The sequence below is a fragment of the Enterococcus sp. C46 genome (assembly GCF_040887565.1).
GTDB lineage: Bacteria > Bacillota > Bacilli > Lactobacillales > Enterococcaceae > Enterococcus_B > Enterococcus_B lactis.
Window position 1 is genome coordinate 286,470 of the sequence record NZ_JBFOGA010000001.1, and the last position, 115,343, is coordinate 401,812.

Annotated in this window: 108 protein-coding genes, 3 pseudogenes and 1 riboswitch (2 of these 112 cut by a window edge); of the genes and pseudogenes, 64 read left to right on the top strand and 47 right to left on the bottom strand. The window is 37.2% G+C overall.

All coding sequences use genetic code 11. The annotated features are described in order from the left end of the window. A protein-coding gene (locus AB3I27_RS01440) for a hypothetical protein (RefSeq protein WP_002291299.1) crosses the window boundary here: on the bottom strand, positions 1–48 show its beginning. Its footprint begins 126 nt before the window's first position; 48 of the gene's 174 nt are visible here — the first part of the coding sequence; its start codon is at positions 46–48; its stop codon lies beyond the left edge, outside the window. A gap of 417 nt (positions 49–465) precedes the next feature. On the opposite strand from AB3I27_RS01440, the gene amaP reads away from it, so the two are divergent. From amaP to AB3I27_RS01520, 16 genes are all read left to right on the top strand, one after another. After that, the gene (gene amaP, locus AB3I27_RS01445) at positions 466–1,032 is read left to right on the top strand and encodes an alkaline shock response membrane anchor protein AmaP (protein WP_002309174.1); all 567 of its coding nucleotides are present in this window, start codon (positions 466–468) and stop codon (positions 1,030–1,032) included. 12 nt (positions 1,033–1,044) lie between these two features. Beyond that, the gene (locus AB3I27_RS01450) at positions 1,045–1,233 is read left to right on the top strand and encodes a DUF2273 domain-containing protein (protein ID WP_002290682.1); all 189 of its coding nucleotides are present in this window, start codon (positions 1,045–1,047) and stop codon (positions 1,231–1,233) included. A gap of 12 nt (positions 1,234–1,245) precedes the next feature. Continuing rightward, complete coding sequence (locus tag AB3I27_RS01455) at positions 1,246–1,803, top strand: Asp23/Gls24 family envelope stress response protein (RefSeq protein WP_002290684.1); 558 nt, start codon at positions 1,246–1,248, stop codon at positions 1,801–1,803. A 31-nt stretch (positions 1,804–1,834) separates the two neighbouring features. Next, the gene (locus tag AB3I27_RS01460; RefSeq protein WP_002290686.1) at positions 1,835–2,077 is read left to right on the top strand and encodes a GlsB/YeaQ/YmgE family stress response membrane protein; all 243 of its coding nucleotides are present in this window, start codon (positions 1,835–1,837) and stop codon (positions 2,075–2,077) included. Positions 2,078–2,406: 329 nt separating this feature from the next. After that, a complete protein-coding gene (locus tag AB3I27_RS01465) occupies positions 2,407–3,621 on the top strand; it encodes an ammonium transporter (RefSeq protein ID WP_002313728.1) in 1,215 nt (404 codons plus the stop codon). 30 nt (positions 3,622–3,651) lie between these two features. Further along, positions 3,652–5,079 (top strand): amino acid permease, encoded by a 1,428-nt coding sequence (locus AB3I27_RS01470; protein ID WP_002306647.1) that lies wholly within the window; start codon positions 3,652–3,654, stop codon positions 5,077–5,079. 22 nt (positions 5,080–5,101) lie between these two features. Beyond that, positions 5,102–6,028: a glutaminase A gene (gene glsA / locus AB3I27_RS01475; protein ID WP_002309179.1), complete on the top strand. Its 927-nt coding sequence runs from the start codon at positions 5,102–5,104 to the stop codon at positions 6,026–6,028. Between the two features lie 206 nt (positions 6,029–6,234). Further along, positions 6,235–7,695, top strand: coding sequence for a hypothetical protein (locus AB3I27_RS01480; RefSeq protein ID WP_104760169.1), 1,461 nt, complete (start codon positions 6,235–6,237; stop codon positions 7,693–7,695). Positions 7,696–7,927: 232 nt separating this feature from the next. Further along, positions 7,928–9,691, top strand: a complete 1,764-nt coding sequence (locus tag AB3I27_RS01485) for a 1-deoxy-D-xylulose-5-phosphate synthase (RefSeq protein WP_002309181.1) — start codon at positions 7,928–7,930, stop codon at positions 9,689–9,691. An 84-nt stretch (positions 9,692–9,775) separates the two neighbouring features. Beyond that, on the top strand, positions 9,776–10,234 hold the full coding sequence (locus tag AB3I27_RS01490; RefSeq protein WP_325907976.1) for an ASCH domain-containing protein: 459 nt from the start codon (positions 9,776–9,778) through the stop codon (positions 10,232–10,234). 114 nt (positions 10,235–10,348) lie between these two features. Beyond that, positions 10,349–11,032: an N-acetylmannosamine-6-phosphate 2-epimerase gene (locus AB3I27_RS01495; RefSeq protein ID WP_002316285.1), complete on the top strand. Its 684-nt coding sequence runs from the start codon at positions 10,349–10,351 to the stop codon at positions 11,030–11,032. Positions 11,033–11,179: 147 nt separating this feature from the next. Then, positions 11,180–11,794 (top strand): flavin reductase family protein, encoded by a 615-nt coding sequence (locus tag AB3I27_RS01500; protein ID WP_002306657.1) that lies wholly within the window; start codon positions 11,180–11,182, stop codon positions 11,792–11,794. Positions 11,795–11,809: 15 nt separating this feature from the next. Then, on the top strand, positions 11,810–12,016 hold the full coding sequence (locus tag AB3I27_RS01505; RefSeq protein WP_002309183.1) for a hypothetical protein: 207 nt from the start codon (positions 11,810–11,812) through the stop codon (positions 12,014–12,016). A gap of 223 nt (positions 12,017–12,239) precedes the next feature. Beyond that, positions 12,240–12,406, top strand: a riboswitch (M-box (ykoK) riboswitch). Between the two features lie 124 nt (positions 12,407–12,530). After that, entirely contained in the window at positions 12,531–13,694 is a 1,164-nt protein-coding gene (locus AB3I27_RS01510) for an FtsW/RodA/SpoVE family cell cycle protein (RefSeq protein WP_002329236.1), read from the top strand. Positions 13,695–13,786: 92 nt separating this feature from the next. Then, positions 13,787–14,671, top strand: a complete 885-nt coding sequence (locus tag AB3I27_RS01515; protein WP_368022890.1) for an LCP family protein — start codon at positions 13,787–13,789, stop codon at positions 14,669–14,671. Between the two features lie 130 nt (positions 14,672–14,801). After that, a complete protein-coding gene (locus AB3I27_RS01520; protein WP_104760168.1) occupies positions 14,802–16,838 on the top strand; it encodes a penicillin-binding transpeptidase domain-containing protein in 2,037 nt (678 codons plus the stop codon). A 97-nt stretch (positions 16,839–16,935) separates the two neighbouring features. Here the strand turns inward: AB3I27_RS01520 and AB3I27_RS01525 are convergent, their stop codons facing one another. From AB3I27_RS01525 to AB3I27_RS01550, 6 genes are all read right to left on the bottom strand, one after another. Continuing rightward, entirely contained in the window at positions 16,936–18,087 is a 1,152-nt protein-coding gene (locus tag AB3I27_RS01525) for a cation:proton antiporter (protein ID WP_002319954.1), read from the bottom strand. A gap of 153 nt (positions 18,088–18,240) precedes the next feature. Beyond that, the gene (locus AB3I27_RS01530; RefSeq protein WP_002309191.1) at positions 18,241–18,768 is read right to left on the bottom strand and encodes an HdeD family acid-resistance protein; all 528 of its coding nucleotides are present in this window, start codon (positions 18,766–18,768) and stop codon (positions 18,241–18,243) included. A gap of 98 nt (positions 18,769–18,866) precedes the next feature. Continuing rightward, complete coding sequence (locus AB3I27_RS01535; protein WP_002309193.1) at positions 18,867–19,217, bottom strand: DUF2200 domain-containing protein; 351 nt, start codon at positions 19,215–19,217, stop codon at positions 18,867–18,869. A gap of 278 nt (positions 19,218–19,495) precedes the next feature. Then, positions 19,496–21,025 carry an alkyl hydroperoxide reductase subunit F gene (gene ahpF / locus AB3I27_RS01540; protein WP_104760166.1) on the bottom strand — a complete coding sequence of 510 codons (1,530 nt, stop codon included), beginning with the start codon at positions 21,023–21,025 and terminating at the stop codon, positions 19,496–19,498. A gap of 9 nt (positions 21,026–21,034) precedes the next feature. Then, positions 21,035–21,598, bottom strand: a complete 564-nt coding sequence (ahpC, locus tag AB3I27_RS01545) for an alkyl hydroperoxide reductase subunit C (RefSeq protein WP_104760165.1) — start codon at positions 21,596–21,598, stop codon at positions 21,035–21,037. A gap of 144 nt (positions 21,599–21,742) precedes the next feature. Beyond that, positions 21,743–22,402 (bottom strand): GntR family transcriptional regulator, encoded by a 660-nt coding sequence (locus AB3I27_RS01550; protein ID WP_104760164.1) that lies wholly within the window; start codon positions 22,400–22,402, stop codon positions 21,743–21,745. Positions 22,403–22,585: 183 nt separating this feature from the next. On the opposite strand from AB3I27_RS01550, the gene AB3I27_RS01555 reads away from it, so the two are divergent. Together AB3I27_RS01555 and uxuA are read left to right on the top strand one after the other, a co-directional pair. Beyond that, positions 22,586–24,223, top strand: coding sequence for a mannitol dehydrogenase family protein (locus AB3I27_RS01555; protein ID WP_325907974.1), 1,638 nt, complete (start codon positions 22,586–22,588; stop codon positions 24,221–24,223). Continuing rightward, positions 24,223–25,308 (top strand): mannonate dehydratase, encoded by a 1,086-nt coding sequence (gene uxuA, locus AB3I27_RS01560; protein ID WP_104760162.1) that lies wholly within the window; start codon positions 24,223–24,225, stop codon positions 25,306–25,308. Before AB3I27_RS01555 ends, uxuA begins: the two co-directional genes overlap by 1 nt. Positions 25,309–25,376: 68 nt before the next feature. Here the strand turns inward: uxuA and AB3I27_RS01565 are convergent. Further along, a pseudogene (locus AB3I27_RS01565) lies at positions 25,377–26,929 on the bottom strand (helix-turn-helix domain-containing protein). Between the two features lie 147 nt (positions 26,930–27,076). Between AB3I27_RS01565 and AB3I27_RS01570 the strand changes: the two are divergent. Then, positions 27,077–28,270, top strand: a complete 1,194-nt coding sequence (locus AB3I27_RS01570; RefSeq protein ID WP_104760161.1) for an LPXTG cell wall anchor domain-containing protein — start codon at positions 27,077–27,079, stop codon at positions 28,268–28,270. Positions 28,271–28,404: 134 nt separating this feature from the next. Here AB3I27_RS01570 and AB3I27_RS01575 read toward each other — a convergent pair whose 3' ends face one another. The 5 genes from AB3I27_RS01575 to AB3I27_RS01595 all read right to left on the bottom strand — a co-directional run bounded on the left by AB3I27_RS01575 (position 28,405) and on the right by AB3I27_RS01595 (position 32,062). After that, on the bottom strand, positions 28,405–29,442 hold the full coding sequence (locus AB3I27_RS01575; protein WP_002319949.1) for an AI-2E family transporter: 1,038 nt from the start codon (positions 29,440–29,442) through the stop codon (positions 28,405–28,407). Between the two features lie 149 nt (positions 29,443–29,591). Further along, entirely contained in the window at positions 29,592–30,032 is a 441-nt protein-coding gene (locus AB3I27_RS01580; protein ID WP_002290718.1) for a MarR family winged helix-turn-helix transcriptional regulator, read from the bottom strand. 56 nt (positions 30,033–30,088) lie between these two features. After that, complete coding sequence (locus AB3I27_RS01585; protein ID WP_002290719.1) at positions 30,089–30,499, bottom strand: organic hydroperoxide resistance protein; 411 nt, start codon at positions 30,497–30,499, stop codon at positions 30,089–30,091. A 176-nt stretch (positions 30,500–30,675) separates the two neighbouring features. After that, positions 30,676–31,110, bottom strand: coding sequence for a VOC family protein (locus AB3I27_RS01590; RefSeq protein ID WP_002306675.1), 435 nt, complete (start codon positions 31,108–31,110; stop codon positions 30,676–30,678). A gap of 103 nt (positions 31,111–31,213) precedes the next feature. Then, positions 31,214–32,062 carry a YitT family protein gene (locus tag AB3I27_RS01595; protein ID WP_002309208.1) on the bottom strand — a complete coding sequence of 283 codons (849 nt, stop codon included), beginning with the start codon at positions 32,060–32,062 and terminating at the stop codon, positions 31,214–31,216. 407 nt (positions 32,063–32,469) lie between these two features. Here AB3I27_RS01595 and AB3I27_RS01600 point away from each other — a divergent pair, with 407 nt between their 5' ends. The 14 genes from AB3I27_RS01600 to AB3I27_RS01665 all read left to right on the top strand — a co-directional run bounded on the left by AB3I27_RS01600 (position 32,470) and on the right by AB3I27_RS01665 (position 47,392). Continuing rightward, positions 32,470–34,236: a glycoside hydrolase family 13 protein gene (locus AB3I27_RS01600; RefSeq protein WP_002306679.1), complete on the top strand. Its 1,767-nt coding sequence runs from the start codon at positions 32,470–32,472 to the stop codon at positions 34,234–34,236. A gap of 101 nt (positions 34,237–34,337) precedes the next feature. Next, positions 34,338–35,597, top strand: coding sequence for an extracellular solute-binding protein (locus AB3I27_RS01605; protein WP_104760160.1), 1,260 nt, complete (start codon positions 34,338–34,340; stop codon positions 35,595–35,597). Between the two features lie 147 nt (positions 35,598–35,744). After that, entirely contained in the window at positions 35,745–37,046 is a 1,302-nt protein-coding gene (locus tag AB3I27_RS01610) for a carbohydrate ABC transporter permease (protein WP_002290728.1), read from the top strand. A 3-nt stretch (positions 37,047–37,049) separates the two neighbouring features. Continuing rightward, positions 37,050–37,901 carry a sugar ABC transporter permease gene (locus AB3I27_RS01615; protein ID WP_002290731.1) on the top strand — a complete coding sequence of 284 codons (852 nt, stop codon included), beginning with the start codon at positions 37,050–37,052 and terminating at the stop codon, positions 37,899–37,901. Between the two features lie 12 nt (positions 37,902–37,913). Continuing rightward, positions 37,914–38,729, top strand: a complete 816-nt coding sequence (locus AB3I27_RS01620) for a maltodextrose utilization protein MalA (RefSeq protein ID WP_104760159.1) — start codon at positions 37,914–37,916, stop codon at positions 38,727–38,729. A 150-nt stretch (positions 38,730–38,879) separates the two neighbouring features. After that, positions 38,880–40,046, top strand: a complete 1,167-nt coding sequence (locus AB3I27_RS01625; protein WP_002290735.1) for a cyclopropane-fatty-acyl-phospholipid synthase family protein — start codon at positions 38,880–38,882, stop codon at positions 40,044–40,046. A 233-nt stretch (positions 40,047–40,279) separates the two neighbouring features. Next, positions 40,280–40,927: a PepSY domain-containing protein gene (locus tag AB3I27_RS01630; RefSeq protein WP_002335055.1), complete on the top strand. Its 648-nt coding sequence runs from the start codon at positions 40,280–40,282 to the stop codon at positions 40,925–40,927. Between the two features lie 83 nt (positions 40,928–41,010). Continuing rightward, the gene (locus tag AB3I27_RS01635) at positions 41,011–41,955 is read left to right on the top strand and encodes a dihydroorotate oxidase (protein WP_002344243.1); all 945 of its coding nucleotides are present in this window, start codon (positions 41,011–41,013) and stop codon (positions 41,953–41,955) included. A 135-nt stretch (positions 41,956–42,090) separates the two neighbouring features. Further along, positions 42,091–43,542, top strand: a complete 1,452-nt coding sequence (locus AB3I27_RS01640) for an amidase (RefSeq protein WP_104760158.1) — start codon at positions 42,091–42,093, stop codon at positions 43,540–43,542. A 21-nt stretch (positions 43,543–43,563) separates the two neighbouring features. Beyond that, a complete protein-coding gene (locus AB3I27_RS01645) occupies positions 43,564–44,400 on the top strand; it encodes a transporter substrate-binding domain-containing protein (protein ID WP_002306692.1) in 837 nt (278 codons plus the stop codon). Beyond that, positions 44,400–45,059 carry an amino acid ABC transporter permease gene (locus tag AB3I27_RS01650; RefSeq protein ID WP_002306693.1) on the top strand — a complete coding sequence of 220 codons (660 nt, stop codon included), beginning with the start codon at positions 44,400–44,402 and terminating at the stop codon, positions 45,057–45,059. Before AB3I27_RS01645 ends, AB3I27_RS01650 begins: the two co-directional genes overlap by 1 nt. Positions 45,060–45,182: 123 nt before the next feature. Then, positions 45,183–45,872: a hypothetical protein gene (locus AB3I27_RS01655; protein ID WP_002290743.1), complete on the top strand. Its 690-nt coding sequence runs from the start codon at positions 45,183–45,185 to the stop codon at positions 45,870–45,872. Positions 45,873–45,877: 5 nt separating this feature from the next. Next, on the top strand, positions 45,878–46,873 hold the full coding sequence (locus tag AB3I27_RS01660; protein WP_002306695.1) for a sce7725 family protein: 996 nt from the start codon (positions 45,878–45,880) through the stop codon (positions 46,871–46,873). 6 nt (positions 46,874–46,879) lie between these two features. Continuing rightward, complete coding sequence (locus AB3I27_RS01665) at positions 46,880–47,392, top strand: GNAT family N-acetyltransferase (RefSeq protein WP_002335053.1); 513 nt, start codon at positions 46,880–46,882, stop codon at positions 47,390–47,392. Positions 47,393–47,585: 193 nt separating this feature from the next. Here the strand turns inward: AB3I27_RS01665 and AB3I27_RS01670 are convergent, their stop codons facing one another. The 3 genes from AB3I27_RS01670 to AB3I27_RS01680 all read right to left on the bottom strand — a co-directional run bounded on the left by AB3I27_RS01670 (position 47,586) and on the right by AB3I27_RS01680 (position 51,308). Then, positions 47,586–48,143, bottom strand: a complete 558-nt coding sequence (locus tag AB3I27_RS01670; RefSeq protein WP_368022891.1) for a guanylate kinase — start codon at positions 48,141–48,143, stop codon at positions 47,586–47,588. An 88-nt stretch (positions 48,144–48,231) separates the two neighbouring features. Next, positions 48,232–49,413: a NupC/NupG family nucleoside CNT transporter gene (locus AB3I27_RS01675; RefSeq protein ID WP_002344239.1), complete on the bottom strand. Its 1,182-nt coding sequence runs from the start codon at positions 49,411–49,413 to the stop codon at positions 48,232–48,234. A gap of 386 nt (positions 49,414–49,799) precedes the next feature. After that, positions 49,800–51,308 carry a DUF1846 domain-containing protein gene (locus AB3I27_RS01680; protein WP_002344238.1) on the bottom strand — a complete coding sequence of 503 codons (1,509 nt, stop codon included), beginning with the start codon at positions 51,306–51,308 and terminating at the stop codon, positions 49,800–49,802. A 158-nt stretch (positions 51,309–51,466) separates the two neighbouring features. On the opposite strand from AB3I27_RS01680, the gene AB3I27_RS01685 reads away from it, so the two are divergent. The 13 genes from AB3I27_RS01685 (at position 51,467) to AB3I27_RS01745 (ending at position 64,747) form a co-directional block, all read left to right on the top strand. Continuing rightward, positions 51,467–51,658, top strand: coding sequence for a hypothetical protein (locus AB3I27_RS01685; RefSeq protein WP_002290760.1), 192 nt, complete (start codon positions 51,467–51,469; stop codon positions 51,656–51,658). A 213-nt stretch (positions 51,659–51,871) separates the two neighbouring features. Beyond that, complete coding sequence (locus AB3I27_RS01690) at positions 51,872–52,789, top strand: hypothetical protein (RefSeq protein WP_002306703.1); 918 nt, start codon at positions 51,872–51,874, stop codon at positions 52,787–52,789. After that, positions 52,782–53,855, top strand: coding sequence for a hypothetical protein (locus tag AB3I27_RS01695; protein ID WP_002344237.1), 1,074 nt, complete (start codon positions 52,782–52,784; stop codon positions 53,853–53,855). The genes AB3I27_RS01690 and AB3I27_RS01695 overlap by 8 nt, the downstream gene beginning before the upstream one ends. Before the next feature lie 147 nt (positions 53,856–54,002). After that, positions 54,003–54,521 (top strand): membrane protein, encoded by a 519-nt coding sequence (locus AB3I27_RS01700; RefSeq protein ID WP_002309234.1) that lies wholly within the window; start codon positions 54,003–54,005, stop codon positions 54,519–54,521. Further along, positions 54,502–54,894, top strand: coding sequence for a DUF4430 domain-containing protein (locus AB3I27_RS01705; protein ID WP_002316261.1), 393 nt, complete (start codon positions 54,502–54,504; stop codon positions 54,892–54,894). The genes AB3I27_RS01700 and AB3I27_RS01705 overlap by 20 nt, the downstream gene beginning before the upstream one ends. A 74-nt stretch (positions 54,895–54,968) precedes the next feature. Further along, positions 54,969–55,904, top strand: coding sequence for a cation diffusion facilitator family transporter (locus AB3I27_RS01710; RefSeq protein WP_002344235.1), 936 nt, complete (start codon positions 54,969–54,971; stop codon positions 55,902–55,904). A 132-nt stretch (positions 55,905–56,036) separates the two neighbouring features. Further along, positions 56,037–56,816, top strand: a complete 780-nt coding sequence (locus tag AB3I27_RS01715) for an AzlC family ABC transporter permease (protein WP_104760156.1) — start codon at positions 56,037–56,039, stop codon at positions 56,814–56,816. Further along, on the top strand, positions 56,809–57,126 hold the full coding sequence (locus tag AB3I27_RS01720) for an AzlD domain-containing protein (protein WP_002290769.1): 318 nt from the start codon (positions 56,809–56,811) through the stop codon (positions 57,124–57,126). The genes AB3I27_RS01715 and AB3I27_RS01720 overlap by 8 nt, the downstream gene beginning before the upstream one ends. A gap of 242 nt (positions 57,127–57,368) precedes the next feature. Further along, positions 57,369–58,979 (top strand): polysaccharide biosynthesis protein, encoded by a 1,611-nt coding sequence (locus AB3I27_RS01725; RefSeq protein ID WP_002306714.1) that lies wholly within the window; start codon positions 57,369–57,371, stop codon positions 58,977–58,979. A gap of 157 nt (positions 58,980–59,136) precedes the next feature. Further along, entirely contained in the window at positions 59,137–59,985 is an 849-nt protein-coding gene (locus tag AB3I27_RS01730) for a DegV family protein (protein ID WP_002290771.1), read from the top strand. A 234-nt stretch (positions 59,986–60,219) separates the two neighbouring features. Then, on the top strand, positions 60,220–60,699 hold the full coding sequence (locus AB3I27_RS01735) for a DUF6530 family protein (RefSeq protein ID WP_002290778.1): 480 nt from the start codon (positions 60,220–60,222) through the stop codon (positions 60,697–60,699). 32 nt (positions 60,700–60,731) lie between these two features. Next, the gene (locus AB3I27_RS01740) at positions 60,732–62,975 is read left to right on the top strand and encodes an AAA family ATPase (protein ID WP_002345107.1); all 2,244 of its coding nucleotides are present in this window, start codon (positions 60,732–60,734) and stop codon (positions 62,973–62,975) included. Positions 62,976–63,103: 128 nt separating this feature from the next. After that, positions 63,104–64,747 carry an alpha-glucosidase gene (locus tag AB3I27_RS01745; protein WP_104771523.1) on the top strand — a complete coding sequence of 548 codons (1,644 nt, stop codon included), beginning with the start codon at positions 63,104–63,106 and terminating at the stop codon, positions 64,745–64,747. Between the two features lie 63 nt (positions 64,748–64,810). On the opposite strand, the gene AB3I27_RS01750 is transcribed toward AB3I27_RS01745, so the two are convergent. From AB3I27_RS01750 to AB3I27_RS01770, 5 genes are all read right to left on the bottom strand, one after another. Beyond that, complete coding sequence (locus tag AB3I27_RS01750; RefSeq protein ID WP_002290783.1) at positions 64,811–65,356, bottom strand: TIGR01440 family protein; 546 nt, start codon at positions 65,354–65,356, stop codon at positions 64,811–64,813. Between the two features lie 21 nt (positions 65,357–65,377). Next, positions 65,378–65,863, bottom strand: coding sequence for an ECF transporter S component (locus AB3I27_RS01755; protein ID WP_104760154.1), 486 nt, complete (start codon positions 65,861–65,863; stop codon positions 65,378–65,380). Further along, positions 65,853–66,665, bottom strand: coding sequence for a hydroxymethylpyrimidine/phosphomethylpyrimidine kinase (locus AB3I27_RS01760; RefSeq protein WP_002306723.1), 813 nt, complete (start codon positions 66,663–66,665; stop codon positions 65,853–65,855). Before AB3I27_RS01760 ends, AB3I27_RS01755 begins: the two co-directional genes overlap by 11 nt. Before the next feature lie 270 nt (positions 66,666–66,935). Beyond that, positions 66,936–68,468, bottom strand: coding sequence for an acyl-CoA synthetase (locus AB3I27_RS01765; protein WP_002309245.1), 1,533 nt, complete (start codon positions 68,466–68,468; stop codon positions 66,936–66,938). 102 nt (positions 68,469–68,570) lie between these two features. Continuing rightward, positions 68,571–69,602, bottom strand: coding sequence for a tyrosine-type recombinase/integrase (locus AB3I27_RS01770; protein ID WP_002309246.1), 1,032 nt, complete (start codon positions 69,600–69,602; stop codon positions 68,571–68,573). 744 nt (positions 69,603–70,346) lie between these two features. Between AB3I27_RS01770 and AB3I27_RS01775 the strand changes: the two genes are divergently transcribed. Further along, positions 70,347–71,333: a DUF2382 domain-containing protein gene (locus AB3I27_RS01775; protein ID WP_104760153.1), complete on the top strand. Its 987-nt coding sequence runs from the start codon at positions 70,347–70,349 to the stop codon at positions 71,331–71,333. A gap of 199 nt (positions 71,334–71,532) precedes the next feature. Here AB3I27_RS01775 and AB3I27_RS01780 read toward each other — a convergent pair whose 3' ends face one another. Further along, positions 71,533–72,873, bottom strand: a complete 1,341-nt coding sequence (locus AB3I27_RS01780) for a cell wall metabolism sensor histidine kinase WalK (RefSeq protein WP_104760152.1) — start codon at positions 72,871–72,873, stop codon at positions 71,533–71,535. Positions 72,874–72,877: 4 nt separating this feature from the next. Continuing rightward, positions 72,878–73,552 carry a response regulator transcription factor gene (locus AB3I27_RS01785; RefSeq protein ID WP_002309252.1) on the bottom strand — a complete coding sequence of 225 codons (675 nt, stop codon included), beginning with the start codon at positions 73,550–73,552 and terminating at the stop codon, positions 72,878–72,880. A 158-nt stretch (positions 73,553–73,710) separates the two neighbouring features. On the opposite strand from AB3I27_RS01785, the gene AB3I27_RS01790 reads away from it, so the two are divergent. From AB3I27_RS01790 to AB3I27_RS01800, 3 genes are read left to right on the top strand one after another with little or no spacing between them, the layout of a single operon-like run. Next, a complete protein-coding gene (locus tag AB3I27_RS01790; protein WP_104760151.1) occupies positions 73,711–74,445 on the top strand; it encodes a polyphosphate polymerase domain-containing protein in 735 nt (244 codons plus the stop codon). Continuing rightward, positions 74,435–75,109, top strand: coding sequence for a DUF4956 domain-containing protein (locus AB3I27_RS01795; RefSeq protein ID WP_104760150.1), 675 nt, complete (start codon positions 74,435–74,437; stop codon positions 75,107–75,109). Before AB3I27_RS01790 ends, AB3I27_RS01795 begins: the two co-directional genes overlap by 11 nt. 22 nt (positions 75,110–75,131) lie before the next feature. Further along, entirely contained in the window at positions 75,132–76,970 is a 1,839-nt protein-coding gene (locus AB3I27_RS01800) for a carbohydrate-binding domain-containing protein (RefSeq protein ID WP_104760149.1), read from the top strand. Positions 76,971–77,179: 209 nt separating this feature from the next. Here AB3I27_RS01800 and AB3I27_RS01805 read toward each other — a convergent pair whose 3' ends face one another. Together AB3I27_RS01805 and AB3I27_RS01810 are read right to left on the bottom strand one after the other, a co-directional pair. Further along, the gene (locus AB3I27_RS01805) at positions 77,180–77,986 is read right to left on the bottom strand and encodes a M protein trans-acting positive regulator (protein ID WP_033643585.1); all 807 of its coding nucleotides are present in this window, start codon (positions 77,984–77,986) and stop codon (positions 77,180–77,182) included. Positions 77,987–78,145: 159 nt separating this feature from the next. After that, positions 78,146–78,604 carry a helix-turn-helix domain-containing protein gene (locus AB3I27_RS01810; RefSeq protein ID WP_021463329.1) on the bottom strand — a complete coding sequence of 153 codons (459 nt, stop codon included), beginning with the start codon at positions 78,602–78,604 and terminating at the stop codon, positions 78,146–78,148. A gap of 223 nt (positions 78,605–78,827) precedes the next feature. Between AB3I27_RS01810 and AB3I27_RS01815 the strand changes: the two are divergent. From AB3I27_RS01815 to AB3I27_RS01825, 3 genes and pseudogenes are all read left to right on the top strand, one after another. After that, positions 78,828–79,589 (top strand): annotated as a pseudogene (locus AB3I27_RS01815) (VWA domain-containing protein); the annotation flags it as partial. 1 nt (position 79,590) lies between these two features. Next, positions 79,591–80,391 (top strand): annotated as a pseudogene (locus tag AB3I27_RS01820) (SpaH/EbpB family LPXTG-anchored major pilin); the annotation flags it as partial. 91 nt (positions 80,392–80,482) lie between these two features. After that, positions 80,483–81,325 carry a class C sortase gene (locus AB3I27_RS01825; protein WP_104760147.1) on the top strand — a complete coding sequence of 281 codons (843 nt, stop codon included), beginning with the start codon at positions 80,483–80,485 and terminating at the stop codon, positions 81,323–81,325. A 121-nt stretch (positions 81,326–81,446) separates the two neighbouring features. Here AB3I27_RS01825 and AB3I27_RS01830 read toward each other — a convergent pair whose 3' ends face one another. After that, the gene (locus AB3I27_RS01830) at positions 81,447–82,322 is read right to left on the bottom strand and encodes a MurR/RpiR family transcriptional regulator (RefSeq protein WP_104760146.1); all 876 of its coding nucleotides are present in this window, start codon (positions 82,320–82,322) and stop codon (positions 81,447–81,449) included. A 206-nt stretch (positions 82,323–82,528) separates the two neighbouring features. On the opposite strand from AB3I27_RS01830, the gene AB3I27_RS01835 reads away from it, so the two are divergent. The 5 genes from AB3I27_RS01835 to AB3I27_RS01855 all read left to right on the top strand — a co-directional run bounded on the left by AB3I27_RS01835 (position 82,529) and on the right by AB3I27_RS01855 (position 87,825). Next, positions 82,529–83,560 carry a Gfo/Idh/MocA family oxidoreductase gene (locus AB3I27_RS01835; protein ID WP_368022892.1) on the top strand — a complete coding sequence of 344 codons (1,032 nt, stop codon included), beginning with the start codon at positions 82,529–82,531 and terminating at the stop codon, positions 83,558–83,560. 96 nt (positions 83,561–83,656) lie between these two features. Further along, positions 83,657–83,962 (top strand): hypothetical protein, encoded by a 306-nt coding sequence (locus AB3I27_RS01840; protein ID WP_002313766.1) that lies wholly within the window; start codon positions 83,657–83,659, stop codon positions 83,960–83,962. Between the two features lie 162 nt (positions 83,963–84,124). Further along, positions 84,125–86,140, top strand: a complete 2,016-nt coding sequence (locus tag AB3I27_RS01845) for a PTS sugar transporter subunit IIA (protein ID WP_002309269.1) — start codon at positions 84,125–84,127, stop codon at positions 86,138–86,140. A 1-nt stretch (position 86,141) separates the two neighbouring features. Continuing rightward, positions 86,142–86,426: a PTS sugar transporter subunit IIB gene (locus tag AB3I27_RS01850; protein ID WP_002309270.1), complete on the top strand. Its 285-nt coding sequence runs from the start codon at positions 86,142–86,144 to the stop codon at positions 86,424–86,426. Between the two features lie 25 nt (positions 86,427–86,451). Next, positions 86,452–87,825, top strand: a complete 1,374-nt coding sequence (locus AB3I27_RS01855) for a PTS ascorbate transporter subunit IIC (RefSeq protein WP_002313768.1) — start codon at positions 86,452–86,454, stop codon at positions 87,823–87,825. 82 nt (positions 87,826–87,907) lie between these two features. Here AB3I27_RS01855 and AB3I27_RS01860 read toward each other — a convergent pair whose 3' ends face one another. Together AB3I27_RS01860 and AB3I27_RS01865 are read right to left on the bottom strand one after the other, a co-directional pair. Next, the gene (locus AB3I27_RS01860) at positions 87,908–89,923 is read right to left on the bottom strand and encodes a family 78 glycoside hydrolase catalytic domain (RefSeq protein ID WP_104760144.1); all 2,016 of its coding nucleotides are present in this window, start codon (positions 89,921–89,923) and stop codon (positions 87,908–87,910) included. Between the two features lie 21 nt (positions 89,924–89,944). Next, positions 89,945–91,159, bottom strand: coding sequence for an MFS transporter (locus AB3I27_RS01865; RefSeq protein WP_174131771.1), 1,215 nt, complete (start codon positions 91,157–91,159; stop codon positions 89,945–89,947). Positions 91,160–91,379: 220 nt separating this feature from the next. Between AB3I27_RS01865 and AB3I27_RS01870 the strand changes: the two genes are divergently transcribed. The 5 genes from AB3I27_RS01870 (at position 91,380) to AB3I27_RS01890 (ending at position 94,870) form a co-directional block, all read left to right on the top strand. After that, complete coding sequence (locus AB3I27_RS01870) at positions 91,380–92,324, top strand: AraC family transcriptional regulator (RefSeq protein ID WP_025477050.1); 945 nt, start codon at positions 91,380–91,382, stop codon at positions 92,322–92,324. 564 nt (positions 92,325–92,888) lie between these two features. Further along, on the top strand, positions 92,889–93,131 hold the full coding sequence (locus AB3I27_RS01875; RefSeq protein ID WP_002345094.1) for a hypothetical protein: 243 nt from the start codon (positions 92,889–92,891) through the stop codon (positions 93,129–93,131). A 70-nt stretch (positions 93,132–93,201) separates the two neighbouring features. Continuing rightward, on the top strand, positions 93,202–93,534 hold the full coding sequence (locus AB3I27_RS01880) for a hypothetical protein (protein ID WP_002309277.1): 333 nt from the start codon (positions 93,202–93,204) through the stop codon (positions 93,532–93,534). Between the two features lie 25 nt (positions 93,535–93,559). Next, complete coding sequence (locus AB3I27_RS01885; RefSeq protein WP_002309278.1) at positions 93,560–93,802, top strand: hypothetical protein; 243 nt, start codon at positions 93,560–93,562, stop codon at positions 93,800–93,802. Between the two features lie 123 nt (positions 93,803–93,925). After that, on the top strand, positions 93,926–94,870 hold the full coding sequence (locus tag AB3I27_RS01890) for an L-lactate dehydrogenase (protein WP_002309279.1): 945 nt from the start codon (positions 93,926–93,928) through the stop codon (positions 94,868–94,870). A 660-nt stretch (positions 94,871–95,530) separates the two neighbouring features. Here the strand turns inward: AB3I27_RS01890 and AB3I27_RS01895 are convergent. The 11 genes from AB3I27_RS01895 to AB3I27_RS01945 form a co-directional block, all read right to left on the bottom strand. Next, a complete protein-coding gene (locus AB3I27_RS01895; protein WP_002329191.1) occupies positions 95,531–95,929 on the bottom strand; it encodes a type II toxin-antitoxin system death-on-curing family toxin in 399 nt (132 codons plus the stop codon). Next, on the bottom strand, positions 95,926–96,162 hold the full coding sequence (locus tag AB3I27_RS01900) for an AbrB/MazE/SpoVT family DNA-binding domain-containing protein (protein WP_002309281.1): 237 nt from the start codon (positions 96,160–96,162) through the stop codon (positions 95,926–95,928). Before AB3I27_RS01900 ends, AB3I27_RS01895 begins: the two co-directional genes overlap by 4 nt. A 169-nt stretch (positions 96,163–96,331) precedes the next feature. Beyond that, positions 96,332–96,616 (bottom strand): hypothetical protein, encoded by a 285-nt coding sequence (locus tag AB3I27_RS01905; protein ID WP_002313773.1) that lies wholly within the window; start codon positions 96,614–96,616, stop codon positions 96,332–96,334. 171 nt (positions 96,617–96,787) lie between these two features. After that, the gene (gene topB / locus AB3I27_RS01910) at positions 96,788–99,016 is read right to left on the bottom strand and encodes a type IA DNA topoisomerase (protein WP_002329190.1); all 2,229 of its coding nucleotides are present in this window, start codon (positions 99,014–99,016) and stop codon (positions 96,788–96,790) included. Between the two features lie 174 nt (positions 99,017–99,190). Next, positions 99,191–99,601, bottom strand: a complete 411-nt coding sequence (locus AB3I27_RS01915; protein WP_104760142.1) for a VOC family protein — start codon at positions 99,599–99,601, stop codon at positions 99,191–99,193. Between the two features lie 118 nt (positions 99,602–99,719). Continuing rightward, the gene (locus AB3I27_RS01920; RefSeq protein ID WP_002313776.1) at positions 99,720–100,883 is read right to left on the bottom strand and encodes an LCP family protein; all 1,164 of its coding nucleotides are present in this window, start codon (positions 100,881–100,883) and stop codon (positions 99,720–99,722) included. Between the two features lie 177 nt (positions 100,884–101,060). Further along, positions 101,061–101,915: a shikimate dehydrogenase gene (aroE, locus tag AB3I27_RS01925; protein WP_104760141.1), complete on the bottom strand. Its 855-nt coding sequence runs from the start codon at positions 101,913–101,915 to the stop codon at positions 101,061–101,063. Between the two features lie 279 nt (positions 101,916–102,194). Then, entirely contained in the window at positions 102,195–102,965 is a 771-nt protein-coding gene (locus AB3I27_RS01930; protein WP_002309294.1) for an ABC transporter ATP-binding protein, read from the bottom strand. 2 nt (positions 102,966–102,967) lie between these two features. Continuing rightward, the gene (locus AB3I27_RS01935; protein ID WP_002309295.1) at positions 102,968–103,849 is read right to left on the bottom strand and encodes an ABC transporter permease; all 882 of its coding nucleotides are present in this window, start codon (positions 103,847–103,849) and stop codon (positions 102,968–102,970) included. Next, positions 103,846–104,895 (bottom strand): tryptophan ABC transporter substrate-binding protein, encoded by a 1,050-nt coding sequence (gene trpX / locus AB3I27_RS01940; RefSeq protein WP_104760140.1) that lies wholly within the window; start codon positions 104,893–104,895, stop codon positions 103,846–103,848. Before trpX ends, AB3I27_RS01935 begins: the two co-directional genes overlap by 4 nt. Positions 104,896–105,343: 448 nt before the next feature. Next, positions 105,344–105,967 carry a hypothetical protein gene (locus AB3I27_RS01945; RefSeq protein WP_002309297.1) on the bottom strand — a complete coding sequence of 208 codons (624 nt, stop codon included), beginning with the start codon at positions 105,965–105,967 and terminating at the stop codon, positions 105,344–105,346. A gap of 188 nt (positions 105,968–106,155) precedes the next feature. Here AB3I27_RS01945 and efbA point away from each other — a divergent pair, with 188 nt between their 5' ends. After that, positions 106,156–107,862 (top strand): fibronectin-binding protein EfbA, encoded by a 1,707-nt coding sequence (gene efbA / locus AB3I27_RS01950; RefSeq protein ID WP_002313779.1) that lies wholly within the window; start codon positions 106,156–106,158, stop codon positions 107,860–107,862. A 181-nt stretch (positions 107,863–108,043) separates the two neighbouring features. Here the strand turns inward: efbA and AB3I27_RS01955 are convergent, their stop codons facing one another. From AB3I27_RS01955 to AB3I27_RS01990, 8 genes are all read right to left on the bottom strand, one after another. Then, positions 108,044–108,946, bottom strand: a complete 903-nt coding sequence (locus AB3I27_RS01955; protein WP_002372451.1) for a LysR family transcriptional regulator — start codon at positions 108,944–108,946, stop codon at positions 108,044–108,046. Next, positions 108,943–109,635 (bottom strand): carbonic anhydrase family protein, encoded by a 693-nt coding sequence (locus tag AB3I27_RS01960; RefSeq protein ID WP_002316248.1) that lies wholly within the window; start codon positions 109,633–109,635, stop codon positions 108,943–108,945. The genes AB3I27_RS01955 and AB3I27_RS01960 overlap by 4 nt, the downstream gene beginning before the upstream one ends. 42 nt (positions 109,636–109,677) lie before the next feature. Further along, entirely contained in the window at positions 109,678–110,319 is a 642-nt protein-coding gene (locus AB3I27_RS01965) for a YfbR-like 5'-deoxynucleotidase (protein WP_002288886.1), read from the bottom strand. 37 nt (positions 110,320–110,356) lie between these two features. Continuing rightward, on the bottom strand, positions 110,357–110,635 hold the full coding sequence (locus tag AB3I27_RS01970) for a hypothetical protein (RefSeq protein ID WP_073357538.1): 279 nt from the start codon (positions 110,633–110,635) through the stop codon (positions 110,357–110,359). A 76-nt stretch (positions 110,636–110,711) separates the two neighbouring features. Next, the gene (locus AB3I27_RS01975; RefSeq protein ID WP_002309302.1) at positions 110,712–111,347 is read right to left on the bottom strand and encodes an HAD family phosphatase; all 636 of its coding nucleotides are present in this window, start codon (positions 111,345–111,347) and stop codon (positions 110,712–110,714) included. 11 nt (positions 111,348–111,358) lie between these two features. Beyond that, positions 111,359–114,088, bottom strand: a complete 2,730-nt coding sequence (locus AB3I27_RS01980; protein WP_002316245.1) for a sigma 54-interacting transcriptional regulator — start codon at positions 114,086–114,088, stop codon at positions 111,359–111,361. Positions 114,089–114,193: 105 nt separating this feature from the next. Next, positions 114,194–115,171 (bottom strand): SIS domain-containing protein, encoded by a 978-nt coding sequence (locus AB3I27_RS01985; protein WP_104760139.1) that lies wholly within the window; start codon positions 115,169–115,171, stop codon positions 114,194–114,196. A 52-nt stretch (positions 115,172–115,223) separates the two neighbouring features. Beyond that, positions 115,224–115,343: the 3' portion of a PTS system mannose/fructose/sorbose family transporter subunit IID gene (locus AB3I27_RS01990; protein ID WP_002309306.1), read on the bottom strand. 693 nt of this gene lie beyond the right edge of the window; only the last 120 of its 813 coding nucleotides appear in the window; its start codon lies off the right edge, out of view; its stop codon occupies positions 115,224–115,226.

A 115,343-nucleotide genomic window follows, 5' to 3' on the forward strand; every position in this document is an offset into this window, starting at 1 on the left:
CAAATAGCCAATCGTTATGATCAATGAATAATACAATCTTTTCATCATAGGACATACCTCGTTTTTCTTTATAAGAATAGTATAAACCAAAGAAGAGAATAAGAAAAATGATAATAGAAAAATAAAGTAAAAACGCAATAAAGTAACTTAAGTTATTTTATTGCGTTTTTTTCTTCACTGAAAAATTTTAACAAATAAATAGAATTTTGTAATAATAACTGAGCATAATCTTTGCAATTTTTAATCTTGAATAATATCCTTTAAGTATAGCCAGCAATCAAAAAGAAATAGAGAATAAGTGAGTAGTTGTTATTTCAGTATCAGAATGACAATAAAATGCCGTTATAATCCAATATCGTTTGGTAGCGCTTTATTTATTGGTGCTAAACTAACTGTTCGCTCTCTATACTGTGATTGTCGGTAGAGTTATTTACAGGGTAAAAATAAGTTTATAGGAGGTGGAAAATGAATAAGGGGTTAAAAATAACCGGTGTTATCATGAGTTTGCTACTACTTTCAGTGTTTCTAGCAATTGCGTTAATTAATGCGCCGTATATTATGCCTGAACAATTGGAACGATTTCGCTTCTTTACCTTAACGAATTACTACATGCAACAATATATTTTCTGGGCAGCTGTAGTATTTGCCGTTCTTGCTATTATCATCTTGCTAGTCGTTCTTTTCTATCCAAAATCAAGAGGAACTTTCGTTATGAAACGGGAAGATGGCAAATTGACGATCGACAAAAAAGCGATCGAAGGGCTGGTACGTTCCCATTTACACGAAGAAGAGTTCATTCATTCACCTAAAGTACGGATACGTTCAACGAAAAATCGAATCCATATCCATGTCAACGGAGACTTGAAGCGAACTTCTTCATTAGTAGGGAAAACAGGTGTACTGATGCAAGACATCGAAGAAGAAGTGACTAGAGTACTTGGAACAAAAGAAACAGTCAAAGTGGCAGTCACATACAGCGGTTATGAAGAACAAGAAGATACAAGAGACTACAAGCACTCTCGAGTGGAATAGGAGGGCCAAATAATGAAAGAACTATTTTCAGCATACAAGCTCCCTATTATCTTTGGGGGTCTTGGACTACTGCTAGCTGTTTTATGGTTAACAATTGGATTTTTCAAAACATTGTTGATCATCATTATGACAGCAATTGGCGCAGGAATCGGATTTTATTTGAAACAGACAGGAATAGTGGATCAATTTTTTAAATCATAGGAGGAAACAAAGATGGAAAACAAAAACATGAACACAACAAATGGATCAGTTTTGGCAAATGAAAAAGGGGAAAACCGCATGATGAATGGTGAATTGACTTATGAAGACAAAGTTATCCAAAAAATCATCGGCTATGCATTGAAAGATGTAGACGGTCTATTGACATTAGATGGCGGATTCTTCTCAAATATGGCTGAAAAATTAGTCAACACAGATAATGTAACAGCAGGTATCAATACAGAAGTAGGAAAGAAACAAGTAGCTGTGGATTTAGATGTGATTGTAGAATACGGTAAAGACATCGAAGACATCTACAACCAAATTAAAGAATTGATCAGTACTGAAGTAAACAATATGACACATTTAGATGTTATCGAAGTAAATGTGAATGTTGCAGACATCAAAACACAAGAAGAATACCAAAAAGATCAAGAAACAGTACAAGACAAAGTAACAGAAGCAGCAAAATCAACAGGACAATTTGCTTCACGCCAAACAGATAAAGCAAAAGCTGCTGTAGGCAAAGGTGCACAAAAAGTCAAAGAAAATAACGAACCACGTGTACAATAAGAAGTAAAAAGTCAGTTAGGAGGAATTTAAAATGGGATTTATTTGGGCATTAATCGTCGGAGGTATCATCGGAGCAATTGCAGGAGCAATCACGAATAAAGGATCATCAATGGGAATCATCGCAAACATCATTGCTGGTTTAGTAGGTTCAGCCATTGGACAAGCTTTATTAGGAACTTGGGGACCAACAATTGCAGGAATGGCTATCATTCCATCATTGATTGGTGCAATCATTTTAGTATTAGTCGTTTCATTCTTTGCACGTAAATTATAAGCAAATTGAAGAAAAACTTATGTTGAAATGAAGAACACATTTGAGAACCGCAGCGAAACTTGCTGCGGTTCTTTTTTTTATGAAGTATTCTTTATTCCTTATGAAAAAATAGCTTGAAAAATAAAAAAAGACGAAAATAAACGGTTTTCTATAAAAGAAAATCGTTTATTTTTTTGTCTTTATTTGGTCAAAACGATAAAAAAGCACAGCACACCAAGCTTTTATTGATTGTCTGTCTTTTATAAATACAAGAATGTATTTATAAAAACAGAAGAAAAATACAAGTAGATTTTTTTTTATACTCGTAAACGTAGAAAGGAGGCGAAAAAATGAATACATTACCTATCAATACAGGAGATACAGCATTCATGATTTTATGTACAGCAATGGTTTGCTTGATGACTCCTGGTTTAGCATTTTTTTACGGCGGACTGGCACGAAAGAATAATATACTGACGATCATGACTCAATCTTTTCTCTCAGTTGGGATAACAACGATCATGTGGATATTCGGTGGATTCGGATTGGCATTTGGACGAGATATTGGCGGTATGATTGGAAATCCGGCAGATTTCTTTTTGATGAGACATGTTACAAGCTTTCCCAACATGTTCCATGGAGCGACGATCCCATTTTTGATGTTCTTTCTTTATCAACTGATGTTTATCGTGATTACTGTTCCTTTGATGACAGGAGCTTTTGCAGGGAGACTGAATTTAAAAGGCTATATTATCCTTGTTGTTTGTTGGAACCTGCTGATTTACTTCCCTGTTTGCCATTGGATATGGGGCGGCGGATTTTTGGATCAGATGGGATTTAGAGATTTCGCTGGCGGAGCAGTCATCCACACGACAGCTGGATTCGGTTCATTGGCATGCATCCTCACACTTGGACAGAGGAAGATTCCTATGGGCGAAAGAAATCAGCATAGCAGTCTTATGGCAGCTGCTATCGGTACAGGTCTACTTTGGTTTGGCTGGTTCGGTTTCAACTCTGGTGGTGCACTTCGAGCAGATAATCAAGCAGTCAATGCATTTGGTTCAACATTCATCGCTCTTGCATTTGCGATGGTTACTTGGTTGATTATTGCAAAAGTAAAAGGAAATGGCTTTGATTTTGTCGACGTACTAACAGGATCCGTTGCTGGATTGGCAGCCATTACGCCTTGTGCTGGTTATGTAGAAGCAAAAAGTGCTATGTTGATCGGAATCATTGCTGGAATCGTCTGTCATGCTGCTGTTGATTTTCGTAAAAAGAAACAATGGGACGATGCACTTGATGTGTGGGGCGTCCATGGAATGGGCGGATTCACAGGGACGATTCTGATCGGAATTTTTGCATCTAACAGCCATTTATTAACAAATCCAAGCAGCTGGTACTTCTTAGGAATCCAAGTGATTGGTGTCATCATTACTGCCGTGTATGCCTATGTGCTAACAACAGCGATTCTAAAATCAGCCATGCATTTCACAACGATCACTACTACAAAAGAAGAGCAGGAAGAAGGATTAGACTTTTTCTTCTTTGGTAACAAACGCAATTGAAACAAAATCAAATAGAAAAGAGGAAGATTCATGCAACAAAGCAAAACGAAAATTCCTGCAAAAAAATTAACGTTCTTCGGCTTTTTAGCCATGACGATCTCAATGGTCGTTTCACTATATGAATATCCCACATTTGCGACCTCTGGCTTCAGTTTAGTATTTTTCTTGTTATTAGGCGGTTTGCTATGGTTTATCCCTGTGGCATTGTGTGCAGCAGAGATGGCAACGGTGAAAGGCTGGGAAAAAGGCGGTGTCTATACTTGGGTCAGTCGGACATTGGGAAAACGATTTGGATTTGCCGCTATCTTTTTCCAATGGTTTGAGATAACTGTTGGTTACTTGACTATGCTGTATTTCTTAACTGGTGCATTATCCTATGCAACGGGAATCGACGCTATACAAAACAATAAATTTCTGAAATTGGCCATCTTATTGATTATTTTCTGGGCTATTTTGCTCTCTCAGCTAAAAGGAACCAAATACACTTCTTTAATTGCTCGAATCGGTTTTGTAGCTGGGATCTTATTGCCTGCATTAGTCTTATTTGGCTTAGGGATCCACTATGTCTCTTCAGGTGCTCCACTACAAACGACACTTTCTATGAAAACATTGATTCCTGATTTTTCAAAATTACCTACGCTGGTTGTTTTTGTTTCCTTTATTTTAGCGTATATGGGAGTAGAAACATCTGCTAGTCATGCAAATGAAATGGAAAACCCTAAAAAGGATTATCCATTAGCAATGTTTGTATTGGTCATTCTGGCCATCATTTTAGACACTTTTGGCGGATTGACTGTGGCTACTACAGTCCCTCAACAGGGTTTGTCTCTTAATACAGGAGTGATCCAATCGTTAGAATTTTTATTAAGACACATTGATCCAAGTCTTGCATGGGTTGCGAAAATCCTTGCGATCCTTGTTTGTTTAGGTGTCATCGGAGAAATAGCTTCTTGGGTAACTTCTCCTTCAAAAGCACTTCACGTAGCGGCAGAAGAAGGATTACTTCCTGAATATTTTGCGAAAGAAAATGCACATGGTGTTCCTGCGCATTTGATGATTGCAAATGGGATTGTTGCGACAATCTGGGCAGCCGTCTTTACATTAAGTGGCGGGGGGAATAATCTTTCGTTTCTTGCAGCAATGTCATTGACTGTTGTGATTTACCTAATGTTGTACTTTATGTTTTTCGCGGGCTATTTGAAGTTAGTATTTAAAGATGAAAGTCTTGAAAGAGCCTATCAGGTTCCAGGCGGAAAAGTTGTAAAAGTAATCGTTGCTTGTTTAGGTCTTTTGACTTCACTTTTTGCTTTTTGTATCTCATTTGTTCCACCTGCAAGTATCGCAGCTGGACAGCATGGGATTTATGAAACGATTCTGATCGTTTCTTATCTTATCGTCTTAGTTATTCCATTTACGATCTATGCATGCCGTCATAAATTCCAGCATGCAGAAAAATAAAAAATGAAAGCTGGTTATTCAAATGGAAGGAAAAGAATTAGAACAATTGATTGGAAAAAATTTCCACTACTATCAAACGGGACAAGTGGCAGACTACATTCCAGCATTAGCTGAAGTGGATCCAAAACAATTAGGTATGGCGATTTATGATCTTGATACAAAACAACTGATCGAGGGAGGAGATGCCGATGTACGTTTTGCCATCGAAAGCATGTCAAAAGTTCCCGTATTGTTATTAGCAATCAAAGATAACGGAATTGAAAAAGTCTTTCAAACAATCAACACAGAACCCACCGGATTTGCTTTCAATTCTATCATGAATATGGAGATCAATCATCGCAAACATCCGATGAACCCTTTTGTTAATGCAGGAGCGATTGCAACAACCTCTTTGATTGCGGGAAAAGATGCAGATGAAAAATTTGAACGGATCATATCATTTATGAAAGAAATCTGTGATGATCCTGATATCACATTGAATGAAGAAATCTATCATTCTGAATCAAGAACAGGTGATATCAATCGCTCTCTTGCTTATTACATGAAAGGCAATCAAATGATCGAAGGAGACGTTCCAGAGATACTCGATGCCTATTTCAGACAATGTTCCGTCAATGTCACCGCTACAGGTATAGCAAAATTAGCTGCTGTATTGGCAAATAAAGGGATCGCTCCTTGGAATGGCAACCGGCTCATTACTGAAGAAAGTGCAACGATCGTCAAATCGATTATGACAACTGCCGGTTTGTATGATGAATCAGGCGAGTTTTCCGTCCATGTTGGTGTACCTGCCAAAAGCGGGGTAGGTGGCGGCTTGATGGCAGCTGTGCCAAATCGTTACGGTATAGGCGTCTTCAGTCCAGCATTAGATCCATTCGGTAACAGTGCAGCTGGCATCCAATTACTGAAGGACGTAGTCAAAGAACTAGATGCTGATATCTTCGAATAACCTTTCTTGAAAGTGGCTGGGGTAAAAGTCCAAGCGATGCCAAGTTATCTAAACGATAGCTGGGATTGTAAGCTTGATCGACTTTTGTTCCGGCTTCTTTTTTATTGGTTTTTGAAAGGGGTTTTCTAAACAAAAAGTAAATAAAAAAGCGATTCGTGGATATGTTTAAATAAAACTATAAGAAAAACTGGAGGCGTGTATCAGGAATGCTGGAAAAATACATTGAGCGAAATATATTTAGGAAAGTGTATCTATGCGAACAATTATTTGAATTCCAAGAAATAGATATCGAACAAACAGCTATTTCACTAGGGGTGACCACACCGACGATCCTTCATGATCTAGAAAGTCTAGCCGAGTGTTTGGAATATTGCATAAAAGAAAAAATAAGAGAGAAGCATAAGTACAAACTTATATTTAAACGTGGGATCGCTCTTTCTGAGCTTACGCAATTTTTGTATGGTCAATCTTATTTTTTAAAGTTTTTAAGTTATTATTTCAAGGGCATATTCACGAGTACAGAACTGGCTGATCTTGAATTTATTTCTTTGAGCAAAGTATATACGATCAAAAAGAGCGTCTTGGATTTTTTCAAAGAAAATGATTATTTGAAAAATAAAGAAATCATTATTCCAGAATTTGATTCGCGGAATATTCTGCTAGCTTTAGTACGTTATATCAATTGGGAAGGATATGAGAGTAAAAATCCACATGTAGAAGAAGCTTGTAACGAGCTGATCGATTATGTAGAGACTCATTTTTTTAAAAGGAGATATTCGGAAGATGAAAAGTCCTTTATCATACGGGGAATAGAGATTGCAATTGGAAGAAAGACGTTTCCCCTTGAACTGAAAGAAGAAGATAAGAAAAGTGCGGAGACGAAGCCATTATTTCAATTAGTCTGTCAAGGATTGGAAGAGCAAAAAGAGATGTTACACTTACAGGAAGAAGATATCTATTATATTTTCTCTTTGTTCAATAGCAGAAATTATACCAATGAGAACATGGAGCTGTTAAGAAAAGATTTCGAAGTTGTGTATAAAAATTTTGTTCTCAATGACCTGTCACTCAATGAATTGATTTTACAGATTCTCCCAGTTGCTGAAATCGACGATGCAGACAATTTTATTTTTAAGCAATCCTTTTTACAATTTGTCCGTACGTTGTGGGCAGACGGTCAAGTATTTTTACCGGAACGAATCTATCTACTGTCAGAAAAAGAACAGCTTCTATACAGAAAAATAGTAGAAGTGCTAGACGATTGGAAAAAGAAAAACCAAATTCATCTAAGATGGAATGATAATTTCATCCGAAAATTTGTTAAGAGTCTTTCTTTGATTACCAGAGAACAGATGATACAGCAAGAGATAGAAATATTTGTTGTTTCAGAAAGTTCAGTCAAACAATTTTTTTATCGAACTCAATTTCATTTGTATGCTGAAGAAGATATGGCTGAAATAAACCCCATTCTATTTCGTTCTTTAGAAGAATTACCTGATGAATGTTTGTGTTCAAAAAAACGAGTGGTTTTATGCGATGCTGCTAGCTATCAAACTGGTTTGGAAACGGAAAAAACAAAGGTCTATCCTATCTCGTTAAAAGGCGCAAACATCCTTTTGTATCGTATTGCTCAAGAGCTTCATTTATTAAAAAAACATATTTCTTGAGGAAATCTTAAAGCAAGACAAAAATCAACTTTCTACAGAGCTTTTTAAAAGACTGTAGAAGTTTTTTTATTTGTGATCTGTTTTGTGCGAAGAACTACTTATATAACAAACTTTCTCTGAATTTTTTTAAAAATACTATTGACTTAGAGTCAACTCTAAGGAGTAGAATAGATAAAGTGTTACAAATCTATTTTCAACTAAAAAGAAGATAGTACGGAGGAGAGAATGTATAATGAGTACAGCATTACATGTATTGGATACAATCAATAGTCCAGCAGATGTCAAAAAGTTATCTGTTGAGGAAATGAAACAGCTGGCAGAAGAAATGCGCCAAAAGATCTTGCAAAAGGACAGCGATGTAGGTGGGCACGTTGGTCCGAATCTAGGTGTAGTCGAATTAACGATCGCTTTTCATTATGTATTTGATTCACCTAAGGATAAAATCGTATGGGATGTTTCCCATCAATCTTATGGTCATAAGCTGCTAACTGGTCGGAAAAATGGCTTTGAAAAAGGACATTACCATGAAGTAAGCGGGTATTCCAATCAACACGAAAGTGAACATGATTATTTTACAGTGGGTCACACATCTACATCTATCAGCTTAGCTACTGGGTTGGCTAAATCCAGAGATTTGAAGAAAGAATCAGGAAATGTGGTAGCATTTATTGGAGATGGCTCACTAAGTGGCGGCTTAGCTTTTGAAGGGCTGAACAACGGCGGCGCTTTACAGACCAATTTAATCGTATTAGTAAACGATAATGAGATGTCTATTGATGAGAACCACGGTAGCTTATATCAGAACTTAGCAGAGCTTCGTCAAACTCACGGTGAAAGCAGTAATAACCTATTTAAAGCTATGGGATTTGATTATCGCTATGTGGATGATGGAAACGACCTAGAAACGGTGATCCGTTTATTTGAAGAAGTAAAAGATATTGATCATCCAATCGTACTTCACGTACATACGGAAAAAGGCCGCGGTTATCAGCCAGCGATCGATAATAAAATGAAATATCATTGGCACGTCCCATTTGATCTGTCTACAGGAGAAGCAAAACAGGCAGCTTCTGGAGAAACATTCAATACGATCATCATGGATTATCTGGATAAAAAAGTGCAAACAAGTACAGCACCTATTGCCGCTGTCAATGCAGCAATACCAGGCGCCTTTGGACTGAAAACATTCCAAGAAAAACATCCAGATCATTATTTTGATGTGGGGATCGCCGAGCAGCATTCCATTACGTTTGCTTCTGCTTTGGCTTCTCAGGGAGTACGTCCAGTCGTCTTCCAATCAAGTACTTTCCTGCAACGGGCATATGATCAATTATCACATGATTTAGCAATCAACGAGAATCCAGTCATCATTTTAGTTGGTGGCGGAACGATCTCTGCTAGTGATCGAACACACCAAGGAACGTTTGACATTCCTTATTTATCAAGTATCCCGAATATCAAATATCTTGCTCCAGCAACAAAAGAAGATATGATCTCTATGCTAGATTGGGCTTTTGAGCAAACAGCACAGCCTGTAGCTATTCGAATCCCTATTCACGGTGTGGAACATGGTAAAGCTATCGCAAATGATTACAGTATTCCAGCCTATCAGACAGTGAATAAAGGCGAAAAAGTGGCAATTTTAGCTTTAGGTGGTTTTCTTGGACTAGGAAAAGAAACAGTGGAAGCTTTTAGAGAAAAAGGAATAGAAGCAACATTGATCAATCCAGGAACAATCACAGAAAATGATGTAGAAACATTAGATAAATTAAAAGAAGCCCATGAATTAGTCATCACATTAGAAGATGGTAGTTTATCAGGCGGATTTGGTGAAAAAATCAGTCGTTATTATGGTGATTCTTCAATGCATGTGCTGAATTTCGGTGCAAAGAAAGAATTCACAGATAGTGTTCCAACAGTTAAACTTTATGAACGTTATCATTTGACACCAAGCCAAATCGTTGAGGATAGTCTACGTGTCTTAAATATTCAATAATCCATCGTATTTTCCATCCAGATAATCGTTTATACTAGTATCTGGATGGTTTTTATTATACGAAACAAAGGAGTAGATGCTATTATGTATCAAAAAGTAGAAGAATATTTCAAAAAGTTTCAAGAAAAATATCCTAGATATCAATCAGAAGAACTAAGCTTTTTTTCATTTGGGAATACAGAAAAAATGGCAGATGAATTGAGTGGGTTAGTTGTAAAAAAAATAAAAACCGGTACATCAAGTGGATATGATCTATATAAAAAAGAGAAGGAACCTTTACCAAAAGTGGGCCAGTTAGATGTGGTTCTGAATGGAAAAAATGAACCAGTTTGTATCATCAAAAATATAAATGTGACTATCTTGCCTTTTAGTGAAATCACGGAAGAACATGCTTGGAAAGAAGGAGAAGGAGATCGAACGTTAGCCTATTGGCGGAAAGTCCATACTGACTTTTTCAAGCATGTCTACAAAGAAGCACTGAACATGGCATTTACAGAAGAGAAGCTAATCGTATATGAAGAGTTTGAAGTAATTTTCTTTTAGCAAGAAAGGCTTGCTAAAAGAAAAAGGATAGCTACTTTATTGACTCTTAGATAGAAAAGGGTTACATTTTTATAAGAAGATGTATTTCTAGAGAACGTCATTGGAGGAGATAGTGTGGATGTACTGGAAAAAATAAAAGGTGGGGTTGTCGTTTCTTGTCAAGCTTTGGAAAATGAGCCATTACACAGTTCTTTTATCATGGGGAGAATGGCTTTGGCTGCAAAAGAAGGCGGAGCAGTTGGTATTCGCGCAAATACAACAGAAGATATCAATGAAATCAAGCGAATCGTTGATTTGCCGGTAATAGGGATTATCAAAAGAGATTACGATGGGTCAGAAGTATTTATTACTGCGACAGAAAAAGAAGTGAAAGAACTTTTGGAGACGCAAGCTGAGATCATTGCACTGGATGCAACTTCTCGTAAACGTCCGACAGAAAAAACAACAGCTGAGCTTGTCCAAATGATCCACGATCACGGTCGATTAGCCATGGCAGATATTTCGACTTTTGAGGAAGCGCTTCAAGCGCAAGAAGATGGTTTTGATCTTTTGTCTACGACATTAGCAGGATATACAGAATATTCTCGAAAAACACAGGAGCCTGATTTTGATTTGTTGAATCAGATCATAGAACAAGTCAATATACCAGTAGTCATGGAAGGCCATACTGACTCTCCAGAACACGTAGAGAAAGCCTATGAATTAGGTGCTTTTTCAGTCGTGATTGGATCTATCATCACCCGTCCACAATTCATCACTAAAAGATATGTCGAAGCCGCGAATAAAGCAAAGAACTAAAAAACACGTACGGCACAGATTCTTGACAAAAAAGAAAAATTAATAGATAGTTTAAAGCAGATTCTAAGAAGAAGAGGAAAGTGTTGCTTTTCCTTTTGTCTTCGAAGATCTGCTTTTTAGCGTATTTTATAGAAAGAAGGCGAGACCATGTTTGAACGAAGTCCTTCAGAATTGACAGAACGTGAAAATTACAAGTTGCTGATTGGTTCAGTTATCCCTAGGCCGGTTGCAGTAGTAACGACTAAATCCGTAAATGATATAGTGAATATCGCACCCTTCAGTTACTTTAATATTGTCAGTTCGAATCCACCTATCCTATCCTTGGCGATCCAGAGAAAACAAGATACAGTAAAAGACACAGCAAAAAACATTCTTGAGACAAGAGAAGCGGTCATCCATATCCTTGATGAGGACAACGTAGAAGAAGCAAATAAAACAGCTGCTAATCTGCCTAATGAGGAAAGCGAACTACACTTGACTGAATTGACTTTAACGGATTCAGCAATCATTTCAGTACCAGCATTGACAGAAGCAAAAGTTCGTTTTGAGACAACCTTATATGAACATGTCGAGATACGGAATAAAAATAAAGTAACAGCTGATTTATTTTTGCTAGAAGTACAGAAATATCATTTGAATGAAACAGTTTATGATGAAAAGACGGGAAGAATCGATCCAAGAGAATTGAATGCTATAAGCCGTTTGGCAGGAAATGATTATGCAGCAATAGGAGAAATTTTCACGATCGCACGTCCCCAATAAGAAGGAGTAATAGTTATGTTAAAAATAAGTTATAAACCATCAGCAGATTCAAAAGAAATGGGAAAAGAATACGAGACAGTGAATGATTTTCTGCAAGGGCAGTATTTAGAAGTTCCGCCATTACAAGATCATTTTGTCGTCACCAAAGTTACTTTAGACGGCAAAGAAATAGGATTAACAGACCACACGATTAGCGGGTTATTCAATTACTTAAACAAATAAACATTTATTCCGAAAAGTGAAAATCATATAAAAAAACACTAAAAATAAAAAGATTATCAAGAAATCCTAGCACAATTGAACGAAACTGCGCTGGGATTCTTTTACGTTATTTGTTATTTTTTCCTAAAAAATATTAAAGATTGTTAAATTTCACTATTTCATTTCAAATTTCATTGCCTATTCATTAGGAAAAGTCTATCATGGACTCGTAAATAGAATATAGTAATAACCTTGTTAGGTGAGGCTCCTATACAAACATAGGCTATTGCCCAGAAACGTCGAAAGTCGCCAATGGGTAAAACAGAAACTGTCGGATTAAGGCTTTTTCCAATAGCTAAGAATGTTTTCTTTACGTTGTATAGTGCTAAAACTCGGACGATGAGATGATGCTAGGTCAGAATTCTTGTTCGAAAAGGTTTCTGGCCTTTTCTTTATAGTTTCAAGACTGACTTATTTGAAGAGACAAACTCGCTCCTTACCTGACAAGTGGATTACTGTGGGAGGAGGAGATGCGGTGAAAAAAAGAAAAAAGATCGATTGGTGGATTTTGGGTCCTTATTTGACTTTGTCCATGATCGGTCTTTTAGAAGTATACAGTGCTAGTTCTTATCGTTTATTGCAAGCAGATGAAAATACAAAAAGTCTATTATTGCGCCAACTGATTTTCATATTTTTGAGTTGGGGCGTAATCTTCTTAGCTCGTTCAATCAAACTGCACTATTTACTTCACCCTAAAATAGCAGGATATGGTTTAGCTTTATCGATTTTCTTTTTGATCTTAGTACGAGTAGGAATATTCGGTGTCACTGTCAATGGCGCACAACGTTGGATTTCTCTGTTTGGCATTCAATTCCAGCCTTCAGAATTAGCAAATCTTTTTCTGATTTTTTATCTAAGCTGGTTTTTTCGTGACGGAAATAATCCGCCAAAAAATCTAAAAAAACCTTTCCTGATTACAGTAAGCATAACTTTGTTGATTTTATTCCAGCCAAAGATTGCTGGAGCATTGATGATTCTTTCGATTGCGTGGGTCATTTTTTGGGCAGCAGCAGTTCCATTTAAAAAAGGAATCTATCTGATTGTTACTTTTTCTGCCTTATTGATTGGAGCAGCCGGCGGAGTATTATATTTAGGAAACAAAGGCTGGCTTCCCCAGATGTTCAATCATGCTTATGAAAGGATTGCAACTTTAAGAGATCCTTTCATAGATAGTCATGGTGCGGGCTATCAAATGACTCATTCGTTTTATGCACTATACAATGGTGGCATATGGGGGAGAGGATTAGGAAACAGTATCACAAAAAAGGGATATCTTCCAGAGACAGAAACAGATTTTATTTTTTCGATCATTACAGAAGAGCTTGGGCTAATTGGTGCATTGTGTGTACTTTTCTTATTATTCTCATTATGCATGAGAATCTTTTGTTTAAGCAGTCGTTGTAAAAATCAGCAAGCTGGATTGTTTCTTTTAGGATTCGGAACTTTGCTATTCGTTCAGACGATAATGAATGTGGGAAGTATCGCAGGGCTTATGCCAATGACTGGCGTGCCATTACCATTTGTTAGTTATGGAGGAACAAGTTATCTGATCCTTTCTTTAGGGATCGGGATCACGTTGAATATTTCTTCGAAGATACAGGCCGAAGAGTTGCCGCTCTATCGACCTGAAAAACAATAAAGAGAAACTGAGAATCTCTCAGTTTGAATTATCATAAAGGACTATCTTTTATTTTTCAAGCGAGAGATTCTTTTTAGAAAGAGGAATTCGCAATGAAAGTATTTCAAAAAATCATATTATCTGTTTTGTTACTGCTTACACTAGTAGTCGGCTTTTTTTCGATTGAATTTGTCCATGGATTTTCGTCTGCAAAACAGACCTCAACTGTAAAAAAGGTAGATCCGAAAAGTGTCCCTACCACACTAAACGTGGCTTTGATTGGTTCGGATGCCCGTTCGAAAGACGAAAATGGTCGCTCAGATTCACTTATGGTTGCACAATACGACCAGAAAACACAACAAGCAAAACTAATCTCTATCATGAGAGACTCATATGTCGATATACCAGGTTACGGAATGGATAAAATCAATGCAGCGTACTCTTACGGAGGAGTTGATTTATTGAACCAAACATTAAAGGAAAATTTCAAATTTGAAGCCCCGTATTATGCAAGTATCACATTTCAAGATTTTATCGATTGCGTCAATGAACTGTTTCCTGATGGAGTAAAGATTGATGCAGAAAAATCTTTAGATTTAGATGGCGTATATATAAAAAAAGGGAAGCAAGTAATGGATGGCAATACGTTACTGCAGTATGCTCGATTCCGTGAAGACGAAGAAGGGGACTTTGGGAGGATTAGAAGACAGCAACAAGTGATTAAAGCTATCTCTCAGCAGCTGAAAGACGTCACTTCGATATTTAAATTACCGAAAGCGGTGGGAAAACTACTTGGCAGTATCCAAACGAACCTTCCTGAGAGTGTGCTACTGGATTGCGGTATGGATTTCCTCAAAGACGATAATAAAAAGATCGATACATTATCCGTACCAGTAGACGGCAGTTGGGACTTCAACGACAATACGCCTTCCGGAAGTGTTCTGGAATTAGATTTGTCCAAAAACCAAGAAGCAATCAAAAAATTTCTGAATAATTAAGTAAAGAAAATAAAAGAAAAGAAGTTAGAAATAACAATTTATGTTATGTTCTGACTTCTTTTATTATGTTAGAATAAACAGGTATAAATAGTGAAAATAAAGGAATAACAAGCAAAAGAAGGAGGAAAAAATGAAAAGAAGTGACAAGCACGGCAAAAATCGAACAGGCGCTTATATTGCCGGCGCAGTGATTTTAATAGTAGCTGCAAGTGGCGGTTATTTTTACTACCGGCACTACCAAGAAACCCAAGCAGTAGAAGCTGGAGAAAAGACGGTTGAGCAATTTGTCCAAGCTTTAAACAAAGGAGATTATAACAAAGCTGCAGGAATGGCATCGAAAAAGGCAGCAAATAAAAGTGCATTATCTGAAAAAGAGATCTTAGAAAAATACCAAAATATATACGGTGCTGCCGATGTCAAAGGACTTGAGATATCAAATCTAAAAGTAGATAAAAAAGATGATTCTACTTATAGCTTTTCATATAAAGCAAAGATGAATACCTCATTAGGTGAATTGAAAGATCTTTCTTATAAAGGAACATTAGACAGAAATGATGGAAAAACCACGATCAACTGGCAGCCTAACTTGGTTTTTCCAGAAATGGAAGGAAATGACAAAGTAAGTCTGACCACGCAAGAAGCAACAAGAGGGAACATTTTAGATCGAAATGGGGAACCATTAGCAACAACCGGCAAACTAAAACAATTAGGAGTCGTTCCAAGCAAACTTGGGGATGGGGACGAAAAAACAGCCAATATCAAAGCCATTGCTTCTGCATTCGACTTAACAGAAGATGCTATCAATCAGGCTATTTCACAAAGCTGGGTACAACCCGATTACTTTGTCCCATTGAAAATCATTGATGGAGCAACGCCAGAACTTCCAGCTGGAGCTACCATCCAAGAAGTAGACGGCAGATATTATCCTTTGGGTGAAGCAGCTGCTCAACTGATTGGTTACGTGGGAGATATCACAGCAGAAGATATTGATAAAAATCCAGAATTAAGCAGTAATGGAAAAATCGGACGATCTGGTTTGGAAATGGCTTTTGATAAGGATCTTCGTGGGACTACAGGTGGAAAATTAAGCATCACAGATACAGACGGTGTCGAGAAAAAGGTTCTGATCGAGCATGAAGTCCAAAACGGAAAAGATATCAAATTGACAATCGATGCAAAGGCACAAAAAACAGCTTTCGACAGTCTAGGAGGAAAAGCTGGATCGACTGTTGCGACAACGCCAAAAACCGGTGATCTTCTTGCGCTTGCTAGCTCTCCAAGCTATGATCCAAACAAAATGACAAACGGGATCTCACAAGAAGACTACAAAGCTTATGAAGAAAATCCTGAACAACCATTCATCAGCCGATTTGCGACAGGTTATGCTCCTGGCTCTACGTTTAAAATGATCACAGCAGCAATCGGTCTCGACAACGGCACTATCGATCCAAATGAAGTGTTGACGATCAACGGGCTTAAATGGCAAAAAGATAGTTCTTGGGGATCGTATCAAGTAACTCGTGTTAGTGATGTGTCACAAGTAGACTTAAAAACTGCTTTGATTTATTCCGATAATATATATATGGCGCAAGAAACGTTGAAAATGGGGGAGAAGAATTTCCGTGCAGGTTTGGATAAATTCATTTTTGGTGAAGACCTTGATTTGCCAATCAGTATGAATCCAGCACAAATTTCTAATGGAGAGAGCTTTAATTCAGATATCTTGCTAGCTGATACTGGATATGGACAAGGCGAACTTCTAATTAATCCTATCCAGCAAGCAGCAATGTATTCTGTTTTTGCCAACAATGGCACACTTGTCTATCCTAAATTGATTGCAGATAAAGAGACAAAAGATAAGAAGAATGTCATCGGCGAAACAGCAGTACAAACGATCGTGCCAGATCTGAGAGAAGTTGTGCAAGATGTAAATGGTACAGCACATTCTCTTTCTGCTTTAGGGATTCCATTGGCAGCGAAAACTGGTACAGCGGAAATCAAAGAAAAACAGGATGAAAAAGGAAAAGAGAACAGTTTCTTGTTTGCTTTCAACCCTGATAACCAAGGATATATGATGGTTAGCATGTTGGAAAATAAAGAAGATGATGATTCAGCAACTAAACGAGCACCCGAACTATTACAATACCTCAACCAAAATTATCAATAAAGAACGACTTCTTAACTATAGTAAAAGGACTGTGACTGGATCGTCACAGTCCTTTTTTTCGAATACACGACAGGTTTACGACCTCTTTCTGGGTCACTCACACTTCATAAACTTTTTTTGTAAAATATTTTAGAACAAGTGGAGAAATAAGTGTACTTAATAAAATCACGATTACTAAAGGTGAATAGTACTGTGGTTCGATCAATTGACTTTGCTGTCCAATTTGCAAAATGATCAAAGCCATTTCTCCACGCGAAATCATACCAGCACCGACCATCAATGAACTATGTTGAGAAAAACCGGCAATCTGAGCACCAAAATACCCTCCAAGCAATTTGGTCAAAATCGCTACAAGCGTCAATATAGAAATAAAGAGCAGCTGCTCACCAAAGTCAGAAAAATCAACTTCTAATCCTACACTGACAAAAAATACTGGTATAAATACTGCATATCCTAAAGCTTCAACATTGTGGTATACTTCTTCTTTGACCTTTGTCTGACTGACTGCTATCCCAGCAAAAAAGGCACCAATGACAGAACTAAGACCTACAAGATCCGCTACGTAAGACATACCTAAACAAATAACTAGCGATACGATGATAATAGAAGAATTTGCGTACACTTTTTCTGCAAATGAAAGCAAGAAGGGGGCAATCCATTTGACTAATAAGAAAATAAAAACAAAGTAAACGAGCTGTTCAATCAAAACAAGCGGTAAAGAAGCATTGCTAGAAGCTTCTCCAGTGAGAAAAGATAGACTGAAACTTAGGACTAAAACGACTAAAATGTCATCTACAACAGAAGCACCTAAAATAGTTGAGCCTTCTTTCGTATTCACCACGTTTAGTTCCTTTAATACTTCAACTGAAATACTGACAGAAGTTGCTGCAAGAATAATCCCAAAGAAAATCGCTTCATTTCCCGAAACTTGGAATGCTTCGCCTGTTAGCCAACCAAAAACAACAGGGAAGATGATTCCGAGTAAAGCAACGAACATGCCTGGTCGGAAATATTTTTTCAAAAGAGATAAATCACTTTCCAGACCAGCTAAAAACATCAATAAGATTACACCAATCTCCGAGAAGTCATGGACTAGAATATCCGGTTTGACCCAATTCAATCCAGCTTGTCCTAGCAAAACACCAACAAGTAATTGTCCGATTACTGCTGGAATACCTAATCTCCTAGAGATATGTGAGCCAATCGTTGTTGAAATCAATATCAGGCATAAAATACCAATAAATTCCATTCTCATCATTCCTTTGTATAAAATATAGCCCGAACTTAGCATAACATATATTATTGAAAAAATAGGAAAATATACTCATAAAAAAAACAACAAACCAAAAGTATTTTTTGGTTTGTTGGTTTTTAAACAGTCTATTTTAATAACTAAAAACGATTAACGTATAGTCATTTTTCTTACTCTGATAAAATTGATGATTTCCTGGATGCCCATGAAAATCAAGATGAAACCGAATATTTGAAATAGAACCATCAAGCTTTTGAATGGATTAAACAATAAGACGAATCCGCCAATCAACAACAGAATACTATAAACACTCCAACTTTTAGCTTTTGTATTCATGCTGAAGAACAACTGGAACAAGCTGTTGATGATAACAGCTAATCCAAGAAGAATCGGCAGGATAGAAACGATTGCAGGTGCAAAAGCATAAACGATCAGCGCACAGATCAGGAAAAAAAGACCACTAAACAGACCGATACTCCAAGAACCTGTTTTCCTTTTAAAACGGTAAGCCTCAAAAAGATTCAACACCCCAAGCAAAACAAGATAGGCAGTGATCAGATAACCGATAAAATGAAAAACAGCAGAAGGGTTTAGCGCAATCGCAATCCCAGAAATAATATAAACAGCAGCTCTTAATAAGGCATATTTTTGAATATTTTGTTTAATCGTCTCAAACATATAAGAAAACCTCCTTTGACTTATTTTAACGTGAACTAGTCATTTTACCAAATCAAACGTTACAAAACGAGTGAAGGAGAAGAGCTTCTTAAGAAAGATCATTTTCTGAGGATCTTTTCCATTTTTTTGCCTTTTGCTAGCTCATCGATCATTTTATCTAAATAACGAATTTCTTTCATCAAGTTATCCTCGATGTTTTCTACTCGCACACCACAAACAACACCTGTAATCAAAGAACGAGAAGGATTGGGGGCAGGGGCTTCCGCAAAAAATTGTTCGAAAGTCACTTGTTTTTGTAGTTGCTCTTCTAGTTCTGTTTGGGAATAACCTGTCAGCCAGCAAATGATTTCATCTACTTCCTCTTTTGTACGATCTTTTCTCTCTGCTTTTGCTACATACATAGGATAAACGCTTGCAAAACTTGTCTTAAAAATACGATTTTGCGCCATAATCAGTCACCTTTCTTCTCTCAAACTATTTACTACTTATAGTATATAAGAAAAAGAGAAGAAAAAGTGATTATTCAAAAAAAAGACAAGAAGGATTGTGACAAAATTCTTATCACAATCCTTTTTTTCGAATAAACGGTGTTCTCATGCCTACTCCTCAGCCACAAGTCACAATATTCAACAAACATGAGAAACTGTTTATTGAAATTGTTCCTTGTGACTCGGAGCTGAACGGCAGGCTCACAACCTCTATCTGTCTTTTGTACAATCTTTATAGTTCAAGTGCGCATCAGATAATCGAATGCTCCTAAAGCTGCCGTAGCTCCTGAACCCATTGAAACGATGATTTGTTTGTATGGACTATCTGTACAATCACCAGCTGCGAAAACGCCGGGGATATTCGTTGCACCATTTTTCTCGGTCACTATTTCATTTCTTGGGTTCATTTCGATCGTTCCATCTAGCCAATCCGTATTAGGGAGTAAGCCGACTAGAATGAATACTCCTGAAACAGCTAGCGTATGCATCTCCATCGTACGGCGATCGATATAGGAGAGAGATTCTACCTGATTCGTACCGATGATTTCTTTCGTCGCTGCATGTTTGATAACAGTGACATTCGCAAGAGAGACTAGTTTATCCTGTAAGATTTGATCTGCTTTTAATTCTGGTAAGAATTCTAGAACATATACATGTTTTGCTAACCCAGCCAAATCAATTGCTGCTTCAACACCAGAATTACCACCGCCGATAACAGCAATCTCTTTTCCTTTAAATAGAGGACCGTCACAGTGTGGACAATAAGCAATTCCTTTATTTTTAAACTCTTTTTCGCCCGGTACATTGATAGAACGCCAGTGCGCACCTGTCGCAATAATTGCAGTTTTTGCTTGAAGTGATATACCGTTAGCCAAGCCGATATTGATAAAATCTTGCTCTTTATTTAAGGAAACAGCCTCTTGATTGATCATAATATCGATAGGGTAACTGCGCACATGATTTTCTACTTGCTGCATTAATTTTGGCCCTTCTGTGTAAGGGGTACCAATCATGTTTTCAATTCCCAGTGTTTCAACGACTTGTCCACCGAAGGAGTCAGCAACAATCCCTGTGCGGATACCTTTACGTGCTGCATAGATAGCTGCACTACTAGCTGCTGGTCCGCCACCGACCACTAATACATCATAAGGTTTTTTTTCAAATAATTCTTCTTCAACCAAAGGACCAGTGATTTTTTCAACGATTTGTTCGATCGTCATGCGTCCGCTACTAAATTCTTCACCATTTAAAAACACTGTTGGCACTGCCATGATTTGTTTATCATCAATTTCTTTTTGGAACATACCGCCTTCAATCATCGTATGAGTAATATTTGGATTTAATACAGCTAATATATTCAATGCCTGTACAACGTCGGGGCAATTGTGACAAGTCAAGCTGACATAACTGTCAAAATGCAGCTTTTGTTTGATTTGTTTGATTTTGAGACTCAAAGACTCACTGATTTTTGGTGCCCGTCCACTAATTTGTAACAGTGCTAGTAAAAAAGAAGCAAATTCATGACCGAGGGGGATACCAGCAAAAATAATTCCACTTTCTTTGCCAAGAGGGCTGATAGAAAAACTAGGTGTCCACATCAACTCTTTTTTTTCCCAAGAGATTTTAGGAGACATTTCTGATATTTCCTTCGTAAATTCTGCTAATTTTTGACTATTTTCACTAGTATCCAAACTAACAGAAAAAACAATAGGAGATTCAATCAGTGCTAAATATTGTTCGAGGTTTTGTTTAGTTTCTTTATCTAACATGTTGACCACCTAAATTTTTCCAACAAGATCAAAACTTGGTTTCAATGTTTCGCCACTTTCTTTCCATTTTGCCGGACAAACTTCACCTGGGTGGGTACGTACATATTGGGCAACCCGTATCTTATCAATCAGTGCACTAGCATCACGACCCATTCCATCTGCATTGATTTCCATAGCTTGAACGATGCCGTCTGGATCAATAATAAATGTTCCTCGTTGAGCTAATCCTTGTTCTTCATCCAACACATCAAAAATACGAGAAATCCGATGCGAAGGATCGCCAATCATCGTGTATTCGATTTTACCGATAGCATCTGATGTATCATGCCATGCTTTGTGAGTAAAATGGGTATCTGTAGAGCAAGAAAAGACTTCAACACCCAAAGATTTCAAGGTGCTATATTGTTCTTGTAAGTCTTCTAGTTCAGTGGGGCAAACAAAAGTGAAATCTGCTGGGTAGAAACATAGGATGCTCCAATTCCCCATAAGGTCTTTCTCGCTAATTTCTAAAAATTCTCCTTGATGATAAGCTTGAGCGTTAAATTCTTCGATTTTTTTCCCAATCAATGACATAGTAAAACCTCCAATAATAATTATTTATTTATAATGATTGTAATTTAGTTGGAGTTAGAAAGTCAATGAATATTTTGTTATTTAATAAAGATTACTCAAAAACGCTGGTTAATTATAAAATGGAAGAGGCATAAGAAAATACAACTACTTGAAATACTCAGGATAACGTTGAGTGACAGTTTCTTGTTCTTTCAGCATCATGTGCAAGTACAATCCCGTTTGAAAACGAGCTTCTTCTGGTTTTTTATCGACTAATGCTCTGAATAAATCTTCATGTTGTTCCATGATCGTTTCCCATGGAAGCCCTTGTATGGTCACTCTTAACCAACGAAAACGTTCTAAATGGGTATTGTGGTCATCTAACCAGTTCCAAACTTCTTTTCTGCCGGCAATTTCGAAACAAGCTTCATGAAATAAATTATCTGCACGAAAAAACGCACGTTCATCCTTTATTTGGGCTGCTTTTTCTTGTTCTTTTAAAATCGTTTCTAACACTATTCGTGTTTGATGGTCCAATTTGGAACAGCATTCAATCATGATTTGCTGTTCTAATTGTTCTCGAACAAATCGAGCATTTTCTGCAGAATAGAGATTGATTCTTGAAACATACGTACCACTTTGAGGAACTGTGTACACGAGTTCTTGCTGACGTAGTTGAATCAATGCTTCGCGAATGGGGGTCCGGCCGATAGAAAGATGTTCCTCCAGCGCTTTTTCAGATATTTTTCTTCCAGGTTCTAGGTCCGCATAGATGATTTGTTTACGAATCGCTTGGTAAGCTTGAGATTGCAAGCTACTTTTCATTTTTATACCTCCAAAATCATTTCTATGAACGTAGTATAACAGAAGAGATCTGAAAAACAATCTGATATGTCACTTTAACTCGTAGATTTGTACAAATAGTAAAATTTTGATTGACATAGCGGTTTTTATTGCATAAAATTCATTTGAAGACAAAAACTGATATGTTAGTTTAGGAGGGGAAAAATGATTGATTTAAACAACTGGGAGAACTTTATTCCTGAATTATCTCAAAAAGAAGTAGAAATACCTCATTTTGACCGTGCATCATTAAGAGAAACTGGACAAAGAAATCCTGTCTGGATCCATTTTGGTGGCGGAAATCTTTATCGAGGATTTCATGCAGAAATCGCTCAATGTTTAGCGGATCAAGGCGAATTGCCCACTGGTGTCATTGTTTGTGAAACATTCGATGAAGAAATAATTGAAAAGGCTTACCGAGTTTTTGATGATTTGATTCTTGAAGTGGTCATGCCAAGCAGTGGAAAATTTGTCAAACGTGTATTAGCTGCGACAGCTGACAGTCTGTATTGTCATCCAGATTGTTCGGAACACTTTGCTAAGATGATTGGTCACTTTGAAAATCCGAGTTTACAATTAGTTACTTTTGCTATTACTGAAAAAGGTTATCGATTGAAAGATACAAGTAATAAATATATAGGACCGATTGCAGTTGATATAAAAAATGGTCCTAAAAAGCCATCACATACGATGAGTATTCTTGCTGCACTACTTTATAGACGGTTTTTATGGGGAGCTTGGCCGATTGCACTTGTCTCTACAGATAATTTTTCACAAAACGGCAATCAATTACGTACTTCGTTGCTAGCGATTGCAAAAGAATGGCAAAAGGAAGGTTATGTACCAGAAACATTTATCCAATACTTATCGAATGAAGAAATCGTTGCATTTCCATGGACAATGATTGATCGTATCACTCCGAATCCTTCCGTATCAGTTAGCAGAATGTTGGCAGAAGAAGGGTTTTTAAATATGTCGATCTTGCAAACCGCAAAGGGAACCAATATTGCGCCATTCGTTAATACAGAAGATATCCATTATTTAATCATGGAAGATCATTTTCCAAACGGACGTCCGAGATTCGAAAAAGCTGGAGTGTTCTTGACTGATCGTGCAACGGTAGATAAAGCAGATACGATGAAAGTGACGACTTGTCTTAATCCTTTGCATACGGCTTTAGCTATTATGGGTTGTTTACTGGGTTATAGGAGTATAGCTGAAGAGATGAAAGATCCAGATTTGTCACTGTTAGTTTCTGAAATCGGGTACAATGAAGGTCTTCCAGTCGTAGAATCGCCTGGAATCATTGATCCAAAGACCTTTCTTGAAGAAGTAGTCACTGTGCGATTTTCTAATCCAAATATTCCTGACATGCCTCAGCGAATCGCCACGGATACCTCTCAAAAGGTGGCGATTCGTTACGGTGAGACGATTAAAAAATATATGGAAATAGAAAATAAGGACCCGCAGACTCTTGTGTTCATCCCATTGATTCTCGCTGCTTGGCTTCGATACCTTATTGGCCTTGATGATCAAGGAAAACCATTCACACCGAGTCCAGATCCTTTGCTGGTGGAACTTCAGCACAGGCTTTCTGATATTCAATTGGGTACGCAAGATACCTCACATATCCAAGAGAAAATTGTTCCTATTTTGTCAAATAAAGAAATTTTTGGTGTAGATCTTTATCAAGCTGAGATTGGCAGAAAAATAGAAGGAATGTTCATCAAAATGTTGGCAGGACCCAATGCCGTACGAAAAACATTACAGAATTACTTACAAGAACATGGAGGAACTTTATAATGGAAATGACTTTTAGATGGTACGGTTCACAAGAGGAAAAGATTGCTTTAGATGAAATCAGACAAATACCTGCAGTCAAAGGTATTGTAGGCACATTGATGGATATACCAGTAGGAGAAGTGTGGCCTAGGGAACGGATCAAAGAATTAAAAGAAGAAATTGAGTCTCGTGGATTGACACTAAAGGTTATCGAAAGCGTCAATGTGCATGATGCCATTAAAAATGGTTTACCATCCCGTGAGCAGTATATCGAAAACTATAAGCAGACGATTCGAAACTTGGCAGAATATGGAATAGAAGTCATCTGCTATAATTTTATGCCTGTATTTGATTGGGTCAAATCTGATCTTGATTACCGCTTAGAAGATGGCTCATCTACGTTAGCTTTTATATCCGCTGATATTCCAGCTGATCCAAAAGAAATCGTCGAACGCATCGAACAGTCCAGCAATGAATTCGAGTTGCCGGGGTGGGAACCTGAACGCTTAGCTCATATCAAATCTTTGCTTGAAGCGTATGCATCAGTAGACGAAGAAAAACTTCGAGAAAATTTTGCTTATTTTCTTCAATCAATCATCCCGACATGTGAAGAGGTAGGGGTCAAAATGGCTGTACACCCAGATGACCCGCCGTACTCGATTTTTGGATTACCTCGAATCGTAAAGAATCGAGAAGACCTAGATTGGTTGTGCCGAGTAGTAGACAGTCCTTCTAACGGAATCACTCTTTGTACAGGAAGTATTGCAGAAGATCCAGAAAATGATGTGTATGAAATTTTAGCAGAATTTTGCCAAAGAGACCGGATCCCATTTGCTCACGTTCGAAATATCAAGTTTTTAGATAATCGAGATTTCTATGAGGCACCGCATAAATCAGAATACGGTTCATTAGACATGTACCGTATACTAAAAACAATGTATGACAACGGATTTGACGGATACATCCGCCCTGATCATGGCAGAATGATTTGGAATGAGACAGGAAGACCAGGATATGGCTTATATGATCGAGCATTAGGTGCGGTATATCTAAATGGATTATGGGAAGCAATTGAAAAAGGAAACGAACGTAAAGAAAACCAGTAAATAATTTATAATTTTATTATGTAAACGAAAAAGATATTCAAATTTATGTCACTTCTTTGGTCTAGGAACTAGAGGTTATCTTGATTTTCTTTTTCCGATTGGTTCATAAGAGCCTCTTCTTTTAATTCAAAAATATATTCTGAAATCCTCATAATCACTTTTTTCCAATCTTCTGGTGTGATGATTCCCTTTAAAATATATATTTTTTTGATGTGGGAAGGCAAATGTTTCAAAGGGCAGTCACTGATAACGATGTTACAGTTCTCCATAAAATCGTTTTGTATTTTGATCGATTCATTTGAAAAAATTTGTTCTATCTTAACAATCAAATCTTTACTGATATAAAAATCACGCGTATAGTTCACACCAATCACGATCAGCGGTTGTTTTTTGTAACGATCATATAAATGTACTAGATCTTCGACCATCCATAGCACATTTTCTTTTTCTAAAATATCTGGCAGCATATGTTGATTTTGTTCTCTGAAATCCATGTAAAATCGTTCGATAGCTGTTTGGATTTCTTTCAATACGTTATGCTCTTGATAAAGCATAAAAGTAGGAAGGGGCGTATTTGGTTGATTGAAGTTAAGAAATCCATTATAAAGTTTATTTCGTGCGAACGCCAACGAGTAAAGAATCTTTTCTTTTTCAGGCATAAGCAAATCAAATACAGTACAAAAGGATTCCACCATTTTTCTTGAATAAAGAACATGAGGAACATTTGCTTTTCTTAAAAGTTCGTATTGCTCCAAACTTGTTTTTTCTGATTCGATTTTCGTGATAGAGAGCCGAGCTAAAATATTCACTAGGATGCGTTGTTCGCGACAAATTGGCAGATTGGGACGCAAAATATCGACAGAGGGATCAATAAAAAAGTCAATATATTCATACTCCTCAAACTCTCTTTGCACACCTTTCACAGAAGTAGCCGGAAAATTCTCTTTACATATTTTCAACAGCAAATATAATTTATCCATCATACCGCTATTCAGTCGGTCAAGTACCTCTTTTTTAAAAAAAGTATTCATCATAAAAGCAACTACCTGTGGTTCTTCATCATAAAAATCTGTAGCAGTACTTGAAAAGATATTCCAATAAATATCTAATGCTGCATATTGGATTTGTACTTCTTTTCCAGAAAAGGACTTTCTTCCATTATTAGAAAAGGAGACAGACAACCATACAATGCTAAAAATGCATTGATTTTTTTCATTTTCGTATACAGATAAGAGGCACTATAGTTCGTTTGCTGACTTAAACTGATAATCGAATTTGTCTGACAACTGAACAAAGAAGTCAAGATCTCATAACTGACCGATTCGTTGCAGTACCTTCCAAATAGACGATAGTAGCAATAAGCCGGATCAATTCCTTCAAAATTCAACTTCAAAAAAGGTTTTTGTTTATCAATATGCAATTCTGTTAGATTTAGACGCTCAAAATCTTGTTCTAATTCTTTGATGTATAATAGAAAATTTGATTCAGACATATGGAAATGATCTGCTAAATATTGTGTAGTAATAAAGAAACGATGTTCAGACAGGAAAAGAAAAATATCTAATTTTGTATTGCTTTTTTTCTTCAAAAGATACGTTTTTATCGCTTCTTGGGTTTGCATGAAGGGCGCTCCTTTTTAGTTAAATTGTTAAAACTCGAAAATATTACTGTTTTTTTCATGAAACTAGACAAAAATACAGTAAACATATAGGCACAATCTCTACTATCTTATTTCTTGCATACAAAAAAATCAAGGAGTGAGAGAGTTATGAGATATCCAACCATCTTAATCTCAACATTTACAGCCTTAAGCTTATCGCTTACTATAAATCAGACAGTGCATACAGAGGAGATAGGAACAGCAAATTGGGCAGAAACCAAATGGGCCAATGTTAATCGAATTACTTTCCAAGATGAATTTTCTTCCTTCAATTCAGGTGTCACAAAATTGAAAAAAGGACAAACAGCGACCATCAAAGCAACAGTTGATTATTCGGGAGACTTAGCACCGATACGACAATCAGCTGTTACATTTGAGAATGTTGACCCTGCTTTATTGATCAGTTACGACGAGAATACTTTGTCTATCCAACACAAGCAAGCAACATTTACTTTCACCGTCACATTAAATCAGGACTTGCTAAAACCAGCACTGTTTACTGTCAAAGTAGCAGATGGCTTACCGAACGATCTTCATTATTTGACGCCGTATAGTCAACGGCAGACAGTTGAGCAAGATTCAGCAATCGACTCAGGAGGAGGAGATCTTGTTGGGGAACCAACGGATAAACCAGAAAATGAAAACAAGCCTGATATACCGCCTACAGAAAATCCAGACGGAGAACAGCAACCGGAAATAGAATCTGGTGAAGAGCCTGATACAGAAATGAAGCCGGAGCCAGACAATGAATCAAAACCTGAAACAACTCCCGAAGAAAAACCAGGCACAGATAATGAAACCGAGAATCCAGAGAAACCAGATGTGACTCCAGAACCAGATACAGACTCTGGAAACGAAACAATACCGGAAACAATACCAGGCACAGATAACGAAACCGAGAATCCAGAGAAACCAGATGTGACTCCAGAACCACCAAATAGGGTTCCTGAAGAAAAGCCAGATGTGTCCCCAGAAATGCCAGAAAAAACACCTGAAACAAATATAACGGCAAAAGAGATAAGCACCCAAAAGGATGAAAAGAAAGAGAGTCAAAAAATAGATACAACCATTCAACAAATAAATAAAGAGAAGCAGAATACACAAACACAACGATTTGATAACCCTCACCCAGCTGAGACTTTAAAAAGTAGCAAAGATACAATCCTTGCTAGTCCTGATACGAAAAATAAACAGCTGCCAAAATCTGGAGAAGCACAAAATAAAGTCATACTGTGGAGCGGAATCATTCTATTAGGCATAACAATGATGTTTTCTGTAAAAAGATTTAAACAAAATAGATGACACTGACATTTGAAGAATGTCGGAGAACACATTTTTACAAACGAAAAAGTAATATTAATAAAACGACCCTGAATAACAGATTCTAAATCTGATATTTAGGGTCGTTCTAATTTTTATCTTTCTTCATTTTTAATTTAAAGGAGATCTGTTTCTCTTGGTGAATGATTCGGAATCTTTTTCACTTTCAGCACATCTAAAAAGAAGGTGAAAATCGGGATGCCGACAATCAATCCCCAAACGCCAAAGAATCGTTCACTAACAAGCAAGACCACGAATGTATAAAAAATCGGCAAGTCTGTTTTGCTAGACATTAATTTTGGGTTCAGTACATAAGATTCGATCAGATGCACAACCAAAATCGTCATCAGGATATAAACAACATCTCTGATTCCTCCTTGTGAATAAGCAATGAAAGATAGAGGAATACAAGAAATAATAACGCCTGCTACTGGGATCAGACTTAGAATGAATATCATAATTGCTAAGCTCAGCAGTTGGTGAAAGCCAAATGCGGCCAAGGCAATAGTTGTGAGCAGGGTGTTTAAAAGAGCAATAATAAATTGAGCTTCTAATACTAAACCAAATGTATTGACAAACTTATCGGCGAAATAATATAGATCTTGAAAGAACCAAGAAAACTCACTTTTTAGAAATAACCGTGAGAAAAAAATCGTTTTTTGCTTTTCAATCATAAAAAAGAAACTTAAGATGAACGACATAGCGAACGCCACTGCCAGTTTTCCTATATCTTGTAAATAGCCAAGCGCAATTGACGCGCCATTTTGAAGCTGTTCAAAGAAATCGTTCCGCTCGATATAATTGTGGATGTATTGTAAAACTGGATCTGCATCTTTTGGTTGATGCTCGTAAAAATCAATAACAGATTGGATCATATCGAATGTTTGATGAATAAGCATCGGGATATACTTTGTGAATGCCAGATAGATAAGATAAACGATCAATGTATAAATCATGATGGCTAAAATACCTGTAGGGATTCGGACAAATCGCTGAATGATTTGAACAAGGTGGATCATCAAGTAAGTAAAGATAAATGTGAGTAAAATGGTTGTAATCATACTTCTTACTAAGAAAAGTACAAAAATGACAGATAATAAAACAGTGAGGCGGCGTATTTTTTCATTCGCCAAAAAACGCTGATAAACGGACAATTTGACAACCTCCAAATAACAAAAATAAACACGTTATTCATTATATGATGGAATACGAAAATAAGAAAGGGAAAGAGCAAAAAGAAAAACCGCTAAATGACGTTATCTTATGAGTTGGTTTTCCTCATAAAATCGTTCATCTAGCAGTTTCAGCCCTTTTTCTGGTCTTGATGAAAATTATCTAGCATTTTTCGGGTCAGATGTTGCAGTGTATCCAATTCTTCCTGTTCAAGCGGAAGATAAGACTTGATCTTTTGTGGAATACCTTCTGCTTGTTTTTGCAACGCAACTCCTTGAGAAGTGAGCGTAACATTTACGATTCTTTCGTCATCCGTTTCACGCTGACGCTTGATATAATTTTTTTCTGCTAACTTCTTCAGTAAGGGGGTTAGCGTACCAGAATCCAGACACAAATCATTTCCTAGCTCTTTCACTGTAGTCTTTTTCTTTTCCCATAAAACTAGCATCACAAGATACTGGGTATAGGTAAGATCCAGCGGTTTGAGAAGGGGAGTGTAGTGCCTGATGATCTCCTTAGAGGCGGCATATAAAGGAAAACATACTTGATTAGCTAAATATAGATCTTCCATTTTTCCACCTCCGCTGTTTCACTATAGTGTATCATAGCGGATTTACACAAAAAAGTCTATTCACTAACAGCTTTCAGAGTAACTTCGATATTTCCAGCTGTCGCTTTTGAATAAGGGCACACTTTATGTGCAGCTTCTAATAATTCTTGGGTTTCTTCTAGAGAAAGGCCTTCGATAGATCCTTCAATCTCTACGCCTAAGACAAAGCTCATTTCACTTTCGGAATAAAGAGAAACTTGTGCGCTGACAGTAGAAGCGCCAGAAATATTTTTTTGTTGTTTAATCAACTCCAATGCACTGTTGAAACAGGCACTGAAACCAGCTGCAAACAATTGTTCAGGATTTGTTGCGTTTTCAACACGTTTACCAGGAGCTGCAATATTTAATTCGAATGTGTGATCAGGATTATGGACTTCTCCAGAACGTCCGCCTGTGTTGATCATTTTTGTAGAATACATTTTTTTCATAAGATTACCACCTTTTATTATATTTGATGCAATTAGATTGTACACAATTTAATTATAAAAAGCAAAGAAATTGATTATTCAAGAAAAAAGAGAAAGCACATGGAACAAACTTGCTTCCTCTAATAAGAATATTTACAAAAAAATATCAGTGACAAGAACTAATCCCATCATAAACTTTACATATATTTTTCAAAAAGTTGTTTTCTTTCTTCAAAACTTACTTCACGATGAACCTGATGAAGCATCCATAAATAACCAAAAGGATCCCTGAACATCGAATTGGTCACACCAAAGTCCATCATTTCTGTCATTTCTTGGATCTCTACACAGCCATTTCGTAATGCTTTATTATGTGTGTCCTTAATGTCAGAGACGATGATATTGAACCAGATCGTATTTGGATGTTCAGCAGTAGGGGCAGTCAGGCCAAGGGGCGGATTGTCATCCAGCATATGGAACCGCGTGCCATACAAGGAAAAAATGACTTCATTATTGCCTCTAGGATACTCTGTTGCCTCAATCAGTTCTATTTCATCAAAGATCGTTTGATAAAGTTTTAGAGCTTTCAAACTGTCATTTAATACAAAATCGATTTCTGTTCCTTTATGCATAAAATTCTCCTCTCTTTTTCAATCGAACATTTACTTACTTCTTCTATTATTATACCAGTTAAAGAAAACGCATTCAAAATAATAGGGTTGATTACTTACCAACTCATTCGATTGGATGATAAGTAAATCCGCGTCCCATTACTTCTGCTACGCTGTTGACAATGACAAAGGCGCTTGGATCAATTTCTTCTATCAGAGGTTTCATTCGAGAGAATTCATGATCGGTCACAACGATCAACAACACTTCTTTTGACTTTCGGTTATAGCCGCCTTTTGCCTCCAGCAAGGTAAGCCCGCGTCCGATTTCAGCACTTAAGCGAAGGCGAATGTCTTCCAAAGAATGTTCGCTCATAACCATGACGGATTTCTTCCGATTGATCCCTGTTTCGATATAGGTCATGACGATTGAAGTGATTGCAATAGATAAGATAGCGTAAAGAAATTCTTCTATTCCAAAAACAAACAGATTGAGAGAAACGACGAAAGCATCTGTAAGAAACAGGCCGATCGAAGTGTTCAAGTGGAAATATTTTTTAAAAATGAGGGGAGGGATCGTCGTGCCACCACTGGAAGAGTTATTTTTATATAAGATGGCCACTCCTAAAGCAAAAATCGCACTTCCAAAAATGACAGATAACAACCGATCTGAAGTAATCATCATCTCTGGTACTACCGCGATGATCAAAGGAAAAACTAAGCTTCCAAAAAGCACTTTGAAAAAAGGTTTTTTACCTAAAAACAGAAGAGCTAGCACTAACATAGCGATATTCAATACTAAAATGACTATAGCACGGTCAAAACCGAAAGCAGCTTCCAGTAATATTCCTAGTCCGCTGACACCACCAGCAGCGATATGATGAGGCCCTAAAAACATATTTATAGCGACTCCTAATATAAAGAGGGCAAAAATAATTTTGGCATATGTCCATATAAATTGTCTTGTTTCTTTCATTTATCCACTTCCTTTAGTTGATTAATAGTATTCTTATCTTATTATAACTTATTTTTCACTATAAGTTAACTTCGTTTAAGAAAAAAATTAGGCTTGGCTAATTTAGGAAACTCATCTTATCTGAAATCACTCGATCAAGCAAAAACTCTTAAAAAACTTTTTCGATTAGGAGGATCGAATATAGAGAGCAGAGAAACAGATAAACTAAGATAATTATAGAACTCGAAATAGGTATAAAATAGATTCAAAAACTTTTAAAAGTTTTTGAATCTATTTGTTGAATTCGCTTAAAAAGTAATAGAAAAGTGCCAAAAAAACTGTTACCGATAACATTTTTGAAAGCGTTGTCTTTTCTATCTCTATCACTTATAGTGAGGACGTAATATTAAATCGCAAGGAGGAAATCAATGGACACAGCTGCAATTTATCATCGACCGGAAAGTGAATATGCATTTCTATATACGAATACAAAATTCCGTATCCGGCTTCGTACTCGGAAGAATGATATCAAAAAAGTATATGTGTTAAGCGGAGATCCGTATACCATAACAACTGAAAAATGGTATCAAAAAGAACGACCAATGAAAAAGTGTTTAAGTACAAATGTTCATGATTATTGGGAAGTTGAATTGACAAGTGAAACAAGACGATTACAATATGCGTTCCATGTTATTGGAGAAGACAGCACGGATTGTTTCTATGGTGATCAAGGTGTTTTTCCTTATCGAAAAAATGTGATTGCTGAACCAAATTTTTATTTTCGAATGCCTTATTTCCATCAAATTGATCGCTTCGTTGTACCAGAATGGGTGAAAGAAACAGTATGGTATCAAATTTTTCCTGAAAGATTTGCAAATGGGGATAAAGCAAATGATCCCGATCATACTTTGGCTTGGGGAAGCAAAGATCCAGATCGTGAAGATTTCTTTGGCGGGGATTTACAAGGTGTGATGGATCATCTGGATTATTTGACAGACCTGGGTATCAACGGAATATACTTTTGTCCCATATTTAAAGCTACATCCAATCACAAGTACGACACGATCGACTATTATGAAGTCGATCCCGCGTTTGGAGATAAAAAACTTTTAAAAAATTTAATTGATGAAGCACATAAAAGAGGGATACGTATCATGTTTGATGCTGTATTCAATCATATGGGAATCCATTCGCCCCAATGGCAAGATGTACTCGAAAACGGAGAAAAATCAATCTATAAAGACTGGTTCCATATCCGCTTTTTCCCAGTAGATTCCTATCAGATGACTGATGTGCCAGAAACTGCTGAAAATATCCCATATGATACTTTTGCATTTACTCCATTCATGCCCAAACTAAATACAGCAAATCCAGAGGTTCAAAAATATTTATTAGATATTGCCACCTATTGGATAAAAGAATTCGATATTGATGGATGGCGACTAGATGTTGCTAATGAAGTGGATCATCATTTTTGGAAAAAATTTAGAGAAGAAGTTACAGTCATCAAACCTGATATCTATATCCTGGGAGAGATCTGGCATTCCTCACAGGCCTGGCTGCAAGGGGATGAATTCCACGCAGTAATGAATTACGCATTTACAGATTCAATTAAAGATTATTTTGCAAAAAAGAAAATTACAGCTTCGCAAATGGTCAGTGGAATGAATCATCAGCAAATGCTTTACAGAGATCAGGTGAACGAAGGGACATTTAACTTATTAGATTCTCATGATACTGCAAGGATCTTAACTCTTTGTAATGGGAACAAGGAATTGATGAAATCTGTGATGACTTTTATGTTTCTTCAAAAAGGATCTCCATGTATCTATTATGGGACAGAAGTAGGGATGACTGGTGGAGAAGACCCGGATTGTCGAAAATGTATGGTCTGGGAAAAAGAAAAACAAGATCTAGAACTGTTTGGTTTTATAAAAGAACTCGTTTCTCTTAGGAAACAGTTGTCTAAGATTCTTTCTGAAGGGGCTACCCAATGGTTAATAGTAAATGATCGTGAAGATAAGCTCTATTTTGTACGTGAACTAGAGGGGCAGATTATCCATATTTACTTCAATCAGTCAGCAGAACCTTGGATAGTAGAACAGGAAAATGAGGTTATTCTTAGTCAAAATTGTCAGTTATTAGAAGATGGGAAAGCAGAGATACAGCAATACGGATTTTTGATTATGTGTTGAAAACTGTTACCGGTAACAGCAAGAAAGCGTTTGCAAATAAAGATTTGTGCCCATTATAATAGTGGTGTAACAGCACGTTGAATACACAGGAGGAAATGAAGATGAAAAAAAGAAACGCGAAAAAGTTAGGTTTAGGGTTAGTCTCTTTAGGAATCTTAGGCGGATTAGCGGCTTGTGGCAATGGTAATTCTTCAGCAGAAGGGGAAGCGGAAGAAGGGAAAACGTTAACAGTCTCCGTTGATTCTGGATATAAAGATTATATAAACGAAATAAAAGATACATTCGAAAAAGAAAACGATGTGAAGATCAAGCTGGTAGAAAAGGACATGTTCGATCAGTTAGAATCATTAGCGTTAGATGGGCCTGCTGGAAAGGGACCTGACGTTATGATGGCAGCATATGACCGGATCGGTGCGTTAGGACAGCAAGGACATCTGGCGGAAGTAAAACTGGGAAATGAATCAGCTTACGATGAAACAGACAAAGCCCAAGTGACTTATGATGGAAAAATCTATGGAGAACCTGCAGTAATCGAGACCCTTGTTTTGTACTATAACAAAGATTTAGTCGATACAGCACCAGCGACGTTTAAAGATTTGGAAAATCTATCCAAAGACAGTCGTTTTGCTTTTGAGTCAGAAGCAGGAAAAAATACAGGATTTTTAGCTAAATGGACTGACTTTTATTATTCCTATGGTTTGATTGCAGGTTACGGTGGCTATGTATTCGGTGATGATGGTACAGATCCTTCTGATATCGGTTTGAATAATGCAGGTGCTGTAGAAGGAATTTCTTATGCAACAGATTGGTTCCAAAATGTTTGGCCTAAGGGAATGCAAGACATAAAAAGTGCAGGAGACTTCGCCAGCCAGCAATTCATGTCCAACAAAACTGCAGCAATTATTGACGGCCCATGGCAAGCGCAAACATACAAAGAAAACAATATCAATTATGGTGTTGCAAAAATTCCTACTCTAAACAATGGACAGCCTTATCAACCATTTGGCGGAGGAAAAGGATGGGTAGTCAGCAATTATGCTAAAAATAAAGATCTCTCTCAAAAATGGCTCGATTATGTAACGAATCAGGAGAATCAAGAGAAATTCTTTGAAATGGTAAATGAAATCCCTGCAAATCAACAAGCTCGGGAAACAGCCAAGGCTAAAAACGATGAATTAACAACAGCTGTGATCGAACAATATGAAACAGCTCAAGCAATGCCAAACATCCCAGAAATGGGTGAAGTTTGGACAGGTGCAGAAAACTTGATGTTCGATGCAGCATCAGGTTCAAAAACACCAAAAGAATCCGCAGATGAAGCAGTGAAAACAATCAGTGAAGCCATAGAACAAAAATACTGATTAAAATGATAACCGTCCATTTTTATAAAAAAATGGAACAGGTGCTTCAGATAGAGGTGGCAAGAGCGAGATGGAAAATTATCTTGTTCTTGTTGCCATTATCTTAAAAGTAGTTTGCGGTTTAGCAAGTTTAGAGGGGGCATTCAGATGCAGCAAGATAAAACAAGCCAGATCAACGAAAAAAAAATCACGCTTTGTTCACTTATTCCGGGGATGGGGCAGTTTGTAAATGGCCAAACTTTTAAAGGTATCGTTTTTTTCGCAATATTCGTCCTATTCATTGGTCAGATGTTCTTGGGCGGATTTCATGCATTGATAGGATTGGTTACTTTGGGAAGTATACCAATGGAAGATCATTCATTATTTATTTTGATTGAAGGCACTTTGCAATTCATCATTACAATCATTTTCTTGATTTTTTACGCTTTGAATCTTCTAGACGCCTATCGAGTAGCAAGGATGCGTAAAGAAGGGAAAAAAATCAATCGAACGATGAAGGAAGTCATACATAATATAGGTGATGAAGGTTTTCCTTATCTATTGACACTTCCCGCGTATCTTCTCATGATTTTTACCATCATTTTCCCAGTCTTAGTCACATTATTTACTGCATTTACCAATTATGACTTTAATCATATTCCACCAGCCAGTTTGATTGATTGGGTAGGGGCTAAAAACTTTTTTAGCATCTTCTTCTTGAGTTCATATCGCAATACTTTTTTTGCAGTCTTTTCATGGACCGTAATCTGGACGTTATGTGCAACAACTTTACAAATCACCCTTGGTATTCTCACAGCGGTTGTTGCTCACCAAAAATTTATTAAATTTAAACGTATTTTCGGTATCATTTTCTTATTACCGTGGGCGGTCCCAGCGTTTATTACTATCATGAGTTTTTCGAATATATTCAACGATAGCGTAGGTGCCATCAATACTCAAGTTATTCCTTTCATAAACCAGCTTCCATTTGTAGATATCAGTGCAATCTCTTGGAAAACGGACCCGAACTGGACTAAAGTGGCAATCATCTTAGTTCAAGGATGGTTAGGATTTCCCTATATCTATGTAATGGTTACAGGGATTTTACAGTCGATTTCTGAAGATTTGTATGAAGCAGCAAAAATCGATGGAGCAAATGCATGGCAACGTTTCTCAAATATCACACTGCCAGCTGTATTTCTAGTTGCGGCACCAACGTTTATTACCCAATATACTGGGAATTTCAATAATTTTTCTATGATCTACCTATTTAACAATGGAGGGCCCGGAAGCGTGGGTGGAGGAGCTGGTTCTACAGATATCCTGATTTCTTGGATTTATAAACTTACGACTGGAACTTCTCCACAGTATTCTATGGCTTCAGCCATTACGTTGATTATCTCCATCATCGTTATCTGCGTATCTTTGCTAGTGTTCAAAAAGACAAATGCGTTCAATATGGGGGATTAAACAATGAAAAAATTTCATTCGAGTGCACGATTCCAAAAACGGCTTTCTCACTTTTTTACTTACTTTTTTCTTTTACTGTTATCAGTCATTATTATCTATCCACTTTTGATCACAGCAAGTACTGCCTTCAAGTCAGGAAACATTGCGGCTTTCAGTTTGGATTTTTCAAGCGACTGGACTTTAGGGAATTTCACGCGGCTGTTCAGTGAAACACTTTACGGGACGTGGTATAAAAATACGTTAATCATCTCTGTCCTAACGATGATCGTACAAGTAACTGTAGTAACTTTAGCTGGTTATACGTATAGCCGTTATCGTTTTATCGGCCGCAAATCAAGTTTGATGTTCTTTTTAGTGATTCAGATGGTACCGACTATGGCAGCATTGACTGCCTTTTATGTCATGGCTTTCTTATTAGAGGCACTAGATAAGTATTGGTTCTTGACGATGATTTATATAGGCGGTGGGATTCCAATGAATACTTGGCTGATGAAAGGATACTTTGACACAGTACCAATAGATTTAGATGAATCTGCTAAACTTGATGGGGCAGGGCATTTCAGGATTTTTTTCCAGATTGTATTACCTCTTGTCAAACCAATGCTCGCCGTTCAAGCATTATGGGCATTCATGGGACCTTTTGGCGACTTCATGCTAGCGAAGTTCCTGCTCCGAACACCTGAAAATCAGACTGTTGCTGTCGGCCTGCAAACATTTATTTCTGACGTGACAAATCAAAGGGTCTCCCTCTTTGCTGCTGGAGCAATTTTGATTGCTTTACCGATTTGTCTATTATTCTTCTTTTTACAAAAGAACTTTGTTACCGGCCTGACATCTGGCGGGACAAAAGGATAGGAGCAGAGGATCATGCAAACATTTCCGTTAAATTATTTTTCCACTTTACGTACGCCAACTCAAGTGTTTGCGGGACGCAAACTATTATCATGGCCCAAATTTTTCTTGATATTTGTATTTTTAGTTTCCTTGATGGTCATGCCTGTGACTCTTTTTTATGCCAATCAGATCCAAGGGATTCCATTAGAACAATTTCTATCCGTTCATTCGTTGATCGATGAACAAGGAACCAAAAAATTTTCTGAACTTGAATTATCTGAAAATGGGTTACAATCATCGCAACAAACGATAGCTGTGACCCCTGAAATTTTGGTAGGTGTGTCTTTATCTGAGAAACAACAATCCGATCATGGAACTTTTATTGATTTTGAGAAGGAACAATGGGTGATCCAACAAAAGGATAAATCTGGTATACGCCGCTATACGATGAATTATAGTCCATCTTTCCAACCGGATTCTGTACGTACGCCGGAAGATTTCCAACGATTTTTAGAAAGAGAATTTTATGCCAGTAATCGTCCAACAATCATTTTATCTTATAGTTTAAGTCTTGGTCTTGTCCTATTTATCATGACGAGTCTCATTTTATTCGGTGCTTCCTTTTTCTTGTGGATGACAAGAAAAAGCCAACTCTCATCCATTCATACATTCAAAGAGAGTGCAAATTTGATGCTGAATGTGATGGGGATAGGATCCATGGTAGCAGCAGTTGTAGGGTTTATCCACTTTGACTTTATCTTGATGCTAAGTGTCCAAACAATGATAACTGTCTTGCTGCTTTTATGGGTTTTTGCTAAGACAAAATTCAAAGATAAGCGTGTCGAATGACAAGTTTAAGTGATTTGTGCGACAATGAATGTGAAAAAAATGAAAAATAAAGTAGTTTTTGAAAAATTTCTGAAAAAATTAAACTTCTTAGTTGATTCTTTTCTTTTTTAGTATTAACGTAATAGGGTAGTTTTTTTAAGGAGGAAAATCATGTTAGAGAAAACTTTATACAACCAATTATTTTCACGTTCTTTCTCGCTCCCTGTCGAAGTAAATTATTGGGACGGTACAACGAAACAATACGGAGATACGGACACTCCTCCCCAAATCAAAATCAATATCCATGAAGAAATCCCAATGAAAGAGATTACAAGCAACGCTTCTTTGGCACTAGGAGAAGCCTATATGGATCATCGAATCGAGATCGAGGGAAGTATCCAAGCATTAATCAACGATGCTTATCAGCAAGCAAACAGCTTTTTACGAGGAAAAGATTATCTAAAATGGCTGCCAAAGAAAGAAAAACATACAAAACAAAAAAACAAAGAAGATATCCATGCGCATTATGACTTAGGTAACGACTTTTATAAACTTTGGCTAGACCCAACTTTGACTTATTCTTGTGCCTATTTCAACACACCTGAAGATACGTTGGAACAAGCACAAATCAATAAAGTCCATCATATTTTAGACAAACTCTTTATCAAAGAAGGCGAAACGTTGCTTGATATCGGTTGCGGCTGGGGAACATTGATGTTCACTGCTGCCAAAGAATATAACGTCAAAGCAACTGGGATTACTCTAAGTGAAGAACAATACGATTTGATCACAAAAAAAATCAAAGAAGAACATTTAGAAGATAAATGCCGTGTATTATTAATGGATTACCGTGAACTAAAAGGCGAAACGTTTGATCATATCACAAGTGTAGGTATGTTCGAACATGTAGGTTCTGAAAATCTTGAAGGTTATTTCAAAGTCGTAAAAGATTTATTGAAACCAAAAGGAACAGCTTTGATCCATGGAATCAGCCGACAACAAGGCGGTGCGACAAATGCTTGGATCAATAAATATATTTTCCCTGGCGGTTATGTTCCTGGTGTTACTGAATTAGTTGATAATATTACAAAAAACGATTTGCAATTGATCGATTTAGAAAGTTTGCGTCGTGACTATCAATTGACATTAGAGCATTGGACAAAAAATTTCCATCAAGTCCAAGATCAAGTCACGAAAGAAATGGGTGATTCCTTCTATCGAATGTGGGATCTATATTTACAAGCTTGTGCAGCGTCATTTGAGTCAAGCAATATCGATGTAATTCAATATTTGCTTGTTCAACCTGGAAATAATGATATCCCAATGCATCGTGCATAATTGATATAAAAAGGCAGTTTAAAAGCTATTTAATTATTTAATAAATGGAAGCTAAGTTTTATGATGCTCCCGAAGTGAGATTTTAGTCTAACTTCTAGGGTTGTCTCTAAAGCTTAGCTTCTTTTTTATTTTCATAATAATAACGTTGTTCTTTAATTTTTAAACATGACAGAAATTTTTTTCTTCGTTATACTTTTATAGAATACTATTTTATAATAAAGGAGATAAAATCAATGAAGAAAACTGTTATTTATACTAGTTTATTTGCGGCTTTGTTTTTAGCTGCTTGTCAATCAAACACCAATCAAGGAACATCTGGGAATACATCTTCAAGTAGTGAACAACGCTCTTCTCAGGTATCGGAATCCTCAACAAACGCAAGTACATCTTCGTCTAGCCAAACAAAGAATTCGAGCGAGGCAATGGGCCAGTCAGCTATCAAAGTGTCTGCAGCTCGTGCGATTGAATTGTTTAAAGATAAGTATCCAGATACTGCTATTACTAGTTTGGAACTAGATAGTGATTGGGGATCTTACTTCTACAAGATAGAAGGTGTCGATGATCAAAAAGAATATGAAGCAAGAATTGATGCTCAGAATGAAAAAATGGAAACAGAGAATCCAGAAACGCTAGATCGAGAGGATCAAAATGGTCAAAAGAAAAAAGAAGATGGTCTAGCTGTTGATAAATTAATTACAATTGAGGAAGCAGCAAAGATTGCTGTCGATAAAGTAGGAAGCGGTACAGCAACAGATTGGGATCTGGATAAAGATCTAGGTACTACTTATTGGGAAGTCAAAGTACAAAATGGTAATCAAAGTACATCAGTCAAGATCAATAGTGAAACAGGGGAAGTACTATCAACCGAACAGGATGATTAAGAATTTCGTTGAAAAACAAGAGTTGATTTTTCTTTTAGTCATGATACACTAGATAAAATAACTTGTTTGAAGGAGCGATTTACTTGAGTTTAGAAACGACCTTTGCCAATCATACCTTTGCTAACCCTTTTATGAATGCATCTGGTGTACACTGCATGACTACCCAGGAATTAGACGAGCTGGCTCATTCAGAAGCAGGAGCATTTATCACTAAGAGCTGTACAATCAATGAACGAAAAGGAAATCCCGAACCACGCTATTTTGATGTTCCTTTAGGCAGTATCAATTCTATGGGGCTTCCAAACTTAGGCTTTTCTTATTATCTAGAGTATGCTCTTGCGTATGAAAAAGCACAGAAAAAACCAAATCAACCATTATTTTTTTCGATCGCCGGGATGAGTGTCCAAGAAAACTTGGAAATGCTTGGGGAAATAGAAAAAAGTGGTTTCAAGGGGATTACTGAACTAAATTTATCTTGTCCAAATGTGCCTGGTAAACCACAACTAGCTTACGATTTTGAGGCCACTTATGAAACATTGAAAGAAGTATTCAGCATCTTTTCTAAGCCGTTAGGGATCAAATTGCCTCCTTATTTTGATTTTGCTCATTTTGATCAGATGGCAGATATCTTGAATCAGTTCCCGTTGACATATGTCAATGCTATCAACAGTGTGGGTAACGGGTTGTATATCGATACAGACAAAGAAGCAGTGGTCATCAAACCAAAAGAAGGGTTCGGCGGCATTGGGGGAGAGTATATCAAGCCGACTGCTTTAGCAAATGTCCGCGCTTTTTATACGCGTTTGAAACCAGAAATCCAAATCATTGGTACAGGTGGGATTCGGACAGGACAAGATGCATTTGAACATCTGCTATGTGGCGCAAGCATGTTACAGATTGGTACCGAGCTTCATAAAGAAGGGCCGGAAATTTTTTCTAGAATCATAAAAGAATTAACGCAGATTATGTCAGAAAAAGGATATACGTCAATTGACGAATTTAAAGGTAAATTACGCACCATTTCATAGCAAAAAGACGAAGGTCATGATTGATCTTCGTCTTTTTTTTATAAAAAACACTCGTCTGTTCATTCATGTGCAAGCGTACTCATTGTATGTTAGACGAACTTGTGGGAAAATAACAGGGGCAAAAAGGAGGATACTATGAAAGATGCAACAGAATTAGCGAAAGGACTTAAAGAAAAAGAATTTAGTTTTCAAGAATTAGCTGAGGATGTACAGAAAAAAATAAAAAAACAAAATCATGAATTGAATGCGTTTGTTGCACTTGAACCATTGGAGAATAGTTCCACTGAACGATTGATTCCCCAGTCAGAAAAAGGACCATTGGCAGGTATTCCATTCCCTTTAAAAATGCTCGGTCAAGAAAAAAAGGGATGGCTAGCTACTTCAGGATCTCGTTTATTTGAAACACATCGAGCTTCTCATACATCCAATTATGTACAGCAAGCAGAAGCGATAGGGCTAGTTCCTTTTGGACAAACCAATGCGCCAGAGTTTGGTTTCAAAAATATTACAGACCCTGTCATCTATGGCCCAGCAAGAAACCCCTGGAACCTTGAATGTACACCTGGCGGATCAAGTGGAGGCGCTGCTGCTGCAGTTTCAGCGGGAATCGTTCCTTTAGCTGGCGCTAGTGACGGTGGTGGTTCTATTAGAATACCCGCTTCGTTTTGCGGATTGATTGGGCTGAAACCTTCGCGAGGGACGATGCCAGTTGGTCCATATGCTTGGCGAGGATGGCAAGGAGCTGCTATTGATTTCGGTTTGACGGTTTCTATGAGAGACACGGAGGCTTTATTTTATGGGATGAGAAGCATCCATTCCGGTGCGCCATATCAAGTATCGCCAGTTGAGTGGCAAACACATCCAAGAAAAAAACATTTGAAGATAGCTTTTTGTGTTGATTCACCGATCCACTCACAGATTAGTGAAGAGGCAGTACTTGCTGTAAAAAAAGCTGTAGATTTCCTTGAAAAAGAAGGACATGATTTGACGGAGATTCCTTACCCTCTAGATGGTCGTAAACTGATTACGTCTTATTATCAGATGAATGGCGCAGAGACAGCAGCAATGATCCACTCGATTGAAGCAGGCAGCCAACGAACTGTCAGAAAAGAAGAACTTGAGCCGATCTCTTGGACTTTGTTCCAATATGGTCAGAAACTTTCTGCCGCTACTTACATCGATTCTCTGCATGTATGGGATGAAGCAGCAATTGTCATGGAAAACTTGCATCAAGAATACGATTTATTCCTTTCACCAACGACTGCATTTACCGCCCCTAAAATCAGCGAAGATTTGCAAAGTGATACGATAAGAGCACAGATGGAACACATCCATGATTGTTCTGAAGTACAAGCTTTAGAAGTTGTTTCTTCTATGTTTGAGGACAGCTTGAAGATCACACCTTATACACAATTGGCTAATCTGACTGGACAACCAGCAATCAGCTTGCCTACTCATTTGACAAAAGAAAACATGCCTCTCGGAATTCAATTTATGTCCGCCAGAGGAAGAGAAGATTTGCTGCTTCAAATCGGCTATCTATTTGAAGCAAGTCACCAGTTCCATTTACCAAATCCATGGAAATAGCAGAAACAAGGAGAAGAAAAAATGAAGAAAAAAAGATTGTTTGCTCTAATAACTAGCGTCTTTTTTATTTTAAGCGCTTGCGGTACAGCTGCCGCTAACCAAGAAGATCACAGCTGGAGTAATGTGGAAAAAAAGAAAGAATTGGTAGTAGCAACTTCTGGCACACTATTTCCCGCTTCTTATTATAATGATCAAAATGAATTAGTTGGTTATGACGTAGACTTGGCGAAAGAGGTAGCCAAACGTTTAAATGTCAAGATCTCCTTTAAAGAATACAATGTGGATGGACAAATCACTTCTGTTTCAAAAGGAGAATCAGATTTTGCTGCGAACGATTTTGGTATCACAAAAGAAAGAGAAAAAAAATTCTCCCTTTCAGAGCCTTTCAAATATTCATTTGACAGTATGATCGTACGAAAAAAAGATGATTCAGGAATCCACTCACTTGATGATCTTAAAGGAAAAAAAGCAGCTGGCGAACCCAATACTAGCTATATGCGTTTAGCGGAAAAACACGGAGCTAAATTAGTTACTTACGATAACGCCACGAATGATCAATATTTAAGCGATGTAGCAAACGGTCGAACAGACGTTATTCTAAATGATTATTATTTGCAGAAAATGGCCGTATCTGCTTTACCAGATATCCCCGTAAAAATCTTGGAGAACGTTTATTTCAATGAAAACGAAAGTGGTTTTTTATTGAAAGAAGGAAATGATGCTTTGAAAAAGAAAATCGATGGCGTATTAAAAGAGATGAAAGAAGATGGGACGACAAAGAAAATATCTGAAAAATATTTTCAAACTGATGTTTCAGTCAAACCGAAAGAAACGATGACTGAGTCGGTGAGTGATTGATGTACTTTCCTCTCATTGATTTTTCCCTCATGTGGACTTCACTTCCTTTCGTACTGCAAGGCTTGGTATACACATTAGGGATCGGCTTCGTGTCTTTTGTTTTAGGAAACTTGGTAGGGTTGCTTTTGACAGTTCTAGGTCTTTTGGATTGGCTACCTCTGAATGTATTTATTCGTTTTTATTTATCGTTCTTTAGAGGTATTCCCGCACTAGTCTTGCTGTTCTTGTTATATTTCGGGTTACCTTATCAATTAAGTGCCTTAACGGCTTCAGTCATCTGCTTCACGATTACCAGCAGTGCATTTATTGGTGAAATCTATCGAGGATCACTAGCAGGCGTTTCTTCAGGTCAGTGGGACGCTGGTTTAGCTTCTGGTTTTTCTTTCTTTGGGGTATTGAAATATATCGTTTTACCGCAAGCCTTTCGAATCTCGGTACCGGCACTCAGTAACGTAGCTATGGATTTAGTGAAAGGTACCTCATTAGCGGCAACGATCACAGTGCCAGAAATATTTCAAAAAGCAAAGATCATAGGTGGTCGGACATTCGACTATTTTTCTCTCTATATTTTAGTTGCACTGATTTATTGGATCATTTGTATCGGGATCGAAAAAGTGCAACAGTATTTAGAAAAACGTTCCGTCCATCAGTCAATCTGAAAAATAGAAATGGTGCTAACGTGACAAGCATCATTTCTATTTTTGTTTCTTGTGTATTCTGTCTAGTATTTTAAAATCATTTCATGTAAAATGTAAGACGAAAATATGTTCGGAGGTAAAAACATGAAGACCCCGCTAACCATCGAAATAGAATCCTCATTATACCAATATTGCATCGAGCAGGGCGGCTTAGTCGTAGAAGAAGTCACGATGCCTGATGACCAAGGAATTGTAGATACGCTTAGCTGCTTGACAAAATTTGATGGCAGCCGAGAATGGCGATGCTATGAGCTGAAAGTGACAAAAGCAGATTTTCGTTCTACAGCCAAACTGTCATTTGTCGGGCATTATAATTATTTTGTTTTGCCAAGTAAACTATATGAAGAAGTGAAAACAGAGATCCCTACAGGAATAGGTGTACTAGTATATCGCCCGTACACGATCGAAGAGGAAATGCCTGCATCTGGTACATTTATGATTGCGAAAAAAGCAGCAAAGAAGGAGCTTGCTGTACCGGAAGAAGCTTTGACAAACCGTTTTATGGCTTCTTTATTCAGAGAAGTAAGAAAAGCAAAGCAAATGGAGCGAGGCGTAAAATATTTTCCAACAGATCAATTGTACAAAGAATTGAAAAGACGTTCAGAAAACCAAGATCCCTTTTCTAACGAACGATACTATGAACGATTTTTAGAAGAAATAGCTAGTCAGGCAATCAATGAGTTGCAAGAAGAAGTTGCTGCGCTTCAACATGATTATGAATACTTAAGGCAACAACAGCAGATCCGGCGGTTGCCCACAGAGCCATTGGAGTGAAAAATATGTACTATCCTTATTTAAGAGGAAAACAATTTGACCTATTAGCATTAAAAGAAGCATTGTCGCGAGGATTGCTCTCCAATAAAATCCAACCGGTAATCGAACCAGTACGTGATTCCGCTACGCTTAAAAACGTGATCGAATTATTTCAAAAAAAGCACCATCCAATTGCTGTGATCCAAAATCCCCAAGTAGGACAATTCAAATTATTCGATCAGCATGTGCACAGTTGGACAGTCAAAGAACATAGCTCTGTCGTCTCTGCACAGATTTTAACGCCAGAAAATCTTAACGACGTACTGGATTCACCTCCAACATTTCTTGTATTCGATGGACAACACTATCCAAAAGACGCAGAGGTGTGGAAACAGCTGGCAGGAGTCGATTCGAAATTCTTGATACCAGATGCTAGTCGCTTTCGTATCTGGCTGCCCGAAAACAAAATTGTGATCCGTGACTCTTTTCGAACGAGAAAGCATGTTGAAAGTTATACAGATAAAGCAGACGATTTTTTTAGTGATGACTATCTTTTTTTCCACGAAGACGGATATAGTGGATTTTCTGATTTCACGATCGAAGGCAGCCGTTATTTCGATAAAGGGTTTCCTAGCCGAGCGCTTGCTATCCATCTAACGTATATCGATGCTTACGGTAATATCCGCGTAAAGCATTTTGTCTCTGACAGTAATGATTCCGCTAAAGATCAAGCATTGAAGTTTCTTGAAGCAGGAGATAAAATGAAAAAATGGATCATGCGTCACCATCATCAGCTCTTAATCACATCAGGAATGATTGAATTACTGGCTCTCTACCAGCAACAAAAATTTCCAGGACTCGGAGTATTGAAAAAATGGTCCCTAATGCATCATTTGGAACTTATCAGTCAACTACTGGATCATCCAAAAAATTGGCTTAGAAGTTATTCAAAAGTTCCTGAACTGTATGAAGTGATTCAAAAATTAGAGAATATAAATGAAAAAGAAACAGAAAAGAGGTAACTGGATATGTATATTCGGTTAACAAGAAAAGAAGAAGTAGAAGAAGTGGTAAAAATTATTGATGCTGCAGCGGAATTTATTGCTTCGCAAGGCTCTCCCCAATGGCAGAACGGGCAGAAACCAACAAAAGAAACGATTTTGAACGATATTGAAAGAAAAGAAAGCTATGTATTAATAGTCGAAGATCAAATTGTTGGAACAGCTGCATTAGTCTCAGGCGTGGATCCCGTTTACACAAAAATAGATGGTAGTTGGAAAGAATCAACTGGTCCTTATTTATCGATTCATCGTGTTGCTTTAGCAGAAAGTACTCGAGGAAAAAAACTAGCAAAACCGTTCTTAGAACATTTGTTGACTATTGCAGCCAGCAAAGATATTCAAGATGTCCGTATCGATACTTATCCAGCTAATGAACCGATGGAAAAGACCATCTATTCTGCTGGATTCACTTATCAAGGAATGATTGAATTCCCTTTTGAACATGGTGAAAGAAAAGCGTATCAAAAAATAATCAAGTGAGTATAAAAGCATCTTCACAAGGATGAAGACTTAATAATATGAAAAAACAACTAGCTGATTGCTAAGAGATTGGGACAGTAGTGGTGAGCTTCAAGAAATAATTTTCGAAGAAGCTACTTCTGAAACACCGTTCATCGAGAGGTCGTGACACCATTTTTGTCGCGGCCTCTCAGCTTATCTTATGGCTATTTAGCTAATCTGTTTCTATCAATAATCCTTTTTTTATTTTATCTACTGCTTCTTGGAACGCTCCATCGTTTGATACGACTAAAAGTGTGGGAATAGCTGCCAACCGTTCCAGTTGAGCTAAGTCTTTCGCATAAACTGCCATTCTGGTCAAAATCTGTTCGGGTGAATCTCCACGCTTTTTCAGGCGCGATTGTAATGTTTCTTTAGAAATCGTAATAAAGATCGGACGGACTACCGTGCTAAAATACTCGTATAAATGCCAAAAACCATTTGCCGTCAAAACGGCATAACAATTTCCTTCCTTCAGTTTTTTGGTAATCTCTGCTTTGCTGGAACCATATTTATGTTGAGCATATTGATCCCACTCTGCAAACTCGTCTCGCTTGATCATCTGATTGAATGCATCGTCAGATACAAAATAATAATCCTCTTGATCTTTTTCTCCAGGTCTTGGTGATCGATTCGTGTAAGTAATGATCTTTTGTTCGGGCTGAAAAACAGCTTCTGCGAGTGAAGTTTTCCCAGAACCAGAAGGTCCGATAAACACATAGCAATAATTCATCATCATTTCTCCTTTGATATTTGAGCAACTGAAAAAGCTTTGGAAATATTTCCAAAGCTTTTGAAAGCAACGTCGCTTTTTTTGTTTATTATACCAGTAATCCAGTCACAATAGCACTTAAAAAGCTGACTAAAGTCGCTGTTAGCAAAATTTTCAATCCGTGTTTTGCGACAAGATTTCCTTTTTCTTCATTTAATCCCTTCATCGCGCCAGAAATGATCCCGATAGAAGAGAAGTTGGCAAATGAAACAAGGAAAACAGATATGATCGCTGTTGTGCGTTCAGTAAAATGGAAATGACCGTTAGCTAATTCTGTCATAGCAACAAATTCATTTGTAACCAATTTAGTCGCCATGATACTACCAGCATCCACTGCTTCTTTCCATGGGATTCCACTGATGAAGGCAAGGGGGGCAAAGATATAACCTAAGATCTCTTGGAAAGTAATACCGAATATCCCGTGAAAGATAGCATTGATCATGGCAATCAAGGCAACGAATCCGATAAGCATAGCAGCAACCGTGATTGCTACATGGAAACCATCAAGAATGTATTCTCCCAACATTTGGAAAAAGGTCTGTTCTTTGTTTTCTTCAATAATTAGTTCGTCTTCTTTTTCTTCTAATACATAGGGATTCACAATCGAAGCCAGAATATATCCGCCAAATAAATTCAAAACAAGGGCAGTGATCACATATTTAGAATCGATTAGTGCCATATAAGATCCGACGATTGACATAGACACTGTAGACATAGCCGAGACACTCATGGTGAATAAACGTTTCTCAGATAAGAAAGGTAATTCCTTCTTTATGGAAATAAATACTTCCGATTGCCCTAAAATAGCAGAAGCTACTCCATTGTAGGATTCTAATTTGCCCATTCCGTTGATTTTACTTAACCCAAGACCAACGGCTTTCATAAACAATGGAAGAATTTTGATGTAACGTAAAATCCCGATAATAGCAGAAATAAATACGATTGGCATCAATACGGAAAGAAAGAAAGGTGCACTTCCTTTATTTGCTACACCGGCAAAAACAAAGTCAACACCCTGCCCAGCAAAAGCAAGAAGATGATCAAACATTTTTGCCAATACAGAAACAACCGCTGTACCAAAAGTTGTACGTAATAATACGAAACCAAGAACAATCTGTAAAACGAACATCACAATTAGTGGTTTCAATTTGATTGCTTTTTTGTTGCTACTGATCAAATAAGCAAGACCTAATGTGACAAATAAACCAATAATACCTAATAAATAACTCAAATAATCACTCCTATTCCAAATTCCGTTTTATTTTACCTGTTTTGTAAATAAAATACTAATCTTTAGTGAAATTTTCATTACTTTTTTAGAGTAAAACGCATTCATTTTCCATTAGAATACAAAGCAACCAAAATAAATTAAAAAAACAGATAAAAGACGCTAAAAAAACTGATGTTCCATTGTTTTTTCGTATTTCAAATAGAGAGGGAAAGTAAGTGAAAGTATGAGAAATAAAATTTATCCTATTCTTGTTTTTTCTTTCAAACTGAATATCCCTCAAGAAGGGACAAGAAGTGTATCCACTTAGTAATGGCTATAAAAAAACGAAACTATTGTTTAAGCTAATGCTAATAGTTTCGTTTTCAACCTTTATAAGTGAGTTTTTTCTATTGGTAGTATAGATTTTCTGAAGGGTAAACAGGTGCGCAAGTAATATCGATTCCTAGTTTTTTCAATGTTTGTTCATCATTTTTATTGACCATCACAGTGGAGTGGGCTTGTGCTCCCTCAAGTTCAGCTAGTTTATCATAAGCAACTTGAGCGATTGGATTCGTTACTGCACTGATTGATAAAGCGATCAAAACCTCATTGATGCTTAGTGCATCTAAAGAGGAATGAAGTGTCTTTGACTTCAATCCTTGTATTGTTTCAAGAACTAATGGTGATAATAAAGGAATGTCATCTGCAATATGCGCTAAATGTTTTACTGCATTTAAGATGACTGCCGCTGACGCATCCATCAATGAGCTTGTACGTCCAGTAATAATGATTTCATCTGGTAATTCGATGGCAATCACAGCAGAAGGATCTTTTGTAGGACTTTGTGCTTGAATTTTATCTGCATAATCATGGGCAGGAACGACAACGTTTCGGTCTTCAGGGCGTAATCCGACTTCTTCCATAATCAGTTTGATTCGATTAACTGCTTCTTCGTCAATCAATCCTTTTTTGAAGTCACACTCTGTTTGGAAATAGCGGCGGATGATTTCTTGTTTAGAAGCTTCTTGGACAACCGCATCATCCACGATACCAAATCCTACACGATTCACACCCATGTCAGTAGGAGATTGATAAACAGATTCTTTACCAGTAATTTTTTCAATAATACGTTTGATTACAGGGAAGGTTTCAACATCTCGATTATAATTTACAGCTACTTTATTGTAGGCGTCAAAGTGGAAGGAATCAATCATATTGACATCCTTCAAATCGACTGTGGCTGCTTCATAGGCAATGTTCAATGGATGTTTCAACGGAACGTTCCATACTGGAAAAGTTTCGAACTTGGAGTAACCAGCTGCATGTCCTTTTTGGCTTTCATGATACAGTTGGTTCAAACAAGTAGCGAGTTTTCCGCTTCCTGGTCCAGGAGCTGTCACTACAACGATTGGTTTAGTTGTTTCAATGTATTCGTTTTTCCCAAACCCATCTTCTGAAACGATTTTTTCTACGTTGACTGGATAGTCTTCGATTTCTGAATGTTTATAGACTTTGATATTTCGTCTTTCTAGTTTATTTATAAAGACTTTCGTGGCAGGCTGGCCGCTATAGCGAGTGATAACGACACTGTTGATCAATAATCCATAACCGCGTAATTCATCAATCAGTCGCAAGATATCCATATCATAAGTAATCCCATAATCACCGCGGATCTTATTACGTTCAATGTCTCCGGCATAGACGCAAATCAGTATTTCAGCCTGATCTTTTAATTTTTGTAGCAATTTGATTTTCGCATCTTCTTCAAATCCTGGAAGTACACGTTTTGCATGTTTGTCATCCACTAGCTTTCCACCAAATTCCAAATATAATTTATCATAGTGGTTCACTCGTTCCAAAATATACGCGGACTGCTCTTCAATATATTTCTCTGAATCAAAACCAATTTTTTTCACTGGGTTCCCTCCTTAAGTACTAAAGCATTTTTTCATTTTTTTTTGGATTCGTCAACTGGAAGAGTAAAATTCCTCAAAAAAACAAAGAAAATGATTTAAACCAACTTGTCTAGATAGTTATTCATTGGTATGATAGTTTTTGATAAGGAAGGTGCTACATGAAAAAAAGACAGAAAAAGAAAAACGCATATAAACACTATATCCGTTCGATTTTTACCGGTTATGAAAAAATGCTTGAAGATCCCGAATTAGAACAATTGACGTTTACTTATTTAAACGAAGAAACGCAACTAACTCGTGATGACCATCAGCGCATTCATTTCACAACAAGAGATCTGCCTAGTAAATAAAAGAATATGATAAAAGTCATTGTATTCGATTCTGTCCTACCAGATGAATCAAATATCAAAGACTAGTTGATCGAAAAAAAGGCTGTGCCAAATTTTGGCGCAGCCTGTTTTATGGAGCATTGCCCGCTCTTTTTTATAACAATTTTTTACAGAAAATGGTACTATTGAAGTATTAATAAGTGAAAATCAGATGAGTAAGAGGAGGCAAGTAGTATGAAAGAGCCAGATACAAACACAAATTACGAGCAAGGCGAACTAGAGGAGACGAGCACGAATCAGGATACAGCTAAAGAATCGTCTTCTTTTTATGATATCAAAGAAAAAGCAAGCATGAATCTTTCCCAATTATTAGAAGATTTACAAGCTTTTGAAAAAGCTGTCCGCGAAGAAGATATTCCTGAGATCTACCGTTTGTACAACGGCAGATTGAACGAAGAATTAAAACGAAGCTCAAATGAAAATCACGAGATTGACCAATTGCTGATGCGTAAGATCCATGATCGTTTTTTGCAAGAATTTCCTTTTATGGAACAAGTAGAAAGCATCTCACCAACGATGAGCTATTACAAAATCGGCACTTATTACCATGATCGCCCTACAATTGGTATCGATGCAAGTTTGCCAGAAATTTTTGTTTTGCCTAAGATCGATGAAGAGTGGGAGAAATATTCCCAACCGGAGACAACGGACTATGACAAAAAAATCAATGAGCTAGACGCAAAGGTGATCACAGCTCAGACAGAGATCGAACGTCTAAACGAACAGATAAAAGAAATCAATCGGCAGATGACTGATTTGGACGATAATAAAGGATTCTTGAATCGTAAGAAAATCGAGGAAGAAATTCAAGAATTAGAGAAGAAGAAGCAAGTGCTATCTAATGAAAAATTAGGCTGGCTTCCTTATATCGAGACACCTGAAACAATCCAACAGCAAAAAGAAGCATTGAAACAAGAAGCAAGAGCGGACCAACTTCGCGCAGCCATCGTAGAAAAAGAGCAACGGCAAATCAGTCGCTATTTCGGTAGCAAAGAGGGGTTTGGTCAAGCAATCCATGAATTCTTGATGAATTATCTTGGTAATGAAAATCCTAATAATCAATCTAATGAAGGAGGTTCCGAGTATGAATGAACACGATGAAGCAGAATGGACAAAAAATGAATCACAGACAGAAGATCATGAAGAAACGAACACTTCATTAGAGGAACAAACCAGTAAGCCACTGGATGACACAGAAGAAGTCCCTATGCCAGAAGAAACAAAAATCCATGAAAAAGAAAAAGTAACTCCGACAAATACGGATACTTCAGAAAACACCCATGCTTATGAAGTATCTGAAAATCCCGGATATTTAGAAGGAAAAGAGCAAGATTATCAAGATATCGTCAGTTTGATTGAAACAGCGGAAGCAGAATTAGCGGATTTACGTATGAGAAAATATTTGATTGAATCAGATTTTCCCGAATTATTAGAATCATATGACCGCTTTATATTGAATGAAGAACCGATCTCAACGATTGGAAAAACAAGTCTGATCGAATACTTCACATATGAATTACTGAAACCGTTGAATGATATTGGTCTGGAACGATCAAATTCAGCTTATGACACATGGAAAACAAGACATTTCTCTATCAATTATACGTTGAATGGACAAAACGAATTAGTCTTTTCCTTTGTATTACCGACCATCGATCAACGATACCAAGTGGAATCGATGAGTCTTCTAAATGTATCACCAGAGACGATGGAAATCGATGTCCAGGATGATCGAGTGCTTTCTTTGATCCGATACTGGTCAGTTGATCGAGTATTCTCAGCAGGACAGATTACGATCTTCAATCACAAATTGAATCAATTATTAGCCCATGCTAGAATGCTTGGTTTTACAGTTAATCAGACACTACTAGACAATACGAAGCCACTTCGTTTGAACCTTCAGAGCGAATTTGAATTGACGAATGAAGTATTGGATGATATTTTTATCGTGGCGATGAAAAATCCCTCCTATGATATGGAAAAGATCAACGAAACTACTTATCAAGTACGATTAGATAAAGGACAGTCTTTAACGATAGCAACAAACGAAAAAGATCAAACGGTCTTGTCGATCTCATCTGGAGATTACCCACGATCCGTCATTGATTTCTTTATCAATTACGAATTCTTGGTTCCGTTAATGGTGAGAAAGTCCTGATTGGATAAGTTGGATTACCAGAGGTCATTCAGATAATTCTGTTCCAAAGGACTTGCGGCAGTTATCCAGAATAATTGTCACAAGTCTTTTCTGTATGTACTGAATGAACGTGAATCATCTGCTGGTGAAGGAGGAGTTACATCAAGAATGACCACAAATAAAATCGCCCAGCTTAGCTTATTGTCTGCTGCTTGTGTAGCAGGTAGGATCGCTTTTCAATTTATTCCGAATTTCCAGCCAATGACTGCTATTTTTTTATTTATAGTACTTTACTTAAGCTTGAAAGATGCGCTAATTGTCATGAGTCTTTCTATCGCAATCAGCAGTTTTTATTTTGGTGTGGGTCCATGGGTCATCGGTCAGTGGCTCAGCTATACCGTCGTTCTGGCGTTGTTTTCAATTTTCTACTCGAGAAGAACAATTCAAAGGAGTCTCTGGTTAAAAGGAACCTGCTTTTTTCTAGCAGGTATAGTTTATGGAATAGGGATGACTGTTTTCGATACGCTGCTCTATCATTTACCTCAACCTTGGGTCTATTACCTTCAAGGGGTATCGTTTGATCTGATGCACAGTATAGGTAATGTTGTGTTCTTCCTTATTTTTCTGCCAGTCGTCAAACGTTTTTACAATCATTCAGGAGGAAAAAATGAAAAAAATAATTTATAGTCTGCTTGCAATGAGTGTCAGTGTACTCATGTTGACAAGTTGTAGTACAACCAAAACACCATCGACTTCAAACCAAAAGGAGGAAGTAAAAACATCGCAAAAAGCAACGATCACGTTACAAGAAAATGGTCAAAACTTTTTGAAAAAAGAAGTGACTTTCAAAAAAGGAGAAACTTTACTGACTATTTTGAAACAAAATTTTGAAGTCGAGGAAAATGATGGCTTCATCACTTCGCTTGAAGGGCATTCTCAGGATGAAAAGAATCAAACCTATTGGATGTTTACTGTGGATGGGAAAAGTGCTACTACTGGGGCAAAAGAGATCGAATTGAACAATGGACAATCGGTCATTTTCAATTTATCTAAATTATAAGTTTCATAAAAACTGTTAAAGGGCGGATATTGCTGCTCTTTAGTCAGTTCACTTGATGAAAGAAGGAAAAGAATATGGAAAATTTTAAAAAAAGCGGAATGTTTTCCGTAATTGCTGCTCTAGGGGCTAATATTCTAGTTGCTATCAGCAAATTTGTCGGCTATGCAATCAGTGGCAGTGCCGCCATGCTGAATGAAAGCATCCATAGTATCGTTGATTGTAGTAATCAGATTTTGCTGCTATTTGGCGATAAACAAGCTAATAAAGGTCAGAGCGACTTGCATCAATTTGGTGAAGGTCGAGCAAAATACTTTTTTAGTACGATCGTCGCAATGATGCTTTTCTTCGGTGGGGGAGCACTAGGGGTGATGGAAGCTTTTGAAAAATTGACGCATCCATCCCATGAAGTTGGTAATCCAATCATTGTCATTGCCATTTTGTTATTTGGTTTGGTAATCGAAGGAAGTTCTTTGCGTGTCGCAATGAAGGAAATCAAAGAATTGAATACTGAAAATCTTTCCACGATGCGCTTTTTGCGCGAAAGTCGACATAGTGAAATACTGATTATATTTACGGAAGACTTGTGTGCTGTAATCGGTTTGGTCTTGGCTTTAGCGGGAACAATCTTGACTTATGCAACCGGGATTGCTGCATTTGATGCTATCAGCGGATTAATGATCGGTTTCTTACTGATGGGAGCTGCGATTTTCCTAGCAAAAGAATTTTATAGTCTGATCATTGGTGAAAGTGTGACAGCAAGCGATTTATCAAAAATCAAGTTAGCCTTTGAACGACCTGAGATCAGTCGGCTAATTGATATCAAAACCGTTCATTTAAGTCCAACGGAAATTTTAGTCGCTGCAAAAGCAGATATTGTTGGAAACAAAGAAAATGAAACGTATTCGATCATCAATGATATTGAAAAAAATATGCGCCAGTCTCTTCCTGACAAGAAGATGTATATATACATTGAAACAGATAAATATGACCCAAATTATTCTCACAAATAAAACGTATGTTCATGAATTGAATCAAAAATGAGAAAAATATAATCTTGTTTTTAAATAAAACGGCTACAATTTAGCGAATTTATGTTACAATGAGTCCGCTGTTTATTTGTTGTAATTAAAGGAGATATTTTAATGAACAAAAAGAAGAGTGCGCCATGGCTTCAAGCTTTGCATGCAGTGATGCCGCTTTGTATAAGCTATATACCAGTGGGATTAGCTTGTGGAGTATTGTTGCAAAAAGTTGGATTTGATCCTCTCTTATCAGGGCTGTTATCGATTCTGGTCTTTTCCGGCGGCGCGCAGTTTTTAGTTGCATCTATGCTTACGACGCAAGCATCATTTGCAACGACATTATTGATGGTTTTCTTTTTAGAATTACGCTATACATTATTAGGAGCAAGTCTTGCCGGTTTTATGAAAAAAGAAAAGCGGACGTTTTTAGCTGTCTTTTCTCAATCACTGAATGATGAAAACTATGCGGTGAACTACTTAAAGTTCTCAACTGACCCCTCTTGGAACAAAAGAAAGGCTTTATATGTCAATTGGTTCTCAATGGCTGCATGGGCCGGTAGCAACATGATCGGTAATTTTTTTGGCTCGGTGATTCGAGTAGATGCTGACCTTGTCCATTTTGCTTTGACTGCTATGTTCATTTTTATGTTTGTCATGCAAATGAAAAACGCACTACTGATCTTTACAGGTTTGTTTTCAGGTGTATTAGGGGTGATCTTCATGGTATTATTCCAAAACACATTCGGCTTGATTGCAGCTACTGTTATTGCTTCATTTGCCGGATTCATGCTGGAGAAGGCATTTAAAAAAGAAAAAGCCAAGAAACTAAGGGATCGCGGCAAAGATGTCAATGAACCGCTCTTCAACTTCCCAGAACAGGAGGCCAACCATTATGACTAAACTATATTTGCTGTTTTTAGTTGCTTGTCTGTTCATCGTTGCGTATATCCCGCGCTTGTTCCCGATGCTTTATTTTACTCATCGAAAAGTGCCATCTTGGTTTAGTGACTGGATGAAGTATGTACCAGTAGCATTGTTTGCGGCGTTAGCTTTCAAAGATGTCTTCATTACTCATGAACATCTGGATATTGCTTGGAATATCAAAATAGCTGCAATGATTCTAGTAGCAGGTGTGGCTTACAAAACACGTTCGATGGCGTTGTCAGTTTTGACAGGACTTGCGTCTGTCTTTTTACTGTCCATGCTTTAAACTGTTTTATTCCCTAAAAAACAGAGATTGCGACATAAGTTGTTCAAACTGATCTATCCAAACTGCATTTGCATCAGCCAATTGTGGATGCAAGTTCATTTGTTCGGATAAAAAGATTAGTGTTGACTTATGATGCAAGCTCTTTTTTGTTTTAAGAATTAAAGAGGGATTTGTCCTTCTATGTTTTTTTGCTATAATAGGGAAGATGTTTATTTTATGAAAGAATAGTTGAGGGAAATTAGATGAATAAAAAATTGATGCAAGGAACATTTTGGCTAACCTTTGCTAATCTTCTATGTAAAGTTTTAGGGGTAGTCTATTTGATTCCCTGGCTAAGTATGATGGGGAACAATCAAGATGGTATGCTTGCTACGACATTATACAATGTTGGCTATCTTCCATATGGATTGTTCCTGATGCTTGGTACAGTCGGATTTCCAAATGCGATTGCAAAAAAAGTAGCTGTAGCAACAAAAGAAGGAGATAACGCTGCTTGTCGGCTGATTTTTCGAAGTACGATCAATATCATGTTCGTCATCGGTATCGCCTCTGCTGCGTTGATGTATTTATTTGCTCCTTTATTAGCCGGAATCAGTCCAATCGCTAACGTTAACAACGGGATATTAGCTATCCGAAGTTTATGCCCATCTTTGGTTGCTATCCCGATTTTGAGTGCAATGAGAGGATACTTCCAAGGGAAAAACGATTTACGACCTTATGGAACTTCTTTGATTATTGAACAAGCTGTACGAGTGATCGTTATCTTGGCTGGTACTTATTACTTGCGCGTATTGACTGACGGAACCATATTAGAAGCTGTATTGATCAGTACAGTTGCTTCTTTCTTCGGTGGGTTAGCTGCGATTATCCATATGTATATCGTCGGACGCAGAAAAGACTTCTTTGAACTTAAAGACTTTTTGATTTCCAGTCGTTACTTCGAAAGAGAAAACCGATCTGCCTCTGTCTCTATCATTCGGGAAACACTACCGTTCATTTTTGTCGGCTCCGTCATTACTATCGTTCAAATGATCGACCAAGTAACGATGAAACCACTGCTTCACTTTTTCCGTCCAGAGATTGCAGATCAGCAACTGGAATTCTTATTCAGTCGTGCTTCTGTTAATCCAAACAAACTGACATTGATCCTGATTTCCATGGTAGGAACAGTTGCTATAAGTAGTTTGCCAATACTAAGCACAATGAAGAAAAAAGATCGTTTACAAATCGAAAAGACAGTAGGAGACAGTTTTTCGATTGCGTTATTGATCCTTCTTCCTTCATTGACCGGGATGTCTTTATTAGCTGGACCGTTATACACATTGTTTTTTGGTTATGATCCTGAAAGTGTTGGTTATTTCCAAATGGCTTTGTTAGCTTCTTTGTTTTTCTCATTATTCACGATCCTATCAACGATGCTTCAATCTCTGAACCACCATCGTTTTGCGATTCGACTAACTGTAGAAGCAATTATCCTGAAAGTCATCTTCCAAGTAATCGGACTAGGTCTAGTTGGCGGATACGGGATGAGCTTATCAAATGGCTTGGCATTCGGTATCGTCTTTGTTCGTGGGTATCACTTTATGTGCAAAGAATACCGAATAGCACCTTTAGCAAAAATCAGCAGTTTTTTCTTAAAAACTTTCCGATCTACCTTGATTATGCTTGCGGTATGTTTCATCATTTTCTTTTTGCTGAATCAGCGATTGCCAATGGAATCAAAAAGTTATGCAATGGTTTATTGTGTGGCTTTAGGAAGTATTGGGGGTTTAGTATTTTTATTTTCTCAATTCGGAAAAAATGGGTTCCGAATGTTGAAAAATGTTAAACATCGTAGCGGAAGCAAAGAATAGGCTAACTAGTCGTCTTTTTGCTGTCACTAGAAAAACGGCAACTCGTATGATTACGCTTGTCGTTTTTCTATTTTCCAATTTTAGTTTCATATCTAATCTTACTTATGATATAGTTATGAGGTCTGGAAAAATTCTTTGAAACGAGGAAATTAAACACATGAAACTTGCAGTAGTTACAGATAGTTCGGCGTATCTGCCGGAACGTATCAAGAACCATCCCGACTTATTCGTGATTCCAATCCCTTTGATTATGGATGGGAAAATTTATAACGAAGGAATCGATATCGAAGCGGATGAATATTATGGACTTTTAAAAAACAGTAAAGATTTTCCTACTACTTCACAACCTGTCGTAGGGGAAGTTTTGGCTTTATATGAGGAATTGAAAGAGAAAGGCTATGACACGATTTTAAGTATCCATCTTTCTTCAGGTATTTCTGGTTTCGTCAACACCTTATTTGCGATGAAAGACGATATCAGTGGAGTAACGGTCATTCCTTATGACTCTAAGATCACTAGTATGCCGATGGGACATATGGTAGAAGCTGCCTTAGACTTAAATGATGAAGGTCAGCCCCTTGATGAGATACTTGCGCATGTCGATCGAATTCGAGATAATACTTACGCTTATCTAATTGTAGATGATTTGAACAATTTAGTACGGGGAGGGCGATTGACCAATGGCGCTGCACTGATTGGTAGCCTATTGAAAATCAAACCGATCCTGACATTTTCTGAAGGAAAAATTGTTTTATTCGAAAAAATCCGTTCAAGTAAAAAAGCATTTGCTCGGGCTGAAGAAATCATTGGCAAAAGAAATAACGAAATACAACCGCCAGTCAAACTTTATGTGATACATGCAAACAATTTAGAAGTAGCGATTGCGGAAAAAGAGAAATTGCAAAAAAAGTATCCAAATGCAGAAATCGAAGTTGGTCATTTTGGACCAGTCATTGGTACACATTTAGGCGAAAAAGCCATCGGCATCGCCATTTCAGCGCAATAATTCCTTTTATTCAAAAAACATACCAAAAATATTCTAACATCATCTTGCTCTTTATTCACGTGATAAATGAACGTGTAGAAGAGCAAGATGATGTTTTTATGTGTTTCTAACAAACAGGCTCTTTTTCTTTGCATTTCTCTCTTCAGTCATTTATAATGTCGTATATAGTTTAGTAAATTAGTAAACTACTGATTTACTAATTTACTAAAAATAGAAAGACGAGGAGTTAAAATCATGGAAATACCTACAAATTTAAAACATAAACCAGTGCTCGTTGTAGAAGACTACGATAAAGTTGATGGAAGAAATGCATTGAATACGGACGCAAAAGGTCTTTCTCTAGGTCTCGCTCAATGGAATGACCGTGGAAAAGTCGACATATCAGGCAAAGTATGGCGACATACTGGAGAAAAATGGTCTCGACAATCAGAAGAATTACCAATTACACGTATTTTAGACTTAGCGATCTTAGCTGCACAAGGAAGTTTATACTTCCAAGATGCTTATCGTTATGAAAAATTCTATGATCCAGAAAATCCAGTTGTGGACATCATTGGTTTGCAGGGAAACCGGATGACAGTCGAGGTAGATACCAAAAATCCAAAGATCGATGAAGACATTATTTTGTATTACGATACACTACAAAAAGACGGAGAACTGATTGGGGAACGATTCCGTATTTTAAAACGTCTTTTAGATGAGTTAGGATATTAATAGACAGAGATGATCAAAAGGGGAAGAGAAGTATGGAGAATTTCTCACTAACAGAAAACCGGACCTTTTCACGGCTAGAAAAGCAAATGATCTGGAAGAAACCGAAAAGTCATCGGACAAGTGTAGAAGAGTGGCGGATCGCCTCCGAAATCAAAGAAAATTGGCAAGATCCTGAAATGAAAATCAGTAACGTTCTTTTAGAAGGAGACGCCGGATCGGGTAAGACACAGTTAGCAAAAGCACTATCTGCTGATTTGCAACTTCCCTATACAAAAGTGACATGTTTTGCAGATATGGATAAATCAGATGTGTTCGGCGCCTTATTACCTGTAGTAGATTCCGATAAAGAACAAGACCAAGAATTGCTGGAAGCTATTTACCAAACAGATACACTTGAAGCTGTACTGACACTGATCCAGAACCATTACGGCATTGATTCTTTTTCTGCCAAAGAAAAATTAGCAGAGTTAGTTCAAAGAATCGAAGCCGATTATCCAGATGCAATCCATTATAGTTATTATCCTTCTGAAATCGTTCGAGCGGTCGAAAAAGGATATCTATTAGAGATCCAAGAGCCGACTGTCATCCGTGATGCTTCTGTTCTTGTGGCACTTAACTCAGCGCTCGAACCAAATGGGATGTTGAATTTGCCAACAGGAATCATTCGTCGCCATCCAGATTGTATTATTGTCATTACCACAAATCGAAACTACCAAGGAAATCGACCCTTAAATGAATCCTTAAGAGATCGGATGCAGCATGCGGAAAAAATGGATCTCCCTGCCTTAGAAGTCATGGCAGAACGTGCGATGGCGAAAACCATGATTCAAAATCAAGAACTCCTTATGAAGATGGCAGAGATTATCCGTTTATTGGATGAAACTGCAAAAGCAAATGCCATCAAAGGTGTAGCAGGAATGCGTTCATATTTTTATTGGGCGAATACCTATAAGCAAGGACAAGATTTACTCCAGTCGATTTATCCAAAAGTTTTGTATAAATTATCCACTGATCCAGATGAATTGGCAATCCTTGAGCAAGCTTTGTCTGAGAGTGGATTGTTATTAGAACTTCAAGACATTTTGAGAAAAGAAAAATGGGGCTATCCTCAAATAAAACCTCAATCTGAGCATGCAAAAGGAAGAATTATCAGCGCCGAAGAAGCAAACGAACGAAACATCACTGAAGATGCTGAAGAAACTTTGCGCTTAGATGAAAAGAAACAACTGTCTGATGAAGAACCAAATGTGGAAGAAGAGAGACTAGAGAAAACAACAGAAAAAAACGAGATGCCTCCTCAAATGCAAAAAGAACGCAGGAGCGATATCGAAGGGAAAAATCAGAAGGAGCAACAACAAACAGAAGAGGATTCCCAAGAAATGTCTGCTTCTGACATGGAAACACATGATAAGGAAATCAAGAAGCAATTAAATAAAGAAGCGCGGCAAATCATGAAGGAAACGATTCATGAAAAAGAAGGTCTCATCGTTCACCGACCAGCTTTCCAAGGAAAAACGCAAGAAGCACGTGAACTACAAATGCAAGTCATGCCGATAGTAGAATCACTTAGCCGACAAATTTTAGAATTACTGGATAATGAACAAACAGAGACGTACCAAAAGGGAAAATATGAAGGACAGCGGTTTAACGCAAGTAGAGTAGCATATGGTGATTTGAGAAATTTTGACAAAAAGAATCCGCCACATGAGCAACCTTCCTTAGCGGTAGCTGTGCGGATCGATGAATCTGGATCAATGATAAGGGATAATCGGATCGAAGCGGCAAAAAAAGCAGCGATCGCCATTGCCGAATTTGCTAAGAAAGTCGATATCCCCTTGTTGATTTACGGGGATACAGCAGACCGTTCAGCAAGAGAAAAGACTTCTTTGTTTTCTTATAAAGAATTTGAAGACGGGTTTCAATGGTTAAATGAAAAATTAGTCACTATGAAACCAAGACAAAACAATCGTGATGGAGCGGCACTTCGTTTAGCAGCGGAAAAATTAAACAGACAATCCGCCACAACCAAACTGTTGCTTAATATTAGTGACGGTCAGCCAAAGGCGTTGCCAGATTATACTGGCAAAAAAGCAAAAGAGGACATCCAGTCTGTTTTGAAAGAATACGAGCGTCAAGGCATATTATTTGTTTCCGCAGCCATTGGTCAAGACAAAGAAGAGATCAAGTCAATCTACGGTGAAAGCCGTTTTGTAGATATTACTGACCTAAATGAATTTCCCAAGCAAATGATTCAATTGATTGCCCGTTATCTATGATAAAATAAAGCTCAACGAACGCACTTAGCAGATTCGTTGAGCTTTTCGTTTCTAGTTACCGGTAACAAGGATACTTCTAAAATAGAATCGGTTATAATCAAGAGGGACCGTTAAAGGAGTGAAACGATATGATACAAGAACAAAAATGGTGGAAAGAAGCAGTAGGCTATCAAATCTATCCGGCCAGTTTCAAAGATAGCAACGGCGATGGACAAGGAGATATCAATGGGATCCGCGAAAAACTTGGATACTTGAAAGATCTTGGCATCGGATTTATCTGGATCAATCCAATCTATCAATCTCCATTTATCGATAATGGTTATGACGTAAGTGACTATCAAGACATAGAAAAGCGATTCGGCACGATGGAAGATTTTGATTTATTGCTGAAAGAAGCACATGAATTAGGAATCAAAGTTATTATGGATCTTGTCATCAACCACAGTTCGGATCAGCATCAATGGTTTGAAGAATCGAAGAAATCCAAAGAAAGCCCTTATCGAGATTATTACATTTGGGTCGATGGAGTAGATGGCAAAGAACCAAATAATTGGACATCGATTTTCGGCGGCTCTGCTTGGGAATATTCTCACGAAACAGGACAGTATTATCTGCATGTCTTTGCAAAAGAACAACCAGACTTAAATTGGGAAAGTGAGAAATTGAAAGAAGAACTATTCAATATGATTCGATGGTGGCTAGATAAAGGGATAGACGGATTTCGCTTAGATGCGATTTCTCATGTAAAAAAAGATGAATATTCAGTAAAAGCCACAGAGAACCCTTTTTCACCCTTTCAAAATGTCTCGGGAATCGAAGAACATTTGACTGATTTAAAACATGTTTTCGAAGAGTACGATATCATGACAGTCGGAGAAGCAAGCGGCGTCACTGCAGAAGAAGGGCCGGAATGGGTAGGAAAAGACGGTTATTTCGATATGATCTTTGAATTCGATCATATCCATATTTGGCAGCAAGAAAAAGAAGGGCAATTAGACGTCCTTAAGTTAAAACATGCATTAAGTGCTTGGCAAACTTCCCTAGATGGTATCGGATGGAACGCTTTATATATGGAAAACCATGATGTTCCTCGTGCCGTTTCTGTGTTCGGAGATACCCGTCCCGAATTTTGGACTATGTCTGCAAAAGCAATCGCTATGATGTATTTCTTTTTGCAAGGAACGCCATTTATTTATCAAGGACAAGAAATCGGAATGACGAATATGCCTTTTGAATCGATCGATCAAGTTGATGCAGTGGATTCGAAAAGACTTTATGAAAGGCTTCTTGCGGAAGGTAAGACAAGAGAAGAAGCATTAGATATCATTCGTGAAACCACCAGAGACAATAGCAGAACACCCATGCAATGGACTTCAGAAGAATATGCCGGCTTTTCTACACATGAGCCTTGGATGATCACTAATCCTAATACCAAAACGATCAATGTAGAACAACAAGAACATGAACCGGATTCGATCTTGCAATTCTATAAGAACATGATCCGCATTAGACAAATCAATAAAGGCCTGATATACGGTTCTTATAAAGAATATCTTCATGAACATCCACAACTATATGTCTATGAAAGAGATTTAGAAGATGAACAGTATCTTATTATGGTAAACTTGACGGAATCATTTGCTGACTATGAACTCCCAAAAGAAGCAGATCAGTCATGGACATTGCTCTTATCAAATTATTCTAGCGGAAACTTTGAAAAAAAAGGAACACTAGCCCCTTATGAAGCTCGGCTGTATAAAACAAACAATTAAAAAACTTCCTCGTTAAAGTTCAATAGTTGGACTTTCCGAGGAAGTTTTTCTGATTTACCCATCTTAATAATTTGCTCTAGGACCACCGATATATTTAGGACGAGAGCGAAGGGCTGTCACATGGGCTTGTCCCAAGGTTTTCAAACGAGGTCTGACAGGCACTTGGACATGTTTGATATGCATACCGATCGAAGTGTCACCGATATCGATGCCGGCTTGCCCAATTACATGCTCCACTTCGACAGGGTCATTGAACTGCTCAAAAGCAGCAACAGAACAAGCACCTCCAGCGTGTAATGCAGGGATAACAGAGACGATTTCGAATTTTTTTGCTTCTGCCACTGTTCGTTCTACCACCAATGCTCGATTCAAATGTTCGCAACCTTGGACAGCTAAGGCAATTTCTTTAGGATCTAATAGCTCTTTTAACGTACGGATGATCCACTGACCAACTTCCGCACTGGAATTTTTTCCAATATGTCCACCGACGACTTCACTTGTGCTGCACCCTAAAACAAAGAGATCTCCTTTTTTCAAGTGTGCCTCAGCCAATACGTCATTAACTATTTCAGTCAATTGAACTTTCAATTCTTTTTCTGACAACTTCATTCTCTAAAACCTTCTTTTCAATTAATATTGCTTCCGTGCTTGAATACGTTGAAGACTTGCAGTTATAGGAAAGGCAAGACCCATACCGATAAGATTTTGAAAGGTATTCCCTGGGATAGAAGCCACTCCAGCCGGCCAATCATACAAAATCCAACCGGCGATACCATAGCCGACGATCATAACTAAGCTTCCTAAAAAAAGACCAAATAGCCACATACGAGTAGAAGATTTACTGAAAGATCCGGTAACATATCCTTGTAATCCGTGAATCACTAATGAAAAAATAGCCCATTGCGGATATCCTGAAATCAAATCGATTAATAGACCACTGGAAGCACCGACAACTAATCCACCCATTGGACCATAAAGAAAAGAAGCAGTATAAATTCCAGCCTCACATAATGTCACAAAGCCGTTCGTAGCCGGTACAGGGATCAAAATAGTTAATGAAAGTGCAACGGTCAACGCAATCAACATCGCATAGATTGTTAGTTGTTTAGTTTTCATTTATCGTTCCTCCTTTTTGGATACCGCCAGACCAGACGCTTCCTGTATGATCATTCATCAGCACACCATTGGAAATACAATGGGCAACAAATTTTTTACTTTCTGCTACGGCTTTTGAAACGTCTGTTCCTAATACAAGATTCGCTGTTATTGCAGAAGAAAAGGCACAACCGGCACCATTTACTGTCGGGGTATCGACTTTTTTCTGAGAAAACACCTCATGATGGTCAACTGAATAGAGAAGATCCACAGCTTGTTCGCCAGCCATCCTTGTGCCGCCTTTTATTACAATTTTCTTTGCTCCTGAAGCAGTGAGCTCTTTAGCGAGATGGATCATTTCTATCAACGAAGAGGGGAGAGCTTGACCAGAAAGTAAAGCAGCTTCTGCCAAATTAGGCGTAATCATCGTAACAAGTGGAAAAAGTTCTTCGATGAGCTGCGAAATATACCATTGATTGATCACAGTTTCAGTTTCTTTGAATGCCAAAACAGGGTCTAAAATGATTGGGATATTTTGTTTTGCTTTTATGAAGTCTCGAACAACCATGATTGCTTCACTTGAATTTAATAACCCAATCTTGATTCCATCTAATGAAGTCATTTGATCAATTGAAGCCAACTGTCGTTCAAGCAATTCTGAAGGAATAGATTCCAAGATAAATCGCCCATTCGTATCTAGTACCCCTATAGATGTCAAGGCGCTTAGCCCGAATAAACCAAAATCTTCAAAAGTTTTTAAGTCTGTTTGGATTCCTCCACCAGCAAATGGATCAGAGCCACCAATCGTCAAGATTCTTTTCATAACATTTCCCTCCATGAATAAGAGTATAACGAAATTTTCAAAAAAGAAAAACAGCCAATTGGCATATTTTTATCTCATCCAATTTTCAAAAAGAAGCGAAAAGGGAATGTGACAAAAATCGTGTCACATTCCCTTTTTCCAAATAAACGGTCTTCAATTAACTGGCCCTCGATATTAGCTCAACAAACGGTAAAATATAAGGAACTATTTTTGTTTGGCTGTTCTTATTACTTGATGCAGGACAGCTTTTTCACAACCGCTTAAAAACGATTAGTTGTTTTGTGTTTTTAATTCTTTCTCGATTTGAAGCCGCTGAACTTTCATTGTAGCTGTTCGCGGGATTGCATCAAAGTCACGGATGATAGGGGCGTTCAAACGTGGAAGTTCATGGACTTGCTCCCACCAGCGATTCCAATCCATTTCTTTATCAGGAGCTAAAGCAATAATCGGCTGTGGAGAATGATTTTTATCTCTTACAATCACTACCTCTGCCAAAAAATCTAACGAATCTAATAAAAAGTCTTCAATAGCTAATGTACTATTGATCGTTTCGATCAGATCCACTTGCCGATCTTTCAAAAATAGGTGGCCATGTTCATCCATAAAACCGTAATCTCCGCTATCCCACCAATCGCCATAAACATTTTCTTGGAACCGTGCATCTTCCTTATAATAAGTCAAAGCCCGTCCTTTAGACAGTAATTGTATATGACCATCTGTATTTTCAGGAAGGACGTTCCCGACTGAATCTGTGATCCGTGCGCTTGTCATGTCTTCCAGTCCAACGCCCATATCTCTTGCATCACTCGTTTTCAAACTGTCGAGTGTATGAGCCTTAAGAATCATTGGTCCACATTCACTTTGGCCATATACTTGAAGAAATACCGCATCTTGTGTTATTGATGTTCGCAAAAATGTTTCCATTGTCTGATTGTTTATGGCATCAAAAGTAGAGTGATAATAACGGATGCCAGAGAAAGCTTTTGGATGTTCTTTAGCAGTAAAACTCCACTGAACAAAGTTATTCGGATGAGTCTCTAATGCGATTGGTCGGTAGGTTTCCAACATATGAATAACTTTTGAACTTTGTGCGTCTGCTAAAGGCATCATAGGAAAACCCATGGACATCAAAGAAGAGATGCCAATATTGAATCTAGAATGTACGGGGGAAATGTGAAAAGCAATTAATTTCTTTTCTGAAATTTTTGCAAAAACAGTTTTTTGCCATTTCGTTCGCCAACCCATAGAATGAGCGGAATGACAAATAAGCTTAGGGATACCAGTTGTACCAGAAGTATGGGTCATATAAGAAATTTCATTTTTAGCTAAAAACGATTGGGGAACAGGAAAAGTAGGTTGCTCCAGTAAATAAACAATAGGAATCTGTTTTGATTTAGTCCCGTTTGAAATTTCTCCCACTCGTTTTTTTGTCTCATCATCAAATAAAACAAAGGGGTCTTCTAAACGGTCGATAAATACTTCCATTGTCGCTGTTGGTAGATGATAAGAAGTCATGACAGGCACTGCACCAAGGTAAGACACAGAAACAGCGAGAAGGTATGTGTCAAAAGCGGAACTCTTATAGATAATGACTTTGTCTCCAGATTTCACACCAAGATGGGCCAATTGATAAGCTCGATCTAATACACTTTCAAAGCATTTTTTGTAAGTTGTTTCAAGTCCTAACTCAGGAAAAGCAGAAAGCGGCTGATCAAAGATAATCGGGATCTCGGAAAAGCCAGCTGCAGCTTCTTGAAAATTCGTAAATAAATTCAAAGGGGAATACATTATGGTCTCCATCATTCACACTCCATTATCTTTTGTTAAGTAATATACAAATTAAAGATAATCGTAACATAAACCTTTGTATAATAACATAGTTCATTGTGAAAAAAGTTCAGATTTCTATGTGACAGAAACCTGAACGAATGTCGCTAATTCGTGATAAGAAAAATCAACCATTTTTTCCCAGATTTCTTGAAAAGAATGGGAAGATAGGTATCGATTACCACATAAATAGTTTACCGCGTCAGCATCATCTAAATATAGTTCAGTATAATAGCGATAGGTTTTTCGGCATAATTCTGGTGATACATTCTTATACACTGTGATTTTGCTCAAAATTTGGCGAATAGTCCGAGGAGAAATTTGTTGATCATGCGAGGAACGAAAAACAAAAGAATTTTCGTCCGTATTTTGTGCTGTTAACTTAAAATAGTTCTCCAGAAACGGCATCGCTTCTTTTGGTATTGGTACTTTACTCAATCTGTTTTCTTTTCTATTCAGATTAAGAATCTGCTTGGTCAAAGATACATCTTTACGTTTAAGTTCTACTACTTCATGGATCTTTAATCCGCAATACAGAAGAATGGCAGTAATCGCAAGGTTCCTCGGTCTATTCTTTTCTTCAAAGCTAGCTTCTCTGCTTGTTCGAAAGCCTTCAATCGGGATAAACAAATGCTCAAAATCTTTGAAAAGTTCAGCATCGATATATCGCGGAGCTGCTTTGGTTGTTTCCGGTAAACTTGTACCCAAAAGAGAGATCTCTTCTTCAATCAGTCCTTTTTGATACAAAAATCGTAAAAAATGATTTAATGAATATTGCTTCCTCGAAATCCCGTAATAGCTATTTTCAAACAATTGCTCCGTTTCTTGGTTCGCTGTAGTTTGGAACGAACGAGTATGTCGATAGATTTTAGCTAAGAAATTCTGATAATCTTGTTTTTCTAGACGGATAATCAGCTGGTCATCCACTTCTTCAGAAAATACTTTTCTCAAATAATCAGTAAACAAATGGAAATCTTTTGCATATTCATAGCGACTACCTAATGATAAAGAAGAACGATTTTCTTCTAAAAACTGTTGAAAGACGGAAGGGAGCAAATGTGTACGTTGTTTTAATTTTTCTTGCAGTTGTTTTCTAGTTTTGCTGTCCAATACAAATCCCTCCAGTTATTGTTCATTTCCTTTATTTTACCGCATTTCCTCAAATGAGGATAGAGACTTTGTCTTGATCTTAGGAAGCAAATTTTTAACTGTCTTTTAAAAGTACTAGCTAAAAGATATGAAGTAAGAAGATACATTTTTAGTTATTTTATTAGTGCAGTCATTCTTTTGATCTTTTAATTGATTTATCCTCTTTTTAGCTATGTGGTTACTTCATGAGCAATGAAATGGATTTGGTTCGTTCTAATGGCAGGAGGCTCTTTCTTTTATTTCCGAAAAATTAGAAAACATTTTTTCAGAATCGCTTGGCTTTCAATTTATTCAATACTGGTTTGACTAGCTATATCGTCGGGATGATTCTTAAAGGAATATTAGAAATAGCTGGGACTTCCTCACCTTACATAGGAATTTATCCTATGATAGGAATGATTATACTGGGAATCAGTCTCTTTATCTATATAAGTAGCTTACTTATTCACGGATTGGATAAATGAGACAATCGTAATAAATGGAAATATAAGGATTTTTTTCAAAAAATTTCCTATAGGAATAAATGCACAAATGACTATTTTAGTGATATATATTTTGCTATTAGCATAGATATTCCGAAATTTCAATTAAAACGTTTTAATCTAATTCCAATCTAAATATTTGTAGAAATCAATCGTCTCCTATAGAATAAATTTATAAGTAAAAATATACCAATCATAAATCTATTTGCTAGGAGGAATTTACATGGAAGACAAAAATTTAACAGTCATCGGTAGCTACAGCACAAGGGATGAAGCATTATCAGTAATCGAACGATTACGTAACGAAGGGTATGATCGAGATGATATCGTTATTTATACTACTGATGAAGCAGCAACTAGACTGGGATTCGACGGATTATCCGGTATAGATGTTGAAACAGATGAGAATCGGATGGATGGCGAAGAAGATCGTTCTTTATGGGAAAGAATAAAAGACACTTTTTCTTTTGATACCTATGATTCTGAGACGGCTACGCCAGAAAATGATCCTTTATATCAGTATAGAGGAGATATTTCTGCTGGAAAATTTGTCATCACAGTAAAAGGCTATCGTCAGCCAGAAACAACAAAAGACACAATGGATACGCAAGATACAGTTACCTCGGCAAGCACAATGGGAACAGGACTAGGGACTGGGACTGGCACTGATCCAATGGACGTAGATGGCACGACAGGCTTTCAAAATACAACAGATCCATTGAATATGACACCAGGAACTGATCCGATGGACGTACCTGGCGAAGCTGATTCTACGAGTACAAGAGAGACTGAAGACATTGATCGCAAACCAAATCTAGATGATGATACGATTCAACTAAAAGAAGAAAAATTAGATGTAAATACACATGATGTTACCACTGGAGAAGTCGACATCCACAAACATGTGGTCAACGATACTGAAACGGTAGAAGTACCGGTCAAACGTGAAGAAATCGTCATCGAGCGCAAACCAGTAACAGATCCATCTTCACAGGGTACAGACGAAAACTTGGAAGATGACACAATCACTATCCCAATCAAAGAAGAGCAAGTAGATGTTAGCAAACATACAGTTGTTCGTGAAGAAGTGGGAATTCATAAAGAAGAACATGAAGACGTTGAAAAAGTGACAGAAGATGTTAGCCGAGAAGAATTGGATATTGACACAAGCGGTGATGTACACATTGAAGACCGCAATAAAAAATCTTAAGCGTAAGCTAAAGAGGTTGTGACAGAAGAGGTCCGCTTCAAGAAATAAGAAGGAATTTACGAAATTTGTTTCTCAAATTTTTGTGAAATTTCGGCTTATTTCCGAAGAAGCTACTTCTGGAACACCGTTTATTCGGAAAACAGGGCTGTGACAAGATTATTGTCACAGCCCTGTTCCTAGTATGTTTTAGAGTTAAGCATTATTTTTTAGGCTTCAACGGTAATTGGACTTTAAAATCAACTCCTTGTAGAAGATAATTGGATACAGAAATTTGTCCGTGGTGCTGTTCGATTATCTGTTTTGCAATCGCCAATCCAAGTCCGTAACCGCCAGTTTCCTTCGCACGAGATTGATCTTCCCGATAAAATCGATCAAAGATTCTTACTTGATCTTCTTCACTGATAGAAGGGCCAGTATTCTTTACGTGAATCAGCCATTCTTTATGGTTAACAGACGAATCTAAAATAATTTTATCTTTTGGATTCGTATATTTTAAGGCATTATCTAGCAAAATAACCAAAACTTGATGGATCTTTTTTTCGTCAATTGGTACTTCTGATGTTGCCTCGTTATGAAGGATAAACTCCTTTCCGTCTATGGTGGCCATCTCTTGAAATGGTTTAACAAGGTTTTCAATATATTCCTGTGTATTGATCATTTGTTTTGAAAGTAGCTGCTGATCAGAATTATTTCGGGCAATCGTCAGCAGATCTGAAGTCAATCCAGTGAGCCGTCTCGTCTCTGACAATGCTTGAGCAATACTTTCAGATTCCTCAATGATGGTATGATCAGGTTTGGTAAATAGATGTTCCAAACTATTTTGAATAATCGTTAACGGTGTACGTAATTCATGAGAAGCATTTTCGACAAATTCTTTTTGTCTTCTCCAAGAAAGAATGATAGGGCGCATGCTTAGACTAGACAAGTAATAACTAATGCCAATTGAGATAAGCCAGAAAACAACCATACACAAAATCATAATTGTGCGAAAAGTTGCTAATGAATTTTTGATTTGATTTGTATTTTCTAAAATTTGGATATAGGCAACACCAACTTGATTCGTCTCTGCTTTTTTCGTTATCGAGCGGAAGGAGAGGGTAGACGAGTCGTTTTCTTCATTTAATTCAATATTTTGGATGGTATTCAGATTTTTTGTATCCATTTTTAATTCTTTGATCTGATTGAAGCGTCCACCAATAGCTGCCTTATTCAATATCTCACCATTTTCAGACCACAAGATCACTTGAGTGTTAAATCGGTCATTTGATGGTTCCATCAATGGTTGTTCCATGTTTGTTCTGTTTTGTTCCATTTGATTCGGGTTCAAAAAGGGATCACCTTGCTGATACCTTTGTATCTCTAATTGTACTGTCCGAGAATCAAAATCTGTTTTCTCTAATGAAAGATCCGTTTCTCTATACGCAGATTGGTTCAATATCTGTAAAGTAATGAACCCCAGAAGAAAAAAGATCAAAGCAAATGCAGCTACATTCGTTATAAAAAAACGGCTACGTTGCTTACGCGTAATATCTCCATTCATTGCATCACACCCCTTGCAATATATAACCAACATTACGTAAAGTTTTGATTTCTTTATCTAGTCCAGTACTGCGTAGATGTTTCCGTAAATTGCTCATGTAAACTTCAACAACTGTAATCGTCGTATCAGAATCAAATCCCCAGATCCGATCAAATATCTGCTCTTTTGTCAAAATGATTCCTTTATTTTGTAAAAAATAAACGAGTAATTCAAACTCTTTTCCTTGTATGGGCAAAACTTGTTCTTTGTACAATACTTCATTACTTTTTAGATCACAACTGATATCCTTATACTTCAGAATGTTTTCATCAAAGAGACCAAGCGATCGTTTCAATAATGCTTTCACGCGCATGATCAATTCTTCTCGATAGAACGGTTTTGTCAGATAATCATCTGCACCACGTTCAAATCCTTCAATCTTATCTTCCAAACTATCTTTTGCTGTCAAAATCAATACAGGAGTCTGTATTTTTTCTTTCCGTAACTTTGCTAGGACTTCATAACCATTCATTTCCGGCATCATCAAATCCAAGATTGCAAGGTCATAAACACCGCTTTCCAACTCAAACAGTCCTTCACTACCGTTATAAACTTGTGTTATCTCGCCAATTGTTGTGAGTATTTCTTTTATATTATTGGATAATACCTTATCGTCTTCTATTACTAACAGTTTGATCATTTTCCCACCTCATTCATTTGGTCACTTTAGTTTAACATGGATAGCATAAAATTAGCTTAAATAATCAAAGAATCCACTTATCTATTAAATTAAGGAGAATTTAAGTTTGTTTACATAGACTCGTTGTTATAATCACCAAACAGTAAAGGGGAGAAAACATGAAACTAAAAAAAGTATTTCAAAGAAAAGAAAACAAATATTTATTGACCGAACAGCAATTTCCTCTTTTTTTCGAGCAACTTGAAAAAAAGATGGCAATAGACGAATACGGGCTCCATACAATCATGTCTCTGTATTATGATACAAAAGATTTTCAGTTTATTCAGCATTCGATGGATAAACCAATATACAAAGAAAAATTCAGAGTAAGAAGCTACGGAATCCCTAGCGAAGAGAGTACTATATTCTTGGAAATCAAAAAGAAAGTAAATGGGATTGTCTATAAAAGAAGGCTGCCTGTGGATTACTCAACATACGAATGTTGGTTGAAAAGTAAAGATTTTTATTTAAGAAACAACGTAGACAGTAATCAAATCAACGAAGAGATCTTTTGGTTGTTCAAGCAGCACCCAGATTTGACTCCACAAGTATTGATCTCTTATGACAGAATATCTTTGTTCACTAACGAAGAAGTAGAATTCCGAGTGACCTTTGATCAGAAAATTCGTTTTCGAAATACCTGTCTTGATTTAAAAAAAGGAAGTGGCGGACAGCTAGTTGCTCCTGAACTTGGTGTGCTAATGGAAGTAAAGGCAATGGGGGCTTATCCTTTATGGTTTGTTGAACTGTTAAATAAATTTACAGTACGAAAAAGCAGTTTCTCAAAATATGCAGAAACGTACAAAAGACATCTATTTGTTCAACATAAGGAGGAAGAAATCCATGCTATCTAGTCTGTTTGAATCAGGAACAACCATTCAGTTTACCGATTTGCTTTTGTGTATCATTGTCTCATTAGTTTTAGGATTATTAGTTGCATTTATCCATATGCAGCGAAATGTTTATACTAAAAGCTTCGTCGTAACTTTAGCTGTTTTACCGGTGCTTGTTCAATCTGTCATTATGCTAGTTAATGGTAACCTTGGCACTGGTTTAGCAGTAGTAGGCGCCTTCAGCTTAATTCGTTTCCGCTCTGTTGCAGGTGGTTCTCGTGAAATTACCAGTATTTTTTGGTCAATGGGTATCGGGATCGCTACTGGAATGGGATACGTAGTTTATGTTGTGTTATTTTCTGTTATTGTAGCTTTATTTTTAATGTTTCTATATTTATCACCTTTTGGAGGCAGAGAAAAAATTGCCGAACGAGAATTAAAAATAACAATACCAGAGGATTTAGATTACCCAGAATTATTTACAGATATATTTGAAGAATATACTTATACCAATCATTTATCTTCTGTGAGAACAACAACAATGGGAAGTTTGTATGAACTACGCTATGTTATTCTGATGAAAGATCAAGGAAAAGAAAAAGAATTGATTGATCGAGTTCGTGTTAGGAATGGAAATCTGCCTGTCGTATTAGGAAAAGTCGCTACAAATCGCGATGAATTGTAACATTGAAAGGTGAGTATACTAAATGAAAAAAACAATTTATACAATGCTCCTTGCAAGCTTGTTTCTTGCTTCTTGTTCACAATCATCATCTAGCAACAAAACGAGTAATACCGAAACAGGTAACTCATCGTCTCAAACAAGTAATAGTACATCGGAAGAGTTAGCTAATTACTATGGGAAGTACGAGGAAGAAGATTTATCAACAGACTACGATGAGACCTCAGAAACAAAAATAACGTTAGATGAAGAACCGGTTATCAATGGAAACGGAGCAACAGCCGAGGGAGAAACAGTAACGATCTCAGAAGAAGGAACATATGTCCTCAGTGGAACGCTTTCTGATGGCCAGCTCATTATCAATGCGCCGAAAGAAGCAAAAATCCATTTGATCTTTAACGGTGTCTCTATTACTAATACAAGCGGATCAGCCGTCAATATCCAGCAAGCAGAGAAAGTGATCCTAACATTAGCTGACAATAAAACGAACAATCTAAAAGATGGTGAAAATTATTCTTTTACTGAAAATGAAACAGAACCCGACGCAACATTATACAGCAAAGAAGATTTAACGATTAATGGAACCGGCACGTTAAAAGTCAATGGAAATTATAGCAATGGAATCAGGAGCAAAGATGATCTTGTACTCGTTTCAGGAACATATGAAGTTACTGCCAAAAACAATGCTATCAAAGGAAAAGATTCTGTTTCTATTCGAAACGGGAATTATAACTTGAATACAACAGAAGGGGACGCTATCCAAGCAAACAATACAGAAGATGAAACAAAAGGATACGTAGCAATTGATGGTGGTACTTTTGAAATTAGTAGCGGAAGAGATGGTATCCAAGCAGAAACAAATACAACTTTACAAAACGCTGAGATGACAATCAAAACTGCAGATGGGGCAAATAGTCAAACTATAAATACAAATGAAAGTTACAAAGGAATCAAAGCTGGAAATCAAGTAAAAATAAGCAGTGGGACCTACTCCATAGACAGTGCTGATGACAGCATCCATTCCAATAACACTTTTGAACTTACTGGCGGTACAATTACAGCTAAAACGGGAGACGATGGTATCCACGCAGATAATGAATTGACAATCAGTGCAGGTATTGTTGACATCCAACAGTCTTACGAAGGAATAGAATCAGCTGTTATTAACTTCAAAGACGGACAAACAAAAATAGCAGCCAGTGATGACGGAGTAAATGCCGGTGGAGGAAATGACACAAGTCAGGAAAATGGAAAATTTGGTGCTGATTCATTTGGCGGAGCTCCAGATGAATCAGATGACAGCAAACAAATAACGATTAGCGGAGGGACTCTGTCAGTTAATTCTGAAGGAGATGGATTAGATAGTAACGGAAATATCACCATGTCTGGCGGAACAGTTACTGTTGATGGACCGACAAATGGCGGAAACGGCGCATTGGATTATGGAGGAACATATGATGTATCCGGTGGCTCACTGGTAGCTGCGGGTGCAAGTGGGATGGCGCAAACAGTTAGCGATTCTTCTACACAAGGTACCATTGCAATCACGTTTGATTCGGTTCAATCAGCTAGTACTTTGATAAGCATCAAAAATAGCAGCGGTGATACTGTGGTCACATATCAACCCGCAAAAGATTATCAAACAATTGTTATTTCTACAAAAGAATTGATCACTGGAGATACTTACTCGATTGTCAGTGGTGGTACTGCAAATACAGAACCACAAAATGGGTTATTTGATACCGGATCAGAAACAACCGGAACTGAGCTTGGTTCATTTACACTCTCAGAAAACACAGCAAGTGTCTCACAGTCAGGTGAAACTATTTCAATGAATCAGATGGCGGGACCTGGGGGAAGATAATAAGTAAAATGATCCTAACATTATGAATCAACAAAAGATGTTTCACAAACAGATAATTATGATTGAAAATGAAAGAATAACTATTGATATACTTTCGCCATAAATCTCGTTGGATTGCTGAAGGTATACAATAAAAAGAAACAGCTATGTCTATTTGTCCTGATATTTTTATCAGGATAGTAGAGTATACATAGCTGTTTTTTGATTGTTTATAGTTCAAATAAGCGGATCAGTTCTTCTTCATTTGCGAATGACACACTATCATCAATCAACATATAAGGAACATGGGTATTCGGAATTGGTTGATTCGTGACGATCAGGTCATACTCAAGAAGATTGTACTTCGAAAGTTGATCTTCAGTGATAGCAGTTGTTTCAGAGTGAATCTTATGCACAGCAAGAACATCACTGACATATTTTTCAATGTATCGACTATGTCGAAGACTTAAGTCACTGACGATTAGTATTTTTTTATCTGAAGTATAATGGTGTATTTCAGGATTACCGATAAGCATCCAAAATATATAGCTAGATAAATAACAAATCAAATTTCGATTCAGTAGGGTGGAATAAAATTGAAGTTCTGCACGAAATCCAGCATATAGACGTATATGGCGATGTTGCATCTGTTCTGCAAAGTAAGTGGCGCGAATCGTCAAATGAGTCGTGTCGTATGGGAAGATACGTGAGAAAAAATAAATTTGAGTTAAGAGTCGAACAACAAATTCTTCGTTTTTTTCTTTGCAATCAGCAGATGAAAATGAACAGTAGGATATATTTCTTCGTATTTGTTCACTGATTTCATTTTTTTCTTTCTCCGAAAATTCCGAAAAAATCGTATTGACAAAATAGTTCACTACTTTTATATAGCTGCTGTACTTCAATTTCCCTAAAAGATTTTTCAAGATCAAAAAGTCTTTTTTATCGATATTTATCAACTGTACATAAGAGTCTCCAGCTTTCCATTCGAATGGATTTCCTTGTGATTCCCGCATAAGATGCACAACAAAATACATAATAAAGAAAGATTGCTCATAAGGACTTTCTTCCTGAAACAAATTCAACTGACAATTATTCTTGACCATAATTTCTTTGATCTTCTTTTTTTCGATTGGAAATGGCAACGTGCGTCTTCCGTAGTAACTTAAAAAGAAAAAGGTGACAAAGATACGCAGCTAGAGCTCACTTTTCAGGCTAGTCAACTGAAACCCTTGATCGACGATTACTTTTAATAAATAGCTTTCTAAAATTTGATTGCATTGTTTCAACTTACGCGTAAAAGAAGAATGACTAATCGAGATTTTTTCACAATAATACTCGATCGTTTTGCCCGGATTGACAATGATTTCATTTAATAGACGACTATTTGTAGAACTTTGTGACATTTCCATCAGAACATTTAAATAAGCTGGTACATTCAAATGTTCAAGACGATACCCCAATTTTTGTGAAGATTGAATCGTTATATCCGTTCCCCAGCGGATTTTGATCTCTTCGATATACCTTACAAATGTAGATTCTGAACTACCAATTCGTTTGGCAAGTTCTTTTTTAGTCATCCACTTGTCAGAAATGGACAGAATTCGAATGATTTTTTCCATCTTTCTATAGTTTCCTTCCAACAACCTGATCATATGTTTTTCTCCCTCAACCCTTTTCTTTCAATGAAACGCTCAATAATCGAAGGAATCAACTTCATAAATGAAACCAATTGGTATGAAAATTGGTGTGATTCCCTTTAGCGCCCTTCATATAATAATTATCATATTAAAATAAATAAAATTATGTAACGCCTGTTTATTTTAATAATTTTCACTATTCACGTCAAAACAGAAAAAAAGAAAAAGGAGGGGAAAAATGACGACCACAGGGAAGAAGCTGAAAGTTGTTTTTGTGCTGATATTATTGAGTTTATCGAACATCCTGCCTGTAACTGCAATAGCAGAAGCTGCAGATAATCCAACAATGTTAGAAATCATTTCAGCTGAAATCACTTCAGATCAATCTGGGAAAAAAGCACTGAACGTCAAACTAAATGCGAATAACAACAGTACAAAAAAGGTAGAGAAGGAAATTGGTCTAGTTGAGAATTACTTAAGTGATGTGGAAAGAAAGGAAGGAGATGGCTATGCTTATCAGGTAAAAAGCGGGAAAACCATGCTGGAAATCTCACCAAATACTAAACAAACGATCAATCTAAGTCTTCCAATCGATCCAACACTTTATCATAGCCAGACAAATAAGCTGATCGTCGATAATAAAGAGTATGACATTACTGATGCGAAAGAACACAAGAAAGAGACAGAAGTGTCAACATCAAATACAGACGAAACAAAAGAAGGAGTATCAGAAGAAAATGAAAATTCTGTCAGCCCCTTTACATTGCCTAGATTGTCTTTGCCGGCTGTGACTGTTTCAACTAACCAGACGATTTCTACAGAGTATACGACAGATGATCAAGGCACTTATCCTAAAGCCAATTGGCAACCTACAGGAAATACAAATGTTCTTGATCACCAAGGTAATAAAAATGGATCAAATCAATGGGATGGGATAAATTCTTGGGATGGAGATCCTAATGATCGGACTCATTCGTATATCGAATACGGGGGAACAGGCAAACAAGTACACGACATTCAAACTCATTGATACTCATGACGCTGCTTTGACATTTGATCATGAAACTTCAGGAACGTATGCGTATGTCTTGTATGATGGGGATAAAGAAATCGATCCAACAAATTATTCTGTCACTGAACAAACAAACGGATTCACGGTTTCAGTTGATCCGAATTATATTCCTTCACTCACTCCTGGTGGTACGCTGAAATTTGTTTACTATATGTATTTGAACGAAAAAGCAGATCCAACAAAAGGGTTTTCTAACCAAGCAAATGTCGATAACGGACATACAAATGATCAAACACCACCGTCAGTCGATGTCGTTACTGGCGGCAAACGATTTGTCAAAGTAGATGGTGATGTTGCATCAGATCAAACACTTGCTGGAGCAGAATTCGTCGTTCGTGATCAAGAGAGTGACACAGCCAACTATTTGTCGATCGACCCATCTACAAAAGCCGTCAACTGGGTTTCGACGAAAGAATCAGCAACAGTTTTTACAACCACAAACAACGGTTTAGTTGATGTGACAGGTCTCAAATACGGCACGTACTATCTGGAAGAAACGAAAGCACCAGAAAATTATGTTCCATTGGCAAACCGCGTAGCATTTACTGTCGATGAACAATCTTACGCAACAGCAGGACAGTTGATTTCTCCTGAAAAAATACCAAATAAACACAAAGGTACACTTCCTTCAACAGGTGGTAAGGGAATCTATCTTTATATTGGTGCAGGAGTGATCCTTCTATTGATTGCTGGATTGTACTTTGCTAGACGCAAGCATAGTCAGATTTAATCTTTGTACATGAATTGGAAAGAGGAGCAGTGGCTTACGCAATTGCTCCTTTTTCTTTTATTAACAACTAGTCAGCACAAGGAGAACACAAATGAAACAAAAGAAAAGGAACTATCTAGACCTGCTAATGATTCTTCTGCTTCTGTCAGGGATAGGCGTCTTGGCTTATCCATTCGTTAGCGATGCGCTGAATAACTACCTAGATCAGCAAATCATCTCTCATTATCAGCAACAAGCAGTAAAAGAAAATAAAGCAGTCATGGCCAAAATCCAAAAAGACATGACAAAGAAAAACCAGCAATTAGCAAAAAAAGGAGGAAATCCCGGTGTCGATCCCTTTACTAAGAAAAAGGAACCAGTGAAAATGGACAAAACCTATTTTGAAAAACATACGATCGGCGTTCTGACGATTCCTGAAATCAATGTCCATTTACCGATTTTTGACGAAACAAATACCGTGCTGCTAGAAAAAGGCGCTTCGTTATTGGAAGGGACATCTTATCCTACTGGGGGAGAAAGTACGCATGCCGTTATTTCCAGTCATCGGGGACTGCCTCAAGCAAAGTTGTTCACTGACTTGCCAAAACTGACTTTCGGTGATTCTTTCTATATCGAGATCAACGGACAGACACTTGCTTATCAAGTCGATCAGATAAAGACGGTAGAACCAACTGATACAAAAGACCTGAGAATCGAAAAAGGGAAGGATTTCGTGACACTACTGACTTGTACACCTTATATGATCAACAGTCATCGCTTACTTGTCAGAGGGCATCGCATTCCTTATCATGCAAAAAAAGTACAGAAAGAAGTACAGAAAGTATCTGAGAACAAACGTTTCTTCCTGTACGGATTGATAGCTATAAGTATACTGATTTTTCTGTTTCTTATTTATCTTTTTCGGCAGACATTTAAAATAAGAAACAGAAGGTAACTGTGTCTCTTTTCTATGATAGATATATTCAAATCAATGCGTAAACAAATAGACTGGCTGAAGTTTGAAAAAGAAAACTTCAGCCAGTCTATATTTATAACGATATCAAAGAAAGCTTATCTCAATTTTTCCGATATTCTTTAAGAAGGCCTTTTTGCATCAATTCTTGTTTGTTTTTCAAGTTGCGGATATTCTCTTCAAAATTTTGAGAATATATCACTGAGAATAACGTATTTAATACGTAATCGAAGGCAATTTGAGAGGAGAAAGTCGCTACTTTAGCAAAATCATATTCCTCCTGCGATATAACAAGACACATATCAGCCTGTTTGGCCATTTCTGAATGCTGATTTCCGGTAATCAATAATGTTGGAGCTCCTACATGCTTTAGATAGGTCATTATCCGTTCATAATGATGAATACGACCGCTGTAGCTAATAAAAACTGCGCAATCCTTGCTAGTCAAATTGGCTGCATTCCAAGAAGAATCGCTATATTCTTCGGCCAAGATCAAAAATTTATTCAACTTGACCATTTTATTCTGGAACTTCCTTGCCGTGATTTGGGAATCACCTTTTGCAAAAAGAAAAATTCGCTGTGCGTTGTTCAATACTTTACTGATGTTTTCCAAATCTTGATGCTCGATCTGCAATTGCGCTTTTTTTATTGACTGGATCGACAAATCTGCCATTTTCTTTGCAATTTGCTGTGTGTTATCTTCACTTGAAAAAGGAAAATTAGGATCAATCGTTTGATTAAACTGGGCAATCAATTGATGAACTTCCCGTCCTAGTTCGAAACGAAATTCTTTAAATCCGCTGAAGCCCATTTTTTTGCATAAACGAATGATAGCTGAATGGGAAGTATACGTAGCTTTTGCTAATTCTTCAATCGTCATGTAGACTGTGGCTTCGATATTCCTCCGAATATAATCAGCGATCCGTTTCTCTGTCGTGGTAAACAACTCTTGTTTGGTTAATTTTTCTTCAATAAGCATGATCTGACCTCCAAATTCTATCTTACTGATAAATGCTTGGTTCCGCCACTCTCTTTTTGATTTTTTACCTTACTTTGAACATAAATTTCACCAAACCAAATGATAACAAATGTTTTTCTGAACTTTTTTGCCAGAATATCTATTATAGACACTTTCTATATTTTTCTAAGATATACTGAAAACAACAATAAAAGGAGGCACAAATCATGCTTACAATCGCTTATCTCGGCAATGGAAAGAGTACAAATCGCTATCATTTGCCATTTTCAAGAAAACTTACGGACAAAATCAATATCAAAAAAATTTTTTCCCCATCTAAACCAGTGTGGGAAACATTTGAAGACGTCGAATATACCGATCAGTTGTCTGATCTTTGGAATGATCCTGAGATCCAATTAGTTGTCATTACTACACCAAGTCAATTTCATTATGAATATGGAAAAATGGCACTTGAACATGGAAAGAATGTATTGGTAGAAAAACCTTTTGCAGAAACCTCAAAGGAAGCAGAAGAGTTATTTGCATTAGCAAAAGAAAAAGGGCTATTTATCCAATGTTACCAAAACAGACGGTTCGATTCTGACTTCTTGACAGTCCAAAAAGTAATCGAAAGCGGGAAATTAGGGGATATTTTAGAAGTAGAAATGCATTACGATTATTTCAGACCGGAAGTACCAGAAAATACACATGAATTTTCTACTGCAAACAGCTATTTATATGGACATGCTTGTCATACAGTAGACCAAGTTCTTTCTTATTTCGGCGAACCAGATGATATCCTCTATGATGTTCGTCAACTATTAGGGAAAGGACGAATGAATGATTACTTCGATTTGGACTTTTTCTACGGAAACATGAAAATTTCGATAAAATCCAGTTATTTCCGTATAAAAGAACGTCCAAGTTTTGTCGTTTATGGAAAAAAGGGGATGTTCGTGAAACAAACGAAAGATCGGCAAGAAGAACATCTTAAAATGTTTTATATGCCTGATCATGAAGACTTTGGGATCGACTTGCCCGAACACTACGGTGTATTGACTTATATAGATGAACAAGGGGATTATCATGAAGAAAAAGTGATTTCCGAGGTCGGTGATTATAGTCGCGTCTACGAAGGCATTTACGAGACATTAGTCAATGGCGCTGAAAAAGTCATTAAAGATGAAGAAACAATCTTACAGATGAAAATTTTGGAAGAAGGAATCAAAGACATTCAAGAATCAGAAAATAAAAGATGAAAACATGACATATTTGTAAGAATCGGGTTTGTTTTTTGACGCACAAACTGTCTTATTGTACGATGAAAAAGTATAGAATTACTAGGAGGAACCAATATGACAAATTATGATGGTGAAAAACACAAACGATTAAGAGGTTCAATGGCCCCTAAAACGGAAGATGAAGTAGCTTTAGCAGGTACTAATTCTGGTGAAACAGAAGATAAAGAAGAATCATTAGCTGGTACAAACTCCGGTGAAACAGAAAACAAAGAAACAGCTTTATCTGGTTCAAATTCCGTAGAAGAAGAATCAGAATCTAACGAACCTAATCACCTCGAAAAAGATATCGAAAAAGCGGTTGAAGAGGTCAAAGAAAAATTTGAAGAACTGACTTCAAAAAATAAACACGATCATCATTAATTCATAAAAGCAGGGAGCCATTTGGTCACCTGCTTTTTTTATGTAACTCGATAGAGGTCGTTTAGTACAGTCGTAAAAAAAATCTAACTGTAAGTTGTACCAAACAATCCTCGCTTTAAAAGCGGTATCATACTAGAATACAAATAGGAGGTGAACAGCGCTGTGAATTACAAAATTAGTTATCTCCTGAAAACACCCAGAGAAATCAGTCTAGAAAAAGCAGCCGAGATCATCGAAGTAAATATAGACGAGGCAATTAACCAACTAGCTCCCTTTGCCGAATATATGGATGAGACCCATATCCGTCTGAAAAAATTTCGAGCGATCGACTGGGCAGAAAAATACGTGAATATCACTCGCTTTGAAGCGGTGTACACCGAACAAGAGCGTAGAGATCTTCTTTATTTGATGGTCTATTCGAATACCATACCTATTTCTGTATTTCATTTTCAAGACTTTCTTCAGGTTTCTAAAGGAACAGTCCTATCGGATATCAAAAAAGTAAGAAAGGAATTAGAAGGGGAAGAATGTCAGCTGACATATACTAGAAAAGCAGGCTTTAGGCTACTGGGGGCAGAAGTAATATTGAGAAAGGAAGCAAAAAATCGCACCGCTCGTTTAATGCAATCGCTTGCTGGAAGATTTGGTCTCACGTATTTAAACGCAATGCTTTCTCTTGATTGTTATGCAAAAGCTAGAGATTTGTTAGATAACACAATCTCTCTATCAGATCTACGCTTTGCACCCAATCGAATGGATGAGTTAGCGTATTATTTAAGTTTGACCACTAATCGAATGGGGAAAATATCTGTAGAAAAGGTAAAAGATGCTGAACTTTTAGCTTCTCTTGCAATCAATGACATCAGTCGACATGTATTGACTGGCTTAGGCTATTCCGAACATCTAGAGTCAGAGATTCTATTTTTCTCTCTTTGCTTAGCCTCCATTGTTGAAGGAGATATCCAGGAGCCTGCGCTTGATTTTTTGCTGGAATGTTCTTCAGAAGTCATCCATCGCATGGAATTCCTGATGGCCATAGAATTTGATTCATTTCGTGAATTATTGATGAATGTCTTTTATCACTTGGTACCTGCCTATTTTCGTATTTCTTATTCTTTTTACTTGCCTAATGTGATGATTGATCAAATCAAACATCAATATGCTACCATCTATGAAATGACAAGAAAAGCATTGCGTCCGTTAGAAAAACGGATAGGGAAGAGCATCCCTGAAGAAGAGGTTGGTTTTTTCACTATACTATTCGGCGGAGAAATAAGAAAAGTAGATGAAGAAGAAAGAAACAGAAAAATAAGAGCCGTGATCGTCTGTCCAAGTGGCATTAGCTCTTCATTGATCTTAAAAAGCGAACTTCAGCAATTATTCCCGATGATCCTTTTTACAGAGACCAATTCAGCTGATCGCTTGCACGAGGTTGATGAAACTTCTTACGATATTGTTTTTTCTACTGTGCCTCTCACGCTTACGAATAAGAAAAAGTCACTGTATGTCCTACAACCAATCATGACTGACTTGGAAAAAAACCAGCTGATCAATCAAGTACAAAGAGATTGGCTGATACCAGGATTCTCCATGCCTTCTGCTCAAGAATTGCTAGCTGCGCTACTTCCATATATCGAATTAAAAGAAGGTGTAGATGAAGAAAAGCTCTATCAAGTCTTAAATCGTAAAATGAACAAACTTTTAGAAAAGAAGGAGGATCAACGTCCTATGCTATCTGAATTATTAACAGAAGAAATGATCCAATTATCCGATCAACCAAAAAAATGGCAAGAAGCAATCACACTTGCCGCACAGCCACTATTATTAAAGAACAAAATAGAGAAGAGTTATATCAAAGCGATGATTGAACGTGTGGAGCAGTATGGTGCGTTTATCCACATCGGCGACCACATCGCACTGCCGCATGCTCGTCCGGAAGACGGCGTAAACGAAGTAGGGATGTCTTTGCTGAAACTTCAACAACCAGTTGATCTAATCGATGATCCTGCTCACCCCATCAGCTTATTTATCTGTTTAGCCGCTATCGATAACGAGGCACATCTTCGAGCGTTGGCAAATTTAACCAAGCTGCTTTCTAATAAACAAAATCTTCAACAGCTATTACAAGCCTCAACAAAAGAAGAAATACTAGCAATCATAAAAAAGGGAGACGAATAACATGAAAATTTTTGCAGTGTGTCAAAGTGGATTAGGAACAAGTTTTATGGTAGAGATGAACATCAAACAAGCTCTTGCAGATCTTGGAGCAGATGTGGACGATTTCGAAGTAAGTCATACGGATGTTGGGAGTGTATCTAGCGATATGGCGGATTATTTCTTCATTGAACATTCTTTGAAAGATACACTTACTTCTATACCGGATGAAAAACTTGTGCCGTTGCAATCGATCATCGATAGTGATGAAGTAAAAGAAAAAGTAGAACAGATTTTGTCAAAAGAATAAAAATGATTCAAGGGAGGAAATATCAATGGATAAATTGTTGAATTTGTTTGTTTCAATCGTCAGTCAGCCCTCCATCCTCGTTTCTCTGATTGCACTGCTTGGGCTTGTTCTGCAAAAAAAGAAATTTTCAGAAGTGATCCAAGGAACCATTAAAACATTTGTCGGGTTCTTAGTATTGATTGGCGGTGCTGGGCTGATCAGTAATTCATTAACCCCTTTCGCTTCGATGTTCCAAACGGCTCTGCATACCCAAGGTGTAGTTCCAAGTAATGAAGCAGTAGTGGCGATTGCTTTACAACAATTCGGGACACCTACTGCCTTGATCATGCTAGTAGGGATGATCGTGAATATTCTACTTGCTCGATTCACAAGATATAAATTTATTTTTCTTACAGGTCAAGCGATGCTTTATGTTTCTTGTCTGACAGCAGTCATTTTAGTAAGCGCTGGATTTACTGCAAACGTGTGGATGATCTTATTAGGAGGGATTTTTGAAGGAACACTATTAACTATTACGCCCGCACTTTGTCAACCATTCATGAAAAACATTACTGGGAACAACCAAGTTGCGCTAGGACATACCGGCAATATCGGTTACGCGTCTAGCGGGTGGATCGGTAAGTTCTTTGGAAATAAAGACCGCTCTACGGAGGACATAAAGATTCCTAAAAGTTTCAGTTTTTTGCGAGATTCTACTGTATCGATCATGCTCTTGATGTCAATCGTATATGTCGCACTTGCCTTATTAGCAGGTCCTGGATTTGTTGAAAGAGAATTAAGCAATGGAGATAATGCTGTAATCTTTGCATTGATCCAAGCTGGAACATTTACAGCAGGGTTTGTTATCGTCCTTCAAGGGGTTCGGATGGTGTTGGCAGAAATCGTTCCAGCATTCCAAGGAATCGCTAAAAAACTTGTACCTGATTCTAAACCAGCGTTAGATGTCCCTATCGTTTTTCCATATGCACCTAATGCTGTATTGATTGGCTTTTTTGTCAGCTTCTTTGTAGGAACACTATCGATGTTTGCCATGATAGGCTTACAGACTACAGTTATCATCCCTGGAGTAGTTGGCCATTTCTTCTGCGGAGCTGCTTCTGGTGTTTTCGGCAACTCGACTGGCGGTAGAAGAGGGGCGGTATTAGGTTCTGCTTTCAATAGCTTATTGATTAGTTGGTTGCCATTATTTATCCTTCCGGTATTAGGAGATCTTAAAATCGCTTCTTCTACATTTGCCGATACTGATTATCTAGTACCAGGACTTGTACTTGGGAAACTAGGAGAATACGGTCAAATGGCATTGACAGTCGGAATCATCGCTTTCTTTTTACTTGTCGTATTATCTAGCTTTCTTTTTGCCGGAAAAAGAACAAACATTGTTTCTAAAGAACAGAATTAAGCAAGTTTCAAAATAAAAACTGCTTGGACAATATCAGAAGACGATCGAATGTTTTCTGATATGTCGCAAGCAGTTTTTTGTTTTATGCATTTATTATTGAATGGCTTGTTAAGACAAGTGGCTGTTTTGCTAGAAGAGGATAACTTTTACCATTCATTTTCACTGTTCCGCCTGTTCTATCAGAAGTAATCACGATCTTATCTTCTGTTTTTTCCAGCGAAATCATTCCATCTTTGATAGGTAGCGTACAATTCAGTGTTTCAAATGAATCTAGATTAGGTTGTATCATAAATTCTTCATAACCTGGCTTTGTTGGATACAAACCGATAAAATAGTGTCCTAAAAGATAGATTGGGCTTGCTCCCCATGCGTGGCATAAGCTTTTTCCATAAGGATCTCCGTACATACTGTACTTTTCATTTCCTGTTTGAGTAGGGTCGTATTCTTCCCAGAAAGTTACCGCATCATGAGATAACATCCCTCCCCAATAATCAAGAATCGTTTGGTAGACGATTTCCGTCTGTCCGAGTTTGCATAAGGCATCTTGTTCATAGAATTTAAAATAGGGGGTAGTGATCTGTGTGATAGTATCATTCAATAAGACATTCTTTAAAATCGATTGCTGTTGTTCTTTGTTAGCAAAATCGAATAAAACAGCGAAAATATTCGCATGACGCGTCACATTTCTTTTCCCAGATTCATAGCAATCGATAAAAGCGCCAAGTTCTTCATCCCAAAAGTAGTCAAATAGGTTTTGTTTCAATACCTGATATTTTTCTTGATAGAGATCAGTAGGATAAATTTCAGCCTCTCCATATGTTTCAGCTAAGATATCTCCGCAAGTGATCATAGAGTGGTAGGCTTTCAGTAATAGGACTTGTTCTGCAGCAAGCGTTCCTTCTTTATCCATTTCAGACCAATCAATAAAGATCCAATCTTTTTCTCTTCCATAAATAAACCCTAATTCATTCGTTTGTTCCATCAAGTACCTCATCAAGGATTGCATCTTAGGATAGACAATGCGTAAAAATTCGCGGTCTTTCGTCATCATATAGTGGTTTTCGATGCCAATCAGCCATAAGATCGAATAGTCGACAATCGTATTCATATGTTGCTTGATTTCATTTTGTCCTCTTAATGCGAATATCGTTCGCTTATTGATTTCCTCGTCAAAGAAAAGATATTGATTGATCATGAATGATTGATACGCATCTCCAGACCAAATCCAGCGATTTCGTTTGATACCGTCGATAAAAAACAAATCACTACATAACTTGAAAGTTTCTTCTGATACTGACCAGATCTGATCCAATAAAGAAGAATCGCTTGAAAAAGTAGCTTGTTTCGAAAGAGATAAAAATTCATGAAAAACTTGAAGTTGAACCATTCCAGTAGAAACCTCTGGTATAAACAAATAGCGAAAAGCGCGTTTACGAGCTTTCATTTTTCTTGTCATTCCAATTTGTTTATAGTAACAATACTCGATATCCATAGCTTCTACATCGGACTCTCCATAACATAGAGTGATGGATTCGATAGGATCGTCCAGAGACATTAGTTCTACACAGCCATTCACTGCTCGTCCAAAATCGAATAAGACTCCTCCATTAACTTCCCTTTCAGTAACTGGATGGACACATTCTTTTTGATAATAGATTTGATTTGGATCTTTAGCGATATCGACATAGAGTGGACTCCAACCAGCTGGGTATTCTTCAATAAAGTTGCTTGCTGTCCAGCCGATATCTGATTTTATTTCATCTCCCTCGATAAACATCGCTGGTAGCCCAGATGTATGTCCAACGAAGATCCGGATTTTTACTTTGCCAGCCGGACAAGTCAGCCATTTTCCAGATGGATGCTTTTCCCCATTAATTTCTACGTACCCAACTCCTTGGATCGTCACTTTGAACATGGAAGGATGATCAAGAAAGTAATATCTCTTAAACTTGACGTTCCGATGACAATCATCCATGTACCAGTACGCCGGCCAGTCGAAACCTCGTTCTTCTCGTTGGAAATTTTGTAGCAGTCCATGGCGGATCTCAAAGTCTCCAGGATACCAAAGCCATCTATTTTGTGATTTTTCATTTGTCATTTTGCGCGACCTCCATCAAAATTATTTTGTTGTCAATTGTTCTTTTATTTCTTCATCTACTCTTATTACTGACTTTCTATTCGTCCTGTATACCACTAGAACGCTAACAAGCGCGCTAATCAACAGCAAGATACTGCCATTAACGAAAACAGCAAGTGTCTTACTTCCAAGAGAAACAAAAGAGAGGAAAAGCAAACCATATGGTGCAATGAAAGTGCCTAAATTAGCGCCAACTAGTAAGATCGAGGTATTGAAATTCTCCGCATGCTTAGGCGCTTGGATGCTCACTTGGTTGAATAAATAAGGAATGAATAACGAAAAAGAAATCCCAGTTAAAATCGCGCCAAATCCAATCACATACAGATTCATGGCACTGGCAATCAATACAAAGCCAATACCCATCAGTAGTAAAGAAAGAGTAAGCATATAACGATATGCTTTTGCCTGAAGCCAGCCAAAACAAACTCCGGCGGCCATACTTGCCAACTGCATGATGGTCAAGATATTCGCTGCATTGGTTTCGTCTCCTAGAGAATAGGTCGTCAAGACTGTGGCTAATTTGATTGAGACAGCGTTATATATCACGATGATCAGTAAGAGAAAAATACCATAACTAATCATTTGGGGATTTGTTTTGATTACTTGTCTTGCTGAAGCTGTGCCTTGTACTTGAATCTTAGTTGTTTCAGGTCTAGGAACAAACAAAACAAACAAGATTAAAATAGGTAAGCTGATGGCGCAGACTAAAAAAGTATATTGCCAGCCGAACTGTACTAGTTGTCCTGCAACAAATGTCATTAGAGCTGCACCAAATCCCTGAAATGCACTTTGAAAACCAATCATAGATGCACGTTCATCTCCGTGATAAAAGGCAGCAATCATGCTGACTGCCAAAGAATTGATCAATCCGAAGCCAATGCCTAGCCCAGCTCGTGAAGCTAAGACGATACTGTAACTTTGCGAGAAGAGGGGGAGGACACCACAAATCGATGCAATCACTAACCCGATGATCACAGTCTGTTTTTGTCCGATTCTCCTAGCAATAAAACTACTAAACAAAACGAAAATAGTGACCATAAAAGATGGAGCAGTCGTTAATAATTCAACAGCAGATAAAGAACGCGTGGCATAAGTAGCTGACATACTGGGAATCGCTGATGTGACCGCACCAGCAGAAGTCAAAATAAGAGAGACTGACAGTAGAGAAAATTTCATCATTTTTTTATTCATACACATATTCCTTTCACTTTTTGTAAGCGCTTATCAAAAATATAGTATGAAGTAGCTCTTCACTCAATAGCGGAACCACAGGAAATTCATGTCCCAACCATAGAAAGTCTTTGTGAAACCCAAAATAGCTTTGCATATAATTGCAGTACAGCGTAAACTAATAAGCGAAAGAAACTGCTTACAAGAAGGAGGAAGTCAATTGGAACTAGCTGAATTAGACACTTTTTTGCGTAATGAAGAATCAATCGAAACTCTGCAGCGTGAACAAGGAAAGAATGTCAATGACTTAAACTTAGCTTATCATCTTCAGACACCACCAAAAATCCACCGAGGAGATTTATTTCAAAACGGAAATATTCATATCAGTAAACACCGTCGATATGCGGAAGTTCCTGAGCATACACATGATTTTGTTGAGATCAATTATATGTATAGCGGAAGATGTTCACAGGTCATCAATGGGGAAAGGGTGGATATGGAAGAAAGTGACGTGGTAATCATTGATAAAGAAGCTACTCAAAGAATTGAATACACAGGGCAAGAGGATATTTTAATCAACATCTTATTAAAGGAAGAGACCTTATCTACAGAAATATTGAACCATTTGGCAAGCACCAATAATCTGCTTTCTTCTTTTTTGATCAATGCAGCAAAAGAAAAGGGAGAACATACGCAATTCATTCATTTTCATGGCGGAAAAGCGAGTCGTTTGACGCATTTGATTGAAAATATGCTGTTGATTTATTTTGATACATACAGTCATAAAATCCGTTCACTAAACCTATATATATCACTACTACTAATCGAATTGACTCATTTATTAGAACAGCAAACCTTTTCGTCAGCAGATGGATACGCAGAAAACGAGATGCTTGGTATATTGGATTATATCGATAAGCATTTTACTTCTTGTACGTTAAAAGAAACAGCGGCTCATTTTGGCTACAATCCGGTCTACCTTAGTAATAAATTGAAAATGTATTTTGATGCTTCTTTTCAAGAATTGGTTCTACAAAAAAAATTTGACTTTGCATTGGAATTGATTCAAGAAACGAGTTTTTCGTTGGAAGAGATTGCTAATCGCATCGGATATAAACAAACCACTTCTTTATTCAAATTATTCAAAAAGTATTCAACATGTACGCCCAATGAATGGAGAAACCCCCGATAAGAAGAACAGTCTGACATGTAAAAAACAGATAAGACTATTCAAAGTCTTACCCGCGTATTAACTAAACTCAATCAAGAGAAGCAGGAAAAAGTTGATGGCACTATATAGGAGATAAGTTGCTATAAATAGATGTTTTAGTAGTGGCTGTTTCCACTTGTGCCTTCTCTTCATTTGATAAATACTCACTAGTAAGCATACAGTGATGATAGATACGCTGATCTTTCTAATTTGGAAGATTAGCGTCCAGAGATGGGAATCCATTATTAATTGGATACGTGGCAGAAAAAAATAGAGGACACTCAAAAAGACATACTTTATCCAAGATGAACCATTGGACTTATTCTTAATAATATTCACTCATTTCAATAGGTTAGTCAGACAGATAGGCTTTTGTTTGGTACATATCATAAGGTATATCCGATACTAGTGTACTCATTTCTTATCTTCCAATAAACATATAGAAGGAACAGTTTTTTCATAAATAAGAAAAAGCAGTTCCTTTTTTAAACTTCTTTTATTGTATCCTTTAGATAATGTGATTGAAGAAGGGAGGAGGAGATGAAAATGGTAAAGGCTTGGTTGAGTGGTTTAGCTGCTTACAGCGTTGTTGGACAAACTGATTTATTTTCTGCGTTCGCTATGTATTTGTCTAAGTATCGTTTTGTATTATTAGGTGCTCTTTTTTTCGTGATTCTATTAACTGTTTTGTTGAGCAAAAAGATGTCCGCAAGTTCAAGTACGAAGAGTAAAGCACCTAGTAATAAGGGTTTTCAGAAGCAGCAGCAATATAAAAACTATCGTAAGTGATATTTTCTATCTCTTTAAAGAAATCAAAGGATGATACGGCAATTATTTACTATTTACAATGAGGTGAAGCATGGGAAATTTTGCATTTATCATAACTTTTTTAAGCGAATTTGCTGTCTTAGCACAAAATGAAGGAACTGGTATTTTTGCCACCTTCGTTGCTATGTATCTCATCCGATACGGATTATCCACTTTTTTTGCCGTCTATCTGTTCATTTTTATCGTCAAACAGTTCTATGAATATCTAAAAGGCACCAGTATACGAAAAAACAAACGCCGATTTAAAAGACAGTTAGCTGCATCCTATAAAATACAAAAGAAAACGATCCAAGAAAATTATGAAAAAGGATTGACTGATACGGACAAAGTAAAGAAAAACGTTTATAACAAAACAAAACTTTAGATGTGACAATGAGGGAGCAGAGCAAATGGATATAGGGATTGCAATCGTAAATGAAGGGATATTGATTTTAGGTGCGATTGGCTTTTTATTATGGTTAATTATTTTTGGCTTGGTTTTATTTTCAGTTCTAAAGCGTACAAGGAAAAAGTATAGCTTTGATAAAGGTGGAGCTAAAGTAGCTCCATTAGTGATAGCGTTAGTACTTTTAGTTGTGTTGGCAGGGTACATGGGTGTAATCGTTTATCAGTTATCTGTTGTACGTATTTAGGAATTCGTTTCCATCAAAAATTATAATAACAGCTATTATAATTAACATATTGATAAAATGAATAAACAAGACTATAATTTCCATGAAAGTAACAAATAGTTATGAAAAAGGAGCTGTTTATTCATGAAAAAAACAAGTCGTAAAGTAGTAATCGTCGGTACAGGTTTTGTTGGAACAAGTATCGCTTATGCAATGATCAACCAAGGAATCTCTAATGAATTAGTCTTGATCGATGTGAACCAAGAAAAAGCAGAAGGGGAAGCACTGGATCTTTTAGATGGTATGGCTTGGGGCGATGAAAACGTTGCTGTATGGTCAGGCGGTTATGAAGAATGCAAAGATGCAGATATCGTTGTTGTCACAGCTGGTATCAACCAAAAACCTGGTCAATCTCGTTTAGATTTAGTTAAGACAAATGCGTCAATCATGCGCCAAATCGTCAAAGAAATCATGGGATCAGGATTCGACGGAATTATCGTTGTTGCTTCAAATCCAGTAGATATTTTGACATATATCGCTTGGAACGAATCAGGCCTGCCAACATCACGTGTTATCGGTACTGGTACAACATTGGATACAACTCGTTTCCGTAAAGAAATCGCATTGAAATTAAAAGTAGACCCACGTAGCGTTCACGGCTATATCTTAGGTGAACATGGTGATTCAGAAGTTGCTGCATGGTCACATACAACTGTTGGTGGTAAACCAGTTTTTGAAATCGTAGAAAAAGATCATCGTATCGCAAAAGACGAATTAGATGTAATTGCTGATAAAGTTCGTAATGCTGCTTATGAGATCATTGATCGTAAAAAAGCAACTTATTATGGTATTGGTATGAGTACTGCACGTATCGTAAAAGCTATCTTGAATAACGAACAAGCTGTATTGCCTGTATCTGCTTACTTAACTGGTGAATACAACGAAAAAGATATCTTTACAGGTGTGCCATCAATCGTTGACGAAAATGGTGTTCGTGAAGTTGTTGAATTATCCATCAACGAAGAAGAAAAAGCAATGTTCAGCAAATCAACAAGTGCTTTAAGAGAAGTATTGAACACTGTATTATAAGAAATAATGAGTAAGAACTAAAAAGTCAAAAACTGCTTAACAGATATTTCAGCTGTTAAGCAGTTTTTTTATTGATATCTATAGGTAAGCAAATAAACGGAATGATTATAATCGATTCGGTCGAAAATGATCCATACGTATGAAATGTAATCTGCTGATTAAATAATCGAATCGATATCAGTGACAACTAAAACTTAAGTAAATGATTTATCTATGTGATTAAAAATCCTTCAGTGATGGCAAACATAAATACAGTGAGTCGTAATCTGGATTAACTGTATAAAGAAAATGGTTTTTATCATTTAATTAAACGTTAAAAAAGAAGAAAAACTACAAAATTTTTTTATAATTTTGCACAAGTAGATTTTGATGGAAAAATGACGATTTTTGATAAAAAACCGTTCGAGAGAGGTTTATTATTTTTTAAATCTACTTCGTATAATATATATTATGTAAACTAAAATATATAAAAAATCAATCCACTAGTTCTAAACCACTATTTCCTACTCTTCACACTTTTGTATTCCTTTTAAATCAATTATTTCAAAATTAATCCATATTTTTATGAAAAAACTATTTTGTATGAACAACCATACAAAAAATCAGCATATTCTTTAATGACATGCTGATCGAATGGAGAAATAAATTTTTTTAATTCGTTCATTTTATTGCGGTTTGTCGTAAATAATTGGTTATCTTGGACTTCAGTGAATCGAAATCCAATGAACTAGTGGTAATCATTATAATAAAATCAACAGCTTCTTGACGAGAAAAAGCAACTGAACAATTATTCAATTGAAGAAACAACAGCATGGCAACAAGAGCAGTTCGTTTATTACCATTATGAAAAGGATGTTTTTTAGCTAAATTAATTGCTAAAATTGCCGCTTTTTCATAGACTTCGGGATAGAGTTCTTGATTAAATACTGCTTGTGAAGGCTGTTTAACTGCCATATCTAATGCATTGGCATCTTTTATACCAATCATTTCGCCTGGTGAGTAACGTAAAATAACTTTTGCGTTGATTTTGATAATTTCTTTAGTCGAAAGATACCTCATAAATCAACCAAATCTTTTAACGCGTCTTCATATTGATTCATGATCGAATCAACTAATAAATCAATATCAGGTTCTTCTTGTGCTTTGATCATTCGTACAGAACCATCAGATTGAAAAACATAACTGATTGCGTCACCCGTCTGCACACCCATGAATTCTTTTACTTCTGGTGGGATAGTTGTTACATCGCTATTGCCGGATTTTCTAATTTTATACTTTTTCATTTTTTTCATATTTCGCCACCCTCTATATTCTATATCATTCTATAGTAAGTACATTATATCTAAGTATATACATTTAATCAATGTATATACTATTGATTTACTTTTTCTTACGGAAAAACGAAAAAGAAAAAAGTTAAAAGAGTTTGTGACATGACTTTTGTCACAAACTCTCGTATTTTTAACCAAAATATTGATGGAATACTTGTGTAATAACTGGTAGGAAATAAATAATGATCATAGCCCCTACCACCATCAACAATTGTTTACGCTGTTTCTTTCGCTTCAACATGCTTGTCGTTTTATGAAAAAAATAAGTAGCGCTTTTAGCTCCTGCAGTCAAAGTCGATAAAATCAGCGTTGGTGAATATGCTGTTTGATTGTGCGTCAATGACAGCAACTTCGTCCCGTAATCAGGATACTTGAGAAATGCTTGGTACACAGCCACAATCGTGATTGCTCCCATAAGATAATTTAAAAATGAATGCACTTTTTTCAAATAAAAAAACTCCTTGCTATCTATATAAAATCAGCCTACCCCAACATTTTTGCTTGATTGACTGGTATTTTTTTGGTTTTATTGGTATTTATATTCTCACTTTTCGGAATAAATATTCTGCTATTTCATTGTTTTCATTTACTCTACTTCGTTTTCATTATTTTTTCTTGATGTTTCTTTGTTTCCATCAACTGCTTTTGTTCCGCTGTTTTCGATCCATGGAAAAGAAAAACCGATCGTCATATCTTCTTTTAATACTAAAACTGCATCGAATTTTCCTTTTTTACCAGTAAAACCTTTGACCACTTTACTTGTCTTTCCTTTTGAAAGCAAATCTCTGAGATTTGTTTTAGTCAACTTCTTTTTAGCTACTGTTGGCCACAATTTGAAGTCGCATTCCGGGTTCAAACATGTAGCGATTTTAGGATAAAGCATGACTATCCCTTTTTTACATTTTGGACATCTTCCTAATTGATCGTTTTTCTTCTCCATCGCTTTTATCTGGCGTGTTCCGCTGATTTCATCTGAGAAATCTACCTTATCGATTTGATTAGGTACTTCTGCCAATAAATGTAAGATGAATTTTTTGATGTTTTCTAAAAAAACAGATGGCGTCCCTTCTTGGTTACCAATTTTTCTCAAGTATCCTTCCCAGCGTGCAGTCATTTCTGCACTTGTCAGCAATGGTTCATTAGCTACTGCCTTACAAAGAGTGATTCCTTTTGGCGTAACGATTATTTCGTTTTTATTGACTTCGATGTAATGTTTCTGCTTAAGATTTTCAATGATATTGGCCCGTGTAGCTTCGGTCCCTATTCCTTCTACTTCTTTGAGGATTTCTTGCGCTTCATCATTATCCAGCGTTTTTCCCGCAGTTTTCATTGCTGTGATCAAGGTTCCTTCGGTATAGGGTTTCGGAGGTTGTGTTTCTTTCTCCATACTTTTCAGCTCTACTTCTGCTTCTTCATTTTCTACGATAGGAGGAAGCGTCTGAGCTTCTTTCTTTTTTGACTTGATGCGCAAGATTTCCTGCCACCCTTGCTGTAATGGGATCTTTCCGGTGCTTTTTAGCTTTAATTGCTGTACACCCGTCGTGACAGTCGTCTCTTCATAAATATAATCTGCGGCAAACATAGCCACAGTGGTACGTAAGACTTGCAAATAGATTGCTTGCTGTAATTTAGATAGCTTCGCAAAGCGTGCAGGAGTCGGAATCGTCTTTGTCGGAATGATTGCGTGATGTTCTTGAACTTTTTTCGCATCGACATACCGTTTCTTTGCTCTGATCTCAGTTGTCTGTACTTCTTCTATTCCTAAAAACTTTTTATAGTTTTGCAGATGTTTAACCAGATACTGATGCTCATTTTCTGTGATATAAAAGGAATCCGTTCTTGGATAGCTTAGAAATTTGCTTTCATACAATCCTTGAGCAGCATCAAGTGTGGCTTTAGCACTTGCTTTCATTAGCTGATTCATCTTTGTCTGCAAACTAGATAGCGAAAATAAACGTGGGCTATGCAACCTCTTTTCCTTTTTCGTAACTTCAAGAATCCGTCCGTTTTGCTTACCTAAATGCGCTCCGAGTCTCTCTATTTCCTTTGTTAACTCTTCTTGTGTTTTAAATGCTTTTTTTGGTACGATTTTTCCTGAAAACTGTCCTTTGTTTGTCGTAATTAAACCTTCTCCTTCAAAGTACGTTTCTTTTTTGAAGTGTTTGATTTCTTCTTGCAGCTGATAAATCATGTAAAGTGTCGGCGTTTGTACACGACCAAGAGAAAAACTACCATCAATCCCTTTTCGTTGAAGCAGTAAGCTATATAATGGGCTTCCGTTCATTCCAATCAGCCAATCAGCATTCTGCCTTGCTTGCGCTTCTTTATATTTTGGAAAATAGTTCTTTCCAGGTTGGAGATTCTTAAAACCTTCATATATTGCTTCTTTTTCAAGAGAATTGATCCATAAACGTAAATAGTTCTTTTCTTTAGAAAAGGCGTTTGCTTGACGAATAATCGACCACGCGATGGCTTCACCTTCTCTATCACCATCTGTTGCAATAATGATGGTATTGGCTGACTGTAACTCTCGCTTTACAATCGAAAATTGTGCACGTTTGTCCCTTGGAACTTCGTAACGGAAGGTTTCTGGGAAAATAGGCAAATTTTCTAAAGACCATTTTGCCCAACGCTCTTCATAAGCTCCTGGGGCAACCATATCTACCAGATGTCCAAAACCATAAGTGATGGTTACTTCACCAGCAAACAATGGATCGCTGATTTCATAATACCCTTCATGCCGCTTTCGCTGTTGGAAGGTTTCGGCATAGGCTTTTGCTTGTGAAGGTTTTTCAGCTAGTATCACCGTCTTCATCTTCTGACCTCCGTTACTTGATTTTTTGCGGACTTCTCTATTATGGAACATATTTTCGCATCTGGCAATAAAAAAAAGATACCGTATAGTCGAAATAGGCACAAAAAACATCAAGCAAGCAAACGATGTTCCGTTTGCTGCTTGATGTTTCTAGAAAATATTCATCTTTAGCTGTCACTCTTGGTTAATCTGCCAATTGATGCCAAATCGATCAGTAACCATCCCATACAACTGAGCCCACGGAACAGCATCCAGCGGCATCTCAATCTTACCACCTTCAGCTAAGCTTTCAAATAGACGCTTCGTTTCTTCTTCATTTCTTGTTTGGATGACTAAAGAAACATTATTTCCAACAACTAATTCAGGACCAATTCTTTCTGGCATATCTGCAAACATAACTAATGTATCATAAATGTTCAACCGTGCATTCGTGATTAGATTTTTTGCTTCTTCTGGCAAGTTCATTTGTTCTATTCCAGGCATTTCACCGTATGTGGTGATACCTGATGCTTCAGTCTCAAAAACTTTTTCATAAAAAGCGATGGCTTCACGAGACTCATTTTTGAAGTTCAGATAGATATCCAATGTAAACAGCTCCTTTCTTGGTTATAATCTATTATAAGAAAGCGTTTTTTACGAGTGAATCGTTTGATTGATTCATGACAAAAGCCTTGTCGCAACTTCTTCTTAATCTTTTTTATGATCATTTATTCAAAAAATCTGTAATAGCTGATTGATTCATTTGATTATCAATTTCAAGAATGCTACCAGCATAATCACTTTGCCCATAATTCCACGAACCGTCTACTGGCACACTTATTCGATCAATGCCACCAGCTCCTCGTGCAATCGAAAAGAGGTTTTTCGTCAAGAACCAAGCAGTGACATCTGTGGATGTATACCCTAAAGCTTTACCAGCTGCATAAGGTGCACGAATCAGATTCAATGGATTCTTCAATTGGCTGAAAATAGCGTTCATTACTTGCTGTTGGCGTCTGACACGGCCAAAGTCTCCTTCTTCATCCATTCGGAAACGTGCGTACTGCAAAAGAACATGTCCATCCATCTTCTGGACCCCTTTTTTAATATCTACACCATCCAGATTCAGATCTTTTTCTGCATCGATCTTCACTCCGTTCATGAACAAGGCATCGATCACTTTTTCAAACGATTTGAAATCGACTTTCGCATAGTATTGACAATTGATTCCAAAATTTTCTACTAAAGTTTGACGCACTAGATCGGCTCCTCCGTATGCATAAGCTGAATTGATCTTATTTTGTCCTACCCCTGGGATCGTAACGAAGCTGTCACGCATAAAAGAAATCAGTTTCGGCTTATGGGAAGGACCATCCAACTGTAAGACCATGATCGTATCAGCTCGTCCAGCATCTTCTCCGCGTGTATCACTCCCAAGAATCAAAATATTATGCGCACCATTTGTCGCTTTTTGCCCATGAAAGGTTTCTGAAGTCGCTGCCTCTAAGCTTGTGTCATGTTCAGCTACATATTTACCAATAAAAAATGAGATACCTGAATAAAGGATCAAAACAAGCAAAATCGATAGAATGATTTTTTTCCACGATCGCTTTCTTCGAGATTTCAACGGTTTGTTCTTCTTTTGCCGATTGAAAAATTTTTTATTTTTTTGTTGTTCTTCTGTTCTTGGTGCATCTCTATATATCTGTTGTTCGTGTTGGTTCAAATGTTCAAATGAGTGCTGCTCTCTTTCATAAATACGGGTAGCATCTTCCTCATTTTCCATACGCGTTCGTTTTCGTTCTCTTCTAGCAAAAATACTCCCCGTATCCCGCTTCAGAGGTTTCGCCTTCTTATGGATGTCCTTATAGCGATCCATCCGACTCATTGTGGTTCCTCCTCGTTTCTTACTGATAAATAAAGGATACGATAACCAATCGACAAAAGCCTATCATTTTTTGATAATTTAATAAAAAATAACGAAATAAATGCTTCGATACATAAAGAATTACTTTTCTTGAGACCGTTTATGCGAGAATAAAAAATCTTTATCTATTATCCTTTTTTAATCAAACAGTTTTTCAATCACATGGATCGGCATCTTTTCCTTTGTCCATAATTCAAACGCGATTGCTCCTTGGTAGATCAACATGCCAAGTCCATTGTATCCTTTTGCTCCTACTTTTTTTGCTTCTTTTGATAAACGTGTTTCTCTAGGTGCATAAATCAAATCAAAAACCGCTAGTTTCTCATGCATCATGTTTATATCTAAGAGCGGTGACTGATCGATTTTCTTTCCCATCCCGATATCTGTTGCATTGACTAGAAGGCAGCTTTCTTTCAAGTCTTTTCTTAATTGATACGTATCGGCAAAATCACGAACTTTTATCTCACAAGAAGTTCGATAGCTGAGTTGTTCGAATGTTTCTTTTACTTGAGCGAATGTTTGATTGTTTCGTTTATAAACTACAATTTCCTTAGCACCGTCTAACGCCGCTTGAACAGTGACTGCCTTTGCTGCCCCTCCAGCGCCCAGCAGAGTCACTTTTTTCTTTTTGACCGAAATCCCAGCTTCTTGTACGGATTGCATGAAGCCCGCACCATCGGTATTATAGCCAATCAAACGACCTTTTTCGTGCACGATCGTATTCACTGCTCCAATCAATTGTGCTTCCTGGCTTACCTCATCCAGATAAGGAATAACCGCTGTTTTATTCGGCATCGAAAGGTTCACACCTAACATATCAAAAGTTCGTATACTTTCGACTGCTTGCTTCAAATTCATTGGGTTTACTTTGAAAGCTAAATACACCGCATCGATGTTGTTTGCTTCAAAAGCAGTATTGTGCATCAATGGAGATAAACTGTGAGAAGCTGGATCAGCAAAGAGTCCAGCTAATTTGGTTTGTCCAGAAATCATCTTATTCCTCCTTTGTTCTTACTTCAATAAAAAAAGCCACTTAGCGTTTGATACGAAAAAGTACGAAACGTCTAGGTGGCAAAGTAGCAAATTCTTTTCTCATCGTTCACTTGTCAGAGCAAAGAATATTCTATTTAATTGTTAAAATCATTGACTACGTGATCCTACAAAACACCCAAATATGTTCCAATTATTTATTGTTTTAAGTATAGGATGAATCAAAGGAAGATGTCAATGAGTTTTCAAGTCCTTCTACTGAAAGGAGACTTTCTGTCGAAATCAATCTACTACTTCTTCAAAGAACTGCAAAAGGTCGCCCATTGTCAAATGTTGCTTTTCTTTTTCAGAAAGATCCTGAACAATTTTTCCTTTTTGGAGTACGATCAGACGATTTCCGTATTTCAAGGCGTCTTCCATTCGATGCGTGATCATGAGACAAGTCAATTTTTGTTCATTGATCCGCTGATTTGTTAACTGCATTAATGCTTTAGCTGTTTTAGGATCTAAAGCGGCAGTATGTTCATCTAATAACAGTAATTCAGGAGCCGTGATCGTCGCCATCAGCAAACTTAATGCTTGGCGTTGACCGCCAGATAATTCCCCTGCTGGAGTATCCAAATGTTGTTCTAGGCCATTACCGACTTCTTGACATAGTCTGAAAAAATCTTCTTTTTGATTTTTCAAGTTACGTAAACGGAATTTCCGCTTTTGCCCTCTTTTTTGTGCAAGTAGCAGATTTTCTGCTACAGTCATCCGGGGAGCCGTTCCCATCTTAGGGTCTTGGAAAACCCGAGAAAGGAATCGTGCTCTTTTTTCTTCTGAATCTTTTGTAATCAGCTGATCTTTAAAAGAGATCGATCCTTGACTGAGTTGAAGCGTACCAGCGATGGTATTGAACAGTGTGCTTTTTCCAGCACCATTCCCGCCAAGAACAGTGATAAAGTCCCCTTCTCTGATTGTAAGGTTGATTTCATCCAATAGTACTTTCTCTTCATTCATTCCATTGTTTACGACTTTTCTGCCGTTTTTGATTGTCAATATATCTGTCATTACTATGCCTCCTTCTCAAAACCCGTTTTTAAGTTCAGTGCTTTCTTCAATTGCGGGATCATCAGACAAATAGCTAAGATGATAGCGGAGAACAACTTCAGATAAGTCGTGTCAAACCCTAGTTTGATTACTACTAAAATCAATAGTTGATAAATGATACTTCCGACAACAATAGCAATCAATCTTTCTGCTAGCGTCAATTCTTGGAAAATCACTTCACCGATGATGATGGAAGCAAGACCGATGACGATCACGCCAATCCCTTTATTTACATCTGCATATCCGTCATTCTGGGCAATCAGCGCACCGGATAATGCAATGACACCGTTCGACAAAGTCAAACCTAAAATTTTCATACGATCGGTTTTTATCCCTAACGACCGAGCCATCGTTTCGTTGTCTCCTGTCGCAATATAGCCTTGACCTAAATCTGTATTGAAGAAGAATAGCAGTACAGCAATCAAGATGCCCAAAGAGATGAAGCCAAGAAGGACTGTGTCAAAGTAATCAGGTAATCCAAAGCGATGAAAGCTGTCTTGTAGAATCGGATGATTCAATAAAGATAGATTTGGTGTTCGCATCACAAACAAAATAACTGAGTTCAATCCTGACATCACTAAAATCCCTGCTAGAATAACCGGTATCTTTCCTTTTGTATAAAGTAACCCTGTAATGAGTCCTGCTACCATACCAGCACCTACGCCCAATAACGTAGCTAAAATCGGTGCTACCCCATGAGTGATAGCTGTCACACAGACAGCAGCACCTAATGGGAAGGACCCTTCTGTCGTCATATCAGGAAAATCTAAGATCCGATAGGTCATGAAAATCCCTAATCCTAATATTGCCCAAAGCATGCCTTGTGAAATAGCTGATACGATCATTTGTCATCCTCCTTAGATGTTTCTTGTTGCGACTCATCTGTAATGATTTTGGCTTTTTCTTTCATCGATTGAGGAATAGTGATTCCTAAGTGATCAGCCTGAGATTGATTGATCACTGTATCCCCTTGATCAAACATATAAACAGGTGTCGTTTCCGGTTTTTCTTTTCCGCTCGCAAGTTTTGCCGCCATCTTACCGCTTTGAAGCCCTAATTGATATTGATTGATCCCGATTGTTGCTAGTCCGCCTTGTTCTACCATTGTATCAACAGAAGGAATGACGGGGATATTTGCTTTATTCGCTTCTTTAACCACTGTCTGCATAGCATTGGCAATCGTATTGTCTAATGGAACATAGATAAAATCGACTTGTCGGCTCATCACTTGTACCGTTTGTGCAATCTCATTAGTGGAAGGCACCGCATATTTTACTGCTTCTAACCCTTCTTTTTTTGCAGCTTCTTCCGCTTGTGCTACTTGGTATTTTGAATTATCTTCCGAAGAAGCATACAAGATCCCGACTTTTTTTGCATTTGGCAGCAAATCAGAAGCAAGCTTGATTTGTGAAGCAACAGGTGGCTGATCAGAAACACCTGTCACGTTTCCACCAGGTTTCTCTAAAGAACCAACTAATCCAGCCCCCACAGGATCCGTTACAGCACCTAATACAACGGGAATCGACGAAGTCGTGTTTGCTAATGATTGAGCAGCAGGCGTTGCGATTCCGATCAAAACATCAGGATCGGATTGTACTAGCTGTTGACTCATTGTGGCTAGCTTGCTCTGATCGGCTTGTCCATTTTGAAATTTGATTTCAAGATTTTCTCCTTCTTTTAATCCTTCTTCTTTCAGACCATCTTTGATCCCTCGATAAATCTCATTTAATGCCGGATGGCTCACATATTGCAATACCCCGACAACTGTTGTTTTTTTTGTCTGGTTCGTCGAAGTACTTTCTTTTTCTCCTGAGGCTTTTCCATAAATAAATGCACCTACTAAATAAACTAAAATAATTACTACAACTGTTATTAAACGTTTGTTTTTCATTTTTTCCTCCTGCAAAGTCAATCTTTTTATTTATTAAAATCAGGCAAGTATCCAGTCTACAAAAAAAGACAATGGCCAAAACGGTCATTGTCTTTACACAAAAAACCGCATAGATAGGATCTATGCGGCAGTCAATGTTCATGTCTAGCATAGATACAAGCTTTAGAAATGCACTCTAAAAAGTTGTATCTATGGGAAAGTTTCACCATTAATACAACTTATCTACGCCAGCTGCGCCAATTTTTTTTGTTCTCTGCTGAAATACGTTTTGATAAGTTCATTACAGGTCACCCTTTCCTTAAGAATTGATTTAAGTCTAATCGAATTTTTGAATTTCGTCAACTATATTTTTTATTTTTTTCATTTGTTATTTTGAAGATCAAACATCACTTGTTCTGATAATTAAAAATAGCGCTATATAGAGCCACCATTTCATCACGTTAACGACTCAATTAGCAGTCTCGGCATTTGGGGAAGCTGTTCCTGTTCTATCCATTTCTTCTTCTAATTGTTTGATATTGGCTAACGGTAGTCGATTCAGCTCAGGGATCAACTCCTTATCAAAATCAGTTATTCCTCCCTTACCCGCAGTTATCCGATTTGCTTCTTTTCCTCCATCAAAGAAAATAAATGTCACTTCATCCGTTCGTATGTTATATTTTTGTTCCAGTTCATGTACATCATAAACGATCGGATAATAAAAGATCGGTCGATTCAATTCTTCCATAAGCTCAGGGTCATTAAAGACATCCAGCATATCCTGATAGGTTTTCCCGTTCGGTTTGCTGAACATCACCGATATCGCTCGGCTTTGTTTGATTTTCTGATCCGCTTGACTGTAATCAAAAGGTTTTAATTTGCTGGTTGGTATGGATGAATAAACGAGACTATTTACTTGCTCTTCTCGGATTTTTTCCGGCAACAAAAACATCGCAATTGTTAGTAGCAATGATAAGATGAGCAGAAACACAAGACGTCGAAAATACTTAATTGGATTTTCTGCGAATGACACTGAGAAATGATCATTCATTTCTTGTACTCTCGATTTAACTGCTTCCCAAATAACAAACACCTTCTTTTCTACTTTTTCTCCTATTTTTTATTATACCTAAAAATTTGGATTTCAACGATAAAAACACTGTTTTTTATGTAATTAGTCCAATTTTTTCTAGACTTTTGCTTCACTATTCGGCCAAATTGGTTTTTCTTCTTTTTTTCGTTATAATGAATATACTTATGAAAAGAAATGAGGAATGAACCATGTCCTTTGATGGTGTATTTACCCATGCGATGGTCAACGAATTGCGTGAAACGTTACTATCTGGCCGGATCTCGAAAATCCATCAGCCTTATGAAAATGAAATCGTGCTGGTGATTCGTTCACGCGGCAAAAACCATCGATTATTATTATCTGCGCACCCTAGTTATGCTCGTGTACAGATTACCCAAATCGATTATCAGAATCCTGATAATCCGCCTAACTTCGTGATGATGCTTCGAAAGTATTTGGATGGTGCTATTTTAGAAAGCATCGAACAAATCGAAAACGATCGAGTGATCCATTTTCACTTTGCTAAGCGCAACGAGTTGGGCGATTTACAGAATATCATATTGATCGTTGAATTAATGGGGCGTCATAGTACGATCGTCTTAGTTAATCAAGAAACTGGAAAAATATTGGACGCGATCAAACACATAGGAAGCTCTCAAAACACTTATCGTTCTTTGCTTCCCGGCGTAGAATACATTGCTCCGCCAAAACAAGAGGTCTTGAACCCATTTAGCTCTGATAAAGAAAAAATCTTCCAGCGACTTTCTCAAACTGAACTAGAACCAAAAGCAATCCAATATCAGTTTCAGGGAATCGGTTTCGATACTGCTCAAGAGCTGACCAAGAGATTGCTTGAACGTCCTAATGAAAAAATGGTTGTTTGGGACGAATTTTTCTCATCGATCATCAATCACCCAGACCCTACTTTTTACGAAACGACAAATAAAGATTTCTTTACGCCGATTGTTTATCAGGTATTTTCCGAACAAGCATCTGCTGTGACAACTTATCCAACACTCAGTCAATTATTAGATAGCTATTATCACGAAAAAGCGGAGAAAGATCGGGCAAAACAACAAGGCGGAGAACTGATCCGAAAAATCGAAAATGAACTAAAACGAAATAAAAATAAATTGAAAAAACGTGAACAAACACTCAAAGAATCCGAAAACGCTGAGAATTACCGTAGAGATGGCGAACTACTTACTACTTTTCTGACACAAGTACCACGTGGCGCAAAAGAAGTTGTTTTACCTAATTATTATGAAGAAGACCGGCCAATCAAAATAGCATTAGATCCGGCGTTGACGCCAAATCAAAATGCACAGAAATATTTTCATCGATACCAAAAGCTGAAGAACGCCGTTAAGTTGATTGGCGAACAAATCCAAGAAGCCAAAGATGAAATCCAATATCTTGAATCTGTCTTGTCTCAACTGGAAATTGCCGGTCCGATGGATATCGAAGCAATCAAAGAAGAATTGACTGCTGAGGGCTATTTGAAAAAGAAGACACAGAAAAAACAAAAGAAAAAGAAACCATCTCAGCCTGATCAATACTTTTCTTCTGACGGAACGCTCATTCTTGTTGGTAAAAACAACCTTCAAAATGACCAGCTGACAATGAAAACAGCTAAGAAAACCGACTATTGGCTCCATGCAAAAAATATCCCTGGTTCGCACGTCATCATCAAAAGTGATCAACCTTCAGATGAAACAATTACCGAAGCTGCCGAGTTAGCTGCCTATTTTTCAAAATATCGATATTCTGCCCAAGTACCAGTTGATCTTGTACAAGTGAAGCATATCCGCAAGCCAAATGGTGCCAAACCTGGTTACGTCATTTATGAAAATCAGAAAACAGTCATCGTGACACCAGAAGAAGAGAAAATTATAGCTATGAAACAAAACGGGTAATGAATGTATTTTCTTAGAATCATATTTTCGTACTTTTTCATAAAAGCAATCAGTTATAAATTGCTTTCTATAAAAAGAGGGGTTGTGACAAAATTCGTGTCACAACCCCTTATTTCGAATAAACTGTTTTGTTTGGCTGTTCTTTCTACTTAATATCAGTCAGATGTTCCGTCTGCTTTTCTTAATTCTGTTGGTCCAGTAACCGAGTAAGCTCTTTGATAAATCTTTGAGCGATTTCACTGAGCGGGCGCTTTGCCGAATAAATGATATAAAATTCATTTAGCTCGCCTTCTGCTAAAGGAATTAACCGCAAGTGCTCACGAATTCCTCCAATCACAATACCAGACCCTGAAGCGTACGCATCAGTTTCAAGAACGATATTCATCAAAGTCCCTCGATCACTGGTATAGATCACTGTTTCTTGATCAGGAATCTCGATAAGGTCTTCATAAAAATACGGAAAATTATTTCCATCCTGTGTAAAACGAACTTGAGGATAAGATAACAATTCTTCTTTTGTGATCTCTGCGTGTGTAGCTAGCGGATGTCCATGCCTTAAAAAAATGTGTGTTTTAAATTTTCCAATGCTGCGTCCACTTAGTTCTCCTTGTTGCAAATATCTTCTGATACCAGCTTGATTATGCTCGTTCATATAAATAATGCCGATTTCACTGTGCTGCTCTTTGACTTCTTCGATCACTCTCGCCGTCGTCGTCTCCATGATCCGAAATTGTTTGATTTCATCTTTGAATTCCTCGAGTAGCTGTGCGGTCAAAGGACCTAAGAAATCATAATGCTGGGCAGCGATTGAAAAATTCTCTCTCTTTTCACTCGTTAGATAGTGACTTTCTAATGTATCAAGCTGAACCAAGATTTTTTCGGCACGATTTAAGAAATCTTGTCCTTCTTCTGTTAAATATGCACCTCGATTCGTTCGAGTAAATAGCGTGATTCCTAACTCGGTCTCTAATTCTTTGATACCAGCTGAAAGACTTGGTTGTGAAACAAACATTTTCTTTGCAGCTTCTCTGAAACTACCATTATTTGCCACAGCGACCACATATTTCATTTGTTGAATATTCATTGCTCAAACTCCTCAAAATAATAAATTTCTCTTCCATTCAAGGGTTGAATTGGTCGGTTGTTCGGCTGTGCATACTGCCCTTTGAAGGGTAGAAGAAACTCTTGGTTCAATTTTTCTACATGATCCATCACAAACCATTGGATTGGTCCGCTGGTAGGTGGAGTTGTCAATGAACCTACATAATGAAAATGGCTTTTTTTCTCTGGAAAAAAGACATCTGGATTTACCCAGTGTTCATGTTTTTCTAAATTCCATCTCTCTCCATTTTCTTGATTATAAAACCAACCTTCCTGTTCCATTAACTGATACATGACGCCCACGACCAGATTCTCTTTTTTGCTGTTCATATGAACAAAATGAAACTCAATATCTTCCTGTTTCCCGTCGATGATATGTTCTGATGGTAAGTGGAAATGAATATCTGTCAAATAATAGCGTTCTTTCTTGAACTCTACATAACTGAGTTGATCAAAAGGTACTAAATGAATCGTATTTTTGAATTCCTTGTCAGTGAAGCGTTGCTTTTGATAATGAAACGAAAGTGTCTCTCCTTTCATTTTTATTTCTTCACCTTTTGTTAAATGAATAGGTGACTGCAACGGAAATTCCGCACCTCTCGCAAACCAATCACATAAATTCGCCCAATTTTCCGGACCTCTGTCTCCAGAATAGCCCCATTCGACATCCATATTCTTTTTCAACTATACTTCCCCCTGCATCTCATATCGTTTTTATTTTTCTTCTTTCTTTACAATCGTTGAGACAGTTTCTAAAAACGCCTCTTTTCCATAAAATTCCTGGTTCAATAGTTCCGGAAATATCTCTTTAAAGAAATACTGAACAGAAGGCCGATGTTCAAAGCTTTTGATAGTCGTCACTGCCTCAATGAACATCTCCTTGTAAACTTTTTCTGGATTATTTTTGATGATTTCATCAAAAGACTCATAAAGAAGGTCAACCTTATCTGAAATGGCTAATAGTTCTCCTTCTACAGTTTCATCTTTTCCCTCGAACAACCGACGGCGATAAACTTCTTGGAACTCAGCTGGAATCTCTTGATTGATGAATTCGTCCGTCATCTTTTCTTCAACTGTTTGCAGCATCCCTCTTAATTCTTTGCTTGCATATTTCACTGGTGTTTTGATATCACCAATAAAACGTTCTGTGTAGTCATGATTCAGTGATTTTTCATAGAGCAGTTTCCAATCGATTGGCTGCCCATTTGCTTCTTCAATATCTCCTAGAACTTGCGCAATAGATGCTACACGATACGAATGTGCTGCGACTGTATGCTCCGTATATTTAAAAAAACCAGGTGCCCTTGTGATCGTCTCTAAATTGTTCAATCCTAAAATAAATTCATTCAATCCCATAAAAGTTACCTCCCTTTGAGATTTCTTTTTCCGAATATCATATCATTAAATAACTGACATTCGCAACATTTCCGCTCTTTTCCATTTTCGCAACAGCTCGCTTACCAAAAAATAGAGAAACTCTCGATAGAATAGAGTGCAGAGAAGAGATTATTCTCTTTTCTCTGCTAATTAGTCTTAGCAAAATAAATTTTGCAAAAATCAAAAACTGATCACGATAGAAGTTTCTTTTCATATCTGATGAAAAGATGCTTTTCGCAATCAGTTTTTGGATTGTTTTTATATCGATTGATAGCCATTTTTTCTCACAATCAATTAATTATATGCTTAAGATTCTTGTTCAAAAATTTCACGAAGTTTCGGGGCATTTAAATCTTTTTCAGATAGTTGAATCAATCTATATCGTAAGTTTCGATTATTTGAATGATATCGTTCAAGTCATCAATCACGATATCTGCTTGTGCCTGATCAAGGGGCAGATCTTGCTTTAATGCAATCGTATATAAATTAGCTGCTTTTGCTGACGCAATACCAACAGGAGAATCTTCTACTGCAATGCAATGTCTACCATCCAATGCATTTACTGCGATTTGATAAATTTCTGGATGTGGTTTGCTTTTAGATAGCTTTTCTCCTGAAATGACAAAATCGAAGTATGGTGCTAAAGCATTCTGTGTCAGCATTTTGTCGATTTCTCTTTGAGGAGAAGAAGAAGCAAGAGCAATTTTGATACTTTTCTTTTTTAAATAATCCAAGATGTCTTCCGCACCCTTTCGCAGTGCTATTTTAAAGTCAATAGGATGTTTTTCCCGGTACGCAAGGTATTCTTTTCTAAGATCAGCTCGTTGGTCTTTTTCTGAGACCAATACTTCCCAAATCCCATTTTCTGTCAGTCCAACGAAATCCAACTTATTCGTCGAACCTGGTAGGATGTTTTTTTCTTTGAAAAATTGCATACGTCGATCAAAATAAAAATTTTCTGAGTCAATTAAGACACCATCCATATCAAAAATCATGCCTAAATTCACAAACCTTCCTCCTATCCATAAATAATTTCATGAATCAATCGTAATTCCAACGTGGAAATCTTGATAGTATACTCACTCTCTATTTCGAAAAAGGCACGATGGATCTGTTCCATTTCTGCACCTGCTTGAGTCGTATATTCCTCTATATCTTCTTGTTCATCCACACTTTCTTTCCTTAAAATTCGTTCAATCATACAGCAGCAATGTAGGTATAGTAAAAACAACTTACTATTAGATAGAGTGATCTCTAAGGTTTCCTCAGCTACGGATACAGCACTTTGCACTAAACGCAACAGTTTGGTTGCGTCCAAAATCGTTAAATTTTCGATGATTTTATTAATTGAAAAACTGAACATCAGCTGTTCTTTTAAATCTTTATCACGTATGTCAAAATAATCTTGTAGAATTGAAATGAACTTCTCAACATCTTCACCGTTAATTAAATGATCAAGACCAATATAAGGAACCTGTTCGATTTTGGGATCTTCTGTTCCTACAATCATCAATACTTCATATATTTGGAAAGGATCCTCATACATTTTATTTTTTTGCAATTTTTTGTAATCATACGGAATAATCGTCAATTCTTTGCAATGATTTTCTAAACAAGATTCCAAAATCTCTTGTATTTGAGTAGCTGAACCTATTCCGGTGTAACAGCAAGTTAAGATTGCCTGTGTTTTTTCTTTTTTTGGTAGTATTAGTTGTTTTTTTACTTTGTTTTCTATATCGATTTTTTGGCTGATTTCTGCGATAGACATTTGTCTTTGAATCAACTGCCCAATCTCCAATACAAGAGGCGTAGAGACATAATCGATAATCAGCAGTGGACCACGTATTTTATCTGCTAGCTTTTTTCCGATTTCGTTCAACGACCCCATATCTACTAATAAAATCAACCCGGCGTCCGTTTGATGATCATTGATAAAGCGAATAACTTGTTCTTCTACTTTAGCTAACGTGATATTGATTGGCATATCATAAGCTTGAAAGATATTCTGCTTCAGTATCCGATTGCCTACGTTCGCCATACTGCTAGCAGTAGAATAACCATGAGCTAAAATGATACTCTTGATTTTCTTTTCTCCTAGCGTGATCTGCAACCCATGAAAATAAAAGGAAATAAAAATCAAATCTTCCTCTTTAAAATCTTGATCTAATTGTCGAGAAATATGTCCTAGTACTTTTTTAGCATACCAATAAGAAGTATCTATGGAACTCGAAACCAATTCTAACAACTTGTCTTTGACACTTTGCCATTCATGATTTTCTGCAATCATATCTGTGTTGTTTTTATGGTAGAGATACTGTGCTAGGGCAATCACACGATTACCATCTTGTTCCAATCCGTAGTTTTCATGCATCCAATCAAAAGTTTCTCGTATCTGATAGGTTAGTACAGAATAAAATGATTCTTCTTTCGAATAACTATCTTTAAAAATAAACTCGTCCATCAAATGATTGATTCGATTTACCGTATGATCAATAAAATCTTTGATCATTAATTCTTGCTTTTCAACTTTTTGATACATTTGCACTATTTTTTCAAATAACTGTCTGATTTGCCTGACTTCTGAAGATTCTAAAAAGACTTGGTTAGCTGTATGCGGCAAATATTGGCGGTCTGGTAAAGCTTTAATCGTTTTTTTTAGCTGCTCTTTTAGCTGCATGGTATTTTCAGTTGGAAGATCCTTCAAACGAACTCGAATAGACAGACTATTTTGGTTTTTGGCGTACGCACTACCGCAGACATATTTCACGATGTTCTTTATCTTCCCTACATTGCCTTCTAAGTCACTATTAAGCAAAAAGTCCACTAGTTGATAACTTACATCGATGCGTTTTGACAAAATATTCGCTTCATTGATAAAAAATGTGTCTATCAGTTGCATACGTTCTGATTGCGGACGACGTTCATAATTCGGCAACATGACAATCACTGGCAAACGGCGAATAAAGGTCGGCAAAAATGTTTGATAGACATTCTCAGTTGTTGCAAATATCATACGGACGTTTGCTTTATGTCTGATTGCATTGTCCCCCATCGGTGAAATTTCTCCTGTATCCATAAATGTAAAAAGCTTTTCTTGCCCTTCATCACTTAAGCGGTGAACCTCATCCAAAAATAATACGCCATTATCAGCTTTTTCTATCAATCCAATATGTTCTTTTTCTGCTCCGGTAAATGCTCCTTTGACATGGCCAAACAAAGCAGAAGACAAGAGTTCAGGATTGTTGAAATATTGGGCACAATTATAAGAGATAAACGGAGCATCTTTTGGGATGACCTTTTCTGCTACAGCATATTCATAGATTTTTTCTGCTAAAAATGTTTTTCCTGAACCGCTATTGCCCGATAAAAGAATAGGTAACCCATTCCCAGGATAAAGTACTGCTGTTTTTATTTGATCAACTGCTTCTCTTAAGCTGCCATTTGCTCCAATCACCGTTTCTAATGCATTGGCTTTTTCTGCTGCAAATAAGTCTTCCCAAGTTTCATATTCAGATTCTCTGTGAAAAATGCCAAGTTCAGCTAAAGCTTCAACATGTAAAAAAGAGACGGGGTAACTCTTGACCTTGACCAATACTCCTTCTTTCATTCCTTGATTTAAGTAGAAGCTTGTTGTACTTCGATTCAAACCGACATTTTCGCTAATTGATAAAGCTGAAAAATCTTCTGCATGATGCTCACTGTAATTTTTTGTCAGCTCTTTTAAATATTTTTCTACTTTTTTGTTCATGATCAACACCACCCAATTTACTCTTGCTCAATCAATTGTACGAGAATAAGAAACCCTTCTCAATGCAAGGGAAGAAAAGCCGAGGCACTTGGCCTCAGCTCTAGTTTAATACTCTAATTTCCACATATAACGACGCTTTGTCAGTGGATGCTGGCGTACTTCAGCTAATTCTTCTGCATAGACGCGGAATACTGCTGTGATGACGAATGGATTGAAGTAATCAAGAACCTCTTTCACAATGTGGGCAGACAGTCCCCAATCCAGTGCATCTACGATTTCTATTTTTGCATCGAAACGATTCAAAAAAGTCAGTGCTCGGGCATCCATTTGACGCGTACGACCATCATTCATCAATAAGATAAATGGTACGTCTTTGTCCGTGATTTCAAATGGACCATGGAAAAATTCACCAGAATGGAAAGTACCAGAGTGAATCCATTGCATCTCCATCATTAAACAAATAGAAGTGGAATACGCAACTTCATGAGTCGCTCCTGAACTCATAACATATATCACCTTTTCATTTTTGAAACGTTCGGCGAATTTTTTTGCTTGTAGACGTGCTCCCTTTGCACTTTCTTGCGACAAATCATAAATTTTGTCGAAACCATCCATCATCTTATCGTAGTCTTTATACCCTTCGATCTGATTTAGTAGTTCAACTGCAAGTTCTAAGCAGTAACCTGTTTTTTCTAGTTTTGCTGCGTAATCTTCTGTGAAACGATGATAAATCACATAGTCTGCGTCTTTCGTTAACGGAGAATCTACGCTATGTGTTAAACTAATAACTGTGGCACCTTGTTCTTTCGCTACTGCGTTAGCTTGAACAGTTTCAGGAGTCGTACCTCCCAATGAAGCTGAAATAACTACAGTATGATCGTTGATCGAGCGAGGTGTCGCATAATTGAATTCATTTGCCGTAAAGTGGCTGATACGTAATTTGTTTGCGTTTTGTTCTAAAAAATATTTTGCTGGATATAGATCTGCTTTCGATGCACCACAGCCGACAAATACGATGGACTCCACCTCTTTGTTCGCGATGATTTCTTTGACGATATCTTTTGGACTTAATGTTGAATTCATGTTTGAATTCCTCCTCATACTATTTATTTTTAACCTAAATTAGGTTGGTCCCTTAATTAAAAATCCCGCATAAACTTAGTAAAACACCACCAGCGATACAAATAGTGAGCATCAAACCGGTCCGAACTTTCTTTTGCAACAACCAATACATAAAAAACGTCAGCCCTAAAGG

Coding starts and splice junctions, on each gene's coding strand:
- amaP (WP_002309174.1), top strand. CDS start 466: ATGAATAAGGGGTTAAAAATAACCGGTGTTATCATGAGTTTGCTACTA.
- AB3I27_RS01450 (WP_002290682.1), top strand. CDS start 1,045: ATGAAAGAACTATTTTCAGCATACAAGCTCCCTATTATCTTTGGGGGT.
- AB3I27_RS01455 (WP_002290684.1), top strand. CDS start 1,246: ATGGAAAACAAAAACATGAACACAACAAATGGATCAGTTTTGGCAAAT.
- AB3I27_RS01460 (WP_002290686.1), top strand. CDS start 1,835: ATGGGATTTATTTGGGCATTAATCGTCGGAGGTATCATCGGAGCAATT.
- AB3I27_RS01465 (WP_002313728.1), top strand. CDS start 2,407: ATGAATACATTACCTATCAATACAGGAGATACAGCATTCATGATTTTA.
- AB3I27_RS01470 (WP_002306647.1), top strand. CDS start 3,652: ATGCAACAAAGCAAAACGAAAATTCCTGCAAAAAAATTAACGTTCTTC.
- glsA (WP_002309179.1), top strand. CDS start 5,102: ATGGAAGGAAAAGAATTAGAACAATTGATTGGAAAAAATTTCCACTAC.
- AB3I27_RS01480 (WP_104760169.1), top strand. CDS start 6,235: ATGCTGGAAAAATACATTGAGCGAAATATATTTAGGAAAGTGTATCTA.
- AB3I27_RS01485 (WP_002309181.1), top strand. CDS start 7,928: ATGAGTACAGCATTACATGTATTGGATACAATCAATAGTCCAGCAGAT.
- AB3I27_RS01490 (WP_325907976.1), top strand. CDS start 9,776: ATGTATCAAAAAGTAGAAGAATATTTCAAAAAGTTTCAAGAAAAATAT.
- AB3I27_RS01500 (WP_002306657.1), top strand. CDS start 11,180: ATGTTTGAACGAAGTCCTTCAGAATTGACAGAACGTGAAAATTACAAG.
- AB3I27_RS01505 (WP_002309183.1), top strand. CDS start 11,810: ATGTTAAAAATAAGTTATAAACCATCAGCAGATTCAAAAGAAATGGGA.
- AB3I27_RS01515 (WP_368022890.1), top strand. CDS start 13,787: ATGAAAGTATTTCAAAAAATCATATTATCTGTTTTGTTACTGCTTACA.
- AB3I27_RS01520 (WP_104760168.1), top strand. CDS start 14,802: ATGAAAAGAAGTGACAAGCACGGCAAAAATCGAACAGGCGCTTATATT.
- AB3I27_RS01525 (WP_002319954.1), bottom strand. CDS start 18,087: ATGGAATTTATTGGTATTTTATGCCTGATATTGATTTCAACAACGATT.
- AB3I27_RS01530 (WP_002309191.1), bottom strand. CDS start 18,768: ATGTTTGAGACGATTAAACAAAATATTCAAAAATATGCCTTATTAAGA.
- AB3I27_RS01535 (WP_002309193.1), bottom strand. CDS start 19,217: ATGGCGCAAAATCGTATTTTTAAGACAAGTTTTGCAAGCGTTTATCCT.
- ahpF (WP_104760166.1), bottom strand. CDS start 21,025: ATGTTAGATAAAGAAACTAAACAAAACCTCGAACAATATTTAGCACTG.
- ahpC (WP_104760165.1), bottom strand. CDS start 21,598: ATGTCATTGATTGGGAAAAAAATCGAAGAATTTAACGCTCAAGCTTAT.
- AB3I27_RS01550 (WP_104760164.1), bottom strand. CDS start 22,402: ATGAAAAGTAGCTTGCAATCTCAAGCTTACCAAGCGATTCGTAAACAA.
- AB3I27_RS01555 (WP_325907974.1), top strand. CDS start 22,586: ATGATTGATTTAAACAACTGGGAGAACTTTATTCCTGAATTATCTCAA.
- uxuA (WP_104760162.1), top strand. CDS start 24,223: ATGGAAATGACTTTTAGATGGTACGGTTCACAAGAGGAAAAGATTGCT.
- AB3I27_RS01570 (WP_104760161.1), top strand. CDS start 27,077: ATGAGATATCCAACCATCTTAATCTCAACATTTACAGCCTTAAGCTTA.
- AB3I27_RS01580 (WP_002290718.1), bottom strand. CDS start 30,032: ATGGAAGATCTATATTTAGCTAATCAAGTATGTTTTCCTTTATATGCC.
- AB3I27_RS01585 (WP_002290719.1), bottom strand. CDS start 30,499: ATGAAAAAAATGTATTCTACAAAAATGATCAACACAGGCGGACGTTCT.
- AB3I27_RS01590 (WP_002306675.1), bottom strand. CDS start 31,110: ATGCATAAAGGAACAGAAATCGATTTTGTATTAAATGACAGTTTGAAA.
- AB3I27_RS01595 (WP_002309208.1), bottom strand. CDS start 32,062: ATGAAAGAAACAAGACAATTTATATGGACATATGCCAAAATTATTTTT.
- AB3I27_RS01600 (WP_002306679.1), top strand. CDS start 32,470: ATGGACACAGCTGCAATTTATCATCGACCGGAAAGTGAATATGCATTT.
- AB3I27_RS01605 (WP_104760160.1), top strand. CDS start 34,338: ATGAAAAAAAGAAACGCGAAAAAGTTAGGTTTAGGGTTAGTCTCTTTA.
- AB3I27_RS01610 (WP_002290728.1), top strand. CDS start 35,745: ATGCAGCAAGATAAAACAAGCCAGATCAACGAAAAAAAAATCACGCTT.
- AB3I27_RS01615 (WP_002290731.1), top strand. CDS start 37,050: ATGAAAAAATTTCATTCGAGTGCACGATTCCAAAAACGGCTTTCTCAC.
- AB3I27_RS01620 (WP_104760159.1), top strand. CDS start 37,914: ATGCAAACATTTCCGTTAAATTATTTTTCCACTTTACGTACGCCAACT.
- AB3I27_RS01625 (WP_002290735.1), top strand. CDS start 38,880: ATGTTAGAGAAAACTTTATACAACCAATTATTTTCACGTTCTTTCTCG.
- AB3I27_RS01630 (WP_002335055.1), top strand. CDS start 40,280: ATGAAGAAAACTGTTATTTATACTAGTTTATTTGCGGCTTTGTTTTTA.
- AB3I27_RS01640 (WP_104760158.1), top strand. CDS start 42,091: ATGAAAGATGCAACAGAATTAGCGAAAGGACTTAAAGAAAAAGAATTT.
- AB3I27_RS01645 (WP_002306692.1), top strand. CDS start 43,564: ATGAAGAAAAAAAGATTGTTTGCTCTAATAACTAGCGTCTTTTTTATT.
- AB3I27_RS01650 (WP_002306693.1), top strand. CDS start 44,400: ATGTACTTTCCTCTCATTGATTTTTCCCTCATGTGGACTTCACTTCCT.
- AB3I27_RS01655 (WP_002290743.1), top strand. CDS start 45,183: ATGAAGACCCCGCTAACCATCGAAATAGAATCCTCATTATACCAATAT.
- AB3I27_RS01660 (WP_002306695.1), top strand. CDS start 45,878: ATGTACTATCCTTATTTAAGAGGAAAACAATTTGACCTATTAGCATTA.
- AB3I27_RS01665 (WP_002335053.1), top strand. CDS start 46,880: ATGTATATTCGGTTAACAAGAAAAGAAGAAGTAGAAGAAGTGGTAAAA.
- AB3I27_RS01670 (WP_368022891.1), bottom strand. CDS start 48,143: ATGAATTATTGCTATGTGTTTATCGGACCTTCTGGTTCTGGGAAAACT.
- AB3I27_RS01685 (WP_002290760.1), top strand. CDS start 51,467: ATGAAAAAAAGACAGAAAAAGAAAAACGCATATAAACACTATATCCGT.
- AB3I27_RS01690 (WP_002306703.1), top strand. CDS start 51,872: ATGAAAGAGCCAGATACAAACACAAATTACGAGCAAGGCGAACTAGAG.
- AB3I27_RS01695 (WP_002344237.1), top strand. CDS start 52,782: ATGAATGAACACGATGAAGCAGAATGGACAAAAAATGAATCACAGACA.
- AB3I27_RS01700 (WP_002309234.1), top strand. CDS start 54,003: ATGACCACAAATAAAATCGCCCAGCTTAGCTTATTGTCTGCTGCTTGT.
- AB3I27_RS01705 (WP_002316261.1), top strand. CDS start 54,502: ATGAAAAAAATAATTTATAGTCTGCTTGCAATGAGTGTCAGTGTACTC.
- AB3I27_RS01710 (WP_002344235.1), top strand. CDS start 54,969: ATGGAAAATTTTAAAAAAAGCGGAATGTTTTCCGTAATTGCTGCTCTA.
- AB3I27_RS01715 (WP_104760156.1), top strand. CDS start 56,037: ATGAACAAAAAGAAGAGTGCGCCATGGCTTCAAGCTTTGCATGCAGTG.
- AB3I27_RS01720 (WP_002290769.1), top strand. CDS start 56,809: ATGACTAAACTATATTTGCTGTTTTTAGTTGCTTGTCTGTTCATCGTT.
- AB3I27_RS01725 (WP_002306714.1), top strand. CDS start 57,369: ATGAATAAAAAATTGATGCAAGGAACATTTTGGCTAACCTTTGCTAAT.
- AB3I27_RS01730 (WP_002290771.1), top strand. CDS start 59,137: ATGAAACTTGCAGTAGTTACAGATAGTTCGGCGTATCTGCCGGAACGT.
- AB3I27_RS01735 (WP_002290778.1), top strand. CDS start 60,220: ATGGAAATACCTACAAATTTAAAACATAAACCAGTGCTCGTTGTAGAA.
- AB3I27_RS01740 (WP_002345107.1), top strand. CDS start 60,732: ATGGAGAATTTCTCACTAACAGAAAACCGGACCTTTTCACGGCTAGAA.
- AB3I27_RS01745 (WP_104771523.1), top strand. CDS start 63,104: ATGATACAAGAACAAAAATGGTGGAAAGAAGCAGTAGGCTATCAAATC.
- AB3I27_RS01750 (WP_002290783.1), bottom strand. CDS start 65,356: ATGAAGTTGTCAGAAAAAGAATTGAAAGTTCAATTGACTGAAATAGTT.
- AB3I27_RS01755 (WP_104760154.1), bottom strand. CDS start 65,863: ATGAAAACTAAACAACTAACAATCTATGCGATGTTGATTGCGTTGACC.
- AB3I27_RS01760 (WP_002306723.1), bottom strand. CDS start 66,665: ATGAAAAGAATCTTGACGATTGGTGGCTCTGATCCATTTGCTGGTGGA.
- AB3I27_RS01765 (WP_002309245.1), bottom strand. CDS start 68,468: ATGATGGAGACCATAATGTATTCCCCTTTGAATTTATTTACGAATTTT.
- AB3I27_RS01775 (WP_104760153.1), top strand. CDS start 70,347: ATGGAAGACAAAAATTTAACAGTCATCGGTAGCTACAGCACAAGGGAT.
- AB3I27_RS01780 (WP_104760152.1), bottom strand. CDS start 72,873: ATGAATGGAGATATTACGCGTAAGCAACGTAGCCGTTTTTTTATAACG.
- AB3I27_RS01785 (WP_002309252.1), bottom strand. CDS start 73,552: ATGATCAAACTGTTAGTAATAGAAGACGATAAGGTATTATCCAATAAT.
- AB3I27_RS01790 (WP_104760151.1), top strand. CDS start 73,711: ATGAAACTAAAAAAAGTATTTCAAAGAAAAGAAAACAAATATTTATTG.
- AB3I27_RS01795 (WP_104760150.1), top strand. CDS start 74,435: ATGCTATCTAGTCTGTTTGAATCAGGAACAACCATTCAGTTTACCGAT.
- AB3I27_RS01800 (WP_104760149.1), top strand. CDS start 75,132: ATGAAAAAAACAATTTATACAATGCTCCTTGCAAGCTTGTTTCTTGCT.
- AB3I27_RS01805 (WP_033643585.1), bottom strand. CDS start 77,986: ATGTATTTTGTTGTGCATCTTATGCGGGAATCACAAGGAAATCCATTC.
- AB3I27_RS01810 (WP_021463329.1), bottom strand. CDS start 78,604: ATGATCAGGTTGTTGGAAGGAAACTATAGAAAGATGGAAAAAATCATT.
- AB3I27_RS01825 (WP_104760147.1), top strand. CDS start 80,483: ATGAAACAAAAGAAAAGGAACTATCTAGACCTGCTAATGATTCTTCTG.
- AB3I27_RS01830 (WP_104760146.1), bottom strand. CDS start 82,322: ATGCTTATTGAAGAAAAATTAACCAAACAAGAGTTGTTTACCACGACA.
- AB3I27_RS01835 (WP_368022892.1), top strand. CDS start 82,529: ATGCTTACAATCGCTTATCTCGGCAATGGAAAGAGTACAAATCGCTAT.
- AB3I27_RS01840 (WP_002313766.1), top strand. CDS start 83,657: ATGACAAATTATGATGGTGAAAAACACAAACGATTAAGAGGTTCAATG.
- AB3I27_RS01850 (WP_002309270.1), top strand. CDS start 86,142: ATGAAAATTTTTGCAGTGTGTCAAAGTGGATTAGGAACAAGTTTTATG.
- AB3I27_RS01855 (WP_002313768.1), top strand. CDS start 86,452: ATGGATAAATTGTTGAATTTGTTTGTTTCAATCGTCAGTCAGCCCTCC.
- AB3I27_RS01860 (WP_104760144.1), bottom strand. CDS start 89,923: ATGACAAATGAAAAATCACAAAATAGATGGCTTTGGTATCCTGGAGAC.
- AB3I27_RS01865 (WP_174131771.1), bottom strand. CDS start 91,159: ATGTGTATGAATAAAAAAATGATGAAATTTTCTCTACTGTCAGTCTCT.
- AB3I27_RS01875 (WP_002345094.1), top strand. CDS start 92,889: ATGGTAAAGGCTTGGTTGAGTGGTTTAGCTGCTTACAGCGTTGTTGGA.
- AB3I27_RS01880 (WP_002309277.1), top strand. CDS start 93,202: ATGGGAAATTTTGCATTTATCATAACTTTTTTAAGCGAATTTGCTGTC.
- AB3I27_RS01885 (WP_002309278.1), top strand. CDS start 93,560: ATGGATATAGGGATTGCAATCGTAAATGAAGGGATATTGATTTTAGGT.
- AB3I27_RS01890 (WP_002309279.1), top strand. CDS start 93,926: ATGAAAAAAACAAGTCGTAAAGTAGTAATCGTCGGTACAGGTTTTGTT.
- AB3I27_RS01895 (WP_002329191.1), bottom strand. CDS start 95,929: ATGAGGTATCTTTCGACTAAAGAAATTATCAAAATCAACGCAAAAGTT.
- AB3I27_RS01900 (WP_002309281.1), bottom strand. CDS start 96,162: ATGAAAAAAATGAAAAAGTATAAAATTAGAAAATCCGGCAATAGCGAT.
- AB3I27_RS01905 (WP_002313773.1), bottom strand. CDS start 96,616: ATGGGAGCAATCACGATTGTGGCTGTGTACCAAGCATTTCTCAAGTAT.
- topB (WP_002329190.1), bottom strand. CDS start 99,016: ATGAAGACGGTGATACTAGCTGAAAAACCTTCACAAGCAAAAGCCTAT.
- AB3I27_RS01920 (WP_002313776.1), bottom strand. CDS start 100,883: ATGAGTCGGATGGATCGCTATAAGGACATCCATAAGAAGGCGAAACCT.
- aroE (WP_104760141.1), bottom strand. CDS start 101,915: ATGATTTCTGGACAAACCAAATTAGCTGGACTCTTTGCTGATCCAGCT.
- AB3I27_RS01930 (WP_002309294.1), bottom strand. CDS start 102,965: ATGACAGATATATTGACAATCAAAAACGGCAGAAAAGTCGTAAACAAT.
- AB3I27_RS01935 (WP_002309295.1), bottom strand. CDS start 103,849: ATGATCGTATCAGCTATTTCACAAGGCATGCTTTGGGCAATATTAGGA.
- trpX (WP_104760140.1), bottom strand. CDS start 104,895: ATGAAAAACAAACGTTTAATAACAGTTGTAGTAATTATTTTAGTTTAT.
- efbA (WP_002313779.1), top strand. CDS start 106,156: ATGTCCTTTGATGGTGTATTTACCCATGCGATGGTCAACGAATTGCGT.
- AB3I27_RS01955 (WP_002372451.1), bottom strand. CDS start 108,946: ATGAATATTCAACAAATGAAATATGTGGTCGCTGTGGCAAATAATGGT.
- AB3I27_RS01960 (WP_002316248.1), bottom strand. CDS start 109,635: ATGGATGTCGAATGGGGCTATTCTGGAGACAGAGGTCCGGAAAATTGG.
- AB3I27_RS01965 (WP_002288886.1), bottom strand. CDS start 110,319: ATGGGATTGAATGAATTTATTTTAGGATTGAACAATTTAGAGACGATC.
- AB3I27_RS01980 (WP_002316245.1), bottom strand. CDS start 114,088: ATGAACAAAAAAGTAGAAAAATATTTAAAAGAGCTGACAAAAAATTAC.
- AB3I27_RS01985 (WP_104760139.1), bottom strand. CDS start 115,171: ATGAATTCAACATTAAGTCCAAAAGATATCGTCAAAGAAATCATCGCG.